The 110,766-nt window shown below is 71.9% G+C and carries 116 protein-coding genes, 1 tRNA gene, 1 pseudogene and 2 riboswitches (2 of these 120 only partly in view); of the genes and pseudogenes, 53 read left to right on the plus strand and 65 right to left on the minus strand.

Annotated elements, in window-relative coordinates; translation table 11 throughout:
* Positions 1-697, minus strand: partial view of a nuclease-related domain-containing protein gene (locus JAV76_RS01680; protein WP_198732273.1) — the 5' portion only. Its footprint begins 239 nt before the window's first position; the window shows 697 of its 936 coding nt (coding positions 1-697); the start codon lies at positions 695-697; its stop codon lies off the left edge, out of view.
* A gap of 293 nt (positions 698-990) precedes the next feature.
* Positions 991-2,256, minus strand: coding sequence for an endo-1,4-beta-xylanase (locus tag JAV76_RS01685; protein ID WP_198732274.1), 1,266 nt, complete (start codon positions 2,254-2,256; stop codon positions 991-993).
* A 414-nt stretch (positions 2,257-2,670) separates the two neighbouring features.
* Between JAV76_RS01685 and JAV76_RS01690 the strand changes: the two genes are divergently transcribed.
* Positions 2,671-3,498 carry an alpha/beta fold hydrolase gene (locus tag JAV76_RS01690; protein ID WP_198732275.1) on the plus strand — a complete coding sequence of 276 codons (828 nt, stop codon included), beginning with the start codon at positions 2,671-2,673 and terminating at the stop codon, positions 3,496-3,498.
* Positions 3,499-3,555: 57 nt separating this feature from the next.
* Here the strand turns inward: JAV76_RS01690 and JAV76_RS01695 are convergent, their stop codons facing one another.
* The 3 genes from JAV76_RS01695 to JAV76_RS01705 form a co-directional block, all read right to left on the minus strand.
* Entirely contained in the window at positions 3,556-4,122 is a 567-nt protein-coding gene (locus JAV76_RS01695) for a GrpB family protein (RefSeq protein WP_198732276.1), read from the minus strand.
* A 50-nt stretch (positions 4,123-4,172) separates the two neighbouring features.
* On the minus strand, positions 4,173-4,475 hold the full coding sequence (locus JAV76_RS01700) for a hypothetical protein (RefSeq protein WP_198732277.1): 303 nt from the start codon (positions 4,473-4,475) through the stop codon (positions 4,173-4,175).
* 146 nt (positions 4,476-4,621) lie between these two features.
* The gene (locus JAV76_RS01705; RefSeq protein WP_198732278.1) at positions 4,622-5,704 is read right to left on the minus strand and encodes a LacI family DNA-binding transcriptional regulator; all 1,083 of its coding nucleotides are present in this window, start codon (positions 5,702-5,704) and stop codon (positions 4,622-4,624) included.
* 152 nt (positions 5,705-5,856) lie between these two features.
* Here JAV76_RS01705 and JAV76_RS01710 point away from each other — a divergent pair, with 152 nt between their 5' ends.
* Positions 5,857-7,347: a Gfo/Idh/MocA family protein gene (locus tag JAV76_RS01710; RefSeq protein ID WP_198732279.1), complete on the plus strand. Its 1,491-nt coding sequence runs from the start codon at positions 5,857-5,859 to the stop codon at positions 7,345-7,347.
* Here the strand turns inward: JAV76_RS01710 and JAV76_RS01715 are convergent.
* Entirely contained in the window at positions 7,331-8,695 is a 1,365-nt protein-coding gene (locus JAV76_RS01715; RefSeq protein WP_198732280.1) for a YhgE/Pip domain-containing protein, read from the minus strand. The two genes, JAV76_RS01710 and JAV76_RS01715, sit on opposite strands and share 17 nt — an antisense overlap.
* Before the next feature lie 169 nt (positions 8,696-8,864).
* Here JAV76_RS01715 and JAV76_RS01720 point away from each other — a divergent pair, with 169 nt between their 5' ends.
* The 5 genes from JAV76_RS01720 to JAV76_RS01740 all read left to right on the plus strand — a co-directional run bounded on the left by JAV76_RS01720 (position 8,865) and on the right by JAV76_RS01740 (position 12,759).
* Positions 8,865-9,563, plus strand: coding sequence for a TetR/AcrR family transcriptional regulator (locus JAV76_RS01720; protein ID WP_198732281.1), 699 nt, complete (start codon positions 8,865-8,867; stop codon positions 9,561-9,563).
* Positions 9,560-10,552, plus strand: a complete 993-nt coding sequence (locus JAV76_RS01725; protein WP_198732282.1) for an arsenic resistance protein — start codon at positions 9,560-9,562, stop codon at positions 10,550-10,552. Before JAV76_RS01720 ends, JAV76_RS01725 begins: the two co-directional genes overlap by 4 nt.
* 81 nt (positions 10,553-10,633) lie before the next feature.
* Entirely contained in the window at positions 10,634-11,200 is a 567-nt protein-coding gene (locus JAV76_RS01730; protein ID WP_198732283.1) for a dihydrofolate reductase family protein, read from the plus strand.
* Between the two features lie 39 nt (positions 11,201-11,239).
* Positions 11,240-12,331, plus strand: a complete 1,092-nt coding sequence (locus tag JAV76_RS01735) for a serine hydrolase domain-containing protein (protein ID WP_198732284.1) — start codon at positions 11,240-11,242, stop codon at positions 12,329-12,331.
* A gap of 68 nt (positions 12,332-12,399) precedes the next feature.
* Positions 12,400-12,759, plus strand: coding sequence for an Imm1 family immunity protein (locus JAV76_RS01740; RefSeq protein WP_198732285.1), 360 nt, complete (start codon positions 12,400-12,402; stop codon positions 12,757-12,759).
* Positions 12,760-12,830: 71 nt separating this feature from the next.
* Here the strand turns inward: JAV76_RS01740 and JAV76_RS01745 are convergent, their stop codons facing one another.
* Positions 12,831-13,331: a MarR family winged helix-turn-helix transcriptional regulator gene (locus tag JAV76_RS01745; RefSeq protein ID WP_198732286.1), complete on the minus strand. Its 501-nt coding sequence runs from the start codon at positions 13,329-13,331 to the stop codon at positions 12,831-12,833.
* Positions 13,332-13,424: 93 nt separating this feature from the next.
* Between JAV76_RS01745 and JAV76_RS01750 the strand changes: the two genes are divergently transcribed.
* The 4 genes from JAV76_RS01750 to JAV76_RS01765 are packed head-to-tail and all read left to right on the plus strand — an operon-like array spanning position 13,425 to position 16,021.
* Positions 13,425-14,360, plus strand: a complete 936-nt coding sequence (locus JAV76_RS01750) for an NADP-dependent oxidoreductase (protein WP_198732287.1) — start codon at positions 13,425-13,427, stop codon at positions 14,358-14,360.
* Between the two features lie 44 nt (positions 14,361-14,404).
* Positions 14,405-15,211, plus strand: a complete 807-nt coding sequence (locus tag JAV76_RS01755; RefSeq protein ID WP_198732288.1) for an RCC1 domain-containing protein — start codon at positions 14,405-14,407, stop codon at positions 15,209-15,211.
* Between the two features lie 28 nt (positions 15,212-15,239).
* A complete protein-coding gene (locus JAV76_RS01760) occupies positions 15,240-15,410 on the plus strand; it encodes a hypothetical protein (RefSeq protein ID WP_198732289.1) in 171 nt (56 codons plus the stop codon).
* Positions 15,407-16,021: a LysE family translocator gene (locus JAV76_RS01765; RefSeq protein WP_198732290.1), complete on the plus strand. Its 615-nt coding sequence runs from the start codon at positions 15,407-15,409 to the stop codon at positions 16,019-16,021. Before JAV76_RS01760 ends, JAV76_RS01765 begins: the two co-directional genes overlap by 4 nt.
* A 204-nt stretch (positions 16,022-16,225) precedes the next feature.
* Here the strand turns inward: JAV76_RS01765 and JAV76_RS01770 are convergent, their stop codons facing one another.
* Positions 16,226-16,855, minus strand: a complete 630-nt coding sequence (locus JAV76_RS01770) for a TetR/AcrR family transcriptional regulator (protein ID WP_198732291.1) — start codon at positions 16,853-16,855, stop codon at positions 16,226-16,228.
* A gap of 111 nt (positions 16,856-16,966) precedes the next feature.
* Between JAV76_RS01770 and JAV76_RS01775 the strand changes: the two genes are divergently transcribed.
* From JAV76_RS01775 to JAV76_RS01790, 4 genes are all read left to right on the plus strand, one after another.
* Positions 16,967-18,190, plus strand: coding sequence for an alpha/beta hydrolase (locus tag JAV76_RS01775; protein WP_198732292.1), 1,224 nt, complete (start codon positions 16,967-16,969; stop codon positions 18,188-18,190).
* Between the two features lie 230 nt (positions 18,191-18,420).
* Positions 18,421-18,669, plus strand: a complete 249-nt coding sequence (locus JAV76_RS01780) for a toxin HicA (protein WP_307843945.1) — start codon at positions 18,421-18,423, stop codon at positions 18,667-18,669.
* The gene (locus JAV76_RS01785) at positions 18,666-19,013 is read left to right on the plus strand and encodes a type II toxin-antitoxin system HicB family antitoxin (RefSeq protein ID WP_198732293.1); all 348 of its coding nucleotides are present in this window, start codon (positions 18,666-18,668) and stop codon (positions 19,011-19,013) included. The genes JAV76_RS01780 and JAV76_RS01785 overlap by 4 nt, the downstream gene beginning before the upstream one ends.
* Entirely contained in the window at positions 19,003-19,545 is a 543-nt protein-coding gene (locus tag JAV76_RS01790) for a GNAT family N-acetyltransferase (RefSeq protein ID WP_198732294.1), read from the plus strand. The genes JAV76_RS01785 and JAV76_RS01790 overlap by 11 nt, the downstream gene beginning before the upstream one ends.
* A gap of 91 nt (positions 19,546-19,636) precedes the next feature.
* On the opposite strand, the gene JAV76_RS01795 is transcribed toward JAV76_RS01790, so the two are convergent.
* A complete protein-coding gene (locus JAV76_RS01795; RefSeq protein WP_198732295.1) occupies positions 19,637-20,176 on the minus strand; it encodes a hypothetical protein in 540 nt (179 codons plus the stop codon).
* The gene (locus JAV76_RS01800; RefSeq protein ID WP_198732296.1) at positions 20,173-20,346 is read right to left on the minus strand and encodes a hypothetical protein; all 174 of its coding nucleotides are present in this window, start codon (positions 20,344-20,346) and stop codon (positions 20,173-20,175) included. The genes JAV76_RS01795 and JAV76_RS01800 overlap by 4 nt, the downstream gene beginning before the upstream one ends.
* 417 nt (positions 20,347-20,763) lie before the next feature.
* Here JAV76_RS01800 and JAV76_RS01805 point away from each other — a divergent pair, with 417 nt between their 5' ends.
* On the plus strand, positions 20,764-21,303 hold the full coding sequence (locus JAV76_RS01805; RefSeq protein ID WP_198732297.1) for a GNAT family N-acetyltransferase: 540 nt from the start codon (positions 20,764-20,766) through the stop codon (positions 21,301-21,303).
* Positions 21,304-21,348: 45 nt separating this feature from the next.
* Here the strand turns inward: JAV76_RS01805 and JAV76_RS01810 are convergent.
* Positions 21,349-21,927, minus strand: a pseudogene (locus JAV76_RS01810) (class I SAM-dependent methyltransferase); the annotation flags it as partial.
* 55 nt (positions 21,928-21,982) lie between these two features.
* Between JAV76_RS01810 and JAV76_RS01815 the strand changes: the two are divergent.
* Positions 21,983-22,504, plus strand: coding sequence for a hypothetical protein (locus JAV76_RS01815; protein WP_198732298.1), 522 nt, complete (start codon positions 21,983-21,985; stop codon positions 22,502-22,504).
* Between the two features lie 15 nt (positions 22,505-22,519).
* On the opposite strand, the gene JAV76_RS01820 is transcribed toward JAV76_RS01815, so the two are convergent.
* Positions 22,520-23,233, minus strand: a complete 714-nt coding sequence (locus tag JAV76_RS01820; protein ID WP_198732299.1) for a CPBP family intramembrane glutamic endopeptidase — start codon at positions 23,231-23,233, stop codon at positions 22,520-22,522.
* Positions 23,234-23,424: 191 nt separating this feature from the next.
* Here JAV76_RS01820 and JAV76_RS01825 point away from each other — a divergent pair, with 191 nt between their 5' ends.
* Complete coding sequence (locus tag JAV76_RS01825; protein ID WP_198732300.1) at positions 23,425-25,014, plus strand: alpha/beta hydrolase; 1,590 nt, start codon at positions 23,425-23,427, stop codon at positions 25,012-25,014.
* 72 nt (positions 25,015-25,086) lie between these two features.
* On the opposite strand, the gene JAV76_RS01830 is transcribed toward JAV76_RS01825, so the two are convergent.
* Entirely contained in the window at positions 25,087-25,581 is a 495-nt protein-coding gene (locus JAV76_RS01830; protein WP_198732301.1) for a MarR family winged helix-turn-helix transcriptional regulator, read from the minus strand.
* Positions 25,582-25,675: 94 nt separating this feature from the next.
* Between JAV76_RS01830 and JAV76_RS01835 the strand changes: the two genes are divergently transcribed.
* Complete coding sequence (locus JAV76_RS01835) at positions 25,676-26,467, plus strand: SDR family NAD(P)-dependent oxidoreductase (protein WP_198732302.1); 792 nt, start codon at positions 25,676-25,678, stop codon at positions 26,465-26,467.
* A gap of 101 nt (positions 26,468-26,568) precedes the next feature.
* Here JAV76_RS01835 and JAV76_RS01840 read toward each other — a convergent pair whose 3' ends face one another.
* Entirely contained in the window at positions 26,569-27,465 is an 897-nt protein-coding gene (locus tag JAV76_RS01840) for a helix-turn-helix transcriptional regulator (RefSeq protein ID WP_198732303.1), read from the minus strand.
* Positions 27,466-27,666: 201 nt separating this feature from the next.
* On the opposite strand from JAV76_RS01840, the gene JAV76_RS01845 reads away from it, so the two are divergent.
* Complete coding sequence (locus tag JAV76_RS01845; protein ID WP_198732304.1) at positions 27,667-28,455, plus strand: DUF3159 domain-containing protein; 789 nt, start codon at positions 27,667-27,669, stop codon at positions 28,453-28,455.
* Positions 28,456-28,480: 25 nt separating this feature from the next.
* Entirely contained in the window at positions 28,481-29,431 is a 951-nt protein-coding gene (locus JAV76_RS01850; protein WP_198732305.1) for an SDR family oxidoreductase, read from the plus strand.
* Positions 29,432-29,526: 95 nt separating this feature from the next.
* Here JAV76_RS01850 and JAV76_RS01855 read toward each other — a convergent pair whose 3' ends face one another.
* Complete coding sequence (locus JAV76_RS01855; protein ID WP_198732306.1) at positions 29,527-30,009, minus strand: GyrI-like domain-containing protein; 483 nt, start codon at positions 30,007-30,009, stop codon at positions 29,527-29,529.
* 158 nt (positions 30,010-30,167) lie between these two features.
* Here JAV76_RS01855 and JAV76_RS01860 point away from each other — a divergent pair, with 158 nt between their 5' ends.
* Positions 30,168-30,932, plus strand: coding sequence for a sulfite exporter TauE/SafE family protein (locus JAV76_RS01860; protein ID WP_198732307.1), 765 nt, complete (start codon positions 30,168-30,170; stop codon positions 30,930-30,932).
* Between the two features lie 36 nt (positions 30,933-30,968).
* On the opposite strand, the gene JAV76_RS01865 is transcribed toward JAV76_RS01860, so the two are convergent.
* The 3 genes from JAV76_RS01865 to JAV76_RS01875 form a co-directional block, all read right to left on the minus strand.
* Complete coding sequence (locus JAV76_RS01865; protein ID WP_307843946.1) at positions 30,969-31,583, minus strand: DUF4334 domain-containing protein; 615 nt, start codon at positions 31,581-31,583, stop codon at positions 30,969-30,971.
* A gap of 2 nt (positions 31,584-31,585) precedes the next feature.
* The gene (locus JAV76_RS01870; RefSeq protein ID WP_198732308.1) at positions 31,586-32,422 is read right to left on the minus strand and encodes an aldo/keto reductase; all 837 of its coding nucleotides are present in this window, start codon (positions 32,420-32,422) and stop codon (positions 31,586-31,588) included.
* A 141-nt stretch (positions 32,423-32,563) separates the two neighbouring features.
* Positions 32,564-32,908: a hypothetical protein gene (locus JAV76_RS01875; RefSeq protein ID WP_198732309.1), complete on the minus strand. Its 345-nt coding sequence runs from the start codon at positions 32,906-32,908 to the stop codon at positions 32,564-32,566.
* 292 nt (positions 32,909-33,200) lie between these two features.
* Here JAV76_RS01875 and JAV76_RS01880 point away from each other — a divergent pair, with 292 nt between their 5' ends.
* Positions 33,201-33,599: a VOC family protein gene (locus tag JAV76_RS01880; RefSeq protein WP_198732310.1), complete on the plus strand. Its 399-nt coding sequence runs from the start codon at positions 33,201-33,203 to the stop codon at positions 33,597-33,599.
* Here the strand turns inward: JAV76_RS01880 and JAV76_RS15180 are convergent.
* The 3 genes from JAV76_RS15180 to JAV76_RS01895 all read right to left on the minus strand — a co-directional run bounded on the left by JAV76_RS15180 (position 33,575) and on the right by JAV76_RS01895 (position 35,561).
* The gene (locus JAV76_RS15180; RefSeq protein ID WP_198732311.1) at positions 33,575-34,279 is read right to left on the minus strand and encodes a helix-turn-helix transcriptional regulator; all 705 of its coding nucleotides are present in this window, start codon (positions 34,277-34,279) and stop codon (positions 33,575-33,577) included. The two genes, JAV76_RS01880 and JAV76_RS15180, sit on opposite strands and share 25 nt — an antisense overlap.
* 143 nt (positions 34,280-34,422) lie before the next feature.
* Entirely contained in the window at positions 34,423-35,022 is a 600-nt protein-coding gene (locus JAV76_RS01890) for a DUF459 domain-containing protein (RefSeq protein ID WP_198732312.1), read from the minus strand.
* Positions 35,022-35,561, minus strand: a complete 540-nt coding sequence (locus tag JAV76_RS01895) for a mycothiol transferase (protein WP_198732313.1) — start codon at positions 35,559-35,561, stop codon at positions 35,022-35,024. The genes JAV76_RS01890 and JAV76_RS01895 overlap by 1 nt, the downstream gene beginning before the upstream one ends.
* Positions 35,562-35,651: 90 nt before the next feature.
* Between JAV76_RS01895 and JAV76_RS01900 the strand changes: the two genes are divergently transcribed.
* From JAV76_RS01900 to JAV76_RS01920, 5 genes are all read left to right on the plus strand, one after another.
* Positions 35,652-36,167 carry a GNAT family N-acetyltransferase gene (locus tag JAV76_RS01900; RefSeq protein ID WP_198732314.1) on the plus strand — a complete coding sequence of 172 codons (516 nt, stop codon included), beginning with the start codon at positions 35,652-35,654 and terminating at the stop codon, positions 36,165-36,167.
* 120 nt (positions 36,168-36,287) lie between these two features.
* On the plus strand, positions 36,288-38,090 hold the full coding sequence (locus JAV76_RS01905) for an ABC transporter ATP-binding protein (RefSeq protein WP_198732315.1): 1,803 nt from the start codon (positions 36,288-36,290) through the stop codon (positions 38,088-38,090).
* A 149-nt stretch (positions 38,091-38,239) separates the two neighbouring features.
* A complete protein-coding gene (locus tag JAV76_RS01910; protein ID WP_198732316.1) occupies positions 38,240-40,264 on the plus strand; it encodes a glycoside hydrolase family 31 protein in 2,025 nt (674 codons plus the stop codon).
* A gap of 83 nt (positions 40,265-40,347) precedes the next feature.
* Positions 40,348-42,123, plus strand: a complete 1,776-nt coding sequence (locus JAV76_RS01915; protein WP_198732317.1) for a SpoIIE family protein phosphatase — start codon at positions 40,348-40,350, stop codon at positions 42,121-42,123.
* A 90-nt stretch (positions 42,124-42,213) separates the two neighbouring features.
* Positions 42,214-43,107: a MerR family transcriptional regulator gene (locus tag JAV76_RS01920; RefSeq protein ID WP_198732318.1), complete on the plus strand. Its 894-nt coding sequence runs from the start codon at positions 42,214-42,216 to the stop codon at positions 43,105-43,107.
* Between the two features lie 129 nt (positions 43,108-43,236).
* On the opposite strand, the gene JAV76_RS01925 is transcribed toward JAV76_RS01920, so the two are convergent.
* The 5 genes from JAV76_RS01925 to JAV76_RS01945 form a co-directional block, all read right to left on the minus strand.
* Positions 43,237-43,878 (minus strand): response regulator, encoded by a 642-nt coding sequence (locus tag JAV76_RS01925; protein WP_230401696.1) that lies wholly within the window; start codon positions 43,876-43,878, stop codon positions 43,237-43,239.
* Positions 43,875-45,107 carry a sensor histidine kinase gene (locus JAV76_RS01930; protein ID WP_198732319.1) on the minus strand — a complete coding sequence of 411 codons (1,233 nt, stop codon included), beginning with the start codon at positions 45,105-45,107 and terminating at the stop codon, positions 43,875-43,877. Before JAV76_RS01930 ends, JAV76_RS01925 begins: the two co-directional genes overlap by 4 nt.
* 38 nt (positions 45,108-45,145) lie before the next feature.
* Positions 45,146-46,018, minus strand: coding sequence for an ABC transporter permease (locus JAV76_RS01935; RefSeq protein WP_198732320.1), 873 nt, complete (start codon positions 46,016-46,018; stop codon positions 45,146-45,148).
* Positions 46,015-46,929 (minus strand): ABC transporter ATP-binding protein, encoded by a 915-nt coding sequence (locus JAV76_RS01940; RefSeq protein WP_198732321.1) that lies wholly within the window; start codon positions 46,927-46,929, stop codon positions 46,015-46,017. Before JAV76_RS01940 ends, JAV76_RS01935 begins: the two co-directional genes overlap by 4 nt.
* Positions 46,930-47,029: 100 nt before the next feature.
* The gene (locus tag JAV76_RS01945) at positions 47,030-47,656 is read right to left on the minus strand and encodes an Abi family protein (protein ID WP_198732322.1); all 627 of its coding nucleotides are present in this window, start codon (positions 47,654-47,656) and stop codon (positions 47,030-47,032) included.
* A gap of 306 nt (positions 47,657-47,962) precedes the next feature.
* Between JAV76_RS01945 and JAV76_RS01950 the strand changes: the two genes are divergently transcribed.
* On the plus strand, positions 47,963-48,778 hold the full coding sequence (locus JAV76_RS01950; RefSeq protein WP_198732323.1) for a helix-turn-helix domain-containing protein: 816 nt from the start codon (positions 47,963-47,965) through the stop codon (positions 48,776-48,778).
* A 29-nt stretch (positions 48,779-48,807) separates the two neighbouring features.
* On the opposite strand, the gene JAV76_RS01955 is transcribed toward JAV76_RS01950, so the two are convergent.
* From JAV76_RS01955 to JAV76_RS01965, 3 genes are all read right to left on the minus strand, one after another.
* Positions 48,808-49,038 (minus strand): Atu4866 domain-containing protein, encoded by a 231-nt coding sequence (locus tag JAV76_RS01955; RefSeq protein ID WP_198732324.1) that lies wholly within the window; start codon positions 49,036-49,038, stop codon positions 48,808-48,810.
* Positions 49,035-49,760, minus strand: coding sequence for an SDR family oxidoreductase (locus JAV76_RS01960; protein WP_198732325.1), 726 nt, complete (start codon positions 49,758-49,760; stop codon positions 49,035-49,037). Before JAV76_RS01960 ends, JAV76_RS01955 begins: the two co-directional genes overlap by 4 nt.
* A 98-nt stretch (positions 49,761-49,858) precedes the next feature.
* Positions 49,859-50,524 carry a hypothetical protein gene (locus JAV76_RS01965; RefSeq protein WP_198732326.1) on the minus strand — a complete coding sequence of 222 codons (666 nt, stop codon included), beginning with the start codon at positions 50,522-50,524 and terminating at the stop codon, positions 49,859-49,861.
* A 172-nt stretch (positions 50,525-50,696) separates the two neighbouring features.
* Between JAV76_RS01965 and JAV76_RS01970 the strand changes: the two genes are divergently transcribed.
* Together JAV76_RS01970 and JAV76_RS01975 are read left to right on the plus strand one after the other, a co-directional pair.
* On the plus strand, positions 50,697-51,650 hold the full coding sequence (locus JAV76_RS01970; protein WP_198732327.1) for an aldo/keto reductase: 954 nt from the start codon (positions 50,697-50,699) through the stop codon (positions 51,648-51,650).
* 41 nt (positions 51,651-51,691) lie between these two features.
* Positions 51,692-52,033 carry a MerR family transcriptional regulator gene (locus JAV76_RS01975; protein WP_198732328.1) on the plus strand — a complete coding sequence of 114 codons (342 nt, stop codon included), beginning with the start codon at positions 51,692-51,694 and terminating at the stop codon, positions 52,031-52,033.
* Positions 52,034-52,150: 117 nt separating this feature from the next.
* On the opposite strand, the gene JAV76_RS01980 is transcribed toward JAV76_RS01975, so the two are convergent.
* Together JAV76_RS01980 and yczE are read right to left on the minus strand one after the other, a co-directional pair.
* Positions 52,151-52,591 (minus strand): ScoMcrA-related endonuclease, encoded by a 441-nt coding sequence (locus tag JAV76_RS01980; protein WP_198732329.1) that lies wholly within the window; start codon positions 52,589-52,591, stop codon positions 52,151-52,153.
* Positions 52,592-52,651: 60 nt separating this feature from the next.
* Complete coding sequence (yczE, locus tag JAV76_RS01985) at positions 52,652-53,365, minus strand: membrane protein YczE (protein WP_198732330.1); 714 nt, start codon at positions 53,363-53,365, stop codon at positions 52,652-52,654.
* A gap of 62 nt (positions 53,366-53,427) precedes the next feature.
* Between yczE and yczR the strand changes: the two genes are divergently transcribed.
* The gene (gene yczR / locus JAV76_RS01990; protein ID WP_198732331.1) at positions 53,428-54,849 is read left to right on the plus strand and encodes a MocR-like transcription factor YczR; all 1,422 of its coding nucleotides are present in this window, start codon (positions 53,428-53,430) and stop codon (positions 54,847-54,849) included.
* 30 nt (positions 54,850-54,879) lie between these two features.
* On the opposite strand, the gene JAV76_RS01995 is transcribed toward yczR, so the two are convergent.
* The 9 genes from JAV76_RS01995 to JAV76_RS02035 form a co-directional block, all read right to left on the minus strand.
* Positions 54,880-55,500, minus strand: coding sequence for a class I SAM-dependent methyltransferase (locus tag JAV76_RS01995; protein ID WP_198732332.1), 621 nt, complete (start codon positions 55,498-55,500; stop codon positions 54,880-54,882).
* Between the two features lie 175 nt (positions 55,501-55,675).
* Positions 55,676-57,292 (minus strand): methyl-accepting chemotaxis protein, encoded by a 1,617-nt coding sequence (locus JAV76_RS02000; protein ID WP_198732333.1) that lies wholly within the window; start codon positions 57,290-57,292, stop codon positions 55,676-55,678.
* Positions 57,293-57,437: 145 nt separating this feature from the next.
* Entirely contained in the window at positions 57,438-58,004 is a 567-nt protein-coding gene (ybiA, locus tag JAV76_RS02005; protein WP_307843947.1) for a riboflavin biosynthesis intermediates N-glycosidase, read from the minus strand.
* Positions 58,005-58,013: 9 nt separating this feature from the next.
* Positions 58,014-59,030 (minus strand): ROK family protein, encoded by a 1,017-nt coding sequence (locus JAV76_RS02010; RefSeq protein WP_198732430.1) that lies wholly within the window; start codon positions 59,028-59,030, stop codon positions 58,014-58,016.
* Positions 59,027-59,806 (minus strand): glucosamine-6-phosphate deaminase, encoded by a 780-nt coding sequence (nagB, locus tag JAV76_RS02015; protein ID WP_198732334.1) that lies wholly within the window; start codon positions 59,804-59,806, stop codon positions 59,027-59,029. Before nagB ends, JAV76_RS02010 begins: the two co-directional genes overlap by 4 nt.
* 48 nt (positions 59,807-59,854) lie before the next feature.
* The gene (locus JAV76_RS02020; RefSeq protein ID WP_198732335.1) at positions 59,855-60,670 is read right to left on the minus strand and encodes a carbohydrate ABC transporter permease; all 816 of its coding nucleotides are present in this window, start codon (positions 60,668-60,670) and stop codon (positions 59,855-59,857) included.
* A complete protein-coding gene (locus JAV76_RS02025) occupies positions 60,670-61,647 on the minus strand; it encodes a carbohydrate ABC transporter permease (protein WP_198732336.1) in 978 nt (325 codons plus the stop codon). Before JAV76_RS02025 ends, JAV76_RS02020 begins: the two co-directional genes overlap by 1 nt.
* A gap of 68 nt (positions 61,648-61,715) precedes the next feature.
* A complete protein-coding gene (locus JAV76_RS02030) occupies positions 61,716-62,963 on the minus strand; it encodes an extracellular solute-binding protein (protein WP_198732337.1) in 1,248 nt (415 codons plus the stop codon).
* 70 nt (positions 62,964-63,033) lie between these two features.
* Entirely contained in the window at positions 63,034-64,191 is a 1,158-nt protein-coding gene (locus JAV76_RS02035) for an ROK family transcriptional regulator (RefSeq protein WP_198732338.1), read from the minus strand.
* Between the two features lie 78 nt (positions 64,192-64,269).
* Here JAV76_RS02035 and JAV76_RS02040 point away from each other — a divergent pair, with 78 nt between their 5' ends.
* Positions 64,270-65,721 carry a beta-N-acetylhexosaminidase gene (locus JAV76_RS02040; RefSeq protein ID WP_198732339.1) on the plus strand — a complete coding sequence of 484 codons (1,452 nt, stop codon included), beginning with the start codon at positions 64,270-64,272 and terminating at the stop codon, positions 65,719-65,721.
* Positions 65,722-65,777: 56 nt separating this feature from the next.
* Here JAV76_RS02040 and JAV76_RS02045 read toward each other — a convergent pair whose 3' ends face one another.
* The 3 genes from JAV76_RS02045 to JAV76_RS02055 form a co-directional block, all read right to left on the minus strand.
* Positions 65,778-66,341, minus strand: coding sequence for a PIN domain-containing protein (locus JAV76_RS02045; RefSeq protein ID WP_198732340.1), 564 nt, complete (start codon positions 66,339-66,341; stop codon positions 65,778-65,780).
* Complete coding sequence (locus tag JAV76_RS02050; RefSeq protein WP_198732341.1) at positions 66,338-67,417, minus strand: helix-turn-helix domain-containing protein; 1,080 nt, start codon at positions 67,415-67,417, stop codon at positions 66,338-66,340. The genes JAV76_RS02045 and JAV76_RS02050 overlap by 4 nt, the downstream gene beginning before the upstream one ends.
* A 167-nt stretch (positions 67,418-67,584) precedes the next feature.
* Positions 67,585-68,628 carry a LacI family DNA-binding transcriptional regulator gene (locus JAV76_RS02055; RefSeq protein WP_198732342.1) on the minus strand — a complete coding sequence of 348 codons (1,044 nt, stop codon included), beginning with the start codon at positions 68,626-68,628 and terminating at the stop codon, positions 67,585-67,587.
* 31 nt (positions 68,629-68,659) lie between these two features.
* Here JAV76_RS02055 and JAV76_RS02060 point away from each other — a divergent pair, with 31 nt between their 5' ends.
* On the plus strand, positions 68,660-69,886 hold the full coding sequence (locus tag JAV76_RS02060) for an MFS transporter (RefSeq protein ID WP_198732343.1): 1,227 nt from the start codon (positions 68,660-68,662) through the stop codon (positions 69,884-69,886).
* Here JAV76_RS02060 and JAV76_RS02065 read toward each other — a convergent pair.
* Positions 69,880-70,323 carry a hypothetical protein gene (locus tag JAV76_RS02065; RefSeq protein ID WP_198732344.1) on the minus strand — a complete coding sequence of 148 codons (444 nt, stop codon included), beginning with the start codon at positions 70,321-70,323 and terminating at the stop codon, positions 69,880-69,882. The genes JAV76_RS02060 and JAV76_RS02065 overlap by 7 nt on opposite strands.
* A 9-nt stretch (positions 70,324-70,332) precedes the next feature.
* On the minus strand, positions 70,333-71,097 hold the full coding sequence (locus tag JAV76_RS02070) for a MerR family transcriptional regulator (protein ID WP_198732345.1): 765 nt from the start codon (positions 71,095-71,097) through the stop codon (positions 70,333-70,335).
* A 56-nt stretch (positions 71,098-71,153) separates the two neighbouring features.
* Between JAV76_RS02070 and JAV76_RS15340 the strand changes: the two genes are divergently transcribed.
* The 4 genes from JAV76_RS15340 to JAV76_RS02090 all read left to right on the plus strand — a co-directional run bounded on the left by JAV76_RS15340 (position 71,154) and on the right by JAV76_RS02090 (position 74,719).
* On the plus strand, positions 71,154-71,948 hold the full coding sequence (locus JAV76_RS15340; protein WP_198732346.1) for a HEAT repeat domain-containing protein: 795 nt from the start codon (positions 71,154-71,156) through the stop codon (positions 71,946-71,948).
* A gap of 549 nt (positions 71,949-72,497) precedes the next feature.
* The gene (locus tag JAV76_RS02080; RefSeq protein WP_198732347.1) at positions 72,498-73,019 is read left to right on the plus strand and encodes a hypothetical protein; all 522 of its coding nucleotides are present in this window, start codon (positions 72,498-72,500) and stop codon (positions 73,017-73,019) included.
* Positions 73,020-73,349: 330 nt separating this feature from the next.
* Positions 73,350-73,946, plus strand: a complete 597-nt coding sequence (locus JAV76_RS02085; protein WP_307843948.1) for a GNAT family N-acetyltransferase — start codon at positions 73,350-73,352, stop codon at positions 73,944-73,946.
* Positions 73,943-74,719, plus strand: coding sequence for a GH25 family lysozyme (locus tag JAV76_RS02090; RefSeq protein ID WP_198732348.1), 777 nt, complete (start codon positions 73,943-73,945; stop codon positions 74,717-74,719). The genes JAV76_RS02085 and JAV76_RS02090 overlap by 4 nt, the downstream gene beginning before the upstream one ends.
* Here the strand turns inward: JAV76_RS02090 and JAV76_RS02095 are convergent.
* Together JAV76_RS02095 and JAV76_RS02100 are read right to left on the minus strand one after the other, a co-directional pair.
* Positions 74,716-75,153, minus strand: coding sequence for a DUF6924 domain-containing protein (locus JAV76_RS02095; protein WP_198732349.1), 438 nt, complete (start codon positions 75,151-75,153; stop codon positions 74,716-74,718). The genes JAV76_RS02090 and JAV76_RS02095 overlap by 4 nt on opposite strands.
* 92 nt (positions 75,154-75,245) lie before the next feature.
* Complete coding sequence (locus JAV76_RS02100) at positions 75,246-76,415, minus strand: N-acetylglucosamine-6-phosphate deacetylase (protein ID WP_198732350.1); 1,170 nt, start codon at positions 76,413-76,415, stop codon at positions 75,246-75,248.
* Positions 76,416-76,525: 110 nt separating this feature from the next.
* Here JAV76_RS02100 and JAV76_RS02105 point away from each other — a divergent pair, with 110 nt between their 5' ends.
* The gene (locus JAV76_RS02105; protein WP_198732351.1) at positions 76,526-77,113 is read left to right on the plus strand and encodes a DNA-3-methyladenine glycosylase I; all 588 of its coding nucleotides are present in this window, start codon (positions 76,526-76,528) and stop codon (positions 77,111-77,113) included.
* Here JAV76_RS02105 and JAV76_RS02110 read toward each other — a convergent pair.
* Positions 77,070-77,651 carry a ScbR family autoregulator-binding transcription factor gene (locus tag JAV76_RS02110; protein WP_198732352.1) on the minus strand — a complete coding sequence of 194 codons (582 nt, stop codon included), beginning with the start codon at positions 77,649-77,651 and terminating at the stop codon, positions 77,070-77,072. The two genes, JAV76_RS02105 and JAV76_RS02110, sit on opposite strands and share 44 nt — an antisense overlap.
* A gap of 52 nt (positions 77,652-77,703) precedes the next feature.
* On the opposite strand from JAV76_RS02110, the gene JAV76_RS02115 reads away from it, so the two are divergent.
* The 6 genes from JAV76_RS02115 (at position 77,704) to metE (ending at position 84,660) form a co-directional block, all read left to right on the plus strand.
* Positions 77,704-78,657: an AfsA-related hotdog domain-containing protein gene (locus JAV76_RS02115; protein WP_504739188.1), complete on the plus strand. Its 954-nt coding sequence runs from the start codon at positions 77,704-77,706 to the stop codon at positions 78,655-78,657.
* On the plus strand, positions 78,654-79,625 hold the full coding sequence (locus JAV76_RS02120) for an NAD-dependent epimerase/dehydratase family protein (RefSeq protein WP_198732354.1): 972 nt from the start codon (positions 78,654-78,656) through the stop codon (positions 79,623-79,625). Before JAV76_RS02115 ends, JAV76_RS02120 begins: the two co-directional genes overlap by 4 nt.
* A gap of 77 nt (positions 79,626-79,702) precedes the next feature.
* Entirely contained in the window at positions 79,703-80,263 is a 561-nt protein-coding gene (locus tag JAV76_RS02125; protein ID WP_198732355.1) for a DUF2238 domain-containing protein, read from the plus strand.
* Complete coding sequence (locus JAV76_RS02130; RefSeq protein WP_307843949.1) at positions 80,260-81,009, plus strand: glycosyltransferase family 2 protein; 750 nt, start codon at positions 80,260-80,262, stop codon at positions 81,007-81,009. Before JAV76_RS02125 ends, JAV76_RS02130 begins: the two co-directional genes overlap by 4 nt.
* A gap of 90 nt (positions 81,010-81,099) precedes the next feature.
* Positions 81,100-81,204: riboswitch (SAM riboswitch) on the plus strand.
* A gap of 4 nt (positions 81,205-81,208) precedes the next feature.
* Entirely contained in the window at positions 81,209-82,282 is a 1,074-nt protein-coding gene (locus JAV76_RS02135) for a methylenetetrahydrofolate reductase (RefSeq protein ID WP_198732356.1), read from the plus strand.
* A gap of 8 nt (positions 82,283-82,290) precedes the next feature.
* On the plus strand, positions 82,291-84,660 hold the full coding sequence (metE, locus tag JAV76_RS02140; protein WP_198732357.1) for a 5-methyltetrahydropteroyltriglutamate--homocysteine S-methyltransferase: 2,370 nt from the start codon (positions 82,291-82,293) through the stop codon (positions 84,658-84,660).
* A 2-nt stretch (positions 84,661-84,662) separates the two neighbouring features.
* Here the strand turns inward: metE and JAV76_RS02145 are convergent, their stop codons facing one another.
* Complete coding sequence (locus JAV76_RS02145) at positions 84,663-85,295, minus strand: hypothetical protein (RefSeq protein WP_198732358.1); 633 nt, start codon at positions 85,293-85,295, stop codon at positions 84,663-84,665.
* 171 nt (positions 85,296-85,466) lie between these two features.
* Between JAV76_RS02145 and JAV76_RS02150 the strand changes: the two genes are divergently transcribed.
* Positions 85,467-86,351, plus strand: a complete 885-nt coding sequence (locus JAV76_RS02150) for a sugar phosphate isomerase/epimerase family protein (protein WP_198732359.1) — start codon at positions 85,467-85,469, stop codon at positions 86,349-86,351.
* 40 nt (positions 86,352-86,391) lie between these two features.
* A complete protein-coding gene (locus tag JAV76_RS02155) occupies positions 86,392-87,840 on the plus strand; it encodes an SDR family NAD(P)-dependent oxidoreductase (protein WP_198732360.1) in 1,449 nt (482 codons plus the stop codon).
* On the opposite strand, the gene JAV76_RS02160 is transcribed toward JAV76_RS02155, so the two are convergent.
* The 7 genes from JAV76_RS02160 to JAV76_RS02190 all read right to left on the minus strand — a co-directional run bounded on the left by JAV76_RS02160 (position 87,819) and on the right by JAV76_RS02190 (position 96,168).
* Positions 87,819-88,259: a (deoxy)nucleoside triphosphate pyrophosphohydrolase gene (locus tag JAV76_RS02160; RefSeq protein WP_198732361.1), complete on the minus strand. Its 441-nt coding sequence runs from the start codon at positions 88,257-88,259 to the stop codon at positions 87,819-87,821. The genes JAV76_RS02155 and JAV76_RS02160 overlap by 22 nt on opposite strands.
* 135 nt (positions 88,260-88,394) lie before the next feature.
* Positions 88,395-88,640 carry a LuxR C-terminal-related transcriptional regulator gene (locus JAV76_RS02165; RefSeq protein ID WP_198732362.1) on the minus strand — a complete coding sequence of 82 codons (246 nt, stop codon included), beginning with the start codon at positions 88,638-88,640 and terminating at the stop codon, positions 88,395-88,397.
* Between the two features lie 366 nt (positions 88,641-89,006).
* Positions 89,007-89,378 (minus strand): glycine cleavage system protein GcvH, encoded by a 372-nt coding sequence (gcvH, locus tag JAV76_RS02170; protein ID WP_198732433.1) that lies wholly within the window; start codon positions 89,376-89,378, stop codon positions 89,007-89,009.
* Positions 89,379-89,470: 92 nt separating this feature from the next.
* Positions 89,471-90,607: a glycine cleavage system aminomethyltransferase GcvT gene (gene gcvT, locus JAV76_RS02175; RefSeq protein WP_198732363.1), complete on the minus strand. Its 1,137-nt coding sequence runs from the start codon at positions 90,605-90,607 to the stop codon at positions 89,471-89,473.
* The gene (gene gcvP / locus JAV76_RS02180; protein ID WP_230401765.1) at positions 90,607-93,570 is read right to left on the minus strand and encodes an aminomethyl-transferring glycine dehydrogenase; all 2,964 of its coding nucleotides are present in this window, start codon (positions 93,568-93,570) and stop codon (positions 90,607-90,609) included. The genes gcvT and gcvP overlap by 1 nt, the downstream gene beginning before the upstream one ends.
* Positions 93,571-93,784: 214 nt before the next feature.
* Positions 93,785-93,882: riboswitch (glycine riboswitch) on the minus strand.
* Between the two features lie 35 nt (positions 93,883-93,917).
* A complete protein-coding gene (locus tag JAV76_RS02185; RefSeq protein WP_198732365.1) occupies positions 93,918-94,868 on the minus strand; it encodes a DUF368 domain-containing protein in 951 nt (316 codons plus the stop codon).
* A 115-nt stretch (positions 94,869-94,983) separates the two neighbouring features.
* On the minus strand, positions 94,984-96,168 hold the full coding sequence (locus JAV76_RS02190) for a pyridoxal phosphate-dependent aminotransferase (protein ID WP_198732366.1): 1,185 nt from the start codon (positions 96,166-96,168) through the stop codon (positions 94,984-94,986).
* 104 nt (positions 96,169-96,272) lie between these two features.
* Here JAV76_RS02190 and JAV76_RS02195 point away from each other — a divergent pair, with 104 nt between their 5' ends.
* Complete coding sequence (locus tag JAV76_RS02195; protein WP_198732367.1) at positions 96,273-97,112, plus strand: GNAT family N-acetyltransferase; 840 nt, start codon at positions 96,273-96,275, stop codon at positions 97,110-97,112.
* On the opposite strand, the gene JAV76_RS02200 is transcribed toward JAV76_RS02195, so the two are convergent.
* On the minus strand, positions 97,084-98,307 hold the full coding sequence (locus JAV76_RS02200; RefSeq protein WP_198732368.1) for an App1 family protein phosphatidate phosphatase: 1,224 nt from the start codon (positions 98,305-98,307) through the stop codon (positions 97,084-97,086). The two genes, JAV76_RS02195 and JAV76_RS02200, sit on opposite strands and share 29 nt — an antisense overlap.
* A gap of 112 nt (positions 98,308-98,419) precedes the next feature.
* Between JAV76_RS02200 and JAV76_RS02205 the strand changes: the two genes are divergently transcribed.
* Entirely contained in the window at positions 98,420-99,811 is a 1,392-nt protein-coding gene (locus JAV76_RS02205) for an outer membrane protein assembly factor BamB family protein (RefSeq protein ID WP_198732369.1), read from the plus strand.
* A 42-nt stretch (positions 99,812-99,853) separates the two neighbouring features.
* Here the strand turns inward: JAV76_RS02205 and JAV76_RS02210 are convergent, their stop codons facing one another.
* The 3 genes from JAV76_RS02210 to JAV76_RS02220 all read right to left on the minus strand — a co-directional run bounded on the left by JAV76_RS02210 (position 99,854) and on the right by JAV76_RS02220 (position 103,618).
* The gene (locus JAV76_RS02210; RefSeq protein ID WP_198732370.1) at positions 99,854-100,420 is read right to left on the minus strand and encodes a low molecular weight protein-tyrosine-phosphatase; all 567 of its coding nucleotides are present in this window, start codon (positions 100,418-100,420) and stop codon (positions 99,854-99,856) included.
* Positions 100,421-101,058: 638 nt separating this feature from the next.
* Entirely contained in the window at positions 101,059-102,579 is a 1,521-nt protein-coding gene (locus JAV76_RS02215; RefSeq protein ID WP_230401697.1) for an alanine/glycine:cation symporter family protein, read from the minus strand.
* 133 nt (positions 102,580-102,712) lie between these two features.
* Positions 102,713-103,618, minus strand: a complete 906-nt coding sequence (locus JAV76_RS02220; RefSeq protein WP_198732372.1) for a LysR family transcriptional regulator — start codon at positions 103,616-103,618, stop codon at positions 102,713-102,715.
* Positions 103,619-103,761: 143 nt separating this feature from the next.
* On the opposite strand from JAV76_RS02220, the gene JAV76_RS02225 reads away from it, so the two are divergent.
* Positions 103,762-104,178, plus strand: a complete 417-nt coding sequence (locus JAV76_RS02225; RefSeq protein ID WP_198732373.1) for a CBU_0592 family membrane protein — start codon at positions 103,762-103,764, stop codon at positions 104,176-104,178.
* Positions 104,179-105,234, plus strand: a complete 1,056-nt coding sequence (locus tag JAV76_RS02230) for an LLM class flavin-dependent oxidoreductase (protein WP_198732374.1) — start codon at positions 104,179-104,181, stop codon at positions 105,232-105,234. It begins immediately after the preceding gene.
* Positions 105,235-105,300: 66 nt separating this feature from the next.
* On the opposite strand, the gene JAV76_RS02235 is transcribed toward JAV76_RS02230, so the two are convergent.
* The 5 genes from JAV76_RS02235 to JAV76_RS02255 form a co-directional block, all read right to left on the minus strand.
* The gene (locus tag JAV76_RS02235; protein WP_198732375.1) at positions 105,301-105,789 is read right to left on the minus strand and encodes a hypothetical protein; all 489 of its coding nucleotides are present in this window, start codon (positions 105,787-105,789) and stop codon (positions 105,301-105,303) included.
* Between the two features lie 139 nt (positions 105,790-105,928).
* Positions 105,929-107,272: a permease prefix domain 1-containing protein gene (locus JAV76_RS02240; RefSeq protein ID WP_198732376.1), complete on the minus strand. Its 1,344-nt coding sequence runs from the start codon at positions 107,270-107,272 to the stop codon at positions 105,929-105,931.
* Entirely contained in the window at positions 107,272-107,634 is a 363-nt protein-coding gene (locus JAV76_RS02245; protein WP_198732377.1) for a PadR family transcriptional regulator, read from the minus strand. The genes JAV76_RS02240 and JAV76_RS02245 overlap by 1 nt, the downstream gene beginning before the upstream one ends.
* Positions 107,635-107,794: 160 nt before the next feature.
* Positions 107,795-109,348, minus strand: a complete 1,554-nt coding sequence (locus JAV76_RS02250) for a pectate lyase family protein (RefSeq protein WP_198732378.1) — start codon at positions 109,346-109,348, stop codon at positions 107,795-107,797.
* Positions 109,349-109,712: 364 nt separating this feature from the next.
* Positions 109,713-109,795, minus strand: a tRNA-Leu gene (locus JAV76_RS02255).
* A gap of 197 nt (positions 109,796-109,992) precedes the next feature.
* Here JAV76_RS02255 and JAV76_RS02260 point away from each other — a divergent pair.
* Positions 109,993-110,709 (plus strand): FHA domain-containing protein, encoded by a 717-nt coding sequence (locus tag JAV76_RS02260; RefSeq protein WP_198732379.1) that lies wholly within the window; start codon positions 109,993-109,995, stop codon positions 110,707-110,709.
* 10 nt (positions 110,710-110,719) lie between these two features.
* Positions 110,720-110,766, plus strand: partial view of an FHA domain-containing protein FhaB/FipA gene (locus tag JAV76_RS02265; RefSeq protein WP_198732380.1) — the beginning only. Its footprint extends 445 nt past the window's final position; only the first 47 of its 492 coding nucleotides appear in the window; it begins with the start codon at positions 110,720-110,722; its stop codon lies off the right edge, out of view.

Below are 110,766 nucleotides of genomic sequence, written 5' to 3' on the forward strand. Positions count from 1 at the left end.
GTGACCGGCCCCCTCGCCGAGCAGACCGCGGCGGCCCCTCGAGGTCCTTGGTGCTGAGCACCACCGGGGAACGGTCGCCCGCGAGGTCAGCAGCGAGCGCCCGGGCGACGTCCGCGACGTCGTACGCGGTGAGACGCGGCGGCAGGCCCACGAGGTGCGCCGCGAGCGCCGAGCGCCCCACCACCGTCGTCCCGTCGACGACGACGGGCGCCACGTCCTGCGCGACGAGGCACAGCACGGCATGCGTCGACGAACGGTGCTCCGGTGCGAGGCGGGCGCTCACCGCATTCGCGGCGTCCCTGGCGGACGTCGTCTCCCTGGTCCGTGAGTACCCGTTCTGGCGGAGCGTGCCGTTCGTGACCCGGACGTCGCCGGTCCAGTTCTTGGCGTCGATGACGACGACCCCGCCGGGTCCGACGGCGATGTGGTCGATGTTCGCCTTGGGACGGCCGGGCCAGTGCACGTCGTGCAGGGCGACCCAGCCGTACCGTTCGAGGTGACCGAGGACCTGCGCGACGAGCCGCTCACCCTCGGCGCCCTGCGAGTAGGAACGCTGGCGCCGGACTGCTCGGCGGAGCTGCTCCTCGACCACGTCGTCGGCCGCGGCGCCCATGGCCTGGTCCTCGCGCAGTCGCGCAGCACGACGTGCCGCCCTCGACGCGAGCTCCTCGGCGCCGAGGCCGGGGAGGTTCGTCATGAGGGTGCGGGCGTGGGTACGACGGTGCTCATGGTGTTCCCCCTGCGACGACGATGTGACGTGACACCGGTCGCATCGGCAGGCCGGAGTGTCGACTTGAACGGATAAGCACCGCGATGTGTCGATGCGTCCCGCTCGTTCGCCACCCCGACGGGGCGTGCGTTCGTGGACGGGGCGTGCGCTTGAGTGCCCGCCCCGTCCACAAGAGCACGCCCCGTCGGGCCGGCGGGCGCGCCCGGGTGGCGACCCCGCAGGTCGGGCCGGCGCAGCCCGGCACCCGGGGAGGTCTGCGGTCAGTGCGGGAGGCGGACCATCGGGGTGCTCGTCGGCTCGAGGCGGAACGGCACGTCCTGCCCGCGGAGGGTCGCGACGTAGTCGCCGAACCATCCGTCGACCTCCACGCGCCCCTCGGCGTCGGTGCACGAGGCCCGCGGACCGCTCCACCACTCCCCGCGCACGAGGTCGCGCAGCGCGTCGTACGCCGGTTTCGGGGTGCCGTCGGCGCGCACCAGACCGCCGGGCGCTCCGAGCCACATGCCGTCGTCGGTGAGCCCCCAGTACGTGATCGACTCCACCGACGGGTGCGAGGCGAGGGTGCGGTAATGGCGCACCACCTCGTCGGCCTGTCGCGCCTCACCCTCCGGGGTCGACGGCCAGCTCGTGGGCTGGAAGTCGTTGAGGTCGTCGATCTCCGGCGGCATGAGGTCGCCGGAGAGGAGCGTCGTCTCGGTCATGTGCAGCGGCAGCCCGTACCGGGAGAAGCGGTCGAGGACCTCGAGCGTCCTCTCCTCACCCCAGTACCCCTGGTGCATGTGGCTCTGCAGGCCGATGGCGTCGATCTGGACCCCGGCCTCGAGGACGCCCTCGATGAGGCACTCGTACGCCGTGGACATGTCGAAGTCGTTGAGCAGCAACGTCGCGCGCGGGTTCGCCGCGCGCGCCTCGTCGAAGGCGAGCCGGATCATCGCGATGCGCCCGACGCTCCTGGCGAGGCGCGTGATGCCGTTGTCCCCGTTGACGAACACCGGCATGATCACCACCTCGTTGATGGCGTCCCACGTGTCCACCAGACCTGCGAAGTCCGCGACGTCCCGACGGATGCGCTCACGCTGGACTCGTTCCACCTCGTCGAGGGGCAGGTCGAGGAGCCAGTCCGGCTGCACCGTGTGCCATACGAGCGGATGACCCTTGACCCGGACCCCGCGGTCGGCGAACCACCTGGCCGTGCGGAGCAGCCGCTCCGTGTCAGGCCTGCCCCGCTGAGGTTCGAACGCACCCCAGTAGAAGGGCAGCGTGGCCGTGTCGAACACTCCCAGCCACAGGTCGGCGAGCTCCTCGAGCCCCGCAGCCGCACCCCCGAACGCAGAGCCACCGCCCGCCTCGTCGTTGGCGAGCGCCACCATGTCGAACCCGATGTTGCCGAAGGCGAACGCGTGGCGCGTCTGCGCGACGGTCACCTCGGTGTCGGGAAGCGGCGATCCGTCAGTACCGAGGACGGTCAGCGGGACCCGGCGTCGACGGTGGCTCAGCGACGGGTCAGGGGTCGGGCTGGTGTGCATCGCGTCCTCCTCGACGGGACCCGTCAGCACTGACGGGCGACGACCGGGCCACGCCCCGGCACATCGTCGATAACGATACACACGAGGCGAGCACGGGCCCCGGACCTCAGCCTCGGAGCAGCCAGCCATGTCACGGGGCGTGCTCTTGTGGACAGGGAGTGCGCTCGAGGCGCCGCATCGTCCACAAGGGCACGCCCCGTCGGGCTACAGAGGTGGGGCTGCAGGTGAGGAACCACAGGGGGCTGTTGGGGCGACAACACCCCGCACCCGCGAGTATCTCCGCGCGCCCCCGTGACCAGGGATGTTGTGACGCATCTCGCACCCACGCCGCGCGGGGCGCGCTCGCGGTTGCACCCACGCCCCGTGTGGCATCGACTGGGAGGAGACCACGCACCCGGCACCGAAGGAGCGACGATGGATCGGCTCACCCAGTTCTCCCGCGACGGCGCGGTGTTCGACGTCGACGACGCGGGTCCTCTCGACGGCCCCGTCGTCGTCCTCCTCCACGGCTTCCCGGCGAACAGGTCGAGCTGGAGGGGCGTGACGCCTGCGCTCAACGACGCGGGGTTCCGGACCCTCGCCCCGGACCAGCGCGGGTACTCGCCAGGCGCACGCTCGCGCGGCCGTGCCGCGTACCGGTCGGCGGAGCTGGTGCGGGACGTGCTGGCGCTCGTCGACGCGTCAGGCGCCGAGAAGGTGCACGTGGTGGGCCACGACTGGGGCGGGTTCGTCGCGTGGCAGCTCGCGACGGTCGCCCCGCAACGCCTCGAACGGCTCACCGTGGTGTCCACCCCGCACCCGAAGGCCCTGCAGCGGTCGCTCCTGACGTCCGCGCAGCTGCTGCGGTCCGCGTACATCGGGTTCTTCCAGCTGCCCGAGGTCCCGGAGCGCGTCCTGCCGGAGCGCATGGTCGACACCCTCGTGGCGAGCGGCCTGCCGCGCGACGTGGCCCGCGACTACGCACGCTTCATGGACGAGCCCGGCGCCCTCACCGGTGGCCTCAACTGGTACCGGGGCGCGTGGCTGCCGGGAGGGTCCCGCATGGACGGTGGTGACCGCCGCGTCCGGGTCCCCACCACGTACGTGTGGGGCTCCGGGGACACGGCCCTGGGGCGACGAGCCGCCGAGCTCACGGCCGACCACGTGTCGGCCCCGTACCGGTTCGTCGAGCTCGACGAGAACCACTGGATCCCCGAGGTCGCCCCGGACGCGCTCGCCCGGGAGATCCTCGCCGACGTGTGACCTGCGCGCTCGCGGGCTTCACGACGACGGCGACCCTGCCACCGGCCGCTGGACCGGTCAGCGCCCGCGGGCCGCTCTCGCCCTGCCCTTGATCGCGACGATCACGTCGGTCTTCGCGTCGGCGTAGGCGTTCATGTCCTCCCAGCGGCGGGTGAGCAGGGCCCGCTTGGTGCGCTCGTAGAGGTCGCGGTCGTCCACGTCGGTGCGCAGGTGGTCGCGCAGGAGGAGGTAGTCGTCGACGGCGGTGGCGCCGCGCTCGTAGACGTGGACGTGGACGTCGCGGGCGGGTGTGCGCACCATGCGGTGCCCGGGCTCGCGGACGCGGAGCTCGTACCCGGCAGCCAGGAGCGCGTCGAGGTAGTCCTCCTCGGCGGTGATGTCGTCGACCACGACGACGATGTCGATGATCGGCTTCGCGGCCAGGCCGGGGACCGACGTGGACCCGATGTGCTCGACGTCCACGTCGTGCCCGGCGAGGGCGTCGAGGATCCGTCGACGGTGCGTCTCGTATTCGGCTGCCCACCGGTCGTCGGGGTCGTGCAGCCGGAGCTCGCGCGCCTCGACGCCCCCCACGAGATCAAGGGTCGTCACGTCGGGGCGGCGCGGCTCGCGGTGCTTCTCCATACGCAGATCCTCGCAGCCGCTCCACGCCGCGCGGCGCCGTGCAGGTCACCTCAACCGATGGCGTACCCGGTCGAGCCCATGACCGCGCGGTAGCCGACGATTCCCACGACTGCGAGGACGACCACACCGGCTCCCAGGAGCCAGCGGGCGAGCCGTCCGAGGGTCAGAGCCACCGCCACCACGAGCGCCCAGACCGCCACCATCGCGGCCGTCCACGTGACCCCGGAGCGCTGACGGGCGCCGGGCGTGCACCAGTCGGGTCCCGGGTAGACGGCCGGGCAGACCATGGCGCGAGGAACGGCGTCCGCCCAGATCGCCGCGACGGCGGCTCCCGCGATCAAGGTGGCAAGCACCACGGTGATCCACGAGAGGGCTCGCCTCTGCGAGGCCACGCCGTCCGAGTCCACGTCATCCGAGGACACACCGTTCGAGGGCTCGTCGTCCGGCGTCACGGTCGCGGCCTCACACCGATGGCGTGCCCGTCTGGCATGTCTCGACCCTACGCTCTGCGGCTCTTCGCGGTCGGTGGGGTGGCGGCGGGCGCAGGGCCCGTGGACTCGCGCCACAGGACGGTGGTGAGGGGGCGGTCGTCGACCGCGGGGGGCGCACCCCCGAGCATCGCCACGAGGTGCGCCACGGCGCCGCGGCCGAGGGCCTCATGGTCGACGTCGACCGTCGTCAGGGACGGCATCATCACCGCCCCGAGGGCGTTGTTGTCCCACCCCGTGACGCTCACGTCGTCCGGCACGCTCCACCCGCGTTCGGCCGCACCGCGGACGGCGCCGGCGGCGACCTTGTCGTTGGCGCCCACGATCGCGGTCACCCCACAGTCGCCCGGGAGGTCCCCCACGGCCCTACGGGCGGCATCGGCGGACCAGCCGCAGTCGACGACGCCCCACGACTCGAGGCCCAGGCGCTCCACGGTCTCGAGGTACACCTCGCGCCGCCGTCGCGCGGAGGTGTGCGCGTAGTCACCCCCGAGGTGGAGGAACCTCCGGTGCCCCAGGTCGGCGAGGGCCTCGACGATCTCGGCGAGGCGCTCCGCGTCGGCGAGGCGCCCGATGCCGCGCATCGCCTCGTCGTACTCCGGCGACACCACGACGGGGGTGCGGAACGACCCGAGCCGGTCGTCGTCCACCGGCACCGGTGTCAGGGACACGATGCCCTCGAAGAGCCCGGAGTCGGCGAGCTCGAGCACGCGGCCCGCGCGTCCGTCGACGGGGCCGCCGAGGGTGACGACCTCGACGACGAACCCGGCCTCCCGGGCGGCGTCCGACGCACCGGTGAGCATCTCCAGGGAGCTCACCGCGGTGCCGGCGGGCAGGAGCAGCGCGAGGCGCCCCGTCCGGCGGTCCCGCATGGCGCGGGCCACGAGGTTGGGCCGGTAGTCGAGCTCGACGACTGCCGCGCTGATGCGGTCCTGGAGCGCGGGGGCGACCGTCTGGTCGGCGCGCAGGAACCGCGACACGGTCTGGTGGGACACGCCCGCGAGGCGTGCCACCTCGCGGATGGTGGGGCGCCGGGGAACCGCAGGGACGGGACTCGCAGGAGCGTCGTCCGCGCCGGGGGTCTCACCGGTCATGGCACACCTCCCGGGCCGACGTGCGGTGGTCGGCGGACGCCGACCGGCCGATCTTGACACACCGCGAGGGGCTTCGCTAGCGTCGGGATCGCGCCAGAGTGAACGGTCACTCATCTCGAGGACGACCGCGCCCGGCCGTGAGAGGACCCGCAATGACGCATCCCGCCACCCCGACGCCCGGCCCGAGGACGACCAGCCCCGTCGACCAGAACCCCACCGCTCCCGCCCCGGCGTCGAGCACGAGCGCCCGCGCGGGCGAGGGCGTCGTCCCGGAGTTCGCGCCCGTCCCCGCGGGCAGGGCCCGGCGGCGCTACGCCGTCGCGGGCACCGGCCACCGGGCGGGCATGTACGTCGGGGCACTCACCGGCGACCACGCGGACGTCGGTGAGATCGTCGCGTGGCTCGACCCCAACCCGGGACGCATCGACTACTACGACGCCCAGGTGGGCACCGCCCTGGGCCTCGCCGGGCCCGCGGGCCTCCCCCGGTACACGCCCGACGGCCTCGAGGCGATGATCAGCGAGCAGGCGGTGGACGTCGTGGTCGTCACGAGCCTCGACCGCACGCACGCCGACCTCGTGGACCGGGCGCTGCGGGCGGGCGCCGACGTGGTCGTCGAGAAGCCGCTCACCACCGACGCCGACGGGTGCCGCCGCATCACGGGCGCCGTCGCCGACACCGGCCGCGACGTCGTCATGACGTTCAACTACCGGTACGCGCCCAGGAACTCGACGCTCCGCGAGGTCATCGCGTCGGGCCGCATCGGGACGGTGACGAGCGTCCACTTCGAGTGGGCCCTCGACACCGTGCACGGCGCCGACTACTTCCGCCGTTGGCACCGCGACAAGGCGAGCTCGGGCGGGCTCCTCGTCCACAAGTCGAGCCACCACTTCGACCTCGTGAACTGGTGGCTGGGCGACGAGCCGGTGCGCGTCTTCGCGTCGGGCGCCCTGCGCTTCTACGGCGACACCAATGCGGCGGAACGCGGCCTCGGGGAGCGCCCCGCCCGCGGCACGGGCGTGCAGGGCGACCCGTTCGCGCTCGACCTGCGCACCGACCCCCGGCTCGAGGCCCTGTACCTCGACGCCGAGCACCACGACGGGTACCTGCGCGACCAGGACGTGTTCGGTCCGGGGATCACCATCGAGGACACCATGTCGGTGCTCGTCGACTACCGCTCGGGCGCCACGCTCACGTACTCGCTCAACGCCCACAGCCCGTGGGAGGGGTACCGGGTGACGGTGAACGGGACGGCCGGGCGCGCCGAGCTCGAGGTCGTGGAGCGCGGGTTCGTCGAGGTGGACGACGACGGCAACGTGGTCCTCGACCCGTCGGCCACCCCGGGCGGCTCGCCGGTGGATCACCTGCGCCCGGAGGGCGAGCGTCTGGTGGTCCAGGAGCACTGGCACCGCGCCGAGGAGGTTCCGGTGCCCGACGGCATCGGCGGCCACGGCGGCGGCGACGCGATCCTCCTCATGGACGTCTTCCGCCGTGACCTGCGCGTGGGCGACGACCCGCTGGGGCGCGCCGCGGGCTACATGGACGGGGTGCGTGCGGTGTCGGTGGGCATCGCGGCGAACGAGTCGATGCGCACCGGCCCGGCCGGGCGCATCGACGACCTGGGGCTCACCGGCCGGTCGTGACGGGCTCGGGGCTCGCCTCCCGGTGCGCACCCGTCGGCGCGGGCGTGCGGTGCAGGCCTCTGCGGTCGTAGGCCGCAGTTCCCACGAGGCCGACGACCAGCCCGACGACGGTGAAGGCCGCCGCGGCGACGAGGCCGCGCCGCAGCCCGGAGTCGGCGGTCGCCCCGAAGTACAGGATGGACCGGGTGCCCTCGTAGATCTGGTGCATGGGCTCGAAGCCGCCCAGCCAGCGGAAGAACGGCGGAACCATCTCGAGCGGCATGGTGGCGCCCGCGCTGGGCAGGGCGAGGACGATGAAGAGGAAGAGGTTGAGCAGCAGACCGAGGTTGCCCAGGACGGCCTGGAGGGCCTGCGCGAGGACGGCGACCGAGAAGACGGCCGCGGCACCGAACGCCCACAGCTGCGCGGGGTGGTCGATCGGCATGCCGAGGGCGTGCGCCACGGCCATGTAGACGGCGGAGACGCCGAGGGCGACGAGGCCCATGACCACCCACTTGGTGACCAGGGTCGCGAGGCGGCTGGCGCCGGAGTGCGGCAGCAGCCGGTAGAAGGGGCCGAACTCGGCGGGCAGGAACCCGAGCCGCGCGTCGATGAACGTGTTCGCGATGATGGTCCCGGTGAAGCCCGCGAGGACGAGGAGCAGCGCGTAGTAGAAGGCGGAGAGCCCGGTGCCGGTGCCGTCGGGCAGGGGGTTGTGGGCGACGACATCCACGGCCAGCGGGTCGGCGATCGCGTCGGCGGCGAGGCCACCGAGGGGGGCGGTGTCCCCGGCGGTGGCGCGCATCTGCGTGATCATCGCGGTGAGCTGCTCACCGGTCTGCTGCCCCACGGTGTCGAGGGCGGACCGACCCAGCCGGGTGACGGTGCCGACGGCCGCGGAGCCGACGCGCGGGCTCGTGAGGACCTGCACGGCGGGCTGCTCGGCGGACTCGCCCGCGGCGGCGGCGTTCCCGTAGGCCACGAGGTCGGTGCTCAGGTCGGCCGGGAGCACGACGGCCCCGTACAGGTCGCCGCGGTCCATCTGCTCCTCCGCCTCGGCGAGGGTGAGCCGCTGGACGGCGTACTGGTCGGGGTCGACGCCGTCGACGATCGCGTCGGCGGCACTCTGCCCGACGTCCACCGCGGTGCCGTCGGGGAGGATGGTGCCGGTGTCCTCGTTCACGACGGCGACGGGGAAGCCGCTGATGTTCGTGGTGGGGTTGAGGATGCCGCCCAGGTAGAGGGCGGCCATGGTGGCGGCGACGATCAGGACGATGACGGTGGGCAGGGCCCAGACCATCGGGTGGAGCAGCGGTGAGCGACGCCGCGACCGGTGCTGGGTGCGGTCGGTCTCGTCTGTGTGCGACATGGGAGCCCCTTGTGGGCGCAGCGGCGCTGCGCGGTCGAACGGTGGTGGGATGAGCGGCGGTGCCCGTGGCGCGACGGTGCGTCGACCTGTCACGCTACTTACTTGCACACAGGTGTGCAAGTATTGATGGTGTGACGTGCGCGGGGCGCACCGGAGGAGACGAGGACACGTGCGGGCCGACGGCAGCAAGGACGAGACGACGGGCGCGACGGACGCCACGGCCCGACCGCCGCGGAGGCGGGCCGACGCGCGCGGCAACCGGGCTCGCATCCTCGAGGTCGCGTCGCACCTCCTGGCCCGCGACGGCGCGGTGAGCATGGACGACATCGCCCGCGCCGCCGGGGTGGTGCGCCGCACGGTCTACGCGCACTTCCCCACCCGCGAGGCCCTCGTCGTGGAGCTGGGCGCGGGCGCCGCGGCGGAGCTGCTCGAGGCCGTCACGGCCGTCCGTCGCCACGCCGACGACGACCCCGCCGAGGCCCTCGCCCGCTTCGCGTCCGCCATCTGGGAGCAGGGCGCCCGCTACCGGCTGCTGCTCACCATGGCGCGCCAGACCTTCGACAGCCCTGGCATCCAGCGCTTCCTGGCGCCGGTGAGCGACGAGGTCCTCGCCATCGTCGAGACCGGGCAGCGCGCAGGGCGCTTCACGACGGACCTCCCACCGGCGGTCCTCGTCCGGGTGCTGCAGGCCACGACCATCAGCCTCCTCGAGACCCTCGGGACCGACGGCTGGGACGGCGCCCCGCATCCCGCTGCTGCCGCCGTGCTGCGGGCCGCGGGCCTCACCGGGGACGACGTCGCCGGCGTCGTCGGCCGGGTGCTGCCCACGCCTGGGCGCCGTGCGCCCGAGGACGGGAGCACCTCGTGACGGGTCGCGTCGTGGAGTGGTGGGACCGGAGCCAGGTTCCTCTCTATCTCGCGTCGATCGCCCTCGGGGCCGTGGCGGGCCTCGCTGGGCCCGGTCTCGCCCCAGCCCTGGGGCACGCCATCACCCCGGCGCTGGCGCTCCTGCTGTTCGCGACGTTCCTCGGTGTGCCCCTGGTCGAGGTCGGGCAGGGACTCAAGGACGTGAGGTTCCTCCTCACCGTCGCGGTGTCGAACTTCGTCGCGGTGCCCGTGGTCGCCTTCGCGCTGTCCCGGTTCGTCGCGGACGACCCCGGGCTCGCGCTCGGGGTCCTGCTGGTCCTCCTGACGCCGTGCGTCGACTACGTCATCGTGTTCACGGGCCTCGCGGGAGGGGCGCGCGCCCGGCTCCTCAGCGCGACGCCGCTGCTCATGGTCGTGCAGATGCTCCTCCTGCCCGCCTACCTCTCCCTCTTCGCCGGGGCGGAGGTCCTCGACGTCATCGAGGTCGCACCGTTCGTCGAGGCGTTCGTCGTGCTCATCGTCGCCCCGCTCACCGCCGCGGCGCTCGTCCAGGCCCTCGCCCGCCGTCGTGCTGCCGGCAGGGCCGTCGAGCACGTCATGGCCGCAGCGATGGTGCCGCTGATGATGGTCACCCTGGCCGTGGTCGTCGGCTCCCAGGTCGCGGCCGTCGGCTCCGAGGCCGCGGCCCTGGCCCGCGTCGTGCCCCTGTACGTCGGGTTCGTCGTCGTCGCGGTCCTCCTCGGCAGGGTCGCGGCCCGGCTGGGGAGGCTCGACGTGCCCGCGACGCGCGCCGTGATGTTCTCCACGACCACACGCAACTCCCTGGTCGTCCTGCCGCTGGCCCTCGCGCTGCCGCCGCAGCTCGCGATCGTGCCGCTCGCCGTGGTCACCCAGACGCTCGTCGAGCTCGTCGCCATGGTCGTCCTCGTCCGCCTGGTGCCACGCCTCGCGCCGGACCGGCCGACGCCCGCCGGCGAGGCCGTCGCCTGACGGCACGACGGTCCAGACCCGTCGCCGGGCGGGTGGCGTCGTGACGCGCGACACTGGAGTCCCGTCCGGTCGGAGGCACTCATGGGCACGCTCGTCTACGCAGCCAACACGTCGCTCGACGGGTACGTCGAGGACGCCACCGGGTCCTTCGACTGGTCCGTGCCCGACGACGAGCTGCACGCCTTCTGGAACGAGCACGAGCGGCAGGTCGGCACGTCGCTCTACGGGCGCCGCATGTTCGAGACGATGCGCGTCTGGGAGGACGACGCCTGGTTGGCGGACGCCCCGGCCGTGGTCCGCGAGTACGCCGTGATCTGGCGTGACGCCGACAAGGTCGTGTACTCCTCGACGCTCGACGAGGTGTCGACGGCGCGGACACGGATCGAGCGGCGCTTCGACGCGGACGCGGTCCGGGCCCTCAAGGAGTCGTCACAGGCGGGCCTGAGCGTCGGTGGCGCGGCGCTGGGCGCCGAGGCATTCCGGCACGGGCTGGTCGACGAGTGCGTCCTCGTCGTCCACCCCGTCATCGTGGGCGGCGGGAAGCCGGCGTTGCCGCGGGACGTGCGGCTGGACCTCGAGCTCCTGGACAGCCGGCGGTTCCCCGCGGGGCCGATCGCCCTGCGCTACGCGGTGCGGAGTGCACACTGACACCTGTCGCTACGCTGCCGTCATGACGAGGAGATCCCTGTGACCGACGAGCGAGACCTTGCTGCGCTCTCATCTGGCGTTCCCGCGGAGACGGGTGCGCTCGACGAGGCGGTCGAGCGCGCCGTCGCCCGGGAGGGCCGACGGCACGTCGGGCTGGTGGTCGGGGCCGTGACGGCCGACGGTGCGCGATCGGTCGCGACCGCGGGGCGGCTCCGCGCGCCCGACGGTCCGTCGCCGCAGGCGGACAGCGTGTTCGAGATCGGCTCGGTGACCAAGGTGTTCACCGCGCTTCTGCTGGCCGAGGCCGTGACGCGGGGCGAGCTGTCGTTGGAGACGCCCGTCGGCGACCTGCTGCCGGAGGTGACCGTCCCGACCCGCGACGGTGTCGCGATCACCGTCGAGCACCTCGCGACGCACACGTCCGGGCTGCCCAGGCTCCCGATGTCGCTCCCCACCGCGCTCGCCTCCCAGTGGAAGCACCGTGACGGCGACCCGTGGGAGACGTTCGACCGCGCCGGGCTGCTCGCCGCCCTGGAGTCGACGACCCTGCGTCGCACACCCGGCACCGGGCCCGTCGCGTACTCCAACCTCGGCGCCGGGGTCCTGGGGCACGCACTGGTCGCGGCGGCAGGTGCGACCGACTACGCCGAGCTGGTCCGCTCCCGGGTCTGCGGGCCGCTGGGGATGACCGACACCGTGCTCCTGCCCGACACCGAGCAGGCCGCGCGGGAGGCCGCCGGGCACCGTGGGCGTCGCCGACCAACCGGCCACTGGGAGGTCGCCGGCCTGCCCGGCGCCGGTGCGCTGCGCTCGACGGCCACCGACATGCTCACCTTCCTCCACGCCCAGCTGCGCCCCGAGGACACCCCGCTCGCACCCGCGATCGCCCTCACCCACCCCGAACGCCGCCCCGGGAGGCGCCTCGGCATCGGGCTCGGCTGGCTCCGGGTGCCCCTGCCCGGCGGACACGTCGCGCTCTGGCACAACGGCGGCACCGGCGGCTTCCGCGCCCTCGCGGGCTTCGTCCCTGAGGCTGGCGTCGGCGTCGTCGCCCTCGCCAACGACGTCCGCAGCGTCGACCGGGTGGGCATGGAGCTGCTCAGCGCGCTCAGCGGACGTGTCTCCCGATGAGCTCCCCCGTCCACCACCTGACCGTGATCCGATATCCCGCCGACCGGCCTGGGGACACCGTGGTGACGGTGGAACCGACCTGGGACGACGTCGCGGCCGCGGTCTCACGGCTCGATGATCACGAGTTCCCGATCGTGGAGCTGAGCTGCACCGAACATGACGACGACGAGGCGCTCCTCGTCATCGGCGGACGCGGCCGGTATGCGTTGACCCAGTCCGTGCCCGGGTGGCAGTTCTCCGACCCGTCACGGCCGGACCGTGAGGTGCGCCTGTGGACCAGCGACCAGGGCTACTTCTGCACCGAGCGAGAGATCATCACCGACCTGGGACTCGTGCTGCGCATCGTCGAGGAGTTCTACCGCACCGGGTCGTACGACGGCCTGGACAGGTTCGCGGGCGTCGCGGACGACTCGGAGGTGACTCCCTGACGAGGAAGCGACCGCAGAGGACCGGCGGTCGTGGACCGCGCTGAGGACTCGATGGATCGTGAGCCCCGCCCCTACCGGGTCTTGCGCCGCCGCTGGTCCGCCGAGCGCGGCGGGATCGTGCGGAGATGGTCGGCCGCCTGACCGAGGATGCGGGCGAGATCCTCGACGTCACCGTCGGACAAGGACGCGAAGAGCAGCGTGCGGACCGCCTCGATGTGCCCGGGGAACACCGCGGCCAGCACCTCCCGCCCTGCGTCGGTGATCGCGACGACCGTGCTCCGCTCGTCGTCCGGGGAGGGGGCGCGGGTGACGAGCCCGCGCTGCTCGAGGAGCTGCGCCTGGTAGGTCAGCCCGCTCCGGCTGTAGACGACCCCGTCGGCGAGGTCCGTCATGCGGAGCGTCCCGCCCGCGACGTCGCCGAGGCGGGCGAGCAGATGGAACTGGACGTAGCTGAGACCTCCGACGTCGCGGAGCTGCTTCTCGATCTCGTGGCGCAGGAGCTTGCTCACCTCGGTGAATGCGAAGTAGGCCCGGAGCTGTACTGGGGTCAGGGCTGGGGGTGCGTCGCTCATGCAACCCATCCTACCTATTGCTTCGACTTCGAAGCAGTGTTACGTTCTCCTCAGTTACTTCGAACTCGAAGCACATGACGAAGGAGAACCCCCATGAAGGCAGTACTTTTCCACGAGGTCGGCGGACCCGAGGTGCTCCGGTACGAGGAGATCGAGCGTCCGGAGCCGGCCGCCGGACAGGTGCGGCTGCGGGTGGCGGCGTCCGCGTTCAGCCCCGCCGACGCCGGGATGCGAGCCGGGTTCCTGCCGATCCCGGTCGAGCTTCCGCACGTTCCTGGCTACGACGTCTCGGGGACCGTGGACGCTCTCGGCGAGGGGGTCGAGGATCTCGCTGTCGGGGACCAGGTCGTCGGGTTCCTCCCGATGGAGCGGGACGGCGGGGCAGCGGAGTACGTGATCGCACCCGAGGAGGCGTTGGTCCAGGCGCCCAGGACCCTCCCGCTGACCGACGGCGCGGCACTTCCGTCGGTGGCGTTGACCGCGTGGCAGGCGCTCTTCGATGACGGTCGGCTCGAGGCGGGGCAGCGCCTGCTCGTCGTCGGGGCGGGCGGCGTGGTGGGCAAGTACGCCGTCCAGCTCGCCAAGCGCGCCGGTGCGCACGTCGTCGCGACCGCGAGCCCGCACAGCGTCGACGCGGTGCGGTCAGCGGGTGCGGACCAGATCGTCGACCACACCACGGTCGATCTGCTCGACGCCGTCGACCAGCAGCAGGTCGACGTGCTGCTCAACCTCGCGCCGATCGACCCGGAGCGCTTCGCCGCGCTCGTCGCCCTCGTCCGGGACGGTGGCGCCGTGGTCAGCACCACGGCGTTCATGACGACCCCGAGCGACGAGAACCGCGGCGTTCGGGCAGCCACCGTGTTCGTCCTCCCGAACAGGGAACGGCTCACCGAGCTGGTGTCCCTCGTCGACGACGGGGAGCTCACCGTCGAGGTCACCCGACGCATCCCGCTCTCCGAGCTCCCCGCCCTCCACGCGGAGGCCGCCACGGGCGCCGTCCGAGGGAAGGTGCTCGTCGTCCCCGCCTGAGGCCCGGTCCGTCGGACGAGCGACAGCTCTGGAACCATCGACCGGTGACCTCCCATCGCCACCACGCTCGCATCGCGGCCGGTCGCCGGGGCGCCGAGGAGCTGCGCACCAGGGGGTGGAGCGGTGTAGTCGCTGTCGCGGCGGGGAACGTCCACACGGCCGCGAACACCGGCCGCGCCCACACGGTGGGGCTCCGCCAGGATGGGACGGTCCTCGCGACGGGTTGGAACGACGAAGGACAGTGCGACGTCGACGGCTGGCGCGACGTCGTCACCATCGCCGCCGGTTGGCGACGCACCCTCGCGGTCGTCGCGGACGGGACGGCACGCGCGACCGGTCGTCGCGCCGAGGGGGCCTGCGACGTCGAGGACTGGAGCGGGTTGGTCGCCGTCGCTGCCGGGGACTGGCACTCCGTCGGGCTGCGGGACGACGGCACCGTCCTGGCCGTGGGGAACGACCGCAGGGGGCAGTGCGAGGTCGCCGGATGGCGGGGTGTCCGAGCGATCGCCGCAGGCTACCTCCACACCGCCGCTCTCACCGGAGATGGTCAAGTGGTCGCCGCAGGCGACCCGTCTGCGGGAGTCATGGACGTGTCCGCGTGGCGCGACGTGGTGGCCCTGTCCGCAGGAAGCCGCCACACGGTCGGGGTCGTCGCCGGAGGCCGGGTGCTCGCAGCTGGTGACAACAGTCGCGGGCAGTGCGACGTCCGAGGATGGCGGGGCGTGGTGGCGGTTGCGGCAGGATCCGCCCACACCCTCGGCCTCTGCTCCGACGAGAGCGTCCTGGCAGCAGGCAACGACGAGGATGGCCGGTGTGACACCGCGGGCTGGCAGCTGTCGACCGCCCGGTGACCGCTCGGTCCGGTCATAGACTCACCGCGTGCCCACCCTGGTCGAAGTCGTGACGTCCATCGATGCTGTCCCCGACGTAGTCCTCAGGCTTGGGCTCGGCGACGAGGTCACCCTCCGCGCGCTCCGCCACGAACATCTCTTCCACGACCTCGGTGACGGCGGGACGCAGGTGACCGGCCTCAGGGTGTCCGCGCCATGACCCTCGTGCTCCTGGCACTGACGGTACTTCCCTTCGTCGTCAGCCCCGGCGCGAGCTTCGCCATCACGATCGACGCCGCCAGCAGCGGCGACCGTCGCGCACCGGTCAAGGTGTGGGCAGGGACGGCGCTCGGTATCACTGTCATCGCGTCGATCGCCGCCCTCAGCGGTGTCGCGCGGTTCCTCGCCGAGAACGCCACCGCCCGGTCCGTCTTCGGAGTGGCGGGTGGCACGGTCCTGGTGATCCTCGGCGTCGGCTCCCTGGTCAAGGCACGCAGGTCGACGCATCTCACGACGCCTGGTCCTCGTCCGGCCCGGCAGCTCGTGCTCTGGGCGTTCCTCGCCCTCATCACCAACGTCAAGGCGCTCAGCCTCTACGCGCTGGTCGTCCCGGGGCTAGGCACGGATGATCTCGCCGGCCCTGCACTCTTCTTCCTGTTCGCCGGCGTGCACGTCGTGATGCTCCTCCTGTGGCTGACCCTCGTGGGAGAAGGCGTGCGTCGCATCCCGAGCATCGGCACCTCGCCGCGAGTCCGCGCGGGCCTCCTGAGCGTCGCCGCTGTCACACTCATCGTCATCGGCACGCTGACGCTTGCTGAAGCACTGCGGTGAGAGTGCGCCAGCTCGACCGTCAGCAGTCGGTCGCCCAGGCGGCGTGGACGGTCCGGCCGTCCTGACGCGGCCTATAGTGACGTCGCGCAGACCATACGGAACTCCTCAGGTACCAGCCCAGAGCCACCGCAGGGCGTCCGGGAGGAGGACACCTCCGCGGTCGGGGCTGTGTCCTCCATCGCCGGTCACCAGGGCGCAATTCCGTCAGGTGTGCAGCCGGTTGACGAGTGCGCCGTGGGCGGCGAGGTCCACGATGCGCACGAGAGCCTGGGCCCAGTCCTCTCGGGTGGTCGTCTCCGTCAGAGGCACTCGTGTGAACCCCACCAGCGTGAACCACGTGAACAGGGTCAGGGTGGACGGCTCGGGGCCGGGTTCCTGGTGGGCAGTTCCCGCCACGGTGCGAAGCGCCGCCTCGATCCGGTCTGCGCTGCTCTGCAGGTCCTGGGTCCCGGCGGCGATCAGCTCGGGGGTGGACAGCGCCACGAGTCGTCTGCGGACGTTCAGCTGCCACTCGTCGTCGGGGATCGCCCGGACGGCCTGCAGGGCGGTGTCCGCCAGGAGCTGGGCCACCGGTGTGCTGGTGGGCGGTGATGCCTCCAAGGCGGTGAGCAACCGGTAGATGAAGGGGTCGTGCCAGACGAGGCTCGCCTTGGTGGAGAAGGCACGAAAGAGGGTCCGCTCGGAGACCCCTGCACGCTCTGCGATCTGGACCGTGCTCGTCGCACCGAACCCTTGCTCGATGAACAGGTCGACGGCCGCCCGCTGGAGGCGCTGACGAGTAACGTCACGGCGGCTGCGGCGTCCGTCAGGACGGGCGGGGTGCGAGGCGGTCACTGACCAATCATAGATCCAACCTCACCCGGGAGGGCGCGGTTGACGGACCACAGTCATCAACCTAATGTCAGCAACTGACACTAGATCTGCGATTGGACTCACATGCCCTCCATGGCCGACCACCCGACCTCACCCGATCTCGGGGACTCGCGCCCCAGGACCGGACGTGGCCGGCATGCCGGTGCCGCGGTGCTGCTGATCGTCTGGGCGGCCCTCAACCTCATCTGCATCTTGGGGCTCCTCCTGCCGGTCTACCCCGGCGAGCTGCTCCTCACCGCCGGACTGGTCACGGGGCTGGTCTTCCCGTTCCTGACGGTCCTGGTCGTGGCCGACGCCGTCGTCGCGGTGCTCGCCCGGAAGAAGAACAGGACGTTCCTCGCGATGGTCGCCGCAGTCCTGGCCGTCGCCCTCGCAGCAGGTATCGCGTGGCCGACCGTCGGCGCGGCCCACGCAGCACAGAGAGCGGGAACGTCCCTCTCCGTCTCTCGGCTGTTCGAGTCCCGGCCAGCAGAGGGGAGCACGAAGCCCGCTGAGACCCAGACCTATCGGACGGTGGGCGGGGAAGACCTCGAGGTCGACGTCTGGGCTCCTGCGAGCCCCGACGCCGCGGAGAAGGCGAGTCACGCGTCTCTCGTCTACGTCTTCGGCGGCGGCTGGGTCGGCGGTGACCGAGCTCAGTGGGCACCGTTCTTCCAGGCCCTCACGGCGCAGGGAATCACGGTCTTCTCCATCGACTACCGCCTCTCCACCCCGCAGGCCCCCTCATGGTCGACGTCGATCACGGACGTGAGGTGCGCGATCGGTTGGGTGCACGACCAGGCCGACCGTTATGACCTCGACCCGGGTCGAGTCGCGATCGGTGGTGGTTCCGCAGGGGCCAACCTGGCGATGCTCGCCGGGTACACCAGCGACCACCCAGCGCCTGAGGGTTGCGGAGAGGACACCTCGGTGCGCGCAGTCATCGACTTCTACGGCCCCGGCGACCTCACAGCTCTGGAAGCGGACTCAGGTTCCACCGAGGCCGTGAGGATGCTGCACACCTACCTCGGTGCGACCTCCGCCGAAGAGCCCGACCGCTACACGGACATGTCCCCCATCACCCACATCTCCTCGGACACGCCCCCCACCCTGATCCTCCACGGGACGCACGACGGCATGGTGCCGGCGGAACAAGCCGAGGAGCTCGCCGCCGCACTGACAAGGGCAGGCGTCGACAATCACCTCGTGCTCATCGGCGGCGCGCAGCACGGCTTCGACATGCTCTGGGGCACCCTCGCCAACCAGATCGCACAAGCAGAGGTCACCACCTTCCTCGACACGTACGTGACCAGCTGACCCAGCGTGCCGGGAGGACCGCGGCGACCAGCGAACGGTGCGAGGGGATCGCGCCCGAACTCGGCTCCCTTAACGGACCCCTGGCCGAAGAGCTCCTCTACGCCCGCGAATGGCCCTCCGAAGCGCACCGCACCGCCGCGACTGACGTCTGGGACATCCACCGCCCCGCATCGCCTCTGTTCGTCGGCACGCCCCTAGCAGAGCAGTACTACCCGCGGTACCATGGAGCAGTGCCTTCGGTAATCAAGATCGTCGCAGCGATGCGCAAGAGCCCCCGCAGCATCCGCTACGACGATCTGGCGAAGGTGTGCGAGCACTACTTCGGTCGGCCCCGAACCGGCAGCGGATCGCACGCGGTCTTCAAGACGCCCTGGCCCGGGGACCCGCGGGTCAACATCCAGAACGACCACGGACAGGCCAAGCCATACCAAGTCAGGCAAGTTCTCGCCGCGATCGAGAAGAAGGAGGCAGAGGCATGAACGCCGCCAGCACCGTGGACATCACTCGGTACACCTACCGGGTCACCTGGTCCGCCGAGGACGAGGAGTACGTCGCCACCTGCCTGGAACTGCCTTCCCTCTCGTGGCTGGCCGACACCCAGGAAGATGCCCTCCGAGGGCTGCGCGAACTCCTCGCCGATGTCATCGAGGACATGCTCAGCAATGACGAGCCGGTACCTGAGCCGCTGTCGTCACGGGCCTACTCCGGCAAGTTCAACCTGCGTATCGGAGAGCAGCTCCACCGCAGACTCGCGATGGAGGCAGCGCAGGAGCACCTGAGCCTCAACCAGTACGTCGTACGCCGCCTGACGAGTGCTTCCTGACGGCACCGCGTCCGCCCGTGCCGTTGCCAGACCTGGGGTTGTCGCCGGGCCCATCCGCAGGTCGAGCCTCGACCTGGAGCCCCTACGGGTCGAGCACGCCGACGAGGCGGCTCAGGCCTTCGACGACGTGGCGCTTCACCAGTACACCGGGAGCTCCCCGGCCAGCGCCGAGGAGCTCCGATCGCACTATGAGCGCCAGGTCGTCGGGCGATCTCCTGACGGGTCACAGACCTGGTTGAACTGGATGCTGCGAAGGCTCGGCACCGCGGAGCTGATCGGCACAGTCCAGGCGACCGTCACCGACGACGGGACGGCAGAGGTCGCCTGGATCGTCTCGACCGACTACCAAGGCTCCGGTTACGCCCGCGAGGCCGCCGTCGCCCTGGCCGCCTGGTTACGACAGCACCACGTGAGCGGTCTCATGGCGCACGTCCACCCGGACCACACCGCTTCAGCCGGAGTGGCACGTGCCATCGGCCTGCGATGTACAGGGACCATCGTCGATGGTGAGGAACGCTGGAGCGACCGCTGACCATCGGCGGCGGTGATCCCTCTTCATGTCGACGATCAGCGTCTTCCGCCTTCGCTCTTTCCTTGAGGCGCCCTGCATGCTCTTTCCAGGATTACGAGCTCGCGGTCAGTGCGGTGCGGATCGCGTCGGGGTCGCGGAGGCTCGAGGCGGTGACGACGCGCGTCAGCACGGCCAGAGGGTCCGCGAGGCTGTCCCGTTGGGCCGGGTGGCTGACGAGCAGCCCGAAGAGCTGCTCCAGGGCCGTGGCGCGGTCGACGAAGTACCCCCGGCCTTCGTAGCCGGAGCAGTCCGCCGAGCGTTCGCCGCGCGAGGTGCCCACGCGAACTGTCACCGGGCAGGTTCGCGGCTCCCACTCGAGACCCACCGTCGCCAGCGCCGCAGTGATGGCACCCGCACAGAACCCGGGGTGCCGCAGACGCGTGCGGGTCGCCTCCACATCCAGCCGCACGACCTCGGACCACGGCACGCTCCACCCCTCACGCTGCCCGTCGCGGGGCGAAGCAGGCCGCCCCGCGCCTGCCGGCCGCTCGTGAACGCCGTCGACGTCGAGCAGGACGTGGGTGCCAGCCGGGTTGCCGAGCGCGAGGCCACCGTCGGCCACGCACACGTACGCCACGCGATGGCCGGTCATCCGCACGAGCCCGGCTGACGGCTCGCCATCGCGCACCGGTATCGGGCTCCTCCGTCGCGCAGGGTCAGGCCGGCGCCGCTCTCGGTGAGCCGGTAGTCGACGGCGGCCGGTCGTGCGCACGGTTCGAGCTCGGCGACCGGGGTGGTCGCTCCGGTGTGCGTCCTCGACACGAGATTGCCTCCTTGTGGGCCCCGGTCAGCCGGGGCAGATTCCACGGGTAGATATCGAAGAGAGTCGCTCGAGGTGAAAGGCATGATGCTCTCGGTGACCTGCGCGCTGGATGAGGTGACCCGGGCCAGGGTAGCTGTTGTCGGTGGTGGTCGGACTCCCACGCGGGGCGGCGCCACGTCTTCGATGAGGGTACGAGACCGACCTCCCGGGGACACCCCTGCCACGATGGTCCGATGTCCTCAAACCCACCTTCGGCAATCGCTCCAGCGCTCTCGCCCTCAGGGCTTCGGCGCGTCCAGCTGGGCTGGGCCGAGCGCCTCAGGATCCCCGACGGAGCCCTGACATCGGCAGGGACCCGATTCTTCCCACGTGACGCCGCCAGCGCTGTCGTGGTCCTGCAGCTGGGTGGTTCCTGCATGGTCGTGGGACCGGGATCCGCGACGGACGTGATCGACGGTCTCGACGAGCGGACGCTGCTCGATGCGGACGGTGTGGCCGGGAGGCTCGTCGGGTTGGATGCACGGCCCATCGGCAGCGCGTCCCTCTGGTTCCGCGACAGACGGCCCGTCGAGGAGTCGTCGGTCGGCGCGCGGCGGGTTTCACCCGCGGCCGTCGAGGAACTCCGGGCTAGCGTCCAGGCCGACGAGTGGGACGAGAGCGGACTCTCGACCATGCCGCAGCGGTGGGGGTCCTTCACGGCGGACGGTCGGGTGGCCGCGGTGGCCGGGTACGAGCGGTGGGGGGCTGATGTCGCGCAGATGGGTGTCGCGGCCGGGCCGTCGGAACGCGGACACGGATATGCGGCAGCGGCGGCAGCAGCAGCCATGACGGTGGCTCTGGGTGAGGGTCTGGTCGTGCAGTGGCGCGGTCGAGTCGGGAACGTGGGTTCAGAACGGCTGGCGGCCCGGCTCGGGTACGTGCGCCTGGGACTCCAGAGCGCCGTCGCACTGGGCTGATCCTGCGTCCTGGATGCCCGTGAACGAAGAACTCGCGGAGCGCCGTCAGGTCGTCAGGCGCGTGCATGCCCGGTAGACCACCAGGCGTGAGCGTTCCGTGACGCTCTCGCCCAACCATCCCGCGCGCACCTCGATGTCCACGAGTCCCGCTTCCAGCAGCGCTGTCTCGAAGGCATGGGCGCCGCGGAAGTGCAGGACGCTCGTGCGGACCCGGGGATCGCCGCCGGGCAGGACGGTGTGCGACTCGAACGTCACGCGTTCGCCTGCGACCTCTGCCACCTCGACCCACTCGACGAGCGGGCCCACCGGGGTGTCCCGTCGGGCCAGGGTCGCGTCCTTGGTCCAGGTCTCCCACTCGCGCGCCGCGGGGTTGCGCGACTCGAAGCTGACGACCCCACCGGGACGCAGCGCACCGGCGATGCGGGTGAGGGCCTCGGCCAGCTGGTCGTCGTCGAGGTGCATGATCGCGTTCCCCGTGGCCAGCACGAGGTCGACGTCGCCGGTCGGGGCGATCCGCGCGGCGTCGCCCTCGATCCAGGTCACGTCCATAGCGCCCGGTTGTGCCCGCGCCCAGCTCAGCATCGTGGCGCTCGGGTCGATACCGATGACTTCGCGACCCGGTCCGGCGAGCGTCCTGGTCCTGAGCGGGGCAACTAGCGGATCCGAAGGTCAGGCCTATGTGCTGACGACCGTGCCGCAAGATGGGAGCGGGTCGGCACACAGACACGGTGAGGTCGCACCACGGGAGGTGGGGCACCAAGACGAGGGGGCAGCCATGAGGGGCAGGTCGAACGGCAGGAACGGCTGCGCAGCACGTCGATCCCTGGGGGTGGGTGTGGCGCTGGTGGCGCTCGTGACCGCCTGCTCCGACCCCTCGGTCGATGCGTCGGAGCTCCCTGACCGGCCGGCTGACCTCGAGGGGACCGTCGCCGGGGAGCCGTTGCCCTCCCTCGTCGACACGTCCCCCAGGGAGGACGGTGACTTCAGGGACGTGTCAGGTGGGTATTTCGAAGGCATGTCCCTCCGTGACAGGTCAGCGCAGGGCGACACGATCGTCGTCGGTCATGACGGCCGTACGGTCACGCGCTCTGATCTTGCCGCCGGGGACACCGTCGAGGTCTGGATCGGCGACGAATGCGCAGAGTCCGTGCCCGTGCAGTGCGAGATCGTCGCGATCCGCGTCGTGTCACGAGCCGGCTGAGGAAGCTCCCGACGGTCAGCCGGCGATCAGGCCGGCGTGGACGACCGTGATGATCGACGATGACGCGTTGTTGACGGCATGGACGACGACTCCTGGCCAGATGGACCTCGTCCTGTGCATCAGCCACGCGGCCGCGAACCCCACCACGAGCGCCACCGGGGTGGCGACGTTGATGCCGTGGCTCAGGGCGAACACGATGCTGCTGAGGATCGCGGCGAGCCAGAAACTGTATCGGGTGAGCAGGGAGAAGAGCACTCCGCGGAAGAGGAGCTCCTCACCGATGGGGGTCAGGACCGCACCGAGGAGGATCGCGCCGACGAACCCGGCGATCCCGCTGGTCGCCGCCGACTGGTAGCCGGCCTGGACGTCCGCGGCGTCGGTGGTGAGGCTCACGAAAGCGGTGACGCCGAGGTTCAGGGCGACGACCCCGATCCCCACGGCGAGGGCGATGGCGAGCCATCTCGGTTCGACACGGCGGATGCCGAAGAGCGAGGGCGTCCGCTTGCGGACGGCGATCATGAGGAGGACCCCGCCGAGCGGGGCGAGACCGGAGATCGCGAACAGCGCCAGTCCCTTCGCCGCGGTGTCGTCGTCCGGCATCTGGAGATAGAGCACGATCCCGGCGGCGTAGAGGGCGAGCGCGAGGGCGACAGCGACCCAGAGGTGGGGCCACGTGACCCGACGGTCCGAGACCGTCTCGAGCTGGTCGGTTCGATCATGGTCGGACATTCGGGTCTCCCTGGTGCGTGGGGTCTGGTGCGTGCAGGACCGCGGCGGCGCTTCCCGCCCCCGGACGTGTCGTCCCTGCCGGAGACCGGAATGCCCTTCTCATGGCACTTGTCTATCACAGCGTGCTAGTTTCGTCCGTGTTGATTATCACGCTGTATCAGTCCAGAGCGCGACCACGAGAGGAAGCGACCATGTCGACCATCACCCCGCACCAGACACCCCGGGACCGTGAGACGAGCCGGCCGACAAGACCGAGGGCGGCGGTGGCGGCCGCTGCGTCGCTCCTGCTGGTCGCCGGGTGCGCAGCCGCCGCACCGGACGACGACGAGAGCCCGACCACGGTGGGACTCGAGCGATTCATGGGCCAGGAGCTCGACTTCGGGGCGTGCGACCCGACCATCGTGGGCTCCCAGCCGCCCGTCCCCGAGATCCTCGAAGCGGCGGAGAGGACCGAGTGCGCCACGCTCGAGGTGCCGATCGACTACGAGGACCCCGACGGCACGACCATCGACATCGCCGTGACGCGCAACGCCGCCACCGGTGACGATCCGATCGGCTCCGTCGTCCTCAACCCGGGCGGGCCCGGCTTCCAGGCGACGACGTTCTCCCCCCTGGTCACCGCGCTGTGGACGGGCGGCCCCCTCACCGAGCGCTTCGACGTCGTCGGCTTCGACCCCCGCGGGGTCGGCCTCAGCCGCCCGGCGGTCGACTGCTACATCGACGAGGAGCGTGACGCCGACGAGCCCCTCGCGGCCCTCGGGGAGTGGACGGAGGAGTCCGCACGCGCGATCGTCGAGAAGTGCGCGGACAGGACGGGAGACGAGGAGATCCTCGCCCACCTCGGGACCCGGGACGTCGCGCGCGACATGGACGTCCTCCGCTCGGCGCTCGGCGACGAGAAGCTCACCTACGCAGGCGCGAGCTACGGCACCCGGCTCGGAGCGGTGTACGCCGAGATGTTCCCCGAGAACGTCCGGGCCCTCGTCCTCGACGCCGCGGTGGACCCCCTGAAGAACACCCGTGAACGCCGGGTCCAGCTCACCGCCGGGCTCCAGGCCTCGTTCCAGCGGTTCGCCGACTTCTGCGCGACGCAGGCACCGTGCCCGCTCGGGACCGACCCGACCCAGGCCACCGCCGCGGCGCAGGAGCTCCTCCGGCCGCTCGTCGACAAGCCCCTGGTGGCGGCGGACGGACGGGAGGTCGGCTTCCTTGCCGCGAGCGAGGGCATCGTCTCCGGTCTGTACTCCGAGGCCAGCTGGCCGGCCATCGTCACAGGACTGGCGGATCTCGAGGCGGGGCGACCCGACGCCATCCTCGCGCTCCGCGACGGGTACTACGGACGGTCCGAGACCGGGGAGTACACGAACACCTACGAGGCCACCTTCGCCATCAACTGCCTCGACGAGGAACGACTCACCGCGGAGGAGATGACCGAGCTCGGTGACGACCTCAACGACGCAGCGCCGTTCCTCGACCCCGGAACCAGCCCGGCGACGCAGGACGGGTGCCAGTTCTGGCCGTCCGAGCCCACGCTCGGCTTCCCCTACGCCGACGACATCGACGGGCTGCCCCAGGTGCTCGTGATCTCCGCGACCGGAGACCCCGTGACGCCGCACGACGGCGGCATCAGCCTGGCCGAGACCCTCGGCGCACGACTGCTCACGGTGGACGCCAACCAGCACGGGACACTCATCTCACGCGACGAGTGCGTCGACGGGATCGTCGCCGACTACCTCGTCGACCTCGAGCTGCCCGACGACGGGGCGCGCTGCACCCTGTGATCAGGGTGGCGCAGCACGGTGTGCGGCTCGAGGACTCCGGGACGCCCTGATCCTCGGAGCAGAAGCTTGTTCTCAGCCGTCGCTCGTCGGCGTCCAGGGAGCGGTCGGATCGATGGTCGTCGCGATCCGGCCGCTGATGGCAGCGAGCTCACGCACCTGCGCCTCGGTGAGGGGGGCGAAGACGAGCTGCTCGACGAGGGCATGGTGCGCAGGGGTCGACCGAGCGACGAGGTCGTGCCCGTCGTCGGTGAGGATCGCCAGGGTGAACCGCCCGTCGGTCGGGTCCGCGGCTCGCCGGACCCAGCCCTTCTTCTCGAGCCGCGAGACCGCTCGCGACAGCCTGGACAGCGTGCTGCTCGCGTAGCCGGCGAGCGTGCTCATGCGCAGCGATCGATCCTCCGCGCTGTCCAGGGCGAAGAGCAGCCCGTGCTCGTAGTGGCTCAGGTCGTGGTCGCGTCGCAGCTGGGCGTCGAGCGCTGCGGGGAGGCGCTCGAGCACCGTGGCGACGGAGGCCCACGCGACGAGGTGATCATGGCTGAGACCAGAGGACCCGACAGGGGAAGGCATCGTCCCAGTCTAGTGACTTGCTCAAGCAAGTGACTTCCCATAGGCTGACTTGCTCAGGCAAGTCATCGACGGATACCCCAGGGAGAGAGCGCACATGGATCTGCAGCTACGTGACAAGACGGCGTTCATCAGCGGTTCGACACGGGGGATCGGCCGTGCCGTCGCGGCGAGGCTGGCCGCAGAGGGCGCGAGGGTCATCGTGAACGGGCGCACCCGCGAGGGGGTCGACGCGGTCGTGGAGGATCTCAGGCGCGCGCACCCCGGCTCCGATCACACCGGGATCGTCGCGGACTTCACCGATCTTGCGTCCGTCGAGTCGCTGGTCGTCGAGCTCGGAGCCGTCGACATCCTGGTCAACAACGTCGGCCTCTTCGGTCTCGCGGACTTCGAGTCCGTGACGGACGACGAGTGGGAGCGCTATCTCGAGGTCAACCTGATGAGCGGGGTCCGCCTGTCCAGGCACGCGCTTCCCGGCATGCTCGAGCGCGGCTGGGGCCGCATCCTCTTCATCAGCAGCGAGTCCGGGGTGAACGTGCCGGCCGACATGATCCACTACGGCGTCACCAAGGCCGCGAGCATCGCGCTCGGCAACGGCCTCGCCAAGCGCACCCGCGGCACAGCCGTGACGGTCAACACGGTCCTCGGCGGCCCGACCTACTCGGACGGCGTCGCCACCACGGTCGAGTCCATCGCAGCGGACCGGTCCGCACCGGCGGAGGCGGTCAAGGCGTCGATCATCGGCCAGAACCGGACGACGCTGCTCGAACGCTTCATCGAGCCCGAGGAGATCGCGTCGCTCGTCGCCTACCTGGCGAGTCCTCTAGCGTCAGCGACGAACGGGGCAGCGGTGCGCGTGGACGGCGGGGTCCTCACAGGAATGCTCTAGACGACGCGGAGCGTCACGGTCAGCGGCACGAGCCGGCTGAGACGGCGCCCGAGCCCCGACCTGCGCAGGTGCACCGTCGAGGGCATCGAGATCGACGCCGACTACCTCGTCGACCTCGAGCTGCCCGACGACGGGGCGCGCTGCACCCTGTGACCCGCGGTCGGCGTGCCACCCGCACCGATGACGGACAGCAGCTCCAACCTCTCGTAGCTCTCGGATCCCGGCACCGCCGTGTACACGAGCAGGAGGTGGGACTGCTGCGGGTCCACGAGAGTCTGACAGTGCAGCTCCAACGCTCCCACCTGGGGGTGGACGAACCGTTTGACGTCGTGGTGCCGCACCCCGACCTCGTGGGAGGCCCACAGGCGCCGCAGCTCGTCGCTGCGGGAGAGGGCGAGCTCGGCCAGCTGTTCCGCCCGGGAGCCCGGCCCACGAAGGGTGACGACGCGGCGCAGGTGCGACGCGTACACGCGGGACAGGTGCCCGTGATCCTCCGGTGGGTACAGCGCCCTGCTGTCGGGGTCCGTGAACCATCGGAAACCGATGCTCCGGGCGGGTCCCGTGTACGCGGCCCCGTCCCCGGTCAGCGCCACACCCAGGGGGGTCTGCCGCAGGGTCTCGCCCAGCTCGGTGACGATCTCGGCGGGTGTGTCCGTCAGACGATCGAGGATGCGCAGCATGCCAGGGCTGACGTGCTCGCTCAGCAGCCCCCGGGACGGTGGCTGGTGACCGGCGAGGCGGAAGAGGTGGTCGCGCTCGTCGAGGCTCAGGTGCAGACCCTGCGCGATCGACGCGATCATCTGCTCGGACGGCCTGGGCCCGCGCTCCCGTTCCAGACGCGCGTAGTAGTCGGTGGACATGTGGCAGAGGGCGGCGACCTCCTCACGCCGCAGTCCGACGGTCCGACGTCGCACCCCTCGAGGCAGACCGACGTCCTGGGGCTGTATCGCGTGCCTGCGGCGGCGGAGGAACTCCGCCAGACCCGTCCTGTCGATCACGGTCCATTCTCCTTCGTCTCGATACCCCCGTTCCTACCGTGCCCGACCGTCGGGAGCCACGGCCTGTCGATCCCCCTCTGAGCGATCCGCCGGGTGCAGCGCCCCGACGTCGCCCGCGCAGCCACGGATCATCAGGCCCTGGTTGGGTTCCGCGCCCTGGACGAGGCTGGCAGCGAACGCCGACCGACCCAGGAGGAACTCGTGACCCAGCACCCCACCCTCGTCAACCAGCTATCCGACCATGCCGGTCCCTTCGGCACCGCAGGCACAGCCAGCCCCGCCGACGACACGTCCGACGTCAGCGCGACCGCCCGCCGGGTGCTCGGGCTGCCCGACCCACCGGAGCAGTCCGCGGGGCGGGCCGCTGCCGGACGGGCCCTGGAGCGCGTCGGCGGACCGGTGGGCCTTGCCGCCGCGACCGCTCCGACGGTCGCCTTCGTCGTCACCGACGCCGCCGCAGGGCTCGAGGCGGCCTTCGTCGCTCTCGCGGTGACCGCGGTGCTCGCAAGCGGGGTGCGCCTCGCTCGTCGGGAGTCGCCCGGGGCCGCGGTCGCGGGCCTGCTGGTCGCTGCGGTCTGCGCGACCGTCGCGGCCGTCGCCGGCGAGGCCCGTGCCTTCTTCCTGCCGACGATGCTGCTGCCCGCCGTCTTCGTCCTCGCCTATGCCATCTCCTTCATGGCGCGCCGGCCCTTGGCGGGCCTCATGGTCAACCGCCTGGCGGGCGGGCCCCGCGACTGGCCCCGGCACCCTGCGCTGCGGCGCATCTACACGATCAGCTCGTTGATCGGCCTGACGATGGCCGGGGCGAACTTCGTGGTCCGCGTCGTGTTCTACGTCGCCGACGAGCCAGGTGTCCTCGCTGCGATCCAGGTCGGTCTGCCGCTGCTGTTCGCCGTCCACTTCGCGGTCACCCTGGTCGTCGCCCGCCAGACGGTCGGCAGGTCTCTCGCCGTCCCCCTCCCCTCGGCCCCCGCGCCGGACCTCCGCTGACCCCTCGACCACCAGGAGCGACACCATGCCTCGTACGCCTCACCTGCCCCTGCCCGACCTGTCCGGTCGGCGCGCCCTCGTCACCGGAGCCAGCGACGGGATCGGCCTCGGCATCGCCCAGAAGCTCGCAGCCGCGGGAGCCGAGGTCATCCTCCCCGTCCGCAACCGACCGAAGGGCGAGGCCGCCGCCGCCCTCCTCCGCCGTGGGGACCCCTCGGCCCGCCTCTCGGTGCGGGACCTCGACCTTGCGTCGCTGGCCTCCGTGGCCGCGCTGGGGGCCGAGCTGTGCGCCGAAGGTCGTCCGATCCACATCCTCGTGAACAACGCCGGGGTCATGACACCGCCCGAACGTCGGACCACCGTCGACGGGATCGAGCTGCAGCTCGGTACCAACCACCTCGGGCACGTCGCCCTCGTCGCCCACCTCCTGCCCTTGCTGTCCGCGGGCCGCGCGCGCGTCACCACGCAGATCAGCGTGGCTGCTCGCAGCGGCGCGGTGAACTGGGAAGACATCAACTGGGAGGGCTTCTACGACGGCCGGCGCGCCTACAGCCAGTCGAAGATCGCCCTCGGTCTCTTCGCGCTCGAGCTCGAGCGACACAGTCGCACCCACGGCTGGGGCATCACGAGCAACCTGTCGCACCCCGGCATCGCCCCGACGAGCCTGCTCTCCGCGCGCCCCGAGCTGGGACGGGACCGCGACACCCCGCAGATCGCCGTCATCCGACGGCTCTCCCGCGCGGGCATCCTGCTCGGGACGCTCGAGAGCGCCCAGCTGCCCGCCCTGCTCGCCGCCACGTCAGCGCAGGCGCACGGTGGACAGCTCTACGGTCCGGCCGGACCGGGCAACCTCGGTGGCGCCCCGGCCGAGCACGCCCTGTACCGTCCCCTGCGGGACGTCGCGGAGGCCGACCGGGTCTGGCGGGTGTCCGAGGAGCTCGCGGGAGTGACGTTCGGCAGGACGGCGACGGTGTGACCGAGGGGCGTGGCGCGTCGTCACCTGGTCGGTCGGGACGGGTGCGCGCGCAGGGCTCCCCGGCTGACCGGCGCCTGGCGGTCAGCGGTCAGCGGTCAAACGTCGGTGACCGGCTGGTACAGCTGGGTGCGGTTCGCGTCGGGGTCACCGTCTGGGGTGGGTTCGTTGAGATAGACCTCCCACGACCCCGACGTCACGCCGAGCCCCTGCTGCGCGACCCACTCGTGCAAGCGGGTCCACGCCTGGACCAGCCCGTCATAGCCGCCCTGGTACAGCACCGTCGCGACCCGGCCGCCGGGGAGCGACGAGGGCACCACGTCACCGGTCGGTTCCACGGGTTCGCGGACGGGGAAGCCGACCTCGAGGTCGCTCGTGTCGGTGGGTAGACGGACGTTGTAGGAGAAGGGCGGCCCCGCAGGCTCCGTACCGAGTCGCCCGAGCTCTTCCCCGAGGGCGGAGAAGGACCGGTCGAAGAACGACGGCAGCTCGCTCATCGGCACGACCCCCCGCACCACCATGGTGGGCGTCCCGTCGACGGTGATCAGCTCCGGGGTGGGCGGCTGCTGGGCGTCGGTCATGGTCGAGGTCCTCTCCCGGAGGTGAGCTGAGGCGCGTGGCGTCAGAGGGGCAGCCCGCTCCCACCGACGCTAGCCCTGCGGACCACACCTGTCCACGATCTACCGATATGTGAATGTCGGAGCACTGGACAGCAGCAAGCCTCACGGGACAATCGATGGTGCCCACCTCGTTGTTCGTGCCGGCCGACGTCATGCTCCTCGTGGTCCTCGCCCTGCTGATCCTCGTCAGCTCCCTCCTGCAGACCGTCACCGGCTTCGGGTTCGCGATCCTCTCCGCCCCCGTCGGCGCCGCGCTGGTGGGAGGCCCGGAAGCCGTCGGCATGGTCCTCGTCACCGGGACCGCCGTCGACGTCCTCATCCTCACGCTCCGCCGCCGCCTCCCCCGCCCACGGTGGGACGAGGTCGGCATCGTCGGTGTCGCCTCCGTCCCGGGCCTGGCCCTGGGCGCCTACCTCCTCGCCACCCTCCCGCCCTGCCCCCTCCTGCTGCTCATCGCAGCGACCGTCGTGGTCGCCGTGGCCATGCGATGGGTAGGTCTGCGCGCCGGACACACCCGTGTGGTCCCACGCCGGTGGGGTGTACTGGCAGGAATCTTCTCCGGCACGCTGGGCACCGCCACCACCCTGGGCGGGCCACCGACGGTCCTCTACCTCGCGCACAGGCCCTACGACCCCAGCACCGTCCGCGACACCCTGGTCACGCTCAACCTCGTGCGGCTGCCCCTGAGCCTCGTCGCGCTCGCCGCCGGTGGTGTCCTCGTCGTCATCCCGGGCATCGGGTGGCTCGTCGTCGCCGCCCTCGCCGGGTACCTCATGGGGCAACGCGTGTTCGCCCGCCTCGACACCGCCGGCTTCGACAGGGTCGTGCTCCTCGTGCTGCTCAGCGCCGCACTGGTAGCGACCGCCGCGGCGTTCCTCGGGTGAGCCCGGCGGACGTCTGGGCCAGGGCGCCGTGCATCGTCACTGCGCCCCCAGGTCGTCGCGCGAGCGCTGGCGGCGCAGCACGAACACGTACGGCTCGCCCATGCCCCGCAGGTCCATGACCCCCAGGAGCGTGTGGGCGTCCACACGGCGGAACGCGTCGATGATCGGCTGCCGGTCGTAGACCATCGCGGCCGTCACCACGCCCCGGTGCTCGACGGCCCGGACCCGAGCCTGCGGGTGCGTCGTCGTGAGCAGCGGGCGGACGGCCGCGAAGACCACGCCCGCGGCCCGGGTGCGCAGCAGCGGAGCCATACGGAGGGCCGCACCCAGCGGGAGGAGACGCGGGTCGATGCGCACCAGGCGGTCCCCACGCCCGCGGAACACCAACGGGTGCGCACGCTCCGCATCCTCGAACCGCTTCCCGTGCCAGCCCAGACGCTCCAGGGCTCCGTCGAACGGGTGGCCCGTCGGTACACCCGACCCACGCCACGCACCGATGAGGTCGTCGACCGCGACCGGCGGGAGGGTGTCGAAGAACGCCAGGGCCGCGTCGGGCGTCGTCCCCGCCTCGAGCACGCGCAGGCGGGCCGGCGCGTCGGTGACCACGGTCTCCGCGCTCACCCTCGCTGCGGCGCCCTCACCGCCCGGCACCGTCAGAACTCCTCGTAGACCGCCGGGTCCTGGTCGTTGTTCCGACCGTCCGGGCGACCCAGCGCGGTGACGAGCGCCATCTCGTCGTCGGTCAGCTCGACGTCGAAGATGCCGAGGTTCTCGCGCTGGCGCTCGCGGCTCGTCGCCTTGGGCAGCGGGATGCTGCCGAGCTGGACGTGCCAGCGGAGGATCAGCTGCGGGACGGTGAGGCCGTGCGCGTGCGCCAGCTCCCAGAGAATCGGTTCGTCGAGGATGTCGCCCGCCCGGCCCAGCGGGCTCCACGACTCGGTGCGGACGCCCAGGCGGGCGTCGGCCTCCCGCTGCTCGGCCTGCGGGAAGTACGGGTGGAGCTCCACCTGGTTGATCACCGGCGCCACGCCCGTCTCGGCCACCAGGCGGTCGAGGTGATCGGGGAGGAAGTTGCTCACCCCCACGGACCGGACCACGCCCTGCTGCTGCAGCTCGAGGAGCGCCTGCCAGGCCTCGACGTACAGGTCCTTGCTGGGGTTGGGCCAGTGGATGAGGACGAGGTCCAGGTGGTCCAGGCCGGTCCGGTACAGGGACTCGTGGACCGCGTCGACCGCGTCGTCGTGCGCATGGTGCCGTCCCGCGAGCTTCGTGGACACGAGGATCTCGTCGCGCGGCACCGACGTGCGGCGTACCGCCTCACCGACAGCGCCCTCGTTCTCGTAGTTGAACGCGCTGTCGATGAGGCGGTACCCCTCGTCGAGGGCCGACACGACCGCGTCCACACCGCGAGCGCCCTTGAGCATCGCCGTGCCGAAACCGATCGCGGGAACCGTGGTGCCGTCATGGAGGGTGTGCGTGGGGATGCTCATGCACCCACGCTAGGCACGGATGTTCACCGCCGCACGGAGTGCGGGCGGCACGCGGACGCACATGGTGGTGCTGACCGATCCGGCGACGCCACGAGCCCGCGACGGCGCGGTGCACCGGGAGCTCGATGATGACTGCGCGGTTCAGGTGCGGTGGACCTGACCAGGCAGCGGGGTGTCCCTGGTGCGCAGGTGCTTGCGGTGCCGCTGGGCGACCCAGGCGCGCCGCAGGTAGCCCTGCTCGGCCATCGCCGGGTGGTCGGTCCAGACCCACGGCCCATAGGCGAAGGCGACGATCCCCATCACCGCGATCATGAGGAAGACCATGGGGATCGAGACCCACTCCGCCCAGGCGAGGGCCACGATCGTGATGAGGTACATGACACGAAAGGCCACCGTGACGGCGGAGGGGACGTCCCGGCCGTCGCAGTAGGCGAGCAGGATCCCCGCGCACGCCCCGTACGCGACGATCAGGGCGGCGGTCAGCATGGTCGTCTCCCCCTCCAGGCCCTTCGTCGGGCCGTCATCTCCACCGTAACGCGGGCCACCCGGGGCGCGCAGGAGGGCCCAGAGCCCACGGGCAAGCGCCCTCCCCCTGCCCCCATCCCCCTCACCTCCTTCACCCCAGCCGGACGGGGCGTGCCTTCGTGGACGGTGCGGCGCCTCGAGCGCACGCCCCGTCCACACGAGCACGCCCCGTCGGACACCACCGGCTGCAGAGGGCCCCGCGTGGCCGTCCTGTTCAAGACTGCCCGCGGGTGGTAGCCGTAGCGTGGGTGGCATGACCTTGCGACTGGGATTCATCGGGATCGTCACCACCGACATGCGGGCGTCGCTCGCCTTCTACCGGGCCCTCGGGGTGCCCGTGCCCGACGGGGTGGACGACGCCCCGCACGTCGACGCCACGCTGGACGGGGGCGTCGCGCTGGCGTGGGACACGGTCGACACGATCCGCAGCTTCGACCCCGCGTACGAGCCGCCGACGGGCGGGCACCGGATCGCCCTCGCCTTCGACCAGGGCACACCCGACGCGGTCGACGCGACCGTGGCGAGCCTCGCCGCCCAGGGGTACCCGCCGCACGTCGCCCCGTGGGACGCGCCCTGGGGGCAGCGGTACGCGACGGTCCTCGATCCCGACGGCAACTCCGTGGACCTCTACGCGCTGCTGCCGACGAGCTGACCGGGCGTCGCGCCCGTGTGGGCGAGCTGACCTGGAGTCGAGCCCGTCATGCGTCGGACCTCCCGGGTGAGGTGCGACTGGTCGGCGTAGCCGGCCTCGCTGGCGACCAGCCCGAGCGGCAGGCCACGGGCGATGAGCGCCACCGCGCGACGCGACCTCTCGATGCGCAGGAGCGTCACGTACCCGTACCCGAAGTGCGCGGTCATCCGGCGGCGGAGGTGACGCTCGGACCAGCCGAGGGCGTCGGCCGCCTCACGCACAGGCATGCCGTTCGCGGCTGCTCGACGGGCGCCCTCCACGAAGCGCGCGTCGTCCTGCAGCGGCGGCGCGAGCGGGGTGGGGTCGCCCCACCGGGCGGCGGCCGGGGATCGGAAGGCCGCCCGCACGGCGTCGACCACGCGGACGGCCGCGACGTCGCGGAACGGGACGCACAGGTCACGGAGCTCGCCCAGGCCGACGGGGAGCATCGTCCCCGCAGCGCCCGGCGCGAGGCGCAGACCGATCGTCTCGACGTCGGTGTCGGCCCGCGTCTCGATCATCCGCGTGGACGGCCCCGACACCAGGACCTCACCGTCATGCCAGATGAGGTCGACGCACCCGTCCGCCGGCACCACCGACGCAGGTGACCCGGACGACACCCACGTCGTCCCGCCCCACTCCCGCACTCTCTCGCTGTACACAGCACCATCCTCCCTTCCCTCCCCTGCTCTCGCGGCCCTCGGTCCCCCGATCCCTACCCTCGCGGCATCGTGGCCGACGGGGCGTGCTTTCGTGGACGGGGCGGCGCCGCGAGCGCACGCATCGTCCACAAGAGCACGCCCCGTCAGCGGGACGGGTGCGCGAGCCAGCGCACGACGGGTGGGACCAGCACCTGCGCCAGGCGCTCGTAGCCAGCGGGGCCGGGGTGGTAGCCGTCCCCGGCGGCCACCTCGCTCCGCCACGTGGCGTCATCGCGGAGGGCGGCGTACGTGTCGACGAACGGGACGCCGAGGTCCGCCGCCCGGTCCGCGAGCGCCTCGCTGAGGGTGGCGACGCGTCGGTCGTGCTCCGGGTCCTCGACCGGTGGTGGCCCGACGAGGAGCAGCGGCGACGGACTGAGCGCGTGGACGATGCGGGTGAGCGCGGCGAGGGTCTCGGCGGTCGATACGCGCTGGGTGCCGTTCTCGACGACGGTGTCGTTGACCCCCGTCGCGAGGACGACGCGCGGCTCGGCGATTCCTGCCAGCCTCGGCCGGACCTCGTCGGCCGCACGGGCGGCGACGTCGGAGGTGGTCTCGCGTCGCACCCCGAGGTTGTAGGTGGTGAGGGCCACGCCCTCCGTTGCGGCAGCGCCTGCGAGGCGCCCCACCCACCCGAACCCGGAGGTGTCGCCGACGCCCGCGACGAAGGAGTCCCCGAGGACGCACAGCCGCACGTCGCGCATCACCGGGCGTGCGCCGCTGGGCTGCCCGTCGCGACCGTGCCGTCGAGGGCTTCCCGGAGGATGTCGGCGTGACCGGCGTGGCGGGTGAGCTCCTCGAGGACGTGGAACCACACCCAGCGGACCGTGCAGGCGTTGCCGTGCCTGTCCGTCCCCGGGCTGTCGGGGTCGAGAGCGAGGACTGCGTCGAGCACCTGGGCGGACACGTCGTCGAAGTCGCGGAGGACGGTCTCGAGGTGGTCGTCGACGCCCCACACGAACTCTGCGTCGCGCAGCGCCGGGTCCTCCCGGGGTGCGGGGTCCGGGGCTGCGAGCGCGACCCGCACCCATCGTCCCTGCATGCCGGTGACGTGCTTGAGGACCGTGCCGACGGTGAGGGCACTGAGCGTGGGCCGGGTGCCTGCGGCTGCGTCATCGAGGTCGCGGGCAGTGTCGCGGAGCGCGTCCTGGTGACGGAGCAACGCGTCGTGGAGCGCGAGGTTCTCGGGGCGCGCTCGCGTCTCGGGGTGCGCTCGCGTCTCGGCGGGAGTGTTGTCGGTCATGGGCCGTCCTGTCGTCGGGAACACCAACGGCAGCACGGTAGCGCTCTGGCACTTCCTCTCTCCCTACGACTTCCCCGTATGCTCCCCGGCATGCCGTCCAGCGAGGTGCGCCCGGTCGACCGTCCTGTCCCGCCCGTCGATGGCGACGCGTGCGCCGCACACGGGTCGGCGCTCGTCCGTGCGGCACAGGCCGACGACGCCGCTGACGTGTGGCCTCTCGTCGTGGCGTTCGCGACGACGTTCACACCAACCGAGGCGACGTTCCGGGCGACCTTCGCAGCGTTGCTCTCGCTCGACTCCACGCTCCTGCTCGTCGCGGAGACCGACGGGGCGGTCGTCGGGTACCTGTCGGCGCACGCCCACCTGACGTTCATCGCCGACGGGGAGGTCGTGTGGGTGGAAGAGCTCATGGTCGCCGAGGGCCACAGGGGCGAGGGAGTCGGGTCGGCGCTCCTCGCCCACGCCGAGCAGTGGGCCGCCGGTCGCGGCGCCGCCTACGTCTCCCTCGCGAGCCGCCGAGCGGGCCCCTTCTACCTGGGCCACGGCTACGACGACTCGGCGACCTTCTTCCGCAAGCTGCGCCCCACATCGGACACCCAGGTCTGAGATCTCCTCCCCTTGCCGGTCTAGAGCAAGATGACGGGGCGTGTCGCACGCTGCTGGCAGACTGACCAGCACATGTCCGGCCCCGCCCCACGGGCCGCTGATCGGCAGGAAGTAGGACCAGTGCGCAGCCTTGCCCGGATCCTCAAGGTCGGTCGTGACCTGTGGCCGTACTACGTGGCGATCGTGGTGGCGTCGGTCGCGGTGGCGGCCACGAGCCTGCTCATCCCGTTCATCATCGCCCGCGCCACGGACGTCGTGGTCGACGCGACGCAGGGCGCCACGGGCGCGGTGACCACGGTGATGTGGTTGGCCGTCGCGCTGCTCGTGACGGACCTCGCGAACACGCTGCTGACGAACGTCGGCGGCTACCTGGGGGACGTCATGGCGGCCCGCCTGCGCGCCACCCTGTCGAGCCGCTACTTCGCCAAGCTCCTCACGCTCCCGCAGCGGTACTTCGACGACGAGCTCACCGGAACCGTCATCAACCGGTTGTCGCGATCCATCACCGAGGTCACGTCGTTCGTGAACATGTTCGCGAACAACTTCTTCCAGATGCTCCTCACCGTCGGTGCGGTGCTCGTCATCACGGCGTTCTACTCGTGGCCCATCGCCCTGCTCCTGGCGGTCATCTACCCGCTGTTCACGTGGCTCACGACGCTCACGAGCGTCCGCTGGCAGGCCCTGGAGCAGGTCAAGAACCGCGACTACGACGTGGCGGGCGGACGGTTCGCGGAGGTCGTGGGGCAGATCCGCGTGGTGAAGAGCTACGTGCAGGAGCGTCGCGAGCTGGGCGTGTTCGACGACCGCTACGCGTCGACCATCGCGACCACGCGTGTCCAGTCCCGCTACTGGCACCTCATGGACACCGCCCGTCGCGCGGCCCTGAACGTCATCTTCTTCGGGGTGTTCGCCATCATCTTCGTGCAGACCGCCAACGGGGCGTTCTCCATCGGCGACATGGTGCTCCTGGTGCAGCTGGTGAGCATGGCCCGGCAGCCCGTGATGTCCATGAGCTACCTCGTGGACTCCGCGCAGCACGCGATCGCGGGCAGCCGCGACTACTTCTCGGTCATGGCGGAGACCGGCGAGCGAGACGCCCTGCCCGCCGCCGCGCCGGCGCCGGCCGGGGGCACCACGACGCGCAACGCACCGGTGGGCGTCGAGTTCGACTCCGTGTCCTTCGGGTACGCGGGCGGCGACGAGGTGCTGCGCGACGTGTCGTTCACCATCGAGCCCGGGGAGCGGGTGGCGCTCGTCGGGGAGAGCGGTGGCGGGAAGACCACCATCGTCAGCCTCCTCCTGCGCCTCTACACGCCCGACGCGGGCAGCGTGCGGATCGGTGGCACCGACACGTCCGCCATGCCGCTCGACGACCTCCGCGCCCAGGTGGGCGTGGTCTTCCAGGACCCGTCGCTGTTCTCCGGGACCATCCGGGAGAACATCGCGTACGCGTCCCCGGACGCCACCACCGACGACGTGGTCGCTGCGGCACGGTCGGCGAACGCCCACGAGTTCGTGGAGAGGTTCCCCGCCGCGTACGACGCGGAGATCGGGGAGCGCGGCATCAAGCTGTCGGGCGGCCAGAAGCAGCGCATCGCGGTGGCCCGCGCGATCCTCAAGGACGCGCCCGTCCTCGTGCTCGACGAGGCGACGAGCAGCCTCGACTCCCGGTCGGAGCGCCTCGTCCAGGAAGGCCTCGACCGCCTCGTCGCGGGCCGCACCACCCTGGTGATCGCGCACCGGTTGTCGACCATCTCGAGCGTGGACCGCATCATCACCATCAAGGACGGGCGGGTCGACGAGATCGGCACGCCCGACGAGCTCGCCGCCACCGGCGGCGTGTACGCGGAGCTCCTCGCCCTCCAGGCGTCGTCGTCCAGCAAGGACCGCAAGCGCCTGCGCCGCTTCGAGATCAGGGCCTGACCACTTCGACGACACCGCTCTCGACCCTGTCACCGGCCGCGCACCGCGACGTCCTGCCGGCCCGCGCGCCGCGTCGGCGCGCACCGGCCCTCGGGGAGTACCGTCGTCGCGACCCGTCCAGCCCTGAGGCAGCGCAGGAAGGCACACCGATGAGGACGTTCGACGCAGAAGATCACCGTCTCGTGTGGCGGGGGGACGGCGAGACGCTCGTCGTCGAACCCTGGGGGGCGAACAGCCTCCGGGTGCGCGCCACCATGATGGGTGACGTCCTGCTCACCGACTGGGCCCTCCTGGAGCCCGCGTCCCGTGAGGCGGAGATCATCGTCGACGGTGAGACGGCGACCATCACCACCGGGCGCATCACCGCGCGTCTGCGGGCCCGGAGCGGGTTCGACGAGCAGACCGGGTACGAGACGTCCGCGTGCTCCCTGGAGATCGTGGACCGGCACGGCACCGTCCTGCTCAAGGAGCTCGACGCCGGCGGCTCACTCAAGCTCCGTGCGCGCGCGTTCCAGGCGACCCCGGGGGGCGCCCACCGCCTCACGGCGAGCTTCGAGGCGAACCCGGCCGAGAAGCTCTACGGGATGGGCCAGTACCAGCAGCACACCCTCGACATCAAGGGCAGCACCTTCGAGCTCGCCCACCGCAACTCGCAGGCGAGCGTGCCGTTCGTGCTGTCCAGCGCGGGCTACGGGTTCCTCTGGCACAACCCGGCCGTCGGGCGGGCGACCTTCGCGGCCAACCGCACAGACTGGGTGGCGGAGTCGACCCAGCAGCTCGACTACTGGGTGACCGTGGGAGACACCCCCGCGCAGATCACGGCAGCGTACGCCGACGCCACAGGTCACGTGCCGATGATGCCCGAGCACGGCCTCGGGTACTGGCAGTGCAAGCTGCGGTACTGGAACCAGGAACAGCTCCTCGAGGTGGCCCGCGAGCACACGCGCCGCGGGCTGCCCATGGACGTCATCGTCGCGGACTTCTTCCACTGGCCGCACATGGGTGACTTCCGTTTCGACGAGGAGTTCTGGCCGGACCCTGCGGCCATGGTCGCCGAGCTCAGGGACATGGGCATCGAGCTCATGGTGTCCGTGTGGCCGCAGGTGTCCACCAGCTCCGAGAACTTCACCGAGCTGCGCCGGAGCAACTTCCTCGTCAAGGCCGAGCGCGGCCTCGACGTGCAGATGGGCTTCCAGGGGCCGTCGATGTTCTACGACGTCACCAACCCCGACGCACGCCGCCGGCTGTGGGAGCTCGTGGAGCAGAACTACTTCGCCCACGGCATCCAGACCTTCTGGCTCGACGAGGCCGAACCCGAGTACGGGGTGTACGACTTCGACAACTACCGCTACCACCTCGGCCCCGCCGCGCAGGTGGGCAACGTCTACCCCCAGCTGTTCGCGCGAGCCTTCTACGACGGGCAGGTCGCCGCCGGCCAGCACGAGGTCGTCAACCTCGTGCGGTGCGCCTGGGCGGGCAGCCAACGGTACGGGGCGCTCGTGTGGTCCGGGGACATCCACTCCACCTTCGAGGACCTGCGCCGACAGATCACCGCGGGCATCCACATGGGCGTGGCGGGCATCCCGTGGTTCACCACGGACGTCGGCGGGTTCCACGAGGGCGACTCCACGGACCCGGCGTTCCACGAGCTGCTCATCCGGTGGATGCAGTTCGGCACGTTCTGCCCGGTGATGCGCATGCACGGTGACCGCCTGCCCTACGAGGACGTCACCGCCGCGGACGGCACACCCCGACTGCGTTCCGGCGGCCCCAACGAGCTGTGGAGCTTCGGGGACGACGTCCTGCGCATCCTCACGGGATGCCTGGAGCTGCGCGAGACCCTGCGGCCGTACACGCGCAGCCTCATGGAGGAGGCGCACGAGCACGGGCAGCCCGTGCTGCGCGGCCTGTTCCACGAGTTCCCCGACGACGAGCGGGCGTGGGACGTCGCCGACCAGTACATGTTCGGTGGTGACGTCCTCGTCGCGCCCGTCGTCGCGGCGGGCGCCCGTGAGCGCAGCGTGTACCTGCCGCGGGGCGCGCGATGGGTCGAGCTCGCGACCGGTCGCGAGCACGACGGCGGGCAGGACGTCACGGTCGACGCGCCCCTCGACGTCGTGCCGGTCTTCGTGAGGGACCGGCCGCTGAGCGCGCTCCTCGCCCGGCTCGGGTGACGGGCGGCAGGACGACGGACACCACCAGCGCGCCACATCTCCCCTGCTGTGGAAGTGTTCACCCGGTAGGAGGGAGCACCACCATGAGCGATCACGACCAGAGCGGCCGCGCAGGCATCGACTTCGCCGCGCTGTTCGACGCCCTGCCGACGCCGTACCTCGTGCTCACCCCGGACCTCGTGGTCGTCGCGACCAACCCGGCCCGTGACCGTGCGACCGGCCGGAGCGCCGACGACGTCGTCGGCAAGCACCTGTTCGACGCGTTCCCCGACGACCCCCTGGACCCCGACGCGCGCGCCACCGCGAACCTCGCGGCGTCTCTCGAGCGCGTCCGGGTGTCGGGGCGCCCCGACACGATGCCCGTGCAGCGTTACAACGTGCCCCGCCCCGACGGCACGTTCGAGAAGCGGTGGTGGCTGCCCGTGAACGCACCCGTCCTCGACGCGGACGGCACGGTCACGCACCTGGTGCACCGGGCGGAGGACGTCACCGCGTACATGGAGTCGCTCACCGGCACCGCCGAGGGCGAGCACGACCTGTACCAGCACCACCACGCCCTGCGGGAGGCCCTCACCGAGGAGGCCGGTGCGGCGCGCCGACTCACGGGCCTCATGGAGGTCACCCGGCACCTCACGGGTGCCGAGGACGTGACCGAGCTCGCGGAGATCGTGGTGCACCGGGGGCTGAGCGTCCTCGGGGCGGACGGCGGGTCCGTGGCCGTCCTCGACGACGACGGGACGAGCGTGCACCTCACCGTCACCACGTCCCTGGGTCCTGACGTCCACGCCGCGTACGGGCGGTTGCGACTGGACGACCCCCTGCCGGCAGCGGTCGCGACCGCCACGGGCGAACCGGTGGTGCTGCCCGACAGGCAGGCGTCGCTGCGCTGGTCCGACGGCATGGCGGACGTCCTGGACCTCACGGGGATGGTCGCCTGGGTGTCGCTGCCGTTGAGCGCCGGGGACCGGGTGCTGGGGTCGCTCACCATCGGATGGGAGGCGGACCAGACCTTCACCGAGCGCGACCTCGAGCTCATGACGGTGTTCGCGACCCTCTGCGGCCAGGCCCTGCACCGCATCGACTCCCTCACGCGCGAGCTGGAGCAGGTGGCCGCGGAGCGGAACCTCTCCGAGGCGCTGCAGCGCAGCCTCCTCACCGAGGCCGCCCAGGCGGACGACCTCGAGGTCGCGGTCCGGTACTCGCCGTCGGCGCGGCACGCGCAGATCGGGGGCGACTGGTACGACGCGTTCGTCGTCCCCCCGGGGACGCTCACCTTCGCGATCGGCGACGTCACCGGTCACGACCGGCACGCGGCGGCGACGATGGCCCAGCTGCGGAACCTGCTGCGCGGTGTGAGCATGACGCTCGGGAAGCCGCCCGCCGCGGTCCTGTCGGGACTGGACGTCGCCATGAAGGGCCTGGGCCTGGGGACGTTCGCGACGGCCGTCCTCGCCCAGGTGGAGCAGACCCCCGAGCAGGAACGCGTCGGCTCTCGCACCCTGCGGTGGTCGAACGCCGGGCACTACCCGCCGCTGCTGCTCCTGCCCGACGGTGGCGCCCGGTTCCTCCAGGCGCCCTCCGAGCTGCTCCTCGGTTTCGGGGACGTCGCCTCCCGGACCGACCACGACGTCGAGCTCCCCACGGGGGCGACCGTCCTGCTGTACACGGACGGTCTCATCGACCGGCGCGGTGTCCCCGCGAAGGACGGGCTGCGGTGGCTCCTCGAGACGGTGCGCGCCCACGCGGACCTGGGCCCGGAGGAGCTCTGCGACATGCTCCTCGGTTCCGTCGCCGACGAGCACGAGGACGACATCGCGCTCCTCGCGCTGCGTGCCACCACGGGGTCCGGCGGGTCGTGACCGTGCCGTCGGGGCGCTCGGGGTTGCACCTTCCGTAGCGTGACGTGATGCGGTGGACCACGTCCTGCCCCACCGAGGAAGGTCCCACCCATGGTCTCGTCGTCCGTCCCGCCGCGTCGGGTCACGATCGGTGCCGCCGCGGCGTTCGCCGGCACCACGCCGCGCGCGATCCGCCATTACCACGCGATCGGCCTGCTCCCGGAGCCCGAGCGGGGTAGTGACGGCCGGCGCCGCTACGGGTACGACGACATGATCCGGTTGCTGTGGGTCCGGAGGACGGCCGACGCCGGGATCGCCCTGGACGACATCCGGGATGCGTTCACCGCGGCCGCCCCCACCGAGGGCGACCCGGACGTCGCGGGCGTCCTGGACCGGCTCGACGAGACCCTCGCCGCCCAGGAGGCCGAGGTGCGGCAGCAGCGTGCGGCGGTGCAGCGGATGCGCGTGCGGGGCAGCAGGTTGGGGTTGCTCGACGACTTCGTCGCCGCACGCCTCGATCACCTGCCGGAGGGGTCCTTGCGTCAGGCGGACCTGGACAACCTGCTCGTCGTCGAGCGGGTCTTCGGTCCGCTCGGTGCGGCGGTCAACGCCGGCCGGTACATCGCCCTGGCCACCCATCCGGGGCTGCGGGAGGAGTCCGACGGCGTGGACGCCGCCGAGGAGGCGCTCGACGACACGGTCGACGTCGACGACCCCCGCGTCGCGCAGGTCGCTGCCCGACGGCACGCCTTCGAGGTGGCGCTGCACGCCACCATCGAGACCTCCGGGCTGGCGGCCGACGACGACGCGCTCTTCGACGCCTGGGACGCACTGCACCCCGAGACCGCTGACGACGGTGCGGACGAGACGGACCAAGTCTCCGGCCCACGGCAGCACCCGATGAGCGCGGCCGACGCCGTCGCGCTCATGCCCTACGACTTCTCGCCGGCCCGCCTGCGGTGCGAGGAGCTGGCGGCGGAGATGGCCGCGCAGGACTCGCCGTGACGTGTCGCGGGCGACGCCCGAGGACCAGGTTCGCCGGCCACCGAACCGCAGATCTAGGGAAATCTAGCCGAGTATAGGAATTTTCCTATAGTCCCCTAGATTTCCCTAGACTCCCCGCGCGGGCCCCGTTCAGAGCAGCCCGAGCTCCATGGCCTTGGTGACGGCGCGGGTGCGGTCGTCGACGTCGAGCTTCTCGAAGACGTGGATGAGGTGCGTCTTCACGGTGGCCTCCCCGACGAACAGCTCGGCAGCGATCTGCGGGTTACTGCGGCCCTGCGCGACGAGGCGCAGCACCTGCGTCTCGCGGGGCGACAGCGTCGGCCGAGCAGGTGCGGCGAGCCGTTGGACGAGGCGCGCAGCGACTGCCGGTGCGAGCGCGACTTCGCCCCGAGCGACGGAGCGCACGCCCTCGACGATCTCGTCCTGCGGTGCTGCCTTGAGCAGGTAGCCGCTCGCCCCGGCCTCGATGGCGCGCAGGATCGCGTCGTCCGTCTCGTAGGTGGTGAGGACCACGACCTTCACGCCGGGGACGTCGGCGACGATGCGGGCGGTCGCCTCGTCGCCGTCGAGGCGCGGCATGCGCAGGTCCATGAGGACGACGTCCGGTCGCAACCGGGCGGCCTCCTCGACGGCCGCCAGACCGTCGCCGGCCTCCCCCACGACCTCGACGCCGTCGGCGCCCTGGAGCACGCCGACGATCCCGGACCGCACCACCGGGTGGTCGTCGACGACGAGCACCCGCACCACCTCGCCCATGCCCTCGCCCTTCATCGTGTCGGGACGGTCGCTGTGAGGCGCGTCCCCGGTCCTGACGTCACGTCGAGCCGCCCACCGTCGACGGCCAGGCGGCGGCGCATGCCCTCGAGGCCGAAGCCGTCGTGCGGGGCGTCGACGTCGAACCCGCACCCGTCGTCCTCGACGCGCACCGACGCCGCCCCGTGGGCCGACCCCAGGTGGACGGTGGTGCGCGTCGCGCCCGCGTGCTTGCGGACGTTCGCCAGCGCCTCCTGGACGCACCGCAGCAGCACCACCTCGGTGTCGCGGGCGACCGGGTCGCGGACGTCGTCGGTGACCGCCACCGGGATGCCCGTCTCCCGCTCGAAGCGCGCCGCGAAGCGTCGCACCGCGGCCACGACCCCGCCGTCGTCGAGCGACGCGGGCGACACCGCGGCGACGAGGCCGCGCGCCTCAGCGAGCGCGTCCCGGGCGTTCTCCTCGATGGCCGCCACGGTCGCGGCTGCCCTCGCGGCGGCCCGTGCGTCCTCCCCGCCTGCCCGGAGCTCGGTGCCCGCGCGCTGGGCGAGGAGCACGATGCCGGTGAGGCTCTGGGCGATCGTGTCGTGGATGTCGCGGGCGATGCGCTCCCGCTCCTCGAGCATGCCCGCGTCGCGGTTGACGTGGGCGAGGCGGTCCTGGGCCGCGGTGAGCTCGTCGAGCAGGCGCGCCCTCTCCTCGCCGTACGCGGCGATGCGTGTGATCCACAGGCCCAGGCCCATGCTCAGCCCGAACGACAGGAGGGCGATGACCACGGCGCCACCCACGGCGTCGGGCGCCCACTCCTGCCCTGCGGCGTGCCCGACGGCCATGGACGACGCCACGACGGCGCTGCCCACCACGGCACCACGGACCCCCGCGGCGAAGAACCACACCGTCGGGTAGGCCAGGCACTGGAGGATCGCCGCGTTGGGGGCGAGCCCGGTGGCGACACCGAGGACGACGACGAGCACTCCCTGGTAGGCGAGGGACCGGGGGGTCCAGAACCGGCCGTCGGCCTCCTCGGCAACCACCCGCCGCCCGAACGTCAGCCACGCGACCGGCGCCACGAGCATCACGGCAGCCGACGCCAGACCGCGCTCCGGCCCCGGCCACCCGCCCGTGAGGGTGACGCCCCACGTCGCGAGGGCCGTGACCAGGGGCACGCCGACGGACGCCACGTCCCACCAGCCCCAGCCGGCCGGTGGGCGGACGGGCGACGCCCCGGACCCCGCAGCGCTCGACATGCGCCCAGCCTGCCACGCGTCGCCGCTGCCGCCCGTCCTCACCGGCCGCTCTGCCGCACCCAGCGGAACGTCACCCGGCACAGGACGGCACCCACCACGAGCCACACGGCGCACGCGAGCGCCACCCCGCCGAGGTCCCACGCGCCTCCGGCCTCGACGGCCGCGAACTCCTCGGGGAGGAACACCGACCGCATGCCCTGCGCCAACCACTTGAGGGGGAACAGCGCGGCCACGTCCTGCAACCACGACGGCAGGCCGTTGAACGGCAGGTACACGCCGGAGATGAACTGGAGGAACAGCACGGGCGGGGTGATCACCGCGGACGCGGACCGGCCGCTGCGGGGCAGGGCGCTCAGCCCGATGCCCAGCAGCCCGCACGTCACCATGCCGAGGAGCAGCACCCAGGCGAACGTCAGCCACGCACCGAGGTCCGTCGGGAGGGGCACCCCGAAGGCCACCGCCGCGAGCGCGATGACCAGGGCCGCCTGGATGCACCCGGTGACGACGACCTGCCCGAGCTTGCCCGCGAGGTAGCTCGCGGGGGGCAGCGGGGTGCCGGCGAGGCGCTTGAGAGTGCCGTCGTTCTTCTCGGTGGCGATGTCGATGGCGAGGTTCTGCAGCCCGGAGAGGAGGACGCCGGCGGCGAGCATGGCGGGCAGGTAGTACTGGGCGGCGGTCACGGACACCTGGTCGTCACCGAAGTCGGAGCTCGAGAACGCCACGGAGAAGATGGTGAGCATGAGAAGCGGGAACGAGAACGTGAAGAACAGGGTGTCGGACTGGCGGAAGTAGGACCGCACCTCGTAGCCGACGCGGTGCGCGGCGAGGACGGCGGGGTTCCGCAGGCGCTGGGTGCGGGCCGGGCGGGCGGCGGGCGGGGTGGGCGTGGCGGCGGTGGTCGTGGCGCTCATGCTGCGGTCTCCGTCCGTGCGGGCTGGTGGTCGTCGGCCACGGCGGCGTCGTCAGCCGCGGCGGCGGTGGCGGTGGCGACCATGTCGAGGTACACGTCCTCGAGGCTCGGGCGCACGATCTCGAGGTCGTCGGGCTCGCGCCCCGTCTCGGCGACGAGGCGCGCGACGAGCAGCCCGGGCTCACGGGTGCGCTCGCTGCGCGGCCGGCCGTCGTGCGTCCATCGGACGATCGGGGTGCGGGCGTCGGGTCCGCCGATGCGGTCGACGCGGTCGACCTCGAGGAGGCGGCCCTGCGCGATGACGGCGGCGCGGTCCCCGAGCTGGGCGGCCTCGTCGAGGTAGTGCGTGGTGAGGACGATGGTGGTGCCGTCGTCCTTGAGGCCGCGGACGAGGTCCCAGAAGCTGCGGCGGGCCTCGGGGTCGAACCCGGTGGTGGGTTCGTCGAGGAACACGAGCTCCGGGTTGCCGACGATCCCGAGGGCGACGTCCACGCGGCGCCGCTGCCCACCGGACAGGTTGCGGACGAGCATCCCGGCCTGTGCGGTGAGGCCGACGGCCTGGACGACCTCGTCGACGTCCCGCGGGCGCGGGTAGAGGGCCGCGAAGTGCGCGACCTGCTCCCGCACGGTCACCGCGGGCGTCTCGCTGCTCGTCTGGAGGACGATGCCGAGCCGCGCCTTCCACGCGACGCCGCCCCGCCCGGGGTCGACGCCGAGGACGGACACGTCACCGGCGGTGCGGTCGCGGTAGCCCTCGAGGATCTCGACGGTCGTGGACTTGCCCGCCCCGTTGGGGCCGAGCAGGGCGAGGGTCTCCCCCTGCTCGACGTCGAGGTCGATGCCCTGCACGGCCCGGACCGTCCCGTACGTCTTGGTGAGTCCGCGGACCCGCACTGCCGGTGGTGTCGTCATACGTCCATGCTGGTCGGCGCCGTGCGCGGACGGTAGCCGTCCACCGGCCGACGCAGGGGTCCACCGGTCGGTGGATGCGCCCCGGGGCTCCCGAGACGAATCAGAATCGTCGGACCGGCGTCGACTCTCCTGGCCTGGCGGCAACCACCGACGGGACCAGCGAACGGTCGCGCACCCACTCGGCGACGGGTCTGCTGACGAAGCCGATGAACATCACGATCTGGTCGAAGTCGCTGTGCGAGGCCCGGGTGTGGATGGGTTCGTGATGCGTCACTCGGTTGCGCAAACGGCGAAGCGTGTCGAGCCCGCGCTTGAGCTGGTCGCGCTGCCGTCGACTATGAGGAAAGGCCTCGCTGAGGACGTCCTGCCAGAGCGGACGGTCGTACCGGCTCTGGAGCAGCGACGTCCAGAATCCGAAGTCGGTGGCTGCGACGACATCGTTCGGTGAGACCGCCGATGTGGCGTGCCGCGTCCGCGCCACCTTGTCTCGCGCTTTCCGTACCTGGTCGAGGTGCCACCGATCGAGGGGCACCCTGCTGTCCTCCCACCAGTCCTCCCGGCCCGCGAACTCCGCGAGAGCGGCGTGCATGGAGTTGCGGACGACCACCTCAAGGATGTGCAACGGTCCGAGGAGCGCACCAGCGAGTGCCATGTTGTAGACGTAGAGGTCGAGCGCGTCGTATCCCGTCGCACCTTCCGCTCTGATGGCAGCGTCGTAGCTGTTCATCCGCCCACCTGAGAGGAGCCGGTCGAGGTCTGCTCGCTGCTGCTGCGTCGCAGACGTTGTCGCTCCGGGCACTGGGCATCTCCCTCAGACGCACGAAAGGAGCCCAACGATGTTGGACTCCTTCATGGCCACCCGCGTTAGGCGGACTGGACCCGGGTGGCTAGGTGTACAGACCGCGACGTTCGATCCCACAATATCTCCTTCTGGCGCCACTGTTCAACACGCGCAGAGACGATGGTGCCCAACCCCTCGCCTGGGTGTACCGCACCCAGGCAGGTGGCGCCCCGCCGCGGGTACGGTCGGGGCATGAGCACGAATCTGGGGGCGTTCCTGCGGGCGCGACGGGCTGCGGTCCGGCCGGCCGACGTCGGGCTGCCGTCGTCGGGGCCGCGGCGGGTGCCGGGGTTGCGCCGGGAGGAGGTCGCGCTCCTGGCGGGCGTGAGCGTCGACTACCTGACGCGCCTGGAGCAGGGGCGGGAGAAGAACCCGTCGCCCGCGCTCCTCAACTCCCTCGCGCGGACGTTGCGCCTCGACCACGACGCGGCCGCCCACCTGTTCGGTCTCGCCGGGCTGGCGCCTGCTGCTCGACGGCCCGCGCCGCCGGTGGTCGACGAGTCCCTCGCGGGGCTGCTCGAGTCGTGGCCGACCACCCCGGCGTTCGTCATCGACCCGCGCATGGACGTCCTGGTGTGCAACGCGATGGGTCGGGCGTTGTTCTCCGACTTCGCGCACGTCGACAACCTGGTGCGCATGACGTTCCTCGACCCGGTGGGGCGTCGGTTCTTCGTCGACTGGGATCGCGCCGCCGAGGCGTGCGTGGCGAACCTGCGGAACGCCCTCGGTACGGCCCCCGCGGACGACGGTGTCCTTCGTCTCGTCACGGAGCTGCTCGACGCGGACGACGACTTCCGGCGCCTGTGGGCCCGGCACGACGTGCGCGGCAAGACCCAGGACGCGAAGACGTTCCGGCACTCCGCCGTCGGGGAGCTCACCGTCGGGTACACGGCGTTCGACGTCCGTGGCGCCCCCGGCCAGCAGCTCGTCACCTACCACGCGGCCCCCGGCACGGTGGACGCGGACTCGCTCGCGATGCTGGGGACGCTCGCGGCGACGTCGCACTGACACAGGGCGCCGGGGGCGCGTCAGGGGTGTCACCGCCGGTGCATGACCATGCCGCCGTGGTGGAGGATGCCCGCCACGAAGACGCCGTCGGCGGTGAAGCCGGTGTCGTCCCAGTACTCGATGCGGTCACCGGTGACCTCGTAGCGTCCCGTGTACGCGGCCTCGCGGGTGCCGCGGGCCTCGACGTAGCGGCCGTCGGGGCGCAGCTCCTGGCGGACGTGGTCGTCCGCGGTGCACCACAGGCCCAGGTGGGCGCTCATCGCTGGGCCGCCGGGCGCACGATGATCTCGTTGACGTCCACCTCGGGTGGTTGTCCGACGGCGAAGGCGATGCTCGCCGCGATGCTGGACGCCGGGATGGCGCTGGCCCGGTAGGCGACCATGGCGTCGCGGGCGTGCGGGTCGGTGATGTGGTCGGCGAGCTCGCTCGTCGTCACGCCCGGGCAGACGGTCGTGACCCGGATCCCGGCGGGCGACTCGACGCGCAGGCCCTCCGTGATGGCCCAAGCTGCGAACTTGGTGCCGGAGTACACGGCGCTCGTCGGCGGCACCTCGTGCGCACCGATCGACGCGACCGTCACCAGGTGCCCGACGCCGCGCTCCGTGAAGTGCGGCAGGGCGGCCGCGATGCCGTGGAGGAGGCCGAGGACGTTGACGTCGACCATGTGACGCCACTCGTCGACCCGCCCCGCGTCGAGGCGCGAGAGCGGCATGACGCCCGCGTTGGCGACGAGCACGTCGAGCCGCCCGTGCTCCGCGACCACGGCGTCCACGACGGCGCGGTGGGCGTCGGCGTCCGTGACGTCGAGGTCGACGGCCTGCCCCGACCCTCCCACCGCGACGATGCGCCCCACCACCTCGTCGAGGCGCTCGCGGCGCCTCGCACCCAGCACCACGTGGTGCCCGTCCGCCGCGAGCCGCTCCGCCGTCGCCGCCCCGATGCCGCTGCTCGCCCCGGTGACGAGCACGATCTTCTGTCCCATGTGTGTGTCCATGGCACCCACGCTCGTCGCTCCCGCCACCGCCGGGAAGGCCGCGTCGCACCTGGGTGCCGTGCACCCAGGTGCGTGTCGCGGGCGCGTCAGACGACGCCCTGCGTCTCCTCCTGGAGGTCGGCGCCCGCACGGAACGCGAGGAGGAGGACGAGCGCGACCGCACCGACGATGATGGTCTGCACGGGCCAGTGCGGGACGTCGATTCCCGTCCCCATGTAGACCCGCTCGAACTCCGGGGTCCGCAGGGCGCCGGAGCGCGTCGCCGAGACGACGGCGGCGACGGCCGCCGTGTCGAGAAGCCCTTGCAGCACCCCGCCGCCCAGCAGCACGGCTCCGAGTCCCGCGAGCGCGCGTCGTGGTCGTCGCCCGAAGGCGTCGCCGCGGGCGATGGCGCGCACGAGCACCACGACGAGCAGGGCCGCGACGAAGGCGACGATGCCGCTCGTGAGCTCGGGCGACGCCGCGAGCACGCGCAGGCCGGCCGGGAGGTGCTCGAGAGGCAGCGTGTCCCCGTCACGGCTGGTGAGCTGGAGGAGCTGGGGCAGGGCGTCCAGGGTGAGCCTCGGGTCACCTTCGCCGAAGACGACGAGGTACCGACCGGTGATCCCGAGGGTCCACATGCGCACGAGCCCGTACGCGAGCGCCAGACCGCCCGCGACGAGGACCGCTCCGGTCATGAGAGCGAGCAGCACACGGGCGCCCCTCCTGTGCGTGACCGGTGTCCTGGCCTCGGTGTCCTCGGACGTCGTCATGTCTCCCCCTGAGCGCAGATCTCTGGCGTTATCGATGTCGATAAACACTAGGTGGTTGCCGCGTGCAGGACAAGGCCCTCAGGCGCGGAGCGCGTCGAGCGCTGCCTCCGTCGGGGGTGCGAGGGATGAGTTCCTTGACCTGGACCACGGTCCAGGTGTGAGGATTCCCGGCATGACGACGGCGAACCGCAGGATCGGCAGCGTCCCAGTGCCACCACTGGCACTGGGCACCATGTACTTCGGGACGACCGTCGACCCCTCGTCGGCGTCGGAGTGCCTGGATGCTGCCGCCGCGTCGGGCGCCACGTTTTGGGACACCGCGAACAACTATGCGTTCTGGGCAGGTGGTACCGGCGACGAGTCGGAGATGGTCCTCGGCCGGTGGTTCAGGGCTCGGGGGTCGGCGGCGCGCGACGAGGTCGTCGTGGCCACGAAGGTCGGTGCACGACCACTGCCCGGGTACAGCGACCTGCAGCACGTCACGGGACTGTCTGCCGCTTCGGCCCGTGAGCAGGTGGAGGGCAGCCTGCGACGCCTGGGTACCGATCGGATCGACGTCCTCTACGCCCACATCGACGACCGATCGGTCCCCCTCGCGGAGACCCTGGGGGTCTTCGGCGAACTGGTCGATGACGGACTGGTCCGTGAGGTCGCCGCGAGCAACCTCACGGCATCGCGTCTGGGGGAGTCGCTGCGGGCAGCGAGCGACCACCCCTACCGTGCGCTCCAGCAGCGTTTCACCTGGTTGCAGCCCGATCCCGCCGTGGATATCACCCCGCAGGTCGCGCTCGACGAGGTGACCGAGCGGACCGCGCAGGCAGCCGATGTGGTCCTGCTCGGGTACTCACCGTTGCTGTCGGGCGCCTACACACGCCTCGAACGGCCGCTGCCGGCCGAGTACGACACGCCCGGGGTCGAGCAACGTCTGGCGACCCTGCGCGCGCAGGCGCTGGCCACCGGGATCGATGCGGGTCAGCTCGTGCTGGCGTGGATGACCCAGCGGTCGGCGCCGATCATCCCGGTCGTCGGCGTCTCACGGCCTGACCAGGTGGCCTCTGCGTGGCATGCCGTGAACACGTCGTTGTCGACAGAGACGGTCGCGATCCTCGAGGACGGCCGCTCGTGAACGACGACGTGAATGCTGCGGGACCGTGGGCGATAGGGGAGGTGGCCACCCGAGTGGGGCTGGAGGCGGACACGCTGCGGTACTACGAGCGGCGGGGCATCCTGCCCGCTCCGTCCCGTGGACCTGGTGGTCGTCGGGTCTACGACGAGAGCGCCGTCCACCTGATCGAGGTGCTGCTCCACCTGCGAGCGACGGGGATGCCGCTGGCACAGATCGCCGAGTTCACCCGTCTCGTCGCGGCCGACCCGGACGGGGTCCGCGAGCGTCTCGGGCTGCTGCAGGACCACCGCGCCGCCGTGGTCCTGAAGATGGCCACCTGGCGCTCCTCGATGGACGTCATCGAGACCAAGATCCGCGACTACGAACACCGAATCCAGGGCTGAGCCTGCCGGTTGTCGGGGGCGCCGTCGCGCTGGTGTCACGCGCCACCCGACGGTCGGTCGGATCACGGGCTGGCGCGGATCGCCCGTGACACGCGGAGCGCGCGCCCGTCGAATCGCCTATCCGCAGCTGTCGCAGACCCCGGTGCCCGGGAGCGTCATGAAACAGGTCGGGCAGATGGGTGCGACGCGCTCGGGCTCCGCAGGCTTGCGGGGAGTCGCGGCCTTCCGCGGAGCGGCGGCCTTCCGGGGAGCCGCAGCCTTCTGGGGGGCTGCGGCGGTCTCGGGCTCGTCGACCTCGAAGCCGCGCTTGCGCAGGATCTCCGCCGCACCGTGCGTGCCACCGTGGAACTCCTCGGACGTCGCTGCGCGACCGGTGGCGTAGCGGTGCGCGACGCCGAGGATGGCCTTGGAGTCGTAGGTCTTGCCCTCGTGGACGAGCGTGTAACCGCGCGAGGGGCCGAACCCGTAGACGCCGAGGAAGTTCTCGGCCCCACGATCGTCGTACTCGGCGATCGCCTGGAGGATGTGCTGCCGGGTCACGGAGGAGAAGGTCGCCACACCCCCGAGCGTAGTTGCCCGTCCCGGCGCGCAGCACCACCTGCACGAGGGTGAGTTCGCCTACGCCGCGATCGTGGTCGTCCCGGTCGCGTCGTCCTCCCCACCCGGCACGGACACAGGCACCCTGTCGGCCAGCTCGACGACGACGTAGGGCATGAAGAGCTGGACGAGGGGCCCGACGGCGAGCGCGTAGAGGACCGTCCCGAGCCCGACGGCGCCACCGAGGAGCCAGCCGAGGGCGAGGACGGTGAGCTCGATGGTGGTGCGGACCACGCGGAGCGAGCCGCCGGTGGTGCGGGCGAAGCCGGTCATGAGGCCGTCGCGCGGCCCGGGCCCCAGCTGGGACCCGATGTAGAGGGCGCCGGAGAGGCCGTTGAGGACGACGCCGCTGACGAGGAGGGCGATCTGCGGTGCGATTCCGTCGATCTCGGGGAGCACGCGGAGGGTCGCGTCGACGGCGACCCCCACCCAGACGGTGTTGGCGACGGTGCCGACGCCGGGCATCTGGCGCAGGGGGATCCAGAGGAGCAGGACGAGGACCCCGGTGAGGATGATGACGACGCCCATGGAGAGGCCGACCTGCTCGGAGATCCCGTTGTGGAACGCCTCCCAGGGGGCGAGGCCGAGGGTGCTGCGGATCATCATGCCGAGGGACACGCCGTAGAGGGTGAGGCCGATGAACAGCTGGGTGAGGCGTCGGGGCATGCGCCCTGCGCGGAGCTGTTCGCGCGGGGTGAGGTTCTGCAGGGTGCGGGTCGAGCGGGGCGAGGCCATGACCCCACCCTAGGCGCCAAGTGGTATCGGATCTCAGTGCCACTTGTGGGAAAGTGGTCCGCATGGCCGTCCCCCGCGTCTCCGCGGACTCCCTCGCGCTCCTGCTCGGCCCCGCCCAGGCGGGCACCCCCGCGTACCGGTGGCTCACGGAGCGCGTCGAGCTCCTCGTGTCCGACGGGCGACTCGTCCCCGGGGTCCGCATCCCCAGCGAGCGCGACCTCTCCACCACCCTCGGCCTGAGCCGCACCACCCTCGTGCGGGCCTTCAGCCGGCTCACGGAGCTCGGCTACCTGGAGTCGCGGCACGGGTCCGGGCGCATCGTGCGCTCCCCCGCCACCCGTGGGCCGCGGTCCCGTGAACCCATCCCGTGCGGGACGACGGCCGCCGTCGTCGACGACGGGGCGCTCGACCTGGCGTCGGCGTCCATGCCGGCCGCCCCTGGAGTGTTCGACGCGCTGCGGTCCGCGGTGGAGGAGCTGCCCGCGTACACGTCGGGCACCGGGTACCTCGCGGCCGGGCTGCCGTCGCTCCGGGAGGCGGTCGCGGAGCACTACTGCCGCCAGGGCCTGGAGACCGGCCCGGAGAACGTCCTCGTCACCGCGGGCGCGCTCGACGCGATGTCGCTCGTCGCGTCGCACCTGCTGCGGCGTCGGGACCGCGTGGTCGTCGAGACGCCCGGGTACCCCAACGCGTTCGGTGCGCTGCGGCAGTCGGGCGCGACGCTCGTCGGCGTCCCCGTGAACCGGCCCGACGTCGACGTGCGCGCCCTCGTCGAGACCGCGCGCAGCACGGGCGCGGCCGCCATCGTCGTCGTCGCCGACTTCCACAACCCCACCGGGCGCCTCCTCGACGACGAGGACCGCGCCGTCCTGCGCGACGGCGCCCGGCGCCTCGGTGTGCCCCTCGTCGTCGACGAGACGCTCCGTGACATCCACCTCGACACCGACGTCGCCCTCCCCGGGCCGGTCGCCGACGGGCGCGGTGACGTCCTCCTCCTGGGGTCCGCAGCGAAGACGTACTGGGGCGGTCTGCGCCTCGGGTGGGTGCGGGGACCCGCCGAACGCATCGCCGACCTGGCCCGCGCCCGGCTCTCCCGGAACCTCGGCGAGCCCGTCCTCGAGCAGATCGCCCTCGCGTCGCTCCTGCGCAACCGCCCCGGCCTCGACGACCAGCGCCGCACGGAGATCCTCGAGTCCCGCGACGCCGCCCTCACCGTGCTGCGGGAGCACCTGCCCGCGTGGACGTTCACCGTGCCCGCCGGGGGCTTCTCCCTGTGGTGCGGGCTTCCCGGCGCGTCGTCGTCGGCCCTCACCGTCGCGGCCGCCCGACGCGGCGTCGCCCTCGTCCCCGGATCCAGCTTCTCCGCGACGGGCCACGGCATGGAACGTGCCGTGCGCATCCCCTACTCGCTGCCCACCGACCAGCTCACCGACGGCCTCCTCCGCGTCGCCGCCGCAGCCGCGGAGGTCACGGGCGGCACCTGACCGGCTGGGTCGTCAACCAGGGGCTCCGCGTCAGGCGGAGGGGTCCTTTGTCCACTCGACCGCGTACCGCCACATCGCGAGCCGTCGCCACCGCATCCCCGGGAGGACGTCCGCCGCCGCGCGCTTGACCTCGGCGTACGTGTGCGGCGGCGGCCAGACCGTCGGCGCCGTGTGCTCCCACAGGTGCCTCCTCCGCGAGTGGTACCGGTGCTGGACGACGCCCGCCACCTCGTACATCGCGTCGGCCACCCCTGCGCTCCGGGCGAGACCGACGACCACGACCACACCGCTCGGAGCGGCGAGCTCCGCGAACCTGCGGAACGTCTCGCGGAGGTCCGGCAGGTGGTGCACCGTCGCGACGGATGCGACGACGTCGAACGACGCCGGCGCGAACGGATGGGTGAGGACGTCCCCGTGGACCCATTCGACGTCCGCGACCTCGGCGCTCGCTCTGCGCAGGACGTCGGCGTCCGTGTCGATCCCCGTGACCGACGGGACCCGCGAGCGCAGGTCCGCGGCGAGCAGTCCGTCTCCCGTCCCGACGTCCAGCGCGGTCCGCGCGGAAGGCGGGACCGCGTCGAGCACCACCCGGTGGTAGTGGATGTTGTGGTTCCACCGCGGGACTGCGGTGTTCTCGTCACGACGGACCATGGGGATGTGCCGGACCTCTCACGCGGATCGCCCCATCGTGCCAGAACCGATGGCCTGGACTCGCCCCCTCCGGACGAGCCCGCTCCGGCGAGTTCGGTACTTCCAGTCGAGTTCGGCACTTCAGACTGACGAACTCGACTGGAAGTACCGAACTCGACGCCAGGCGCCCAGCCGGTCAGTACGTGAAGGTCGACACCGACGCCCGCAGCTCGGCCGCCATCCGGGAGAGCTCACCGACCGCGGCGGTCGTCTGGGCGAGCGCCTGCGTGGTGGCGTCGGCCGCCCCGGAGACACCGGTGATGTTCGACGCGATCTCCCCGGCGCCCGTCGCGGCGTCGGCGACGTTCCTGCTCATCTCGTTCGTCGTCGCGGTCTGCTCCTCGACGGCCGAGGCGATGGTGAGCTGGTAGTCGTTGATCGACGAGATGACCGTGGAGATGCGGATGATCGCGTCGACGGCACCGGCGGTGTCCGTCTGGATCGTCTCGACGAGGCGGCCGATGCTCTCGGTGGCGCGGCCGGTCTCCTGCGCCAGCTCCTTGACCTCCGACGCCACGACGGCGAAGCCCTTGCCCGCGTCCCCCGCACGCGCCGCCTCGATGGTCGCGTTGAGGGCCAGCAGGTTCGTCTGCTCCGCGATGCTCGTGATGACCCGCACCACGTCACCGATCTGCTGGCTCGACGCGCCCAGCTGGTTCACGGACCCGGTCGCCACCTCCGCGGCGGCCACCGCGTCGGCGGCCACCCGGGCCGCCTCGTTGGCCGAGGTGGAGATCTCACGGATGGACGAGCCCATCTCCTCGGCCCCGGCAGCGACGGTCTGGATGTTCCCCGACACCTGCGACGCGGCAGCCGAGACGACGCCCGCCTGCGCGGACGTCTCCTCCGCACCCGCAGCGATCTGGTGGGACGTCGCCGAGAGCTCCTCCGACGCCGCAGCGACGGCGTCCGACGACAGCACGACGGACCCCATGACGGTCCGGAGCTGCTCCGTGGTGGCATCGAGCGCCGCACCCATCCGACCGAGCTCGTCACGCGAGACCAGACCCGTGGTCTGGGTCAGGTCACCCTCGGCCATCCGCTCCACGACGTGCTGGACGGTGGCCGCGCTGCGGGCCACCCCACGGGCGATGAACCAGCTCAGGGCGAGGGCGAGGAGGGCCCCGAGCGCGATGATCACGAGGTTGGTGGTGCGCTGGTCCTCGTAGGCCGACTGCGCCGAGTCCACGGCCGACCGCGCGCTGGCCGTCTCCGCCTCGACGAGGTGCTCGATGTCCTCCTGGATGAGGAGGGTCACGGGCCGGACCTGCTCCTCGTCGGCCTCGGCCCATCCCGCCACGTCTCCTTCGAGCGCGAACGGCGCGAGGACGTCGCGCTCCAGGGCGAAGAGCTCGTCGATGTCGGTGCGGAGCTTGGCGAGGGCCTGGGTCCGCTCCTCGTCGAGGGGGGTGGCCGCGTAGGCGTCGAAGGCCTCCTCGAAGAGCGTGACGGCCCCCTCGAGGTCGGCGAGCCGCGCGGCGGCCTCGTCGGTGCTCGTGGCGAGGATCGCGTCGCGCGAGTCGAGCAGCACCGTCTCGAGAGCGGTGTCCATGTGCCCGGCGTACAGGACGCCGAGGACGTTCTCCTCGTGGAGCATCCGCGAGGTCTCGGCCGACTCGGACAGCGCCTGCAGGCCGAGCCCACCCACGAGCACGGCGACGGCGACGGCTGCCGAGCTGGTGCCGAGGATCTTGGTGCGCACGCTCAGGTCGTTGAGGCGGGCGAGGGCTGACGGACGTCGGGAGGTGCTCATGGGTGGTGGCTCCGCGTGGGTCGGGGGTGAGTCCTTCATATCGACTCGCCAGGCGAGAAGTTGAGTCTTCACATACCTCAGTTCAGCAGTTCCACCCGATCCGCCGCCATGGTCGCCCAGGAAGAGTCCACGGGCGGGCCTGCAGCTAGGCCGCGCGCAGCCGGGAGCGGGCCTCCATGAGCGCGAAGCCGAGGAGGTTGAGGCCCGGCCACGACAACGGGTCCGCCGCCCGGTCGTCGTCCGCGGCGAGCCCGACGCCCCAGATGCGGTCCAGCGGAGACGCCTCGACGAGGACGCGCGCGCCGGTGCCGACGAGGTAGTCCCGCAGCCGCGGGTCGCCGCCGAACTTCGCGACGGACCCGTCGACCACGACGTCCCACCGGTGCGCCGCCCAGGTGTCGTCGTCGAACCCGACGACCTCCCGCCCGATCGCCTTGGCCTGCGCCGGGGTGCGGGCCGCGAGGATGATCGCGGCCCGCACGTCGTCCCCGAAGAGCCGCGCCTTGCGCCACATCATGTAGTGCTCCGCCGACGGGAACACCTCGCCGTCGGCGGGGAACGGGGCCACCCACCACTGGCTGAAGCACGCCGCGGTGAGCCCGCCGTCGGGCCGCGGACGGTCCCCCCAGAAGAACACGTACTTCACACGGACCCCACCCTCGAGTGCGGCGACGAGCTCGTCGACGGACCGTGCGTCCCCGGGTGCGATCACCCGACCAACCTAGCGCCAGCCACGCACGGCTGCCGGGACCTGCGCCGGTTCCGCCACCTCGACCTGGTTCTCGTCAGCGGGATCACCACCAGCAGCAGCACCGCCGGCACCCTGGATCCGCCGGAACGTCGCCAGCCCGGCCCCGAGGACACCCGCCCGCTGGCCGAGCTCCGCGGTGACGATGGGTGGGATGGCGGCGACACGGGCGCGGGCGACGAGCCGCGCGCGCAGCGGGTCGACGAGCGCCGCCCCGGCCCCGGACAGCCCGCCGCCGAGCACCACGCGGGAGGGGGCGAGGAGGGTGATGGCGCCGAGGAGCCCGTGGGCGAGGGCGTCGAGGGCCTCGGACCAGACGGCGTCGGCGCGGGGGTCGTGCCCGAGGGCGGTGACGACGTCGAGGGAGGTGGCGGCGGGGTTGCCGGTGACGGCCCCGTAGGTGCGCCCGATGGCGCGGGCCGACGAGTACATCTCGAGGCAGCCGCGCTGCCCGCAGGGACACAGCAACCCGTCGGGGTCGACCGGCACGTGCCCGAGCTCACCGGCCTGGTGGAGCCCGCCGCGCACGGACACGCCACCGGCGACGATCGCGGCGGCGATGCCGGTGCCGATGAACACGGCGAGGAGGTCGTCGACGCCCGCCCCGGCACCGAGCGCCTGCTCGGCGAGCCCGGCGGCGGTGACGTCGTGATGGACGTGCACGGGCAGGCCGAGGCGTGCGGCGAGCCGGTCGCCGACGGGCATGTTGGTCCAGCCGAGGTTCCCGGCGAGGCGCACGGTGCCGCGGGTGGTGTCGACGATCCCGGGGACGCCCAGGCCGACGGCCGCCACCTGGGTGCGCCGGGCGTCGGGCAGCCGGCCGAGGAGCTCGCGGCAGAGCGCCTCGATGGTGGTGAGCGTCGCCTCGCCGTCGCGCTCGGGGGTGGGCAGGGCGGCGCGGGCGAGAGGTTCGCCGAGGGTCGCGTCGAGGACCTCCCCGCGCGTGTTCGTGCCGCCGACGTCGAGCGCGAGGACGAGGTGGTGCGTCACAGCGACTGCCACCCGGGCTTGTGCGCGTAGGCGTGCCGGTAGTAGTCGCCGAGCCGCAGCCCGGAGGCGGCCGCGTCGTCGAGGAGCACGGTGACGTGCGGATGGGTCTGGAGGACGGACGCCGGACAGAACGCGCTCACGGGACCCTCGACCATGGCGGCCACCGCGTCGGCCTTGTGCTCGCCGGTGGCGAGGAGCACGAGGTGCCGGGCCTCGAGGATGGTGCCGAGGCCCTGGGTGAGGACGTGGTGCGGCACGTCGTCGATGCTGTCGAAGAAGCGGGCGTTGTCCTGGCGGGTCTGCTCGGTGAGGGTCTTCACGCGGGTGCGGGACGCGAGGGAGGAACCCGGTTCGTTGAAGGCGACGTGCCCGTCGGTGCCGATGCCGAGGAGCTGGACGTCGACGCCGCCCGCCGCCCGGATGGCGGCGTCGTAGCGGACGCCCGCGGTGGCGATGTCGGCGCCGTGCCCGTCGGGCCCGTGGACGCGGTGGTCGGGGATGTCCACGAGGTCCGTGAGCTCCCGACGGATGACCTCCCGGTAGGACTCGGGGTGGCCTGCGGGCAGGCCCACGTACTCGTCGAGGAGGAAGGCCCGCGCGCCTGCGAAGGACAGGCCCTCGACGCGGTGCCGCCGGACGAGCTCGGCGTACACGGGCAGGGGCGACGAGCCGGTGGCGAGGCCCAGGACGGTGTCGTCGCACTCCCGGAGCTGTCGGGCGACGGCGTCGGCCGCCAGGACGGCGAGCTCGTCGGCGGGCCGGATCACGACCTCCATGATGTGTGTCCTTCCATGACGTCGGGTGGTCCTTCCATGCTGCGGCGCTCAGCCCTTGACGGCGCCCGAGACGAGCCCGGACGTCATGCGGTTCTGCACGAGGACGAAGAAGACGATGACGGGGACGGCGACGAGGAGCGCGCCGGCCATGACGCCGGGCCAGTCGATGGCGGCGTTCGACTGGGTGGTCAGGCCCCGCAACCACAGGGGCACGGTCCGGTTGGAGGGGCTCATGATGACGGTGGCGAGCGTGAACTCGTTCCACGCCTGGAGGAACGCGTACACGCCCGACGCGACGAGCCCGGGGGCCAGCAGGGGGAACGTCACCGCGAAGAACGCGCGGGTGCGGCTGCACCCGTCGATCATGGCGGCCTGCTCGAGCTCGACGGGGATGCCGTCGACGAACCCGCGGAGCATCCACACCGTGAAGGGCAGGACGGCCGCGACGTACAGGAGCGTGAGGCCGCCGATCGTGTTGAGCAGCGACCACCCCTCGAGCATCTTGTACTGGGAGATGAACATGGCCTCGGCGGGGATCATCTGGACGAGGAGCACGGTGAGCACGAAGCCCTTGCGCCCCCCGAACCGGAACCTGCTCACGGCGAGCGCGGCGAGGAACGCGAAGAGGAGCGCCACGCCGACGACGAGGAGGGTGACGACGATGCTCAGCCGCATGGAGGCGACGAACCGCTCGTCGAACACGCGCCCGAAGGCCGCGGTGGTCCCGCCGAAGGGCACGAAGGTGGGGGTGGCGGAGCGCACCTGGTCGCTGGTGAGGAACGCGGAGTTCACCATCCAGTAGACGGGGAACACCCACACGAGGCACAGGAGCACCCCGACGGTGTTGAGCGTGACGCGGCGCATCAGTCCTCCTCCTTGGCGAGCCTGCGGACGTACCCGATGGTGAGGACGAGGGTCAGCACGAGCATGAACATGGCGACGGCGGAGGCCATGCCGTAGTTGGACTGCCCGATGCCCAGGTTGTAGATGTAGGTCCCGAGCAGGTCGGTCTGGCTGCGCAGACCACCGGCGCCCTGGAGGTAGTAGATCTGGGCGAAGACGCGCAGGTCCCAGATGATCTGCAGGAGGGTCACGACGGACAGGACGGGCGCGATGGTGGGCACGACGATGTGCCGGAACCGTTGCCACCCGCCGGCTCCGTCGAGCTGGGCGGCCTCGAGGACCTCGTCGGACACCTGGGTGAGGGCGGCGTACACGGAGAACGCGACGAAGGGGACGCTCATCCAGACGACGATGACGGTGGCGACGGCGTAGAAGGAGAGAGGTTCGAGGAGCCAGGAGTGCCCGGCGAAGTCGGCGAGGCCTGCTTGGACGAGGGCCCAGTTGACGACGCCGTACTGGGTGTCGAACAGCCACTGCCACACGGTCATGGCGGCGATGACGGGCATGGCCCAGGCGAGGAGCAGGCAGGTCTGCAGGGCGAGTCGCACGGGCCCGGCGAGCTGGGTCATGAGGGTGGCGACGGCGGTGCCGATGACCATGGTGAGGCCGGCGTTGACGACGCAGAACGCGAGGGACCGGGCGACGACGCCCCACATGGTGGCGTCGTCGACGAGGGCGGCGTAGTTGTCGAGACCGACCCACTCGGGTTCGGCGGTGCCGAACTGCTGGGCGAGGCCGAACTCCTGGAACGACATGACGACCTGCCGCACGAGCGGGTAGCCGAGGGCGAGGAGGAGGACGGTGGCGACGGGGGCGAGGAACAGGTAGGGCACGAGGGCGCGGCGGCGCCGGTTCGTCCGGTCCGGGCGGACGTCGGTCCGGGGAAGGGGGGTTCCGAGGGCCGCTGGGGGTGCGGGTGCTGAGGTCACGTCGGTCATGGGTGTCTCCTGGTCGACCCGGTCCTGCTGGTGCCCGGTGTCCCGGGCACCAGCGGGGTGGGACTGGGTCAGTTGAGCGCGTCCTCGAGCTGGGCGTCGGTGGCCTCGGCGACCTCGGTGACGTCCTGGCCCTGGGCGATCTTGGCGAAGAACTCCTCCATGATCCTGGCGGTCTCGACGGCGGCCCACTGCTCGGCGGCCGGGGTGAGCTTGGCGTTCTCGGCGGCTGCGAGGGCGGCGGTGGCGAACTCGTCGTCCTCGGCACCCATGAGCTCGTTGAACGTGGAGTTCGCCGGGCCGAGGCCGTTCTCGGCGAGCATGGTCTGGTACTCGTCGCTCATGATGAGCTCAAGGAGCTCGAGGGCGAGGTCCTGGTCGGGGGACGCCTTGGAGATGGCGATGTTGGAGCCGCCGGCGAACACGGGGGCCGCGCCGCCGTCGGCGCCGGGCAGGGCGAAGGCCCCGACGTTCTCGGTGAGCTCCTCGGCGATGCTCCAGCGCGCCCACCCGGGTGCCATGAACATGGCGGCGTCACCGTTGTTGAACGCGGTCCACGGCTCGGCGTCCTCGCCGTCCTTGGGCGCCTTGGAGGCGTCGGTGTAGAGCTCCTGCAGCTGGGTGAGGCCTTCGATGCTCTCGGGGGTGGAGAGCTGACCGACCCACTGGTCGCCCTCCTTGACGGCGATGTCGCCGCCGTTGGCGAAGACCCAGCTGATGCCGTTGCGCCAGTCCTGGCCGGGCAGCCAGAACCCGGACTGGGTGTCGGTGGTGAGCGCGACGGCGGCGTCGTTGAACTCCTCGAGCGTGGTGGGCGGCTCGATGCCGGCGGCCTCGAGGAGGTCGGTGCGGTAGAAGACGTAGCGGGAGCCCCAGTAGTAGGGCACGGCGTAGACGGAGTCGTCGACGCTGCCGGCCTCGATGAATCCCTCGGGGCCGAGGTCGTCGCCGCCGAGGGCGTCGAGGTGGTCGGTGAGGTCGGTGAAGGCGCCGACGTTGGTGAAGGTCGGGGACTGGGTGTTGCCGATCTCGACGACGTCGGGGGTCTCGTCGGCGTTGCCGAGGGACGTCTGGAGGCGGGGCAGGAGCTCGCCCCAGTCGACGCGCTCGACGGTGAGCGTGCCGTCCGTGGTGGACTCGAACTCCTCGACGAGCCAGTCGGTGAGCTCCTCGGGTGTGTCGTTGCCGGCGAGCCAGAGGGTGAGCTCGCCGTCCCCCTGGGCGTCGTCGCCCTCGGAGGTGGTGGATCCGCCGGAGCTGCAGGCGCCGAGCGCGAGCGCGGCGACGGTGCCGAGTACTGCGATTCGCGTGCTTCTCATGGAACGTGTCCTTCTGGTCGTGGCCGGGGTGGCCAGGGGCGGACGGGCTGCGACGGGTGGGGCGGGCCGGTTACGAGAGGCCGAGCTCCCCGTCGAGCACGTGTGCGGCGGCACCCACGAGGACGCCGTCGTGACCGAGCGCTGACATGCGGAGACGGACCCGTTCGTCCCCGAAGGGCCTGGTGAGTGCCAGGACCGTCGACTCGGCTGCTTGGAGGAAAGGCCCGGCGAGGAGGTCCTCGGGCCCGGAGAGCACGACGTCGCGCAGGCCGAGGGCCTGGGTGACGGGTGCGAGGACGAGGCCGAGCTGGCGGCCTGCTGCGGAGAGCTCGCCGGCGACCTCGGCGTCGCTGAGCCCGGTGGTGCGGGCGCGCAGGCGGGGTGCGGAGACGAGGGACTCGAGGCAGCCGCGGCGCCCGCAGGAGCACTCGGGGCCGTCGGGCACGACGTTGACGTGGCCGATCTCGCCGGCGGTGCCGTCGGTGCCGCGCAGGAGCGCGCCGTCGAGGAGGATGCCCGCTCCGACGCCGTGGCCGATCTCGACGAGCACGAGACCGGTGGCGCTCCCGGCACCGAAGGTCTCCTCGGCGAGCGCGGCGGTGTTGGCGTCGTTGGCGACGTAGACGGGCAGGGCGGTCTCGGCCTCGAGGCGGGACCGGAGGTCGAGGTCGGTCCAGCCGAGGTTGGGGGCGCGGCGGACGACGCCGTCGGCGGAGACGACGCCGGGGGTCCCGACGCCGACTCCGAGAACGCGGGAGGGCGAGGCCTCGACGAGGCGACGGACGAGGGTGAGGGTCTTGGTGACGGCGTTCTCGCCGGTCTTGCCGTTGAGCTTCACGGTGGACGTCTTGACGGTGGTGCCCTCGAGGTCGACGAGGGCGCCGCGCAGGACGGCGTCGCCGGAGAGGTCGAGGCAGACGACGTGGGCACCGGGGCCGTTGATGCCGACGAGGGTGGCGGGCTTGCCCATGTGGGTGCCGGGGCGGACGCCGAGCTCGACGACCAGCTGGTCCTCGATGAGGTCGGAGACGACGTCGGAGACGGTGACGCGGGCGAGGGCGGTGGAGCGGGCGAGGTCGGCGCGGGAGGCGGGGCCGTGGTCGAAGAGCTCCTGGAGGACGAGGGCGCGGTGGCGGATGCGTGCGTCTGCGGGGAGGATCTTCGCGGCGGGGGCACCGGACCGCGACGCGCGGCGTCGGGTCTCCGTCTGTGCAGGTCGTGGTGCCATATAGTAAGTACACCTTACGTACTTAGTCGGCGTCAACAGTCTGCAGCACCTCGCCCAGCACCTCATCGGAGAGGCACCATGACAGTCCCGCTCGTCCCCGCCCCGCAGCACGTCACCGTCGACGAGGACGCCCCGCGCGCACCGTTGCGAGCCGAGCACGTCGACGGTCTCGTCCGGGCGCTCGCCCCCTGGGCGCCGCGCGCGGCGCGCCTCGCCACCGGTCTGCACGCGGCCGTCGCGCGCACGACGCCCGGGGAGTCGGCGGGTGCCGGCCCCGCGGGGTTCGGGGTGCGTGCCGACCTCGACGCGTCGCTCCCGGCGGAGGGCTACACGCTCCTGCTCTCCGCGGACCGCTGGGAGCTGCGCGCCGCCGACGAGGCCGGCGCCTTCTGGGCGGTGCGGACCGTCGAGCAGGCCGTGCGCGACGGGTCGGTGCCCACCATGGAGGTCACCGACTCCCCCACGTACGCCGTGCGCGGCGTCATGCTCGACGTGGCCCGGCACTTCCTCGACGTCGTCGCGGTGAAGCGGGTGGTGGACCTCGCGTCGGCGTACCGCCTCAACCAGCTGCACCTGCACCTCACGGACGACCAGGGGTGGCGCATCGAGATCGAGGGCCGCCCCCTGCTCACGGAGCGCGGTGCCGCGAACGACGTCGACGGCGGCACGGGCGGATTCTTCTCCCTCGACGACTACGCGCACCTCCAGAAGTACGCGGCCGAGCGCCACGTGGTGGTCGTCCCCGAGGTGGACCTCCCCGGGCACACGCACGCCGCCCAGGTGGCCTACCCCGAGGTGAGCCCCGACGGGGTGGAGCGCGAGCCGTACGCGGGGATCGAGGTGGGGTTCAGCACCGTCGCCGTGGACGCCGACGCGACGTGGGCGCTCGTCGAGGACGTCGTCGCGTCCCTCGCCCGCCACACCGTGGGCGACACGATCCACCTCGGCGGGGACGAGGCGCTCGTCCTCGAGCGCGACGACTACGTGCGGTTCGTCGAGCGCCTGGGGCGCGTCGCGGCGTCGCACGGCAAGCGCCTCACCCTGTGGCAGGAGGCCACGGGCGCCGACCTGCCCGACGGCACCCTCCTGCAGTACTGGACGTGGCAGATCGACACCGACCACCTGGCACGGGCCGCCCGCGAGGACGGCGCCCTGTTCGTCGCGTCCCCAGCGAACCACGCGTACCTCGACCAGAAGTACGACGAGGACTTCCCCCTGGGCCTCACGTGGGCGGGGACCGTGAGCCTCGAGGACGCGTACGCGTGGGACCCGGTCGCCGAGCTCCCCGGCGTCCCCGCCGCATCGGTGGTGGGCGTCGAGGCGTGCCTGTGGACCGAGACGATCCGCACCCTCGACGACGTGACGACCATGCTCCTGCCGCGCCTGCCCGCGGTCGCGGAGGTCGCATGGGGCTCACCCCAGGACTTCGACCGGTTCCGGGCGACCCTGCCCGCCCACGGCGCGTGGTGGGACGACGCCGGTCTGGCGTTCCACCGCGTCGACGGGGTGGAGTGGGACGAAGGGCACTGACCAGAGGCCTCGAAGTCCGGCGCTCCACGGACACGTGACATCCCACCCAGACACGCCTACGACGAGGGGGCCACGGAAGAGACCCAGGAGTCGAACGATGCCCTGTCTCGCCCGATGGCCCGCGGGATCGGACGCCTGCGCTGCCTGAGGACGGTGACGAACCCGAAGACCGTGTCTGCATCGACCCACTGCGCTCGCAGCGCGAGAGCCAGCATGTCCCACGTGGTGCTCGACCTGATCCCGCGGGCGTGCGCCTTGCGCGCCGCGTCCTCGTCGTCGGTGATGAAGAAGCCGGTGACTCCCCGGTGTTCCATCAGGGCGATCGTCTCGGCCTCACCCAGGTGCTTGGTGGGTCCGTCACCAGGGCTGGCCATCTCGTCGCGAAGCAGACGGATCGAGAGGTGCTCCGCGCCCGACTCCGGGAGCCACGGTGTGCCGAAGATCTTGCGCGCGGTGGCCAGTTCGTCGAGTCCCTCGAACCGTGAGCTGTTGTCACACTCGGTCGCGACGGACTGGCACCATGCGCCTCTGCCCCCGGTCAACCTCGCGAGGAGGTCCATGCGGCCGATGTAGGCGAAGTTGATGAGAACCGTGTTGTCCGGAAAGAGGAACGTGCTCACGCGGACGTCAGCCCGAGCATCCCAGCGAGTTCATCCACGGTCCCTCGACGCAGCTCGGGTTCGGCGACCTCGAGCTCGTCGACCTCCACACCCAGCATCCAGGCGAGCGTGCCCTTGCCCAGCCGACCTTCCGCGATCGCCCGCTCATGCTCGTTTATCAGCGAGGTGGGGAACCGCCGCGCCGCCGCTTCGCGCTTGCGGGCGATCAGGTCGCCCCATCTCGCCGCTGGCAGCGACCTCCCCCGCAGGAGCTGCGGCGTCGTGACGCTCAGCCACTCGCCGACGGCTGCGGGGACGGCAACGTTCAGCGATGACAGACGCCTGCGAAGGGCATCGGTCGAGACGCCCCAGTCCCAGACGAGCTCGCCGAGTGCTTCCACCGTCAGCGTCCTCCACTCGACCGCGCGCACCTGGCTCTCGGGGAGAAGCAGTGATGCTGCGAACGCATTGGCGGCTGCCTCGGCAACGTCACCCACCCCCATGGACCCGTCGACCAGATGCCCGAGCTCGTGTGCGATATCCCAGTTCTCCCGGAACCAGTTTCCGCTGGCAGGGACGACGATCACAGCACGATTGCCGAGCATCATCGAGTACGCGGTACCCAGCTTCGGGATGCGGACGACGTCGACTCCGAGGTGCTGCTCGAGCAGGTCCGCGAGTCTGCGCACGAACCCTTCTCCGAGCGCTCCGCGTACTGTGTCCGGGCTGTCGGGGAGTACGGAAGCAGGCGCATCACCCTTCGGGTAGGCCTGGACGTAGGCCAGACGAATGTCCTCCAGGTGGTCATCGTCGGAGTCGAAGGTGCCGTTGCTGTACGTGCCTGTGTCGTGGTCGAACGAATGCCGTGCCGCGACGCGAACCTTGGCGGGGTCCTGCTCGCCGGTGATGAGCTCGTAGACGTTGACGTCCAGCAGCTCGGCGACCCGTGCCAGCTCCAAGGCGCTAAAGCCTCGATAGCCGCCGAGAGCGCGCGAGAGCGCGTCGGTCGTCATGCCGATCTCGGCTGCGAGCGTCTTCTGCACGATTCCCCGACCTTGCACGAGGCTCCGCACCCGCTCATTGATCGTGGTGTCCATCCATCCACCGTACGGCTGGGTTGGGATTTTCCCAACATGCGTCTGGTCACGATGCTGTGAAGGTTCGAAGATCGGTCCTGACGGCCTCGGGCCTGCCGGGCGACCGTCGGGTCTCGGGCCGCACAGCCCACCACACGACCTGCGACGGATGGTCGTTCTTGCGAACCTCACCGCACCGTCGAGGACCGGACGACGACGGACCACCGGTCCGCATGGTCCTCCGCGGGTCCACCGAGAGCGATCCGCGCGCACGACGCGCCCTGGGCGCGCAGGTCCTGAGCCACGGTGCTGAGACCGGCGGCTGCGGCGGCGCGCGAGGCGTCCCAGCCGCTCACGGTGAGCCGCTCGGGAACCGGCACCGCTGACGCCGCGGCAGCGGCGAGCACCCCGAGCGCCTGCTCGTCGCTCATGGCGGCGATCGCGTCGAGCGGCGGATCGAGCGTGAGCATCTGCTCCGCGAGCGTCCGCGCCTCGTCGTCGTCGTTCGTGGCGGCAGCACCGACGAGCACCGACGACCAGTCGAGTCCGAGGTCCTCGGCCGCGTCCCGGTACCCGAGCAGGCGCTCCCGCGTCACGGGGAAGCGGACGCCGTCCGGGTCGACGCCCGGCGCGAGCACCGTCCGACGCTCCTGGTCGAGGGGGAAGCTGAGCACCGCGGGGCGTGTCGCCCCCGCGAACGCCTCCAGGCCGATGGCTCGGGCAGCCGCACGGTTGTCGACGCTCACCAGCGCGGCGCCGTCCCTCGCCGGGCCGCCGTGGACGACGACAGGGCGACCCGAAGCGATCACCGCGTCGAGCACCGGGTCGTCGTCCGTCGTGGTCCAGACGACGAAGGCGTCGACGGCCGCGGCTGCGACCCGACGGGCGTCGTCGTCCACGCCCGTGACGGGTGTGATGAGCAACCCATACCCGTGATCGGCGCAGACCTCGGACACCCCGCCGAGGAAGGCGACGGCTTGGGAGTCGTCGAACGCGTAGGTGAGGTGCTCCCCCAGAACCACTCCCAGCGTGCGGGTGCTTCCGTAGCGCAGTGATCGTGCCGCAGCGTTCGGGCCGGCATACCCCAGCTCCGCCGCCGCCCTGAGGACCTTCTCCCGCGTCGGGGCCGCCACCCGGTCGGGTCGGTTGAACGTGTAGGACACCGTCATGACCGAGACCTTGGCGCGAGCTGCGACCTGGGTCATCGTGGGGCGCTGCGCGGGCGATTGCATAGCCACAGTGTATCTGTGTAACGTCACACACATGTCCTTCGCCCTGCAGCAAGGCCCTCGGCCCGCCGTCGCCTACCTGGCGGCCGCCGCCTTCGGCTCGTTCTGGGGAGCGTGGGGCGCGAGCATCCCCCGCATCCGGGAGCAGGCGGGGGTCGACGACGGACAGCTCGGTGTCGCACTGCTCTTCGTCGGTGCCGGCGCTCTTCCGGCGATGCTCCTCGCGGGCAAGGCTCTCGACCGGTTCGGGCTGCGCTTCGCGGGCGTCGCGATCATCGCGCTCGGGATGGCAGGCGTCGGGGCCGCGCTCTCCGCCCACGGCTTCGTCGCCCTCTGCCTAGGCCTCACGGTCGTCGGGGCTACGAGCGGCGCCACCGACGTCGCCATGAACTCGATCGCCGCCCGCGCCGAGCAGGTCACCGGCCGCGCCGTCATCATGCGGGCCGGGGGCGTCTTCTCGGTCTTCGTCGTGCTGTCGAGCCTCGGGACCGGCCTCCTCTCGGCCCTCGGCGCACCGACCTACGCGCCATTCCTCGTCATCGCCGTGCTCTCCGTCGTCGCGTCAGCAGGCACGCTCCTGCCGCGCCCCGGGAACGCAGCCGACCCCGTCCTCCCACGGGTGGGCGCTACCGTCATGCCCCCCGCGGGCGGTCTACGGCTGACCCCGCTCCTGATCGTCGGGGTCCTCGGTGCCCTGGCGTTCGCGAGCGAGAACGCGCACCAGAGCTGGGGTGCGGTGTTCCTCGAGGACGAGCTGAACGCCGGCACAGGGACCAGCGCGGTCGCTCCCGCCGTCTTCGCGGCCGTCGTGGCAGCCACCCGTCTGTCACTCGGGACGCTCCGCCCGGGGCGCGAGAGATCCGTCGTGCTCCTCGGCTCGGTCGCTGCGGCTGCTGGCGCCCTGATCATCGCGGCCTCCCCGACGATCCTCGTGGCGGCCCTCGGCCTCATCGTCGCAGCAGCCGGCACCGCCACGCTCTACCCGACGATGCTCAGCCTCGCGTCGCGCTCGGTGGACGAGGCGTACCGGGGCCGGGCGACGGCCCTCGTGACCGCCGTGTCATACCTCGGGTTCCTGCTCGGCCCCGTGTACGTCGGACTCTGGTCACAGGGTGTCGGCCTTCGCGGCGCCATGGTGGCGGTCGCCGGCCTGGGCGTCGCGCTGACCGTCCTCACGGTGCCCCTCTTGGGTCTGGCGGTCCGCACCACTCACGGCAGCCCTTCGTCCACCGATGCACAGCTGGCTCGACGGCCTCAGTAGCCGTCGTCCACACGACGCCCCACCACGGACAGGTCACAGGCGTTCATCGCGACGCGGGTCCTCCGCCGAGTCGCGCCGTACGTCGCCCCCGCCGACACGAGAGCGAAGAAGACCGCTCCTCCGAGGACCGTCACGGATGCCGTCCAGCTGAGGAGGGCAGCTGCGGACGCCCCGGCGAGAACCGCGGAGGCAAGGATCGCGCCAGTGCCTGCCCCTCGGGACTCGCGACCCGTACCTTTCGCCACGAGCCTCGTGATCTCGGCCGCCACGAACCCGAGCCCTAGCGAGGCCGCCCCGATGACGGACCACACGAACCCGCCCCACGCCACGAAGCCGGAGGTGGCGCTCAGCGCTACTCCCGCAAGGCACCCGACGACGGCGCCGATCACCACGGCGACCCCCAGCGCGACGCATCTCTCGCGGACAGCACTCTCCATCCCTGGACCCTATCCGTGGTCGAGGCGCCGGACGGCGTAAGCGCGGACGGCGGTTGCGAGCCACAGAGGAAGATCGGGGTCCTCGGCCCCGACGACGTCTCGTTGCTGGGGGTCGGTCTCGATGAGGTCGGCGAGCGCGTGATAGGCCGCCGGGTCGACGGGCCACACGGCGCGGACGGCTTCGTGGTGCTCCGCGATGAGGTCGAGCGCTCGCACGGAGGTGGGGTCGACGCCGGACCGTCGTGCGCGGGACAGGCGCGCATAGAGCTCCCGTCCGTCGGCTGCCGCCTGGTCGTAGTCGTCCCTGGTCCATCGCGCCGTGTGCGTGGTCCCGGTCTGCACCGTGCCGGCGGCAGCGTTACCGAATCGTTCCTCGAGGGTGGCGGCGAGCTGCGAGCGTCCCTCGTCCAGTCCGCGGAAGAACTCCTCGTCGGGCAGGCGGTCCCCGCCTTCGAGGTCGTCCAGGGTGCGGGTGATGGTGGCGGCGATCCGGTCGAGGCGGTCCCGTTCGGCGGTGACGATGGTCAGGTGGCGTCGCAGGGCGGACGCTTCGTCGTCGTCCCCCGCGAGGACGGCGTCGATCTGCGGGAGGGGGACGTCGAGGTCGCGCAGGAGGAGGATGCGCTGCAGACGGCGCAGCTCGCTCCGACCGTACCAGCGGTAGCCGTTGGAGGACACGGCCGCCGGGGTGAGCAGCCCGATCTCGTCGTAGTGCCGCAGGGTCCGTGCGGACACGCCGGCCATGGTGGCGACCTGACTGATCGAGTAGTGCACGGGGTCGACGGTAGCGGGTTGACCTTCTCGTTGCGGCAACTTCTAGCGTCGCCCGCATGAGCACACCACGAGCGTTCGAGCCCACCGCCGACCCCGAGCTCGATGCTGCGCTGAGCAGGCTCACGGACCCGGACCGGGACGTGCGTCAGGCCGCGGCCCTCGACCTCGGCACGGCCGCCGACCCTGCTGGCGCGCCGGGGCTCGTGGCCAGGCTGTGGTCCGAGCCCGACCCCTTCGTGCGCGACACCCTCTCCTGGGCGGTCACCCGCGTCGCGGACGCAGCCACGCCCCTCCTCCTGGACGCGCTGGCCGGGACGGACACCACCTCGCGCGTGCGCGCGCTGCACGTCCTGAGCAAGATCGCCGACCCGGCGACCACGAGCGCCATCGTGCCGCTGGCAGGCGACGACGACGCCGACGTGGCGGCCAAGGCCCGCTGGGCTCTCGCCCGCACCGGCGACCCGCGAGCTGTCCCGGCCTTGGTGGCACTCCTGGGAACCGGCGACAGCACCGTTCGGAACGGACTCACCCGCGACCTCGCGTCCTTCGACCGCACGGCCGTGCCGAGCCTCGTCATGGCGCTGACCAGGGACGAGACCCCGGCGCGGCACCATGCCGCCGAGGTCCTCTGCTTCATCGGCCCGGGCGCGGAGGACGCCACCGGGGCCCTGGCCGAGGCGCTGCAGGACACCGACGAGGACGTTCGCCTCTCGGCGGCGATGGCCCTGTACGACCTGCGCACCCGGACGGCCCTGGCGGTGCTCGCTCGCTACACCGAGGCGGACGACCCGCGCCTGCGCGCGATCGCCAGACGCCCTCAAGCGCTGGGCTCGCCTGGACAGGTGACCTAACACGCCGACGCCCGAATCCCGTGTCCGTGTCACGCACCGACGCAAGGTTGCGGACTCGAGTTGTGCCTCCGGTGGCTGAACTCTCGTCTGTCCGGTCGACGACCACAGACGCGACCTCCACGACGTCGGGCCCACCGCGCGCGAACACACGTCTTGACTGGTCACCGCGCAGTATCGGGATCGATACCGCGTCGTTCTTCGACCGCCGTTCGTCGGTCTTCTCGTAGTACGCCGGCCTCACATGCGCACCGCCCGAGGTGTCCCGTATTAGACGATCTGTTACGTTAAAAACTGAGTCCGTGGCACAGCCCGGCATCGTGCCGAGCAACGGGATGTCCGTCGGTCTCGCAGATGCAGACAATCCGGCCTGGGGGCAACGATGCACGAGCAGACAACAATCATCACCCTCCGGCCGGGCGTGCACGAGGGCACGGCACGAGGCCCGCCCACGCGAACATCACACGGCACGGCGTCCACAAGCATCACCATGCAAATGAGAAAGAACCCGATTGCGACAACGGAAGCTTCACCGCGAAAGGAGAGATTATCATGCGCACTCGTAGGGCCATCTCGACGATGGCGATTGCATCAGCCCTTTCCGTGTCACTGACAGGGGTGGCGAGCGCCACCCCCTCGGCACCGTCGCCAGAGGCGACCGTGGTGAGCGAGGCAGGGATCCCTGCCGCACAGCTGGCACCAGCCGATGCCAGCGAGTCCGAGATCCAGCAGGCGATCGAGGAGCACGAGGAGAGGTTCTCCGCGAGGCCTGGAGAGCGGTTTTCAACCCTAGCGACAGGCGACTACTACTCGTACTGCGAAGAGGGCAGCAGCGGGCTCATGCCCTGGACCAACAACTCGCCTTCCAACTGCTATGGCTGGTATTACGAGTACCTGGACGGGAATCGAATCTCCAAGGTCAACATGATCCAGCTCAAGGTCGCAGGCGAGACCGGCCCTAACCCCGCTGACCTCATCGAATGGTGCAACAACAACGGCTTCTACTGCGCACTCGCGGGAGCCATCCTCAGCAGGGGCGGCTCTTATCTCAAAGGCCTCCTGACGCGGATCTAAGGGTAGATCGAGGGGTGGAGGGCCCGATGAGACGAGTGCTCAGCCATAAGTTTGTGGTCGACCTTGTCTCGTCGGGACTGAACCACCCAACATTCGGTCGTCAGACTGGCAGCCATCTCAGGGGATCCTGACTGCGGTGGTCACCGGGGTTGGATCCCGGCGTCGGTTCGATCTCGGGTGTGATCGCACTGGTCGGCCTGGGGTCGAGGTGAAATCAGACGCGGAGCAGCCAACCAGACCGCATATGTGACCTCGCCGGAGAGCAGTGCACGGGTGCTGAGGTCGCTCAAGAGTACGGCGACCGACTGACTGGCCTGACAGGATGCTCTCGTGACCGCACCCGACCAGTCCGCCCCCACCCCGCTCGACGACGTCGCGTGGCCGCTGCGCACACCTCGGTTGAGCATCCGCCGGGTCACGCCGGGCGACGCGGACGCCATGTGGGAGTACCGGCAGCTCGACGAGGTGAGCCACTGGGGTTCGTGGCGCCCCGCGGACCAGGACGACTGGCGCGAGATCATCGGGGCGCGGCAGCGGGACACGCTCGTCGTCGAGCTCGACGGGCACATCATCGGGGAGCTCATGCTCCGCGTCGCGGACGCGTGGGCGCAGCGCGAGGTCGCCTCGGGCGCGAAGCACGCCGAGGCCGAGCTCGGGTGGGCCTTCAACCCCGCCCACGGCGGGCAGGGGTATGCCACGGAAGCGGTGCAGGAGGTGCTGCGCCTGTGCTTCGAGGACCTGGGCCTGCGCCGCGTGACGGCGAGCATCTTCGCCGACAACACCCCCTCGTGGCGCCTCGCCGAACGCCTCGGCATGCGCCGCGAGACGTACACCGTGAAGGACTCCCTCCACCGTGAGCTGGGGTGGGTCGACGGCGTCGGCTACGCGCTCCTCGCCGACGAGTGGGCCGAGCAGGCCGGACGATGACCGGAACCCCGCAGCAGGACACCCCGGGAGCGCAGGGAGCGTCCCCGCTGGGGCCCGAGGCCTCTTCCGCGTCCCGCCGCCGCACGCGGCGCCGCTGGCTGACCGCCCTCGTCGCGGTCCTCGTGATCGCCGCACTGCTCGCGGCCGTCTGGTACCTCTGGGCGCCGCACCACCGCCCGACCCTGCGGGAGGGTGAGGTCTACGGGATCGACGTCAGCCATCACCAGGGCCCGGTCGACTGGGCCGCCGTGGCCGACGACGACGTCGCGTTCGCGTACCTCAAGGCCAGCGAGGGGACCGCACTCGTGGACCCGCGCTTCGCGGAGCACTGGATCGCGGCGGACGACGCGGGCATCGACCGCGGTGCCTACCACTTCTTCACGCTGTGCACCCCGGGCGCCGAGCAGGCCGAGCACTTCCTGCGCACCGCCCCGCCGCAGGACGGAGCGCTGCCGCCGGCGGTCGACCTCGAGCTCGTCGGGAACTGCAGCGCCCGCCCGCCCCTCGACGACGTCCTCGCCGAGCTCGACGCGTTCCTCGCGGTCGTCGAGGACGCGTGGGGAACGGACACGCTGCTCTACGTCGGCGAGGACTGGGAGGGCGAGTACCCGGTGCTCGACCGATCCGACCGGCCCCGGTGGCTCGTGAGCTTCCTCGGCCGTCCCGACCACGACTGGACCGTGTGGCAGGTCTCCTGGTGGGGCGCCGTGGACGGCATCAGCGGGGACGTCGACATCGACGTCGCCCGCCTCGACGACCTCCGCGACCGCTAGGGCGTGCCCCCGAAGCCACGGAAGACCCCGTCGGGATCGGCCGAATCGGCGAACTCGAAGAAGTCCATGTTCGCGATCGCGAGGTTCCCCGTGACCGATTCGACCTCCTGCGGAACCACGCGGAAGGTGCGTCCTACCTGCTCGCTGAACTCGTTGAGATCGACGAGCACGATCGTCAGGTCGACCATGGTCCGGGCATCTGCAACTGCGAGGCAGGAGAGATACCCGCTCCGGGGCAGAAGCACCAGGTCGTTCGGCGTCAGGCCATCGAGCTCCGGTGCCTCGACCAGCTGCACGCTGGCGCCCATCGGCTCGAGGTCGTCAGCGGCGTACACCGCGGTCGCGGCCTGGACTGCGGCCTGCCACGCGGTGTCGTCGGAATAGTCCGTACGAACCAGAAGGGTGGTCATGTCGGCCGGCTCCGGAAGCAGCATGCGCCGAGCGTAGACCTCCAGCAGCCCCGGTCGCCCGCCTCACCGCGACACGGAAAGTGGGGACACGGCGCGGCCAGACGCTCCTACGGCACTCAGGCGTCGCCGACCAGCCGCCCCCGCCGGTAGACCGCCGCGACGCGCAGGGCGTCGTCGAGGACGACCAGATCGCCGTGCGCCCCAGGTTCCAGAATGCCCACGTCGTCGCGCCCGATGATCCCCGCGGGCGTCGTGGTGAGCGCCGCGAGCGCGTCCACGAACGGCACGCCCGCGGTGGCCGTGGCGTGCCGGAGGGCCGCGTCGAGCGTGAGGGTACTTCCCGCGATGGCGCCGCCCTCGCGGAGACGGGCGACGCCGTGGTCGACGTCGACGAGGAGCTCGCCGAGGACGTAGCCGCCGTCGGGCATTCCGGTGGCCGCCATGGCGTCGGTGACGAGTACCGTGCGGGCGGGGCCTGCGGAGCGGGCGGCGTGGGCGAGGGTGAGGGGGTGGAGGTGGACGCCGTCGGCGACGAGCTCGACGGCGACGCGCTCGTCCTCGAGAAGAGCCAGGACCGGCCCGGGGTCGCGGTGGTGGACGGGGGGCATCGCGTTGAACAGGTGAGTGGCGAGGCGCGCCCCGGCGTCGACGGCGGCGGTCGCGACGGTGGCGTCGGCGGCGGTGTGCCCGACGGCGGCGACGGCCCCGTGGCCGACGACGCGGCGCACCGCGTCGAGGCCCCCGGCGGCCTCGGGGGCGAGCGTCACGACACGGACGATGCCGGTGCCCAGGAGGGCGTCGACGTCACCGGGGTCGGGGGCGACGAGCAGGGCGGGGTCGTGCGCGCCCCGGTAGTCGGGGCTCAGCCACGGCCCTTCGAGGTGGACGCCGGCGAGCTCGTCGTCCTCGACGAGGCCCCGCAGCTCGGCGAGCGCCTCCGCGAGGGTGGGCAGCGCGGCGGTCACGAGGCTGGCGACGGTGGTCGTGGTCCCGTGGCGCCGTTGCAGGTGGAGGGCGCGCAGGGCGTCGTCCGCGACGGAACCCGTGGCGGTGGCTGACCCGAAGGTCGCGCCGGCAGCGCCGTGGGTGTGGATGTCGACGAAACCGGGGACGACGGTCCGCCCGCGAGCGTCGACGGCGGGGAGCGCGGACCACGCGTCGGGCACGTCGCCGGTGCCCACCTGGGCGACGCGGCCGTCGACGACGGCCACCCACCCGGCGGGGAGGACCCGGTGGCCGGTGTGGACGTCGCCGCCCGTGACGAGGACCGAGGAGGACTGGCTCACGCGCTCACCCTAGCGCCGGGAACCGCGCGCCCACCTGGGGACGGAGCCCGTCGTCCACAGCTGCGGGCTGCGGGCGGGCGGGCGTGGGTGGTCCGCGCCAGAGTGGGGCCATGACCACCCCTCGACGCTGCTTCGGCGATGGCGACCCCCTGTACGCCGACTACCACGACACGGAGTGGGGCGTGCCCGTCCACGGTGACACCGCTCTGCTGGAACGCCTCGCCCTCGAGGGGTTCCAGTCCGGGCTGTCGTGGCTCACGGTCCTGCGCAAGCGGCCGGCGTTCCGCACGGCCTTCGCGGGGTTCGACCCCGAGGCCGTCGCGGCCTTCGGGGTGGACGACGTGGTCCGCCTCCTCGAGGACGCGTCGATCATCCGCAACCGCGCCAAGATCCAGGCGACCATCACCAACGCCCGCGCCGTGGTGGCGCTCCACGCCGACGGTGCGACCCTCGACGAGCTCGTGTGGTCGCACGCCCCCGAGCCCCGTGCGGAACGCTGGGTGCGCTGGACCGACGTGCCCGCCTCGACCCCGGGGTCGGTGGCGCTCGCCAAGGACCTCAAGGCGCACGGCTTCGTGTTCGTCGGCCCCATCACCGCCTACGCGGCGATGCAGGCCTGCGGCCTGGTGGACGACCACCTCGCGGACTGCCCCGTCAGCGCAACCCGTCCAGCAGGAGCTCCCACAGGCTCGAGTTGAACTCGAGGAGGCTCTTGCGCTCATCGAGGTCCTGGGACACCTGCTGCACACCGAACCACGAGGCGACGATGAGCAGCGCGAAGCGCTCGAGCGGCAGCCCTGCACGGATCTCCCCGGCGGCCTCGGCGCGCTCGAGGAAACTGCGCGTCGTGGAGATCCAGTCGACGAACGGCGCAGGGAGCTCGACGTCGATGGACGCCCGGTCGCGGACCAGGCGGACGGCCGCACGGATGTGGATGTCGTCCCGGTACGACGTGGCGACCTGCTCGGAGAGCCACATGAGTGCCTTGATGGGGCTCTCGTGCTTCTCGGCCTCCTCGACCACCGGGGGCCAGGGTTCGAAGTACTTCTGCACGATCGTCTTCGCGATCTCACCTTTGGAGGGGTAGTGGAAGTACAACGCCCCCTTGGTCAGGTCGAGCCGTTCGGCGATCTCGGACAGGGACGCACCCACGTATCCGTTCGCCTCGAACTCCTCTGCTGCGACCTCCAGGATGGCGGCTCGCGTGGCAGCTCGTTGATCACTCCGTCGTGACATCACAACTCCCCACAATTAGAAGCACATCATCACAGGTCGGTAACATCGCGTCATGACGCTGCAACCCCCGCATGCCGACCTCCTTCACAATCTTACCTTCGACCGACCGGTCGACCGGTCAATGGTGCACAGGCGAGCCACAGCCGAGGTGTTCCTCACCGACGTGCAGCAGGCGTCCTCCACCGAGTGGCAGTGCGCCGTCCAGTTTCCCCGTGGACACGTTCTCATCGACCGACGTTCCCCGCACCTACCTGTCCCGCTGGCCATCGAGGCCATCCGCCAGATGGGTCTCTTCGTCGCGCACTCGGGATACTCGATCCCCAAGTCCTGGGCCTTCACGCTCCAGCACGCCACCTTCCGTTGGTGCGACGACGGGGCACCCGCGCTGCCCGAGTTCGGGCCTCTCGAGCTCGTCGCCTCGGTCAGGGTCACCCACGAGCACCATCGCAAGGGGGAGATCAGCGGACTTGAGGTCATCGTCGAGTTTACGAGCCAGGGACGCCCTGTCGCCACCGGGGGCGGGGCGCTGCGCTGCATCAGCCCCGTGCACTACCAGGCACTGCGCCGCCGCGCGCCCAACCCGCACGACGTGCCGCGCCGCTACGACCCCGCACCCCTCGCCGACGTCCGCCGTGACGGCAGGGCCGTCGAGGCCGTCCTCGGCTACGACCACTCCAACCCGTTCTTCTTCGACCACCCCGTCGACCACCTCCCGGGGATGCTCATCCTTCACGCGATGACCGACCTCTTCTCCTCGACCCTGCCGGACGCGGAGCTCATGGAGATCGACCTCGTGTGCCACACATTCCCCGAGTTCGACCCGCCCGTCCGGATCGAGGGCGTCGTCGACTCCTCGACGGAGACCGTGCGCCTCACCTTCACGCAGGGCCGCACCGTCGTCGCCGAGGGCATCTCCTCCGGCCGGGTGGCGCTCGAGGCGGCTCGGGTGGCCGAGGAGGAAGCGTCCGAGGACGACGGGCCCGTCGCCGAGGAAGCGGCCCTGTGACGAGGACCGGCACCACGGCCGGCACTCCGACCACCGTCCTCGTGGTCGGCGCGAGCGGGTTCATCGGCTCGCACGTGGTGCGCGGCCTCGCGCAGCACCCGGGCGTCCGCGTCGTCGCCTCCTCACGGACCGCCCCGACCGAGCCGCTGCCCGCGACCGTCGAGCACCGCACGGCGGACCTCTGCGACGAGGCATCCCTCCGTGCCGCGCTGGAGGGCGTGGACGTCGTCGTGCACGCCGTGTCCTACGTGGGGCGCGACGCCGGCACGAGCCGCGCCGTGAACGTCGACGGCACCCGTGCCCTCATGGAGGCCGCGAGCGCGCGGGGCGTCGGGCGCGTCGTCTACGTGTCGACGACGTCGGTGTACGGGTCCGGCCCGCACCGGGACGTCGCGGAGGACGACGTGCCGGCGCACCCGGAGTCGGTGGCGAGCACCGACCGCCTGGCCGCGGAGCGCCTGGTGCTCGACGCGCACGGCACGGTGGTGCGGCCCAACCTCGTGTACGGGGCGGGGGACCGCTGGTTCGTCCCCGCGCTGGCGCAGGTGACGGCGGGTCTCGGGGCGACGATCGCCGGGGCGTCGGCGCGGATCTCGTTGGCGTCGGTGGAGCAGGTGGCCGCCGTCGTGGCGGCCGCCGCCCTCGGTAAGGGGCTCGCGGGCCGGGTGCTGCACGCGGTGGCACCGGAGGCGACGCCGGTGCGGGTCGTGCTCGACGCGCTCACGGCGCACCTCGGCGTTCCGGGGCCGTCGCGGGACCTCACCGAGGATGAGGCGCGCGCCGTGCTCGACCCGCAACGGGTGAGCGACCACCAGCTGGCGCTCCTCGCCCGCGACCACGCGTACGACGGGTCGCAGGCGTGGGCGGCGGTCGACGCGGCCGGGACAGCCGGCGACGCGCACCGCGAGGCGTTCGCCCTGACGGACGTGCACGTCGCCTGGTACCGGGCAGCGCTGGGCAGCGCCTGAGGACGCCGGTCCGGACGGTCGGACAGGGCGCGACGTCCGACCGGCCGGGCGGGGCGCGCCCGGCTAGGGTGGCGGTCATGACCAGCACGGCCCTCGAGCGGCCCTCCCGCACCGGGGTCGTCGCGTCGGACGCCGTGCGCGTCCTCGGTGTGGTGAGCATCGTCGTCGCCGGGGTGCGGTTCGGGAGCGTCGAGGTCGCACTCTTCGCCCTCGTCCTCCTGGGCCTGGTGATCCCGCGGTTCCTGCGGGTGCCCTCGGGTCTGGACATCGCCAACGGCCTGACGCTCCTCGCTGCGGGCTGGTTCGCGGTGGTCGACCTGTACGCCCGGGTGGGGTGGCTCGACATCGCAGCGCACACCGTGGCCAACGGGGTGCTCGCGGTCATGGCCGTCGTCCTTCTCGGGCGGCTGTGGCCCGAGCACGCGGAGCTCCGCGACGCACGGGCGCGCACGGTCCTGGTGATCGTGACGGTCGCCGCAGGCTCCCTGCTCGGGGTGCTGTGGGAGTTCGGTGAGTGGGTCGGGCACACGCTCGTGGACGACAGCATCAACGTCGGGTACGACGACACCCTGGGCGACCTGGCGGCCGGCATGGCCGGGTCCCTCCTCGGCGGTCTCGCCCTGGCCCGGCGACGGTGACGCCCTCGGCGCGGCTGCGCCTGTCCCTCGTGATCCCCGTGCTCGACGACGCGGACCTCCTCGACCGCTGCCTGGAGGCCGTCGCCCGTCAGACGCGCCTGCCCGACGAGGTGGTGGTCGTCGACAACGGCTCCGCCGACGCGAGCGCCGAGGTGGCTCGGCGCCACGGCGCGCGGGTGGTCGCGGAACCTGTGCGGGGCATCCCCGCGGCGGCGTCGTGCGGGTACGACGCGGCGTCGGGCGACGTGGTGCTGCGGTGCGATGCGGACACTGTCCCGCCCGAGGACTGGGTGGAGCGCGTCGGGCGGGCTTTCGAGCAGGACGCGACGCTGGGGGCGCTCACGGGGCCGGGGACGTTCTACGACCTCCCCCGCGGGAGGGCCCGGGTGGCGCGCGTGTTCTACATGCGGGGCTACTACTGGGGGATCCACGCGGCGCTGGCGGGCGTGCCGCTGTGGGGGTCGAACATGGCGATGCGGCGCAGCACGTGGGAGTCCGTGAGCGGGCGCGTCCACCGGGACGACCCGCGGGTCCACGACGACATCGACCTGAGCTTCCAGCTGCCCGCGGGGACGGTGGTCCGGTACGACCGCGCCCTGGTGGTGGGGGTCTCCGGGCGGACGTTCGACTCGCCCGCGACGTTGTGGCGTCGCTTCGACTGGGCGTTCCGGACCCTGGCGCTGGGGTGGCGCACCGCCCCGCCGTGGACGCGCTGGGCGCGTCGTCTGTCGCCCGGCCGCAGCTGAGCGTCCGGCCTCACACCACCCTCCGACCTGCGATGTCTCACCATGTGGTTCATCCTGGACCATCAGGTGGATGCGAGCCTAGGCTCTGAGACACCATCCAGAGCGGTCGAGAGTCCTGGCTCGTCGACGCCGCAGCAACCCCCCACAATGGAAGCCTCCTGAGGGTGCGGGTGCTAACGCCAGGTCCGATGGAGTACCCATGACGGCTTCCTTACCTGTCCCACCGATCGCACAGACCACACCGCTCGGGTCGAGCCCGCAGCGGGCACAGCACGGCGCACGGCCCACCGTGTCGTTCGAGCTCATGCCCCCGCGCAACCCCGACGCGGCCCCCAAGTTCTGGGCCACGGCCGAGCGCCTCGTCGCGGCACGCCCCGACTTCGTGTCCGTCACGTACGGCGCCGCCGGGGGTGACCGCGACACCGCACGCACCGTCGTCAGCCGGCTCCTGCGGCAGACACCCGTGCTGCCCATCGCCCACCTCACGTGCGTGGGAGCGAGCCGGCAGAACGTCGCCGACGTCATCGACGAGTTCCTCGCCGAGGGCGTGCGGAGCTTCCTCGCGCTGCGCGGCGACCCCCCGCACGACCAGCCCGACTGGCGCCCCCACCCCGACGGCGTGCACTCCTCGACCGAGCTCGTCCGCCTCCTGCGCGAGGTCGAGGCGCGGCGGTGCGCGGAGCACCCGTCGACCGCGCTGCGCTCGGCGGCCCGCCCGCTCACCGTGGCGGTCGCGACGTTCCCCGAGGGCAACCGCGCCGCGGGCACCAGCCGCGCCCAGGAGGTGGCCCGGCTCCGCGAGAAGCAGGACGCCGGGGCCGACTTCGCCATGACCCAGCTGTTCTACGCGCCCGAGACGTACGTGGACTTCGTGGCCGAGGCCCGCGCGGCCGGGGTGACCCTCCCCATCCTCGCCGGGCTCCTGCCCATGACCGACCCCCACCGGCTGCGACGCGTGGAGACCCTCACCGGCGTCCCCGCCCCCGCGGCCCTCGTCCGGGACCTCGAGGCCCTGCCCGACGACGCCGCGCGCCACCGCCTCGGGGTGCGGGCCACCGTCGACCTGGCGTCCGCCGTGCTCGAGGCCGGCGCACCGGGCCTCCACGTCTACACCTTCAACAAGCACCATGCAGCGCTCGACCTGCTCGAGGGCGTACACCTCGGCGGCGGGGCCGCGGCACCGGGCCATCCCGATGACCGCACCCCTGACCTGGCCAGCGGGCCGCGGGTCGACGCGTCCACCGTCCAGCCGCGCAAGCCGGCACTCCTCTAAGGACCACCATGACCACGGAACTGCAGCACAGCCCTGCCGCCCAGAACCCGGCTATTCCGGCATTCCCGGCGGCGACCGTCCTCGGCTACCCCCGCATCGGACGGCGACGCGAGCTCAAGCGCGCCGTCGAGGCCTACTGGGCCGGCCGCACCGACGTCCACGAGCTCGAGGCGACGGCGGCCGACCTCCGACGCACCACCGTCGCGCGCCTCGTCGACCTCGGCCTCCCCGCCGACGACGCGTCCGTCCCCTCCTCCTTCTCCTACTACGACCAGGTCCTCGACGCCGCCACCACCGTCGGCGCCGTCCCCGAGCGGTTCGCCCACCTGCTCTCCGACGCCGGCGAGCTCGACCTCGCCGGGTACTTCACGGTCGCCCGCGGCGTCGGCGACCTGCCGCCCCTCGAGATGACCAAGTGGTTCGACACGAACTACCACTACCTGGTCCCCGAGATCGGTCCGGGCACCGCGTTCCGTCTCGCGTCCGACCGCCCCGTCCGCGAGTTCCGCGAGGCCCTCGAGGCAGGCGTGACCACCCGACCCGTGATCGTCGGCCCGGTGACGTTCCTCCTGCTGAGCAAGGCCGCCGACGGCGCACCCTCCGGGTTCTCCCCGCTCTCACGCCTCGCCGACCTGCTCCCCGTCTACGCGGACCTCCTGCGCGCCCTCGCCGCCGCCGGCGCGCCCTGGGTCCAGCTCGACGAGCCCGCGCTCGTCACGGACAACCTCGACGTCCCCCGCGACGAGGTCCTCGCCGCCCTGCGCACCGCCTACGCGACCCTCGCCACCGACCTCCGCTCGCCCGACCGCCCGGCCGTGCTCGTCGCCGCACCCTTCGGCGACCTCGGCGACGCCCTGCCGGTCCTCGCCGACTCCGACGTCGAGGCCGTCGCCCTGGACCTCGTGCGCGGTACCGCACCGACGGAGCCGGTCCCCGGGCTGGGGAGCACCACCCTCGTCGGCGGCGTCGTCGACGGCCACAACGTGTGGCGCGCCGACCTCTCCGCGCGCCTCGAGGTCCTCGAACGGCTCGAGGGCCTGGGCGCCGCCGCGGTGAGCGTCGGCACCTCCACGTCCCTCCAGCACGTCCCCCACGACGTCGCCGACGAGCCCGACCTCGACCCGGGCCTCGCCGGGTGGCTGGCCTTCGCCGACCAGAAGGTCACCGAGGTCGTCACCCTCGCGACCGGCCTCCGGGAGGGCCGCGAGGCCGTCCACGCCGAGCTGCTCGCGGCGAGCGACGCCGTCGCGTCGCGGGCCAGCGCCGTCGGGGTGGAGGTCGCCGCCGTCCGCGAGCGCACCGCCGCCCTCCGGACCACGGACTTCCACCGTGCCCCCGCCCAGGAGCGTCGTGCCGCGCAGGAGGCGCGCCTGGGGCTGCCGGCGCTGCCGACGACGACCATCGGGTCGTTCCCGCAGACGGTGGAGATCCGTCGGGCACGGGCCGCGCACGCCAAGGGGGACCTCTCGCTCGAGGCGTACGAGGACGCGATGCGCGCGGAGATCGCCCGGGTGGTCGCGCTCCAGGAGGAGATCGGGCTGGACGTCCTGGTCCACGGCGAGGCCGAGCGCAACGACATGGTGCAGTACTTCGCGGAGCTCCTCGACGGGTTCGCGGTGACGCGCAACGGGTGGGTCCAGTCGTACGGGTCGCGGTGCACGCGCCCGTCGATCCTCTGGGGCGACGTGTCCCGGCCCGCGCCCATGACGGTGCGGTGGGCGGAGCACGCGCAGTCCCTCACGGAGAAGCCGGTCAAGGGCATGCTCACGGGCCCGGTGACGATCATGGCGTGGTCGTTCGTCCGCGACGACGTGCCCCTCGGGGAGACGGCACGGCAGATCGGGCTCGCGCTGCGTGACGAGATCACGGACCTCGAGGCCGCGGGCATCGCGATCATCCAGGTCGACGAGCCGGCGCTCCGCGAGCTCCTGCCGCTGCGTCGGGCGGACCAGGCGGAGTACCTCGACTGGTCGGTGGGGTCGTTCACGCTGGCGACGGCGGGGGTGCGGCCGGACACGCAGATCCACACGCACCTGTGCTACTCGGAGTTCGGCGAGGTCATCGGGGCGATCGACGCGCTCGACGCGGACGTGACGTCCATCGAGGCGGCCAGGTCGCGCATGGAGATCCTGCCCGACCTCGCCGGCTCGGGGTTCTCGCGGGGCGTCGGGCCAGGTGTGTACGACATCCACTCCCCGCGCGTCCCGTCGCAGACGGAGGTCACGGAGCTCCTCGAGCTCGCCGTGAAGTCCGTGGACCCGCGGCTCCTGTGGGTCAACCCGGACTGCGGGCTCAAGACCCGTGGGTACGACGAGACGGTGCCGTCCCTGGAGCACCTCGTCGCGGCCGCGGCGGCCGTGCGGGAGACGCTCGGCTGAGGTCAGGCGCCGCGCAGGTACTCGCGCTCGCGCCGGTTCTCGACGTCACGTCGCAGCTGCTGGCCGCGCCGGTACTCCTCGCCGCGGCGCGTCTCCTCGCGCCGGGCGTCCTGGGTGCGGTGGTCGTCGAGGTCCCGGCGCGAGACCTCGGGAACACCGCGGGACGCGGTGGCCGGGGTGCGGGACGTCCCCGCACCCCGGGCGCGCTCGACGCTGCGTGGTGCGTCGACGACGGGCGTCGAGCGCGTCGCGGGACGGGCGTGCCGGTGCTGGGCCGTGGTGGTGGGCGGCTCGGTACGGCGCGCGTCCTTCTCGGGCCGGTCGCCGGTGCGGGCGGCGCGCAGCGACGGGCCGGGGAACTCGGCGCCGACGAGGCGCGTCCACCGGCCGAGGCTCTGGGTCTCGGTGACGACGGCGTCGATGGCGGACGCCATGCGCACCACGCCCGTGCACACGAAGACGACGGCGAGGAGCAGGAGGACGGACACCCCGAGGCCGGCGAGCGCCAGGGTCCTGCGGTCGAGCACCTCGGGCAGCGGGTCGACGAGGAGCAGCACGGCCAGCGCGGCCGCGAGGACGGTGGACACCCCGATGAGGACGAGTCCTGCTCCGAGAATCCGTGATGATCGCTTCACTGCTGACCTCCGTCGGTCGACGCCGGGTGAAATCCTGCGCTCAGCGTTGCGTAACGAACAGATAACGTCAAGGCTTGAGGGTTGACCACTTCGCGGTGGGCCACGGCCGGGCGTCGTCGGTCCCGCCCGTCTGGGGAGCGGCCTGGCCGGGCCGGACGTTACTGTGGGCGCATGCCTGAACCTGCGAAGGACACGGCCTCGGCGCCTCCGATCAAGGTGACGCTCTCGAGCGCCTCCGTCTACCCGCGCAAGGTGACGTACGCCTTCGAGCTGGCCGCCGAGCTCGGCTACGACGGCCTCGAGGTCATGGTCTGGTCGGACCAGACCACCCAGGACGACAACGCCCTGGCGCACCTCGCCGCGGACCACGGCGTGGAGATCCGCTCAGTCCACGCACCCACCCTCCTCGTGAGCCAGAACGTGTGGGGCGGCAAGCCCGGCCCCAAGCTCGCGAAGGCGGTGGACATGGCGCACTCCGTGGGCGCCAGCACCGTCGTCGTGCACCCGCCCTTCAGCTGGCAGCGCAAGTACGCGCGGACGTTCGTCGACCAGGTGCGTGAGCTCAGCGCGGAGTCCGGGCTGACCATCGCGGTGGAGAACATGTACCCGTGGCGCAGCAAGCGCCGCGACTACGGGGCGTACCTGCCGGGGTGGGACCCCACCGAGCACGCGTACGACGCCGTCACCCTGGACCTCTCGCACGCCGCGACCGCGCGGCAGGACAGCCTCGAGATGGCCAAGGCCTTCGGGGACCGCCTGCGGCACGTGCACCTCGCGGACGGGTCGGGGTCCGGCAAGGACGAGCACCTCGTCCCGGGACGCGGCAACCAGCCGGCGGCAAAGCTCCTGTGCCACCTCCAGGAGACGGGCTGGTCGGGCGACGTCGTCGTGGAGATCGGCACCCGCAAGGCGCGGACGGCCGCCGAGCGCCGAGAGGACGTCGAGGCGTCGCTGACCTTCGCCCGCACGTACCTCACGCCCGGCGAGCACCCCGACTACGTGCCGCCCCCGGCCCACCACCGGCCCGACGACGCCTGGGAGCAGGCCGACCTCTGAGCGTCACCCCGCGGCACGGTGGCAAGGGATAATCGGTCCCATGCCTATCGATCCTGCCGAGCTCGCCGCTGCCATCCGTGTGCTCGAGGCGGCCGACGAGCTCGAGCCGGAGCACCCCGACAAGATCGCCCTGCAGCGGGCCACCGCACGCCTGTACAAGACGGTGAAGAAGCAGCGCCGCGACGCCGCGAAGGACGCGATCCGCAGCGCCGACCAGGCGGTGATCGCCGCGACCGCGACCGGTGCACCCACACGGATCGACGACGAGACCCAGGGCCTCGAGCTGATGCCCTCGGCGAGCGGGACCACAGCAGGGCGGCTCCTGAAGTCCCAGGCCTGCTACGTGTGCAAGCAGCAGTACAACGACGTCGACGTCTTCTACCACCAGCTGTGCCCGGAGTGCGCCCACCTCAACCGGTCACGACGCGACGCCCGCACAGACCTCACCGGGCGCCGGGCGCTGCTCACCGGGGGCCGCGCCAAGATCGGCATGTACATCGCGCTGCGGCTCCTGCGCGACGGTGCCCACACGACCATCACCACACGCTTCCCCAACGACGCCATCCGTCGCTTCACCGCCATGGAGGACTCCGCGGAGTGGATCCACCGGCTGCGGGTCGTGGGGATCGACCTGCGCGACCCCGCCCAGGTGGTGGCCCTCGCGGACGACGTCGCCGCCCAGGGGCCGCTCGACATCCTCATCAACAACGCGGCCCAGACCGTCCGCCGCTCCCCCGGCGCGTACGCGCCGCTGGCCGCCGCCGAGGACGAGCCGCTGCCCACCGGGTACCTCCCGGAGGTCGTGACGTTCGGGCGCAGCCACGACACGCACCCCGCGTCCCTCGAGGGATCGGTGACGAGCGAGCCCACCGCCCACGCCCACGCGTCGGTGACCACCGCCGACCTCCTCACGCGGCTCGCGCTCACCGCGGGCTCCGCGTCCCTCGACCGGGTGGCGAACGCGACCGCGATCGACGCCGCCGGACTGGTCCCGGACCTCGTGCACACGAACTCGTGGGTGCAGAACGTCGAGGACGTGGACCCGCTCGAGCTCCTCGAGGTCCAGCTGTGCAACAGCACGGCGCCGTTCATCCTCATCAGCCGGCTCCGCGAGTCCATGCGCACGTCGCCCTTCGCGCGGCGCTACGTGGTCAACGTCTCCGCCATGGAGGGCCAGTTCAGCCGCGGGTACAAGGGTCCGGGGCACCCGCACACGAACATGGCGAAGGCCGCGGTGAACATGCTCACGCGCACGAGCTCGCGGGAGATGTTCGAGTCGGACCAGATCCTCATGACGAGCGTCGACACGGGCTGGATCACCGACGAGCGCCCGCACACCACCAAGGTGCGCCTCGCGGAGGAGGGCTTCCACGCGCCCCTCGACCTCGTGGACGGCGCCGCGCGCGTCTACGACCCGATCGTCCGGGGCGAGCAGGGCGAGGACGTCTTCGGGTGCTTCCTCAAGGACTACCGCACGTCCGCCTGGTAGGCGGGCAGGAGCACGTCGCGCAGGCGCTCCACGATGGGGACGTCGCCGTCGAGCCACGGGACGTCGAAGAGCTCCGGCGGGGCGAGCCAGCGCAGGGCGTCGTGCTCGACGAGGGGGACGGGGTCTCCGTCGGTGATGCGGGCCAGCCACAGGCGCATGACGTGGCGGTCGGTGATGGCCCACCCCTCGGGGTGGGGGCCGGTGATCTCACGGCCCAGCTCGACGCTCACGCCCAGCTCCTCGCGGAGCTCGCGGTGCAGCCCGTCCTCCGGGAGTTCGCCCGGGTCGACCTTGCCGCCCGGGAACTCCCACCGGCCGACGAGGTGCTCGGGACGTGACCTACGGGCGGCGAGCAGCGTGCTCGGTGCGCCGAGGTCGTCCACGATGGCAGCTGCGACGACGAGGGTGCGGTTCTTCATGGACCGAGTCTCCCAGCCCACGGTGTCGTGCGTGTGTCGGACGGGTCTCGTCCTGGCGGACGATGCCCTTCCCGCACGCCCTGGGTGTCCGGCCGAGTGACCACGGTGCCGCTCGGCCCTTCCGGGGTGGGGCGCTCAGCTGTCCGCGTCGTAGAGCCCGGCCTCGCGGGCCCACTCCACGGCCTCGGCACGGGTCGAGACGCCGATCTTGCGGTACACGCTGCGCACCTGGGACTTCACCGTGTTGCGCGTGACGAAGAGCTTCGACGCGATCTGCTCGAGCGTCACCTCCTCGGTGAGGTTCGACAACACAACTCGCTCACGTCGCGTCAGCGAGCTGTTTGAGGGCTTCGCCGATCCCGACAACTCCATCGTGGTCATGCTTCCTCCAACATCCTGCCGGTGGCCCAGTGATTCTGGATCAGGTGACCGGTCTGTCCTGCTACAAGGAGAGAGGGGATGATCGCCGGTCCATGACGCGGTTCTCATCCCTTTTTTTCTTGTCAATCGTGTCGAGCTCGTGAGCCTGACCACCAGGAGGATGCGAAAGCGCAGGTCACCCCCCTGACGACCGTCACCACGCGAGGTGCGAGCCATGAGCTCAGCCTCGTCGCTGACCTCTCACCCGCCTACCCCTCTCTCCAGGGTAAACAGACAAAAGGTCCAGTGCCTCTCGAACAGGACACCCGGCTTATCGTCATCACCCTCACCCCCTATGAGCGACTCACCCGCTCCGTTATCAAAACGTTAACTACCGACGGTCCGCTGGTACTCGTCCGCGGTCATGACGGGACCCGCCTCCGTGACGTCCACCTTGAGGAGCCACCCCGCACCGTAGGGGTCGCTGTTCACCAGGTCCGGGCTGGCCACGGCGTCGTCGTTGATCGCCACGACCGTGCCCGTCACGGGCGAGAAGAGCTCCGAGACCGACTTCGTGGACTCGATCTCACCGACCACCGCACCCGCGGTGATCGTGGAGCCGACCTCGGGAAGCTCGAGGTACACGATGTCGCCGAGCGCGTCCTGCGCCGTCCACGTGATGCCGACGGTGGCAGGGCTCTCGTCGGTGAGCCACTCGTGCTCAGCCGTGTACTTCAGACCTTCGGGGAAGTGCGACATCCGGGGACCTTCTCTCATGGTGTTCTCATCAAAGGGTATACACGAGGGCGAACCAGCACAGCGGGGGCGTCCCTTCCCTGGGACACCGCGGGTCAGCGAACGCGGGAGTAGAACGGCATCTCGACGACCTCGGCGGCCTCCGCACGGCCCCGGACGTCGACCGCGAGGCGCGTCCCGACGGCCGACAGGCCCGGCGTCACGTACGCCATCGCCACCGGGTACCCGAGCGTCGGGGACGGCACGCCGGAGGTGACCGTCCCCACCGGGGCGGGCGTCTCGGCACCGTCGAGGACCGCGTACCCGGCGCGCGCCGGGCGCCTGCCGAGCATCCGCAGGCCCACGAGCACCCGTCCCGGGTCCGTCCCCTGGAGCGCTGCCAGCGCCTCGCGGCCCACGAACGGCAGGGGCTCGCCGGCATCGTCGGTCTTGTCGAGGCGCACGACCCGGCCGAGGCCGGCCTCGTACGGCGTGGTCCCGCGGTCGAGCTCGTGGCCGTACAGCGGCATGCCTGCCTCGAGACGGAGGCTGTCGCGCGCCGACAGCCCCGCCGGGACGAGCCCCAGGGGGGTGCCCGCCTCGAGGAGCGCGCGCCACAGCCCGGGCGCGGAGTCGGCAGGGACGAACAGCTCGAAGCCGTCCTCCCCCGTGTACCCGGTGCGCGCCACGAGGGCGTCGACCCCGGCGACCTCGGCGCGCTCCACCGCGTAGTAGCGCAGCGCCCGGAGGGCCTCCACCGACCCCGCGGCGGTGAGCGACGTGACGATCTCCTCGGCGCGCGGCCCCTGCACGGCGACGAGCGCCGTCGCGTCCGACGTCGAGGTCACGGTGGCGTCGAACCCGGTCGCCCGCTCCACGAGCTCGGCGAGCACGACGTCCGCGTTGCCCGCGTTGGCGACCACGAGGACCTCGTCGTCGGCCAACCGGTAGATCACCAGGTCGTCGACGACGCCGCCGTCCTCCTGGACGAGCATCGAGTACCGCGCGCGCCCCACGGCGACCTTGCTCGCCCACCCCACCAGCGCGTGGTCGAGGGCGGCCGTGGCCTGCGGCCCGGTGACCATGATCTCGCCCATGTGGGACAGGTCGAAGAGGCCGGCGGCGGTGCGGACCGCCGCGTGCTCCGCGATATCGCTGCCGTAGCGCAGCGGCATCTGCCACCCGCCGAACTCGGTGAGGTTCGCGCCCAGGGCGACGTGCTCGTCGTGCAGGGGGCTGGTCCGGTCGCTCATCAGTTCTCCTCGGGTGCGGCGTCGTCGGCGTACGCCTCGATGGGTGGGCACGAGCACACGAGGTTGCGGTCACCGCGGGCCCCGTCGACGCGTCGGACGGGCGGCCAGTACTTCGCGGCGCGCAGCGACGCCACCGGGTACCCGGCCTGCTCGCGGGTGTACGGGCGGTCCCAGGCGTCGGTGACGAGGCTCGCCGCCGTGTGCGGGGCGTTACGCAGCGGCGACGCCGCCAGCTCCCACGTGCCGTCGGCGACGGCGTCGATCTCCGCGCGGATCGCGAGCATCGCGTCGACGAACCGGTCGAGCTCGCCCAGGTCCTCGGACTCCGTCGGCTCCACCATGAGGGTCCCGGCGACGGGGAACGACAGGGTAGGCGCGTGGAACCCGTAGTCCATGAGGCGCTTGGCGACGTCCTCCGCCGTCACGCCCGTCTGCGCGGTGAGGGCGCGCAGGTCGAGGATGCACTCGTGCGCGACGAGCCCGCCCGGGCCCGTGTACAGCACGGGGAACGCGTCGCGCAGGCGCGCGGCGAGGTAGTTCGCGGACACGACGGCGATCTCCGAGGCCCGGCGCAGGCCGTCCGGTCCCATGAGGGACACGTACGCGTACGGGATGGGGAGGATCCCTGCGGACCCGAAGGGTGCGCCCGCGACGGGGGTGGCACCGTCGGGGTCGAGCGGGTCACCCGGGAGGAACGGCACGAGGTGCTCCGCGACACCCACGGGGCCCACGCCGGGCCCGCCGCCGCCGTGCGGGATGCAGAACGTCTTGTGGAGGTTCAGGTGGGACACGTCCCCACCGAACTGCCCCGGCTTGGCGAGGCCGACGAGCGCGTTGAGGTTGGCCCCGTCGATGTACACCTGCCCGCCGGCCGCGTGGACGAGGTCGCAGACCTCGCGCACGTGCTCCTCGTAGACGCCGTGCGTCGACGGGTACGTGATCATGATGGCCGCGACCTCGGAGCCGTGCTGGTCGAGCTTGGCGCGGAGGTCGTCGAGGAGGATCTCGCCGTCGTCGGCCGTCGCGACGACCACGACGCGCATGCCCGCCATGGCCGCCGACGCCGCGTTGGTGCCGTGCGCGGACGCCGGGATGAGGCACACGGTGCGGCCGCCCTCACCACGGGAGCGGTGGTAGTCGCGGATGGCGAGGAGACCGGCGAACTCGCCCTGCGACCCGGCGTTGGGCTGGACCGACACGGCCGCGTACCCGGTGATCTCCGCGAGGGACGCCTCGAGCGACGTGATGAGCTCGGTGTACCCGGCGGCCTGCTCGCGGGGCGCGAAGGGGTGCAGGCCGGCGAACTCCGGCCAGGAGACGGGCTCCATCTGGACCGCGGCGTTGAGCTTCATGGTGCACGACCCCAGCGGGATCATGGTGCGGTCGAGCGCGAGGTCCTTGTCGGCGAGGGTCCGCAGGTAGCGCATCATCTGCGTCTCGGAGCGGTGCGCGTGGAACACGGGGTGCGTGAGGTAGTCGGACGTGCGGCGCAGCGCCTCGGGGATCACGGACGCGGGGGTCCCCGCGTCGTCGGTCCGCGGTCCGCGTGCGGCGTCGAGCCCGGCCGTGCCCTCCGTGAAGGCGGCGACGACGGTGCGCACCGTCTCCGGCGTGGTGGTCTCGTCGCACGCGACCTGCACGTGGTCCGCGTCCGGGGCGTAGACGTTGACCCCTGCGGCGTCGGCGGCGGCGACCACCGCGGCCGCACGGCCGGGCACCACGGCGCGCACGGTGTCGAAGAAGACGTCGTGCTCGACGGTGACTCCCGCCGCGCGCAGCCCGTCCGCGACGGCCACGGCCCGCGCGTGGACGCGCTCGGCGATCCCCCGCAGGCCCGCGGGGCCGTGGTAGACGGCGTACATCGACGCGACGATCGCGAGGAGCGCCTGCGCGGTGCAGATGTTGCTCGTCGCCTTCTCGCGGCGGATGTGCTGCTCGCGGGTCTGCAGGGCGAGCCGGTAGGCGGGGTCCCCGTCGGCGTCGACGCTCACCCCGACGAGCCGGCCGGGGAGCATGCGCTCCACGCCGGAGCGCACCGCCATGAACGCGGCGTGCGGACCACCGTAGAACAGGGGGACACCGAACCGCTGGGCGGACCCCACGGCGACGTCGGCACCGACGTCGCCGGGTGCGGTGAGGACCGTCAGGGCGAGGAGGTCGGTGGCGACGGTGACGAGCGCACCGGCGGCCTTGGCCTCGGCGACGAGGGGTCCGAGGTCCCGCGGCCGGCCGCTCGCCCCGAGCTGCTGCACGACGACGCCCACCACGTCCGCACCGACCATGCCGGCCTCGGCGAGCGCGACGCTCACCCCGTCGGCGTAGCCGCCGGTGAGGTCCGCGACGACGACGGGCAGCCCGATGGCCTCGGCCCGGCCCTGCGTGACTGTCAGGGACTGCGGGTAGAGGTCGGCGTCGAGGACGACGACGCCGGGTCCGTCGGCGGGCTTGCGGCGAGCGGCGCGCCACATGAGGGCGACGGCCTCGGCGACGGCGGTGGCCTCGTCGAGGAGGGACGCGTTGGCGACGTCGAGGGCGGTGAGGTCGCTCACGACTGTCTGGAAGTTGAGGAGCGCCTCGAGGCGGCCCTGGGAGATCTCCGGCTGGTACGGGGTGTACGCGGTGTACCAGGCGGGGTTCTCGAGGACGCCGCGCCGGATCACGGCGGGGGTGATGGTGTCGAAGTACCCGAGGCCGATCATCTGCGTGCGGGTCTGGTTCTTCGCGGCGATGCCGCGCAGGTCCGCGAGGACCTCGGCCTCGGTGCGAGCAGCGGGGAGATCGAGGGGCCCGTCGAGCCGGATCGACGCGGGGACGGCGGCGTCGACGAGCGCGTCGACCGTGTCGTACCCCAGGTGGGAGAGCATGTGGGCGACGTCGTCGCGCTCCCCCGCCTCGGCGTCGCGGGGGCCGATGTGGCGGTGGACGAACGTGTCACCGGTGCTGAAGGGCTGTGTCACGACCAGGTCTCCTGAGGGTCGAGGACGGCGTGGTGCCGCCCACGGGCGTGGGACCCTCCCCGCTCTGTCGTCGGACGCACGCGTCGACCTGAGAGTTTTGCCGGTCCACCATGCGCGACGCCCGGGAGGGCTGCGCGACGGGGTGCGCCGACTTGCACCGTCGGTGAGGCACGCGACCCGGCCGCTGCGCGACCGGGTGGTGCCTGCTGTTCAGAGTTGCCTCGCCGTGACGGTACTGGGGCCTGAGAGTTTCCCGGGGAGGATTTGCTCCTTCGGCGCCCGGCCGTCGGGACGGCCTGGCTCTCCCGCCATGGTTCGAGCGGCAGTATGTGGTTGTCGGGTCATCCTAGCCGTCAGCGGTCGCGGACCGGCTCGTCCCCTGCGGGCTCGAGGACGTCCTGGCCGCGCAGGGCGCGGCGCTTCACGAGGACGGACTCGGCGACCACCATGGCGGTGACGACGACGATGCCCGCGACGAAGAGCAGCACGACACCGGTGAGGTCGTCGTCGGGCGCGAGGACGCCGCCGTCCTCCGTCTGCCACGGCCACAGGGCGCGCAGGGACCCGACCATGAGGCCGGTCATGGCGGCGAGGGTCGCACGGCGGCGGTGGAGGAGGAGCCACTGGAGGACGGACACGAAGGACCCGAGACCGATGATCGCCCCGAGGACGAACACCCCGAGGTAGACGAGGTCGCGGTCGTTCACGGCGTCGAGGGTGGGCGCGTAGAGCCCGAACGTGAGGAGGAGGAACGACCCGGAGAGCCCGGGGACGACGAGCGCGCACACGGCGACGGCCGCCGCAAGGGCGACGAGCGGCAGCGGGGGGTCGAACGGGTCGACGGCGGGGATGCTCGTGAGGGCGAACGCGATGACGGCGACCACGGCGGCGATCGCGTACTCGCGGCCCTTCCAGGCGCCGCCGACCATGCGGACGGGCACCACGAGGGACGCGACGATGAGCCCGGCGAACACGGCGCGCGTCTGGACGGGGTGCTCCTCGAAGAGGGGCGCGACGAGCGCGGACACGGCGACGATGGCGACGAGCATCCCGATGCCGACGGGCAGGACCACGCCCCACCGCACCTGGTCGAGGTGCTCCTTCGCCCGGTCGAGGCCCTCGCGGCGCACGGTGCCGCGGACCGCGTGGACGACGCCGCGCACGAGGTGGCCCGCGGAGTTGATGAGGTCGTCGTACACCCCGACGATGAGGGCGATGGTGCCGCCGCTCACCCCGGGGACGATCTCCGCCGTCCCGATGAGGGCACCTCGGCCGAGGTTCGCGGCATGGGCGAGCACGTTCACGTGGGGTCCTGTTCGTCGGGGTGCGCGGCCGTCGGTCCACCCGGCGGCAGGCACACGATATGCCACCGGGACGGGTGTCCGCTGTGCCGGTTCCGTGTGGATCGTCGGCAGGCTCTCAGGAGGCGCCCGGGAGGGTCCCCTGCCAGGCCACGATGCGGTCCACCGCCTCGCTGACGGTCTCGGGGGCGGCCGCGAAGGACAGCCGCACCCAGTCGTGACCGGCGACCCCGTCGAAGTCCGTCCCGGGGGTGAGCGCGACGCCCGTCTCGGCGAGGAGGCGGGCGCACCAGGTGACGGAGTCCAGGCCGGACCGGGAGATGTCGGCGTACACGTAGAAGGCGCCGTCGGCGGGCGCGACCCGGTCCCACCCGAGCTCGTCGAGGCGGTCGAGGACGAGGCGCCGGCTCACGGCGTACTGCTCGACGTTGGCGCGCGCGGCGGCGTAGCCCTCGTCGCTGAACGCAGCGACGCCGGCGTGCTGGGCGAGCGCGGGCGGGCAGAGCGCCACGTTCCCGGCGAGCGCGTCGACGGGCCCCACGAGGTCGTCGGGCAGCACGAGCCACCCGAGGCGCCACCCGGTCATGGCCCAGTACTTGGAGAAGGAGTTCACGACGACGGCCCCGCCGGGCAGGTACCGGGCCGCGGTGGGGGCCGTCTCGGCAGCGTCGTCGTAGGTGATGCCGTGGTAGATCTCGTCGCTCACGAGGCGCACGTCGAACTCCTCGCACCAGCCGGCGAGCTCCGCGAGACCGGGCGCGTCGATCATGGTGCCCGTGGGGTTGGCCGGGCTGGCGACGACGAGCCCGTCGAGACCCCCGTCGTAGTAGGCCTCGCGCAGCTGGGACACGGTGGGCTGGTAGCGGGTGTCCGGCCCGCAGTCGAGCTCGACGACCTCGCACCCCAGGCTCCGCAGGATGTTCTTGTACGCCGGGTAGCCGGGGCGGGCGAGGGCCACGCGGTCGCCGACGTCGAACGCGGCGAGGAAGGCGAGCATGAACCCGCCCGACGACCCGGTGGTGATGGCCACCTGCGCGGGGGTGACGTCGACCCCGTACCAGGAGCCGTAGTGGTCGGCGACGGCCTGCCGCAGGGCGGGCGCGCCCATGGACTCGGTGTACCCGAGGTCCCCGGCGGTGAGGAGGTCGACGGCCCTGCGGCGCACCGCCTCGGACGCCCCCGTCGAAGGTTCACCCGCGCAGAGGTTGAGGACGCTCTCGCCCGCGGCGCGTCGCGCGTTGGCCGCCGCGAGCACCTCCATCACGGCGAACGGCGGGACCTGGGCGCGTCGCGAGACCTTCATGGGCCCATCCTCGCAGCACCCGTCGCGCCGCTGCCCGGCGGGGGTGGTGAGCGTTACACCCCGACGAGGTCGTCCTGGGGGCCTCGCGCGCCGACAATCGAGGCATGCGAGAGATCACCGACGTCGCCGAGCTGCGCGAGACGTGCGCCGACGACCAGCTGTGCGTGTGGGCGGCCCAGGACCTGGGCACCACGCGCGCATGGGTGTCCGACGACGGCCGCGCCGTCGCCGTGGCGGCACCCGAACTGTCCCGCTGGGACAGGGTCGCCCTGTGGGGCGCCCCGGACGCGGCCGCACCCCTGGCCATGGAGGTGCTCGACCTCGTCGGGCCCGTGTTCCGGCCCTTCGGCGACCCGGCGCTCATCGACGCCGTCATCGGCGCCGAGCCCGCGCTGGAGAGCGTCGCGACGTTTGGCTGGATGGGCACCACCCGGACGGAGCACCCGGGCGGGTGGTCGCGAGACGGTGCCGAGTGGTTGCCGGCGTCCGCCGACGCGGAGGTCGCAGCGTTCGTCGACGACGTGTCGCCCACGTCGTACGCGCTGCCCGGCATGCCCGCCGTCGAGCGGTGGGCCGGGGTGCGCGGCGACCACGGCGACCTCCTCGCCGTGGGTGCCCTCGCGTGGAACGCGCCGAGCATCGGGTTCCTCGCGGGCATCATGGTCGACCCCGCCGTCCGCGGCCGCGGCCTGGGACGGCGGGTGTGCGAGCTGCTCCTCGACGAGTCGCTCCGCGAGCGCGGTTCGGCCGCCCTCATGGTCGACGCGCAGAACGTCGCCGCGATCCGTCTCTACGAGGGGCTCGGCCTGACGTACCGCGACGTGCGCGTCGCGGCGATCGTCGGGTCCCCGCAGGGTGGGCCCGACGAGTCGGTGCGGCCCGCGGGGGCCGTGGTCCCCGCGCGGCGGCGCACCCTCAGCGGGTCGGGGTCGTCGGGCCGCTGAGGACCCCGACCTTGCGCAGCTCGCGGCCCAGGCCCTCGCCGTCCGGGGCGGCGACCACGGGCACCGTGTCGCCGGCGTCGGCGCTGGACTCCTTGCGCGACCGGGCCGTGGGCGTGGGCGCACCGTGGGCGAACACCTGCTGCGCGGCGGACAGCTGACGGATGGCGACGGCCCGCACGTGGTCGGGGTGCTCGTCCGTGAAATCCTTGTAGAGGCCGGGGTCGTGCTGGCCGTCGTCGCCGACGAGGATCCACCGCACGTGCGGGAGCTCGTCGGCGAGCCGCGCCAGGGTGCGCCGCTTGTGGTCCTGCCCGCTGCGGAACCAGCCGGTGTTCGTGGGACCCCAGTCGGTGAGGAGCAGCGGCCCGGCCGGGTAGCGGTGGTGCGCGAGGAAGCGGCGCAGGGCGGGCGCCACGTTCCACGCCCCGGTGGACAGGTACAGCACGGGGATGTCGTGGTGCTCGGCGTCGATCTGCGCGTAGAGGTCCGCCATGCCCTTCACGGGACGACGCGCGTCCTCGTGGAGGACGAGGCTGTTCCACGCGGCCACGAGGGGACGCGGGAGGGCCGTGACCATGACGGTGTCGTCGATGTCGCTCACCATGCCGACGTGCTCGTCGGCCGCGAGGACGCGCACGGGGGCGCTGACGGAGGGCCCACCGACGGGCCGGACCTCGACCTCGTGCCACCCGGCGGGGAGGGACGCGGGGACCACGTGGTCCACGTAGCCGCCACGGTCCGCGGTGACCCGGTGCACGGCACCACCGACGAGGACCTCGACCTCGGCGTGCGGCAGCTGGGCCGTGAAGAAGCTGCGCCACCCCCGGACGGCACGCAGGGCCGCCGGTGTGGTCGACCTCACCGGTGCGGGGCCCGATGCGGCGTCGGACTTCTTCGACTCGGGCTCGGGTGCGGAGTCCTCCGGGCGTGCCGTGGGGTCGTGGCGCTCGGTCTCCTCGCTCTCCGCCGCGGGGGTCGCCCGCGCGGCCGGGGAGAGCATCACGCGACCCAGCACGCGGACCCAGCCGTCCGACGTCGCGTCGTCGGAGCCCGACGGGCCCTGCGCCAGCCCGTACCCCGTGTACGGCTCGACGCGCGCCCGCCACCCCTTGCGGCGCAGGAACCGCGCCACCACGGCGTAGACGCGGTCCTCGATGCGGCTGGCCCGGTGCGGTCGGCTCGACGTGTCGCTCATCCTGCGGAGTCTTCCAGTGGTCGCCGCGTCCCGCGACGGGACGGGTGGTGGGACGCCCCGGACGGTGCCCGCCGGCGTCCGGGGCACCAGTTCGGAAAGGTCATACTGTGGGATGCTCTCGCGACCGAGCGCCCGCCGCTCCCTCGTCATCGCCGTCGTCGGCCTCCTCCTCGTCGCCGCCGCGGTCGTCGCAGCGCTCTCCCTGCGCGACGACGACCCGGCACCCGTGGCGTCCCCCGCACCGGGCTCCGTGACCGAGGTGGTCGCCGACGAGGGCCCCACCGACATCGGCGACACGATCCTCGCTGAACCCCGCAAGGAGTGGCAGGTCAGCGCCGCCGAGCTTGCCGACGGTGCCGAGGGTGCCGAGGGTGCCGGTGACGCCACCGTGGCCGTGCCGACCGTCGACCCGAACGGGCGCGCGAACGTCTCGGACGTCGCCGTGGTCCTCGTCACGAGCGACGAGGGCAGCGCCGTCGTCGGGCTGGACCGTGCCACCGGTGACGAGACGTGGCGGTCCACGACGGAGGGCACGTACGCGGAGTGCTTCGTCGTCGGCGACGGCCGCCGCACGTCGTGCGTGCTCCCCGACTCGCGCGCGGAGACCTTCCAGGTGGTGACGTTCGACAGCGCCACCGGTGACGAGCTGGGGCGCGACACGACGACGTTCCGGCCCTGGTACGTGGTGGGCGAGGGCGACGACCTCGTGGTCGCCGGCAACGACCAGCACGACCGGTCGATGCACGCCTCCCGCGGGACGGTCGACGACCTCGACCGGTCGTGGTCCCGGTCGACGGACCCCGGGTTCGTGCCCGTGGCGTCGTTCTGGGGCGAGTACTCCTCCCTCGAGGGCCGCGCGACCATGAGCATCTCCGGGGCGTCCATGGTCGTGGACCTCATCAGCGGGAAGGGCCCCCAGGGCGCCATCGACGTCGAGGGCCTCTACACGTTGTGGCCGCGCAACGGCACGGTGCTCCTGCGCACCCCGGAGGACGGGGTGCGGCAGGCCGAGTTCACGAACTCCGCCGGGACGATCATGACGCAGGGCTCCCCGTGGTTCCGCCTGGGGTCGAGCGACGCGATGGCCCAGGTGTTCGGCGCCGGGACCCGCGCCTACGACATCGCGACGGGCGAGGAGCTGTGGTCCGTGGACCTCGAGGCCGACGGGGCGCGCATGACGACCGTCGAGGACCTCGTGGTCGTCGACTACGAGGAGGAGGGTGTCAGCGGGCTCTTCGCCCAGGACCTCCTCACCGGTGAGGTGCGCTGGCACTCGAGCGTCGAGCGCTGGGCGACGGTGTCCGTCCACGGTCCCGTCCTCCTGTACTGCGGGCTCGCGCAGTGCGAGGCCGTGCGCATCGCGGACGGGGAGCACGCGTGGGCGCTGCCCCACACCGATCCCGTCTCCCCCGAGGACCGCATGCCGCACGTGCGCGCGTCGGTGTTCGTCGACGGTCTCGTCACGGAGCACGCCGACGTGGTGCGGGGCTTCAGCTTCGACTGACGGCGCCTGGCTCGACGGCTGGGGACGGCCGGAACCCGCGGCTCAGCGTCGGGCGACGGCCTCGCGGACGTGCGCGACGATCCCCTCGACGGCCGCCTCGACCTGCTCGAGGCACACGTCGAAGTCCTCCGGCCCCCCGTACCAGGGGTCCGCGACGTCGAGGTCCCGGTCGTCGTCCGTGCGGGGTGCGGCGGCGTCGAACGACCGGAACATGCGGAGGTCGGGTGCGGCGGTGGTCTCACGGGAGCCGTCGAGGAGGCGTCGCAGCGCGCGGGCGTGGTCCGCGGTCATGGCCACGACGAGGTCGCGGTCCCGGAGCTGCTCGGCGGTGACCTGCCGGGCCGTGTGGGACCGGAGGGCGTCGTCGGTGTACCCGGCGGACCGCAGCACGTCGAGCGCACGGTCGTCCATGGGGTTGCCCGTCTCCTCGGAGCTCACGCCCGTCGAGTCGACGACGACCCGGTCCGCGAGGCCCTCCTGGGTCAGCCGTTCGCGAAGGACGACCTCCGCCATGGGCGACCGGCAGATGTTGCCCGTGCACACGGTCATGACGCGGTACGGGGCATCGGGTGCGGCGGGTCCTGACGTGGTGTCTCTCGGTGCGGTCATGCACCCATGATGCCGGGATCCACGGGCGTCGCCCGTCGTCGAGCACCGCCGCGCGGGCCCTCGTGACCGGCACGCTCAGCCTCCGGCGAAAAACCCTTGAGCGTCCTGGCGGGGCGGGCGTACCGTCGGAGGCACATGGGAAAGGAGGTGGTCCAAGACATGATTTCTCTTAGGACGCGTGAGGTGACTGTCCGCTAGTCGCCATGCTCTCGCCGGCACCATGCCGGCAGCGCAGGTCCGCCCCGCGGGCCGGTGCTGAGCGAAGGACGGCCGGTCGGCTGCGCCGATACCCGGGCCTCCTCTCCCCCACGCGGGAGGGCGGCAGCGAGTACCAGGCAGTCACCGAGGCCCGTGGGAGCCGTGGACCCGTCCACCACGGCACGGAGGACCCCCTCCATCCCACGGGCTTTCCCATGCCCGCACACGAGCACGCCTCACCCCAGGCACGCACACCCCTCTCCCTCGCTCCCCTGCTCACCTGTTCCGGGCGAGCACGCACGACAGGGCGTGCTCCCGTGGACGATACGTGCGCTCGAGCGCACGTCCTGTCCACGAAGGCACGCCCCGTCGGGGCACTGCCGGGTGGTGAGGACCTCAGGTCCTGGGTACCCAGGGTCCAGGACGCGGTGGGGGAGCTGTCAGGCCGTGGGGCCGCTCGCGTCGGCCTCGGCGTCGGCGTGGACCAGGCGGTCCGCCTTGCGGTCCTCCCAGTACTCCCGGAGCTCCTTGCGGACCACCGGGAACAGCAGGTACAGGCCGAGGATGTTGATGAACGCGCAGAGGAAGAGCATCGCGTCGGCGAGGTTCACGACGTCGCCGAGGGTGACGACGGTCCCGAACGCCGTGAAGCAGATGAACACGACCTGGAAGACGCGCTCCTTGACGACGGACCGGCCGAAGAGGGTGGTCCACGCCTTCTGCGTGTAGTACGCCCACGTGATGAGCGTGGAGAACGCGAAGAGCGCGACCGCCACGGCGAGGATGTACGGGAACCATGGGAGGACCGTCTCGAAGGCGTCCGACGTGAGGGTCACGCCGTCGCCGGGACCGGCACCGCCCGCGGCGACCTCCTCACGACCGTCCAGCCAGGACTGCGGCCGGGCGATGACGATGGTGAGCGCCGTGAGCGTGCAGACGACCACGGTGTCGATGAAGGGCTCGAGCGTCGCGACGAAGCCCTCGGTGACGGGCCGACGGGTCTTCACCGCGGAGTGGGCGATGGGTGCGGAACCGACACCCGCCTCGTTGGAGAACGCCGCACGCTGGAACCCGATGACGATGACGCCGACGATGCCGCCGCCCACACCGGTCGGGGAGAACGCGCCGGAGATGATCTCGCCGAAGCCCGGGATGATCTGGTCGACGTTGACCGCGAGCACCGTGAGGCAGGCGAGGATGTAGATGAGGCCCATGGCGGGGACGAGCTTGCTCGTGACCCGCGCGATGGACTTGATGCCGCCGATGATGACGATCCCCACCCCGGCGGCGAGCACGAGGCCGAAGAGCAGCGCCGCGCCGTCGCTCGCGAGCGGTCCGTCGTCCCCGCCGGTGACGTTGCGCGCCTGCGCGAACGTCTGGTTGGCCTGGAACATGTTCCCGCCGACCGCTCCGAAGAAGAAGATGGACACGGCGAAGATGCCCGTGAGGACCTTCGCGGGAATCGCACCGAATCGCGCGAAGGCGATGGGCAGGTAGCGGAAGGGCCCACCGGTGATGGTGCCGTCCTCGTGCTCCTCGCGGTACTTCACGCCGAGGGTGCACTCGACGAACTTGGTGCACATACCGAGGAGGCCCGCGACGATCATCCAGAACGTCGCACCGGCCCCACCGATCGTCACGGCGATCGCGACACCGGCGATGTTCCCGAGGCCGACGGTCCCGGAGACGGCGGAGGACAGCGCCTGGAAGTGGGAGACCTCGCCGGGGTCGCTCTTCTTGCCGTACTTGCCGCGGACGAGGGCGATCGCGTGGCCGAACCCCCGGAACTGGATGCCGCGCAGCGCGATCGTGAAGAAGACCGCCGCTGCGATGAGCCAGACGATGAGGATCGGAAAGCTCGTGTCGCCGATGCTCACCGAGTAGAAGATGATGTTCGAGAATGCTTCTGCGATCGGCGAGAACGCCGAGTTGATGGACCCTTCTACGTCGCTGATTGACAATGCCCAGATCTGACTGGCTGGTTGCATCGTCGTATTTCATCCTATGTGATGTCCGTCACGCAAGTGCTGGCGGTGACTTCCGCGTGACGATCATGTTTCGGGGTCGTTGCCCGCACCATACCCACAGACCTCCTCAGGTGAGGTCGAGCTCCGCCACCTGGGCGAGGAGGACGTCGATCACGGCGAGGACGGCCGGTGCGGGCTCGTGCCTGTTGGCCCTGTGACGTGCGGCGATGCGTCGCATGCCGAGCCCGGCGATGGGGACGACGTCGACCCCGGTGAGGTCCGCCCCGGTGAGCGCCAGGGCGGGCAGCAGGGCGACGCCCTGCCCCGCGGCCACGAGCGCGATGGCCACCTCGTAGTTGTAGTAGCTGTGCTGCGCGGCGCCCGTGCCACCCGCGACGTCGACGACCCGGGCGAGCGCGCGGGCTGCGGCGGTGCTCTTCTGCGCTCCGATCCACACGACGTCCTTGAGGTCCTGGACGCTCGACGGCACGGCCATGCTCGTGGGGACGGCGAGCTTCCACGGCTCGTCGACGAGCGGCACCTCACGGAACCCACGGGGCACGGGCCGCTCGGCCGAGAAGTCGTGCTCGAGGATGGCGAGGTCGAAGTCGCCGCTGCGCACGCCCCGCACCGCGTCGTCGGTCTCCACCTCGTGGACGGTGACCTCGATCCCGGGCGCCACCTCGGCGAGCGTCACGAGCATGGGGGCGACGACGCTGCGGATGACCGTCTGGAACGCCCCGACGGCGATCCGTCCGCTCACGTCGGGACCGATCGTGGCGACCTGCTTGCGCGCCTCGACGAGCTCCGCCTCGATCCGCTCGGCCGCTTCGGCGAGGACGAGCCCCACCGCTGTGAGCGTCACGCCGCGGGGCCCGCGGTGCATGACCTCGACCCCTTCCTCCGCCTCGAGCTTGGCGATCTGCTGGGACACCGCGGACGGGGTCAGATGCAGAAGATCTGCAGCCGCAACCACGCCCCCGGCCCGGTGCACGGCAAGGAGGACGGCAAGCCTCTTCGCATCCAAAGTCATGTAGGCAGCCTACATGGAGGATGGAGAACGATTCGATTGTGCTTAAGCGATTTTCGTCTCACCATTGTGGTGTCGCACCTCTCGGGAGACCTGCCGGTGGCACGGCCCGATCCCACACCTAGACCCTTCTCAGGAGCACCGCCATGTCCGCTGCCGCCTCGATCGCCCTCACCGCCTCCGGCTGGATCGGCGCCATCGCCGCCGTCATCGCCTACGGCCTCGTCACCACCAAGCGCATCACGCCCGACTCGCTGCGCTTCCAGGGCCTCAACCTCGTCGGCGCGGGACTCATGGGCATCAGCTCGACGGTGTACGGCGCATGGCCGTCCGCCGTGGTGAACGTCATCTGGGTGGTCATCGGCTTCTTCGCCATCCGGGCGCTCGTGCTGGCCCGCCGCCGCGCCGTCGCCCCGCTGACCGGGACGCTCGACGAGGCCGACCTCGCCGCCGGGGCCGAGGCCACCACCGACGTCCCCCACGTCGCCGACGCCCCCGAGGCGGTCCCCGCCGTCGTCCCCGCCGAGTGGAATAGCGAGCAGCGCACCCCCGTTGCCGCCTGAGTGACCCCTCAGCCCGTTCGCTCGCTCTCCGTCCTCGACCTCGTCTCCGTCCGCACGGACCAGACGACGCCCGACGCGCTGGCCGCCAGCACGTCGCTCGCCCGCACCGCGGACTCCCTCGGGTTCTCCCGCTACTGGGTGGCGGAGCACCACAACATGCCCGCTGTCGCCTCGACCAACCCGGCGGTCCTCGTCGCGCTCCTCGCCTCCGCCACGGAACGCATCCGGGTGGGGTCGGGCGGGGTGATGCTGCCCAACCACGCCCCCCTCGTCGTCGCGGAGCAGTTCGCGCTCCTCGAGGCCGCCTTCCCGGGGCGTGTGGACCTCGGCATCGGACGCGCCCCGGGCAGCGACCCCGTGACGAGCCACATGCTCCGGGCCGCCGCCGCCCGTGGCAACGACTCCGTCGACACGTTCCCCGACGACGTCCGTGACCTCGTCGACCTCATGTCGCCCGAGGGCATGACGCTCGACCTGCGGGGCCGCAGCTACGACCTGCGCGCCACTCCGCGAGCCGTGTCGCAGCCCACGACATGGCTCCTCGGGTCGTCGATGTACTCGGCGCAGCTCGCGGCCTCGCTCGGCCTGCCCTACGTGTTCGCCCACCACTTCGCCGGTCAGGGAACCGCGGAGGCCATGGCCCTGTACCGGTCGTCGTACACCCCGTCCGAGCGGCACCCCGAGCCCACGACCTTCGCGATCATCAACGCCGTGGTCGCCGAGGACGCCGAGGAGGCGCAGCGCCGGGCGCTGCCCTACGCGCTGTCCATGGTGCGTCTGCGCACCGGGCAGGGCCTCGGGCCGCTCGAGCTCGTGGAGGACGCGGAGCGCATCGGGATCCCGCCCGAGCACGCGCCCCTGGTCCGGCAGATGCAGGCCGCCTGGGCCGTCGGGACGCCCGACGTCGCCGCCGCGAAGGTCCGCGAGCTCGCGGAGACCGTCCGGACGGACGAGGTGATGATCGCCCCCGTGTCGTCCGCGTACCGCGGCGCGTCGCCGACGGCCGGCGTCACCCGGGAGGAGACGCTCCGCCTCCTCGCGGCCGAGCTCGTCTGACAGGACGCGCGACGGCCCCGGGACGCTCGGCGGAGCGTCCCGGGGCCGTGCTGCGTCCGTGGCAGGTCAGCCGGCGCGGTGCTCGCCCTTCGGGGCGTCCGACGTCGGGGCCTCGGTCCGCCCGCCCGTGGGCGTCTGGTCGGCGGACGTCGAGTCGGTGGGTGCGGCCGACCGGTGCTCGCCCTTCGGGGCGTCCGCCCCGGCGGGGTCGAGGGTGTCGGCGTGCCGCAGGTGGTCGTCGAGCTCCTTGCGGGAGTCCGTGGCGCGCTCGGTGCTCTCGTGGGCCCGCGCCTGCAGCTCGGCGGCGTCCGCGGCCCGGGCGTCGGCCTCGGCCTGCGCGAGGCGCGCCTCGGCGTCGACGCGGGCCGCCTCCGCCTCCTGGCGCTGCACCTCGACGCGCTCCTGGTCGGCGCGGCGGCGCAGCTCCGCGGCCTCGTGCCGGTCCTTCTCCTCACGGGTGTCGCGGCGTTTCCTGCTCACGATCACCACCGCGGCCACCACGGCTGCGAGCACCAGGACGCCGATCACGATCCAGATCCAGACGGTTGTCTCCATGACGTCTCCTCGACTCGGGGTATGTGAGTCGATTCGACTGCCTGGACGGCCCTCCCGCAACCGGAGACGCGCCCGGCCACCTGCTGGACGTCGGCCTCCTGACCGGCCACGACGCCCGGCAGGCCGGCCGCTGGGCGGCTCACTCGAAGCCGAACACCGGCGGGAAGACCACGACCACGACGGCCGCCCACACCGCGTACACGGGCAGGAACCGCGTCTGCCACCGGCTCAGGGCGTCGAAGGGCCGGCGGCCCCTGAGGAACGCGAGCAGGAGCACCGCGGCGCCCACGAGGTGCACGAGGAGAAGGACGTTGAGGCCCAGCGCCGCGACCTTGTTGGCGCTGAACCCGAACTCCGCGATCCGGGTGAGCATGGCGGTGAGCGCCACGGCGTCGACGGCGAGCGCCGCACCGAGGAGGGCGAGCAGCAGCCCGTCGAAGAGGCCGGGCCTGGCGAGCGGGTCGCGGGCGGACACGGAGTAGAGGAGGAGCCCGAGGACGAGCACGAGGATGGCGTCCATGAGGATGAGCAGCCCGCGGTCGGCGTCCACGAGGCCGCCCGCGGTGGTGAGGACCGCGAGGAGGACGAGGAGCATGACGAGCGTCAGGGGTGTGAAGACCCGGGTGAGGACGGGGGCGATGTTCTCGACGACGTCCTGCTTGGCCTCGACGAGCCATGCGGCGACGACGAGGGCGCCGGGGACGGCGAACGGCAGGATCCAGTTCTCGATCGCGGGTTCGATGTCCATGCCGGCGAGGTCCACGACCCCGGCGGTGAGTCCCACGAGCACGGCCCCGCCGAGGGCGAGCAGGGTGAGGTAGACGGCGAGCTCGCCGGTGAACCGGGCGAAGTCCATCCGGTGCGCGTCGGACCGCCACCGGCCGCCGACGTAGGCGACGCCGACGAGCGCCCAGAGCGCGACGGGCGCGTGGACGGCGGCCAGGACGAGCGTGGTGCCCGCGGACCCGAAGGGGTAGAGCGCGAGGACGAGCGCGAGCACGGCGTACGGAACGGCGAGGACGCCGAGGACCCGGGCGGTGAGCTGCCGCTTCCACGCGAGGTAGGCGCCGAGGAACGGGAGGACGAGGAGGCCGACGGTGCGTGTCATGACGTCCTCGTCGAGGATGCCGAGGCCGATCCGCACGGTCGCCCCGGCGCCGAGCGCGAGGGCGAGGACGACGGCGAGCTCGCGCCACGAGCGGCGCGCGTCGTCGGCCTGGTCGGGGACGAGGACGAGCTGCTTCCACAGGCGGTCGGAGTGCTCGCTGGCGAACTCCCGCGACACGGCGTCGAGGCTTCCCATGCGTCGGACCGCGACGAGGAACGCCTCCTGGTCGTCGAGGCCCGTGGCGACGAGGTCGGCGACCCTCTCGCGGAGGTGGTCCTCCATCTCGTCGACGTCGGCGGTGGAGATGGCGCGGTGACGCCGGACGTAGGCGCGCCACTGGTCGATCTGCACCTCGAGCTCGGTGTGCGTGGTCATCAGGCCCACCCCTCCGCGACGGCGGGCGGGGTCTGGACGGAGTGCCACACCTGCTGGAGGGCGGCGGCGACGACGGCCCACTGGGCCTGGCGCTCGACGAGGACCTCGCGACCGGTCGGGGTGATCGCGTAGTGCTTGCGACGCCGGCCTGTGTCGGAGCTGCCCCAGGCGGAGGAGACGTAGCCGAGCCGCTCGAGACGGTGGAGGAGGGGGTAGAGCATGCCGTCGGTCCACTGGAGGCGGCCGCCGGACATGTCGGTGACCCGCTTGAGGATGGCGTACCCGTAGGACTCGCCCTCGGCGAGTATCCCGAGGACGAGGGGCGTCGCGGCGGCGGCGACGAGGTCCTTCTCGATGTGCATGATCGCTCCATACCTAGTAGCGCTAGGGTTTGGAACCCTAGCAGACCTAGGGGTAGAGGTGCGAGGGTCCCCGGACGGCGACGCCCCCGACCGCTGGTGCGGTCGGGGGCGTCGCCAGAGCGGGGCCGGCCGCCTGCGCGGCCGCGTCCTCAGCCGGGGATCACCTCGCGTAGGTCTCCACCTCGGCGATCCGGGGGGTCCCGGACGAGCTCGTGATCTCCACGTTGACCTTCTTGAGCGAGACGGCTGGGAAGCTCACCGTCCGAGCACCGCTGCCGGTCGCCAGCACATCACCGGTGTCGTTGTTCACGACGCGCCACGAGCCGAGGGCCCCGCCGCCGGACGCCGTCCGGACGGAGACCTTGGAGATCGTGGTGGCCGTGCCCCACTTCACGGAGATGCGCCCGGTGGACCCGTTGGGGGACCAGTAGCTGCTCGTGTCACCGTCGACCACGTCACCGAAGCTCGTGCCGCTGGCCTTGCTGGAACCGTCGGCGCCGGCGCCGAGACTCAGGTTGGTGCCGCCCGGGGCAGGGTCCGGCGTCGGCTCGGGGTTCGTCGGCTCGGGGTCCGGCGTCGGACCCGGGGTCGGGCCCGGCGTCTGCGGCGAGCAGGAGCCGTCGGAGACCCGCAGTCCCTTGTTCGCGCCGGCCGTCGAGCTCACGACGGCAGGGACGCAGCTCGCCGGGTCCATGGGGTAGGCGTAGGGGATGCTCACGGTCGTGGTCGACGTGACGTTCGGACCGGCCGGGTTCGTGGTGCCGCTCCGGGAGGACCACGTGACGTTGTCGAAGATGTTGCCGGACACCTGCCAGGTCCCCGCCTCGGACGTGTAGAACGTCCCGAGCACGTCCTTCGAGTCCTCGAAGTAGTTGTTGTCCACCTTCGCCCTGGCACCCGCACGCGAGTTGATACCGGACTCGTTGAGGCTCTTGTAGTGGTTGTTGTACATGTGGCCGACGCCGCCGCGGAGCAGCGGCGCACGGGAGTCGATGTTCTCGTAGAGGTTGTGGTGGAAGGTGATGAAACCGTTGGCCCGGTCGCTCTCGCTCGAGCCGACGAGCCCGCCGCGCCCGGAGTTGCGCAGGATGCTGTAGGAGAGGGTCACGTACTTGACGTCGGCCTTCATGTCGAAGAGCCCGTCGTAGCCGGCGGACTCGCCACCGGACGCCTCGAGGGTCACGTGGTCGACCCACACGTTGCGGACGCCGCTCTCCATGCCGATCGCGTCCCCCCCGTTGGACGTCGGCGAGCCGGACTTCTTGACGTTCTTCACGGTGACGTTCTGGATGATGATGTTCTCGGCCTCACGGATGTGGATGCCGAGCTGGTCGAACGTGGCGCCGCTGCCCACGCCGACGATCGTCACGTTGCTCACCTGCTTGAGCTCGATGACCCCGGCGGCCGTGTTGCAGCTGTTGCCCGAGACCTTCGTGGTGTTGCCGTGGTTGATGGTCCCCGAGACCTCGATGGTGATCGGGGTGTCGCTGCTGGGGCGGCTGCAGAGCGCCTCGTGGATCGCGGTCCCCGTCGTGGCCCGGACGGTCTGACCGCCCGCCCCGCCGGTGGTGCCGCCGTTCTGGGTCGCGAACCCCGTGACGCTCCCGGTGGCCGCCTGGGCCGCCGTCGTCGCCAGGGTGCTGACCCCCATCGTCGCGACCAGGGCCATCGTGGCTCCCCTCGCCATCATCCTCAGCGTGCGTGGTCGTCTCATCGTCGCCTCACCTTCATCGTTGAAAATCGGCTGGACCGTACCGCGGGTGTGCAAGAAGTCACGAATTGGTCTCGATCGCCCAGAAGCCGCGCCGTTGCGACGTTCCGTCACGAGCCCACCTGCACCCGGTCACCGCGGTATGCGTGCTTCGACCGGTTTGAGGGAGTCTAGGAGAACGCTCTCCGTACCGGCAAGCCCTTTCCGGGACGAATGTTCCAGGTCGACCGCCGGGCCAGGTCAGGGCCACCCCCGAGACGTGCAGTAATCCACCCCTCGGACACGCCACCACGTCCCCGGACGCACGAAGGCCCCGACCGAAGATCTCTCGGTCGGGGCCTTCAGGTCCGTCGATCCGGACCATCTGTGCGTGAGGGGGGACTTGAACCCCCACGTCCTTACGGACACTGGCACCTGAAGCCAGCGCGTCTGCCATTCCGCCACTCACGCGCGACGTCGAACGTTACCACGGCTACCCTGAAGTCTTCACGTTCCCCTCATCACATCGTTTGGTCGATACGATGAACTGGGTCCGGGCGCGAGTCGCGCCACGGTTGACGAGCACTCCTCGGCAATCATGGGCCCCGGGGCGCACGACGCGCACCAGCGGCGCGACCAGCACCGCGACGAGATCGGGAGGAGGTGGCATGGGAGTCCTCGACAGGTTCGAGAAGAGCGTCGAGCGTGCGGTCAACAGCACCTTCGCCCGCGTCTTCCGCAGCGAGCTCAAGCCCGTGGAGATGGCCAGCGCCCTCCGCCGCGAGGTCGACGACCGGGCGGCCGTCGTGGACCGTGACCGGACCGTCGTGCCCAACGAGTTCACCATCCAGCTCTCGCAGGAGGACTTCGCGCAGGTCGAGGGGTGGGGTGCGGAGACGCTCGCCGACGAGCTCGCCGCCAACGTCACCCAGTACGCCGGCTCCCAGCACTACGCCTTCGTGGGTGCCGTGACCGTGACCTTCGAGGAGGTCGACGGCCTCGAGGCCGGACGCTTCGAGGTCCGCTCCTCCACCGTCCGCGGCGCCGTCGCGCCGGCCACCTCGGCGGCCCCCAGCTCCCGCCACCCCCTCGTCGACATCGACGGACAGCGCTACCTGCTCACCGGGCCGGTCACCGTCATCGGACGCGGCGCCGAGGCCGACATCGTCGTCGACGACCCCGGCGTCTCCCGCCGGCACCTCGAGATCCGGGTCACGCCCGACGGCGTCGTCGCGACGGACCTCGGATCCACCAACGGCCTCTACGTCGAGGGACACCAGGTCCCGGCCGCGACGCTGCTCGACGGCAACTCGCTGACCATCGGGCGCACGCGGATCATGTTCTGGACCGGTGTCGCCGACGACACCGCCCACGGGGATTGGTGACCAGGACCGGATGAGCGAACTGACGATGACCCTGCTGCGGCTGGGGTACCTCGTACT

It is taken from the genome of Sanguibacter suaedae, from assembly GCF_016342785.1.
In the GTDB taxonomy this organism is placed as follows: domain Bacteria; phylum Actinomycetota; class Actinomycetes; order Actinomycetales; family Cellulomonadaceae; genus Sanguibacter; species Sanguibacter suaedae.

Coding starts and splice junctions, on each gene's coding strand:
- JAV76_RS01685 (WP_198732274.1), bottom strand. CDS start 2,256: ATGCACACCAGCCCGACCCCTGACCCGTCGCTGAGCCACCGTCGACGC.
- JAV76_RS01690 (WP_198732275.1), top strand. CDS start 2,671: ATGGATCGGCTCACCCAGTTCTCCCGCGACGGCGCGGTGTTCGACGTC.
- JAV76_RS01695 (WP_198732276.1), bottom strand. CDS start 4,122: ATGGAGAAGCACCGCGAGCCGCGCCGCCCCGACGTGACGACCCTTGAT.
- JAV76_RS01705 (WP_198732278.1), bottom strand. CDS start 5,704: ATGACCGGTGAGACCCCCGGCGCGGACGACGCTCCTGCGAGTCCCGTC.
- JAV76_RS01710 (WP_198732279.1), top strand. CDS start 5,857: ATGACGCATCCCGCCACCCCGACGCCCGGCCCGAGGACGACCAGCCCC.
- JAV76_RS01715 (WP_198732280.1), bottom strand. CDS start 8,695: ATGTCGCACACAGACGAGACCGACCGCACCCAGCACCGGTCGCGGCGT.
- JAV76_RS01730 (WP_198732283.1), top strand. CDS start 10,634: ATGGGCACGCTCGTCTACGCAGCCAACACGTCGCTCGACGGGTACGTC.
- JAV76_RS01745 (WP_198732286.1), bottom strand. CDS start 13,331: ATGAGCGACGCACCCCCAGCCCTGACCCCAGTACAGCTCCGGGCCTAC.
- JAV76_RS01750 (WP_198732287.1), top strand. CDS start 13,425: ATGAAGGCAGTACTTTTCCACGAGGTCGGCGGACCCGAGGTGCTCCGG.
- JAV76_RS01765 (WP_198732290.1), top strand. CDS start 15,407: ATGACCCTCGTGCTCCTGGCACTGACGGTACTTCCCTTCGTCGTCAGC.
- JAV76_RS01775 (WP_198732292.1), top strand. CDS start 16,967: ATGGCCGACCACCCGACCTCACCCGATCTCGGGGACTCGCGCCCCAGG.
- JAV76_RS01785 (WP_198732293.1), top strand. CDS start 18,666: ATGAACGCCGCCAGCACCGTGGACATCACTCGGTACACCTACCGGGTC.
- JAV76_RS01795 (WP_198732295.1), bottom strand. CDS start 20,176: ATGACCGGCCATCGCGTGGCGTACGTGTGCGTGGCCGACGGTGGCCTC.
- JAV76_RS01805 (WP_198732297.1), top strand. CDS start 20,764: ATGGTCGTGGGACCGGGATCCGCGACGGACGTGATCGACGGTCTCGAC.
- JAV76_RS01820 (WP_198732299.1), bottom strand. CDS start 23,233: ATGTCCGACCATGATCGAACCGACCAGCTCGAGACGGTCTCGGACCGT.
- JAV76_RS01825 (WP_198732300.1), top strand. CDS start 23,425: ATGTCGACCATCACCCCGCACCAGACACCCCGGGACCGTGAGACGAGC.
- JAV76_RS01830 (WP_198732301.1), bottom strand. CDS start 25,581: ATGCCTTCCCCTGTCGGGTCCTCTGGTCTCAGCCATGATCACCTCGTC.
- JAV76_RS01835 (WP_198732302.1), top strand. CDS start 25,676: ATGGATCTGCAGCTACGTGACAAGACGGCGTTCATCAGCGGTTCGACA.
- JAV76_RS01850 (WP_198732305.1), top strand. CDS start 28,481: ATGCCTCGTACGCCTCACCTGCCCCTGCCCGACCTGTCCGGTCGGCGC.
- JAV76_RS01855 (WP_198732306.1), bottom strand. CDS start 30,009: ATGACCGACGCCCAGCAGCCGCCCACCCCGGAGCTGATCACCGTCGAC.
- JAV76_RS01870 (WP_198732308.1), bottom strand. CDS start 32,422: ATGAGCATCCCCACGCACACCCTCCATGACGGCACCACGGTTCCCGCG.
- JAV76_RS01875 (WP_198732309.1), bottom strand. CDS start 32,908: ATGCTGACCGCCGCCCTGATCGTCGCGTACGGGGCGTGCGCGGGGATC.
- JAV76_RS01880 (WP_198732310.1), top strand. CDS start 33,201: ATGACCTTGCGACTGGGATTCATCGGGATCGTCACCACCGACATGCGG.
- JAV76_RS01890 (WP_198732312.1), bottom strand. CDS start 35,022: ATGCGCGACGTGCGGCTGTGCGTCCTCGGGGACTCCTTCGTCGCGGGC.
- JAV76_RS01895 (WP_198732313.1), bottom strand. CDS start 35,561: ATGACCGACAACACTCCCGCCGAGACGCGAGCGCACCCCGAGACGCGA.
- JAV76_RS01900 (WP_198732314.1), top strand. CDS start 35,652: ATGCCGTCCAGCGAGGTGCGCCCGGTCGACCGTCCTGTCCCGCCCGTC.
- JAV76_RS01910 (WP_198732316.1), top strand. CDS start 38,240: ATGAGGACGTTCGACGCAGAAGATCACCGTCTCGTGTGGCGGGGGGAC.
- JAV76_RS01915 (WP_198732317.1), top strand. CDS start 40,348: ATGAGCGATCACGACCAGAGCGGCCGCGCAGGCATCGACTTCGCCGCG.
- JAV76_RS01920 (WP_198732318.1), top strand. CDS start 42,214: ATGGTCTCGTCGTCCGTCCCGCCGCGTCGGGTCACGATCGGTGCCGCC.
- JAV76_RS01925 (WP_230401696.1), bottom strand. CDS start 43,878: ATGAAGGGCGAGGGCATGGGCGAGGTGGTGCGGGTGCTCGTCGTCGAC.
- JAV76_RS01930 (WP_198732319.1), bottom strand. CDS start 45,107: ATGTCGAGCGCTGCGGGGTCCGGGGCGTCGCCCGTCCGCCCACCGGCC.
- JAV76_RS01935 (WP_198732320.1), bottom strand. CDS start 46,018: ATGAGCGCCACGACCACCGCCGCCACGCCCACCCCGCCCGCCGCCCGC.
- JAV76_RS01940 (WP_198732321.1), bottom strand. CDS start 46,929: ATGACGACACCACCGGCAGTGCGGGTCCGCGGACTCACCAAGACGTAC.
- JAV76_RS01945 (WP_198732322.1), bottom strand. CDS start 47,656: ATGAACAGCTACGACGCTGCCATCAGAGCGGAAGGTGCGACGGGATAC.
- JAV76_RS01950 (WP_198732323.1), top strand. CDS start 47,963: ATGAGCACGAATCTGGGGGCGTTCCTGCGGGCGCGACGGGCTGCGGTC.
- JAV76_RS01955 (WP_198732324.1), bottom strand. CDS start 49,038: ATGAGCGCCCACCTGGGCCTGTGGTGCACCGCGGACGACCACGTCCGC.
- JAV76_RS01960 (WP_198732325.1), bottom strand. CDS start 49,760: ATGGGACAGAAGATCGTGCTCGTCACCGGGGCGAGCAGCGGCATCGGG.
- JAV76_RS01965 (WP_198732326.1), bottom strand. CDS start 50,524: ATGACGACGTCCGAGGACACCGAGGCCAGGACACCGGTCACGCACAGG.
- JAV76_RS01970 (WP_198732327.1), top strand. CDS start 50,697: ATGACGACGGCGAACCGCAGGATCGGCAGCGTCCCAGTGCCACCACTG.
- yczE (WP_198732330.1), bottom strand. CDS start 53,365: ATGGCCTCGCCCCGCTCGACCCGCACCCTGCAGAACCTCACCCCGCGC.
- yczR (WP_198732331.1), top strand. CDS start 53,428: ATGGCCGTCCCCCGCGTCTCCGCGGACTCCCTCGCGCTCCTGCTCGGC.
- JAV76_RS01995 (WP_198732332.1), bottom strand. CDS start 55,500: ATGGTCCGTCGTGACGAGAACACCGCAGTCCCGCGGTGGAACCACAAC.
- JAV76_RS02000 (WP_198732333.1), bottom strand. CDS start 57,292: ATGAGCACCTCCCGACGTCCGTCAGCCCTCGCCCGCCTCAACGACCTG.
- nagB (WP_198732334.1), bottom strand. CDS start 59,806: ATGGAGGTCGTGATCCGGCCCGCCGACGAGCTCGCCGTCCTGGCGGCC.
- JAV76_RS02020 (WP_198732335.1), bottom strand. CDS start 60,670: ATGCGCCGCGTCACGCTCAACACCGTCGGGGTGCTCCTGTGCCTCGTG.
- JAV76_RS02025 (WP_198732336.1), bottom strand. CDS start 61,647: ATGACCGACGTGACCTCAGCACCCGCACCCCCAGCGGCCCTCGGAACC.
- JAV76_RS02030 (WP_198732337.1), bottom strand. CDS start 62,963: ATGAGAAGCACGCGAATCGCAGTACTCGGCACCGTCGCCGCGCTCGCG.
- JAV76_RS02035 (WP_198732338.1), bottom strand. CDS start 64,191: ATGGCACCACGACCTGCACAGACGGAGACCCGACGCCGCGCGTCGCGG.
- JAV76_RS02040 (WP_198732339.1), top strand. CDS start 64,270: ATGACAGTCCCGCTCGTCCCCGCCCCGCAGCACGTCACCGTCGACGAG.
- JAV76_RS02050 (WP_198732341.1), bottom strand. CDS start 67,417: ATGGACACCACGATCAATGAGCGGGTGCGGAGCCTCGTGCAAGGTCGG.
- JAV76_RS02055 (WP_198732342.1), bottom strand. CDS start 68,628: ATGCAATCGCCCGCGCAGCGCCCCACGATGACCCAGGTCGCAGCTCGC.
- JAV76_RS02060 (WP_198732343.1), top strand. CDS start 68,660: ATGTCCTTCGCCCTGCAGCAAGGCCCTCGGCCCGCCGTCGCCTACCTG.
- JAV76_RS02065 (WP_198732344.1), bottom strand. CDS start 70,323: ATGGAGAGTGCTGTCCGCGAGAGATGCGTCGCGCTGGGGGTCGCCGTG.
- JAV76_RS15340 (WP_198732346.1), top strand. CDS start 71,154: ATGAGCACACCACGAGCGTTCGAGCCCACCGCCGACCCCGAGCTCGAT.
- JAV76_RS02080 (WP_198732347.1), top strand. CDS start 72,498: ATGCGCACTCGTAGGGCCATCTCGACGATGGCGATTGCATCAGCCCTT.
- JAV76_RS02090 (WP_198732348.1), top strand. CDS start 73,943: ATGACCGGAACCCCGCAGCAGGACACCCCGGGAGCGCAGGGAGCGTCC.
- JAV76_RS02095 (WP_198732349.1), bottom strand. CDS start 75,153: ATGCTGCTTCCGGAGCCGGCCGACATGACCACCCTTCTGGTTCGTACG.
- JAV76_RS02105 (WP_198732351.1), top strand. CDS start 76,526: ATGACCACCCCTCGACGCTGCTTCGGCGATGGCGACCCCCTGTACGCC.
- JAV76_RS02110 (WP_198732352.1), bottom strand. CDS start 77,651: ATGTCACGACGGAGTGATCAACGAGCTGCCACGCGAGCCGCCATCCTG.
- JAV76_RS02115 (WP_504739188.1), top strand. CDS start 77,704: ATGACGCTGCAACCCCCGCATGCCGACCTCCTTCACAATCTTACCTTC.
- JAV76_RS02125 (WP_198732355.1), top strand. CDS start 79,703: ATGACCAGCACGGCCCTCGAGCGGCCCTCCCGCACCGGGGTCGTCGCG.
- JAV76_RS02135 (WP_198732356.1), top strand. CDS start 81,209: ATGACGGCTTCCTTACCTGTCCCACCGATCGCACAGACCACACCGCTC.
- metE (WP_198732357.1), top strand. CDS start 82,291: ATGACCACGGAACTGCAGCACAGCCCTGCCGCCCAGAACCCGGCTATT.
- JAV76_RS02150 (WP_198732359.1), top strand. CDS start 85,467: ATGCCTGAACCTGCGAAGGACACGGCCTCGGCGCCTCCGATCAAGGTG.
- JAV76_RS02155 (WP_198732360.1), top strand. CDS start 86,392: ATGCCTATCGATCCTGCCGAGCTCGCCGCTGCCATCCGTGTGCTCGAG.
- JAV76_RS02160 (WP_198732361.1), bottom strand. CDS start 88,259: ATGAAGAACCGCACCCTCGTCGTCGCAGCTGCCATCGTGGACGACCTC.
- JAV76_RS02165 (WP_198732362.1), bottom strand. CDS start 88,640: ATGACCACGATGGAGTTGTCGGGATCGGCGAAGCCCTCAAACAGCTCG.
- gcvH (WP_198732433.1), bottom strand. CDS start 89,378: ATGTCGCACTTCCCCGAAGGTCTGAAGTACACGGCTGAGCACGAGTGG.
- gcvT (WP_198732363.1), bottom strand. CDS start 90,607: ATGAGCGACCGGACCAGCCCCCTGCACGACGAGCACGTCGCCCTGGGC.
- JAV76_RS02190 (WP_198732366.1), bottom strand. CDS start 96,168: ATGAAGGTCTCGCGACGCGCCCAGGTCCCGCCGTTCGCCGTGATGGAG.
- JAV76_RS02195 (WP_198732367.1), top strand. CDS start 96,273: ATGCGAGAGATCACCGACGTCGCCGAGCTGCGCGAGACGTGCGCCGAC.
- JAV76_RS02200 (WP_198732368.1), bottom strand. CDS start 98,307: ATGAGCGACACGTCGAGCCGACCGCACCGGGCCAGCCGCATCGAGGAC.
- JAV76_RS02205 (WP_198732369.1), top strand. CDS start 98,420: ATGCTCTCGCGACCGAGCGCCCGCCGCTCCCTCGTCATCGCCGTCGTC.
- JAV76_RS02210 (WP_198732370.1), bottom strand. CDS start 100,420: ATGACCGCACCGAGAGACACCACGTCAGGACCCGCCGCACCCGATGCC.
- JAV76_RS02220 (WP_198732372.1), bottom strand. CDS start 103,618: ATGACTTTGGATGCGAAGAGGCTTGCCGTCCTCCTTGCCGTGCACCGG.
- JAV76_RS02225 (WP_198732373.1), top strand. CDS start 103,762: ATGTCCGCTGCCGCCTCGATCGCCCTCACCGCCTCCGGCTGGATCGGC.
- JAV76_RS02235 (WP_198732375.1), bottom strand. CDS start 105,789: ATGGAGACAACCGTCTGGATCTGGATCGTGATCGGCGTCCTGGTGCTC.
- JAV76_RS02240 (WP_198732376.1), bottom strand. CDS start 107,272: ATGACCACGCACACCGAGCTCGAGGTGCAGATCGACCAGTGGCGCGCC.
- JAV76_RS02245 (WP_198732377.1), bottom strand. CDS start 107,634: ATGCACATCGAGAAGGACCTCGTCGCCGCCGCCGCGACGCCCCTCGTC.
- JAV76_RS02250 (WP_198732378.1), bottom strand. CDS start 109,348: ATGAGACGACCACGCACGCTGAGGATGATGGCGAGGGGAGCCACGATG.
- JAV76_RS02260 (WP_198732379.1), top strand. CDS start 109,993: ATGGGAGTCCTCGACAGGTTCGAGAAGAGCGTCGAGCGTGCGGTCAAC.